Source organism: Rhizobium oryziradicis (assembly GCF_001939045.1).
Classification (GTDB): domain Bacteria; phylum Pseudomonadota; class Alphaproteobacteria; order Rhizobiales; family Rhizobiaceae; genus Allorhizobium; species Allorhizobium oryziradicis.
Map to the genome: position 1 here is coordinate 57,205 of NZ_MKIM01000028.1, position 114,708 is coordinate 171,912.

Below are 114,708 nucleotides of genomic sequence, written 5' to 3' on the forward strand. Positions count from 1 at the left end.
CGGTATCGTTATGGGCGTGAATGCCCAGCGATGTGCCGGGAACACCGGCTTCAATCAAGGCGGAAACAATGGCGCGAATTTCCGGCGGCTGAGTGCCGCCATTGGTGTCGCACAGCACCACCCAGCGGGCACCTGCCTCATAGGCGGTTTTGGCACAGGCCACGGCATAAGCGGCATTGGCCTTATAGCCATCGAAGAAATGCTCGCAATCCACCAGCGCTTCCTTGCCTGCCTCCACCACGGCTTTCACGCTGTCGTGGATGGCGTCGAGATTTTCCTCATTGGTGCAGCCGAGTGCGACTTTCACATGGTAATCCCAGCTTTTCGCCACCAGACAGATGGCATCGCTGGCCGATTGCAAAAGCTGGTTCAGGCCCGGATCATTGGAGGCGGAAACACCGGCGCGCTTGGTCATGCCAAAGGCGGTGAAACGGGCGCGATGGGTGCGCTTTTTGGCAAAAAAAGCCGTATCGGTCGGGTTGGCACCGGGATATCCCCCCTCAACATAATCCAGACCAAAATCATCCAGCATGGCGGCGATCGAGATTTTATCTTCTACCGAAAAATCAATGCCGGGGGTCTGCTGACCGTCGCGCAGCGTGGTGTCAAACAGAGTGATCTTTTCGCGTGTCATGGGTGCCTCCCAAAGGCATTGATTTCTGTGGTAACATCCGTAACGAATATTATTGGATTTTCCCGGCAAAGCGGTCGGTGGCGCGGATCAATTGGTCGAGAATGCCAGGCTCACTCATGGCGTGTCCAGCGGCCTCTACGATATGCAATTCGGCATCGGGCCAGGCCTTGGACAGCTGCCACGCATAGCGCAGCGGGCAGGGCATATCATAGCGGCCATGGGCGATCACGCCGGGAATGCCCTTGAGCTTATTGGCATCACGCAGCAATTGGCCATCCTCCAGCCAGCAGTGGTTGACAAAGAAGTGGTTTTCCAGCCGCGCAAAGGCGATGGCGTAATAGTCCTCGCCGAAATTCTCAATTTGCTGGAGATTGGGAATCAGCGAAATGGTGGCTCCCTCCCACTGGCTCCAGGCGCGGGCGCATTCCAGCTGCACAGCCTTGTCATCGCTCGTCAAACGGCGATGGTAGGCCGAAATCAAATCATCGCGCTCGTCTTCGGGGATGGGCGCAATGAATTTCTCCCAACGGTCGGGATACATCTCGGAAACACCGAATTGATAATACCAATCCAGCTCAGCCTTGGTGACGGTATAAATGCCGCGCAGCACCAGTTCGCTCACGCGCGACGGATGGGTCTCAGTATAGGCCAACGCCAGCGTGGATCCCCATGATCCACCCAGCACCAGCCATTTTTCAGCACCAATCATCTGACGCAGCCGCTCTATATCGGCCACCAGATGCCATGTGGTGTTGGCCTCCAGATGGGCATGGGGCGTGGATTTTCCGCAGCCGCGCTGATCAAACAGGATTACGTCATAAAGAGCCGGGTCAAACACGCGCCGCTGGGCAGGTGTGATGCCACCACCTGGGCCACCATGCAAAAACACCGCAGGCTTTGCCCCCTTGGTGCCAACCCGTTCCCAATAGATCACATGCCCATCGCCAACATCGAGAAAGCCTGTCTCGAAGGGTTCAATTTCAGGGTAGAAGCTGCGCAATTGAGTCATAAGGTCAGTCATTGGGCGATCCTATATGTGTCGGCCAATCGGTGGTGTCGTGGTCCGGATGTTGGTAGGTCGCTTGAGCAACCGTTGCAAGCCAATCAGCGGAAACCTCTTCTGCCTCAACCGGTAAACTGTCCAGCCTATGGCTAAAGGCGAGCTTTGATCCTGCGTTTGATTGCGCCACGGGCTCAACATCGCCGGGCTTATCCAGCGATCCGAGGGTGACATTGATATTGTCTCCCGATGGTGCATCGAAAAACAGCGGCGTGCCACATTGCCCGCAAAAGCCGCGACGCACGATCCTGGAAGATTGAAACCACTGCGGCCTGCCCCGCGTGATGGCAAAATCACGGCGGGCGGCACCGCCCAGCGGCAGAGCGTAATTGCCCGACGCCTTTTGACACATGCGGCAGTGGCACACATGTGGATAGCGGACCTCACCAGTGATGGTGTAGCGGACCGCGCCACATTGGCAACCACCGGAATGGACAAGCGCGCTCATTCGTCCTCCGCAGGCCAAACGGTGGTGTCAAAATCCGGGTGTTGCCAACTCTCAACCGCATCCCATTTGGCTTCCTGCTCCGGGCTGGTGAAGGCGGGCTTTTCAAACAGGGTGTCGATCCATGGCAAGCGCTTGTCATGCTTGACCTGAATGGCAGGCTCAAAGGCTGCGGGATTGTCAAAGGCCCCAATCGCAAGCTCAACCCCATCCGCATGCTGATAGGTCAGCGGTGTGCCGCATTTGTCGCAAAAGCCGCGCTTGACCTTGGCGGAAGAACGAAACAGCTTTGGCTGGCCGCGCGTCCACGTCAGATGGGCCTGATCAGCGGTGACAAGGGCTGAGAAGAAGCTGCCGAACTGCTTTTGGCACATGCGACAGTGGCAGATGGAGGGCCGCCCCAGCTTGGCTGCCTGGAACCGCACCGCGCCACATTGGCACCCGCCCGAAAAAATCTCGCTCATTGTTCTGCTCCATTGGGCTTTTCTCCGTTGGCTTTTGGCCAGTTTTCAGTGTCAAAGTCGGGGTGTTGGTAGGAGATGAGATCGTTGAGGAAGGGGGCATCATTCAGATCTTCCTCGGTTGGGTGGCCGGGCAATTCATGCAGATGATCGACGAAGCCGATTTTTCCTTCGGTGCCGAATTGCTCAATGGGCGGCAGGGCGGCAGGATCGTCAAAGGCACCGGCAGCAATGGACATGCCCGTCGGGTCCTCATAGGTCAAAGGGGTGCCGCAATCGCCACAGAAGCCCCGCGACACGACATTGCTGGAGCGAAAAATCTTCCGCTTGCCGCGCGTCCACTCAAAATCAACATCGCGCACCGACACCAGTGGCGCATAATAGCCGCCAAATGCTTTCTGACACATGCGGCAATGGCAAATTGAGCTGCTTTTCAACGCCCCTTTGGCTTGGAAGCGAATGGCTCCGCATTGGCAGCCGCCGGAAAAAATCTCGCTCATGGTTTTGCTCCGTGAGGTTGGGGCCACGTGTCCGTGTCATGGTCGGGGTGCTGGTAGGAGATGATGCGGTGAATATAATCGCCGTCTGTCTCGTCTTCTTCGGTGGTCATGCCCGGTAATGTGGAAAAATGATCGACGAGAGATAATTTGCCTTCCAGACCATGCTGAAAGGTGGGTGGCAAAAGCGATGGATCATCAAAGGCACCAGCCGCGATGGCCATAACATCCGGGGCTTCATAGGTCAGCGGCGTGCCGCAGGCGTCACAAAAACCACGCTTGACGAGGTTGGATGATTGGAAATGTTTGAGTGTGCCGCGTGTCCATGTCAGTTCCGCACCTTTGGTGGACACCAGCGGCGCGAAATAACCGCCAAATGCCTTCTGACACATGCGGCAATGGCAGATGGAGCTATCATTCAGCACACCTTTGATGCGAAACCGAATGGTGCCGCATTGGCAGCCGCCGGAATAGGTTGGCGTGGTCATGATTGGCCACCCGTCTCAGGCTTGTGGCAGACGGCTTCAATGTTGTTGCCATCCAGATCGAACACAAAGGCACCGTAATAGTTGGGGTGATAATGCGGGCGCAGGCCCGGCGCACCATTGTCTTTGCCACCGGCTGCGACGGCGGCTTTATAAAATGCATCCACCTCCGCACGGCTGTTGGCGGCAAAGGCAATGTGCTGGTGATAGTCAGCCGGTGGCGTGCCTTCGTAAAGCCAAAAGCATGGCTTCTCGCGCCCATACCCGGCCATTCGCACGCCGAAGGAGTTTTCCTCCGGCACCATATACAGCATCGATGCGCCAAGTGGCGCAAAAGCCGCATCATAGAAAGCCATTGCACGTTCAAAATCAGCAACTTTGATATTCATATGGTCAATCATGGATGTCGCTCCTGCGCCGTTGATGCCTCAGTTTACCGCTTGACCTCCCACGTGGTCACGCGCTCGCCCGTATCTTTATCCTTACCGTCCTTGAGTTGAATGCCTTTGGTCAACAAGTCGTTGCGGATTTTGTCGGCCTCGGCAAAATTTTTGGTCTTGAGCATTTCAAGCCGCATTTGCACAAGGGCGTCGATGGCGGCGGAAAGATCGTCGCTCACCTCGGCCTTTTGTGGCAAAAGCCCCATCAATGCAGCACTGGCTGCAAAAGACGGCAACAAAGATGCATCCGCATTGGCAGCACCGGCCAGTGCATGAAGCGCCTGTACTGCTGCAACCGTATTGAGGTCATCGGCCAATGCGTCCAGCACGCTTTGATCCGGTGTCGCATCACCGGCCTCCGCGCTTGGCCATTTGGCAAGCAGCCGCTCAGCCTCTTCCAACCGCTTGACGGAAAAATCAATCGGTTCACGATAATGGGTCATCAACATCGCAAGCCGCAGCACTTCGCCCGGCCATTTGCGAGTGCCAAACGTGTCTGTGTCCAGCAATTCGTTGATGGTGACGAAATTGCCGTCCGACTTGGACATCTTCTTGCCTTCCACCTGCACGAAGCCATTGTGCATCCACACATTGGCCATCACGTGGGTGTCATTGGCGCAGCACGATTGGGCAATTTCGTTTTCGTGGTGTGGGAAGATCAGGTCCAGCCCACCGCCGTGAATGTCGAACACCTCGCCGAGATAGCGCTTCGACATAGCCGAGCATTCGATATGCCAGCCGGGGCGGCCACGGCCCCAAGGGCTTTCCCAGCCGGGTTCGTGCTCGCTGGAGAGTTTCCACAAAACGAAATCGCCAGGGCTTTTCTTGTGGGCATCCACCGCGATGCGGATGCCAGCCTGCTGCTCATCCAGATTGCGCTTGGAAAGCTGACCGTAAGCCGCCATCGACTTGGTATCAAACAGCACTTCGCCTTCCGCCACATAGGCATGGCCCTTGGCGATCAGCACCTCGATGATGTCAATCATCTGCTGGATATTGTCGGTGGCGCGTGGCTCGACCGTGGGCTCAAGGCAGCCAAGCCGCGCCACATCGGCGTGATACTGGTCCGCGGTCTTTTGTGTCACCTTGGCAATGGCATCGTTGAGCGCAAGATCGGGAAAATCGCGCAATGCGCGCGCATTGATCTTGTCATCCACATCGGTGATGTTGCGGGCATAGGTCACATGCTTCTCGCCATAGACATGACGCAGCAACCGATAGAGCACATCAAACACAATGACGGGCCGGGCATTGCCGATATGGGCAAAATCATAAACGGTTGGGCCGCACACATACATGCGCACGTTTGAAGGGTCGATGGGGGTAAAATCAACCTTGTTGCGCGTCAATGTGTTGTAGAGCTTGAGGCCCTCAGTCATGTCAGTCTCCCAGACGTGTTTACACCCGGCTGGACCGAGCGTTTGTCATCTGGGACTTTTACAAGAGACGAAAACGGCCGGGCCAGCGCATGCGCTAGCGAATAATAATCCAGCAAATGGTGCAGGTGCTCGTTTTCATGCATGCTTTATGGCGCGGGTGGTGAATTTGGTCAAGAGGTCGTGACATGCTGATCTTGCCAAAAAAGTGAGAATATTTTTTCTTGTGACATCGCTATGCCAATATCAAATCCTTCATTCACCCAAACCCGCTCTGAGACCTCTCGCCTCATCATTGCTTTCAAGGAATATCTCATGCCGCGCACTCTCTCAGGTTCAAAGCGAAATGCCGCCCATCTGGTATCGGGTCTGGCTCTGACCCTGTCTGTGTTTTCGCCCGCTGCCAGTTGGGCCGCCGATCCACCAGTTTCCACCCAATGGGGTGTGGTGAGTGAGCCCGCAGCACCCGCCAATATCTGCGCCACACTCAGCGCCACGTTGCAATCCACCAATGGTTCACTGGATGCGGTTGACGCTGACGGCAAAGCGCCCCATCCGGATCAGGATCGTTTGCAGGCGGCGATCAATGCCTGCACCTCCGGTGCCGTGAAGCTGGTGGTGGGCGATGGTGCAAAAGATGCCTTCCTCAGCGGGCCGTTGACGCTGAAAAGCGATGTCACGCTCTGGATCGACAAGGGAGTGACGCTGTTTGCCTCGCGCGATCCCAAAGATTACGACACAGGAGAGGATGACTGCGGCACCGCCAATGACTCCAGCAAAAAGACCTGCAAACCGTTGATTGAGGCCAAGGATACCAAAAACGCTGGTATTGTTGGTGAGGGCCGGATTGATGGTCGCGGCGGATCGCTGCTGCTATCGGGCGATAATGCTGGCAAGCGCTCGTGGTGGGATGTGGCGTGGCAATCCAAGCAGGGGTTGAAGCAGCACGCATTCAGGCTTTTGCAAATCAATGGCGGGCAGGATTTTACCCTGCACGATATCACCTTGATGAACAGCCCGAATTTTCACGTCGCCAGTGATGGCTTGGATGGCCTGCTGGCCTGGGGCATCAAGATTCTCACCCCCAGTGCGGTCTATACCAAGCCCGGTTATGCGTGCCCGGAAGGCACAACGCCTGATAAGCTGACGCCTGCAACGTGCTTTACGCCCGACACTGTCAAAAACACCGATGGTTTTGATCCCGGGCAGTCGTCGCGGGTGCTGTTGGCCTACAGCTATATCAGCACCGGCGATGATCACGTTGCCATCAAGGCTGGCGGTAAAAAACCATCCACCCAGATGACCTTTGCGCATAATCACTTCTATTATGGGCACGGTCTCTCCATCGGCTCGGAAACCAATTCCGGCGTTGAGGACATCTCTGTCTATGATCTGGTGATGGATGGTTTTGACAGCCCCAATGGCAATGGCCTGCGCATCAAATCCGACCCATCGAGAGGGGGCAAAGTCACCAACGTTATTTATGGTGATGTATGTATGCGCAACACGCGCTATCCGATGGTCTTTGATACGCATTACTCAGATAAAGCGGGAAATCTCCTGCCGGATTTTTCTGGCATCACGGTGCGCAATTTCAAATATATGGGCAGCAAGGCCGATGGCGGCGGCTATCTTGTGTTTCGCGGTCTTCAACAGGATGGTCAATATCTGCCGCTGGGTCTAACGCTCGACACGGTTCAGTTTGAAGGCAAGCAACCCGCCATTCTCGGCTCGCCGCAGATTGCGGCCAATGAAAAGCCCAGCTATGCCCATATCACCCTTGGCCCTGGCCCGGTGAGCTTTGCCGATGCGCTGAAACCGGATGTTGCCGCGCGCTTTAAAGTCACGAACCTGATGGATGGCATGCCGGCAGATGAGATGGATTGTTCTGCCGCTTTCGTGCCGTTTTCGAGCGTGGTGGAGGGAGCGCCCATTTGACGAGGCCTTGAAGCGTCAAGCGTCATGGGTTGATTGACAAAGGCCGAGGCCGTTTTGCATCTTGTGTGTTTGCGGCTGTTGTGCTTGTTACGTTCAAAAGTGACAGTGCCGCCCAAAAATAGCAGTGCCGCCCAAAAAACACAGTGCCGAAGGAAGACCGATGCAATTTGAAACGACAAAAATTTCCGGCGTATTTCTGATCACGCCGAAGCGATTTGGTGATGCGCGTGGCTATTTTGTTGAGACATTTCGGGAAAACCTGTTTGAGCGCGAGGTGGGGGCATTCCACTTTGTTCAGGACAATCAATCCTTCTCGGCTGAAGTCGGCACTGTTCGGGGTCTGCATTTTCAGCTGAATCCGAAGGCGCAAGGTAAATTGGTCTCCTGTGCTGCCGGTGCCTTGCTGGATGTCGCGGTTGATATTCGCAAGGGCTCGCCAACCTACGGCCAGTTTGTCACGGCTGAGCTGTCGCAGGAAAATGGTTGCCAACTCTGGGTGCCGCCGGGTTTTGCCCACGGTTTTTGCACGTTGAAACCCAATACAGTGATCAGCTATAAGGTCACGGACTATTATAGCCCCGAGAATGATCGTGGGTTGCTGTGGAACGATCCTGCCATCGGCATTGATTGGCCAGTGGCAGATGGGCAGGCAATTTTGTCGGATAAAGACCAAAAACAGCCAAAACTCAGTGACCTTGACGCAAATTTTGTCTATCAGGCTTGAGGATCGTAAAAGCGCCGTGGATGTTTTGTAAGCCATGGCCTTGTCATACTTTGAATTTGCCGCTTCTACTTCCCATTGGTTCCGATGTCAGGAATTCTAGAGTAGAAGCCGAGCAACATGGTTTTAGAGGGTGAGTGAAAATGCGGGTTCTTGTTACCGGTGGCGCTGGATTTATTGGATCGGCCGTTGTGCGCCATCTGGTTGTCGATAAGAGTTACGATGTTCTCAATGTCGATAAGCTGACCTATGCCGGCACCCTGACCTCTGTGAACATGCTCGAAGGCAATCCGCTGTATCGGTTTTTGAAGGCCGATATTTGCGATGGTCAAGCGATTTCTGAAGCTTTTTCGAGCTTCAAGCCCGACCGGGTCATGCATCTGGCGGCAGAAAGCCATGTCGATCGCTCCATCACCGGTGCAAAGGATTTTGTGGAAACCAACGTGCTTGGCTCTTTCACCATGCTGGAATGTGCCCGTGCCTATTGGCAGGCGCTGGAAGGCGATGCCAAGGCGCGTTTTCGGTTTTTGCATGTGTCGACCGATGAAGTCTACGGATCGCTAGGCGATGACGGCTTGTTTACTGAGGCCACGCCTTATGATCCAAGCTCGCCCTATTCGGCCTCAAAAGCAGCGTCCGACCATTTGGCCAAGGCGTGGGAGCGCACCTATGGCATGCCGATTGTGGTCTCCAACTGCTCGAACAATTACGGCCCGTTCCATTTCCCTGAAAAGCTGATTCCATTGATGATTATCAATGCGTTGGAAGGCAAGCCTTTGCCGGTCTATGGCAATGGCGTCAATATTCGCGACTGGCTCTATGTGGAAGACCACGCCCGCGCGCTGGACATTATTGCCGAGCGTGGCCGGATTGGCGAAACCTATAATGTCGGCGGACGCAACGAGCGCCGCAACATTGATGTGGTCAAGCGCGTTTGCCAGTTGATGGATGAGTTGCACCCCGCTGGCCGTCCGCATGAAAATCTGATCCAATATGTGACCGACCGTCCCGGCCATGATGCGCGCTACGCCATTGATGCCACCAAGCTGGAAACGGAGCTGGGTTGGAAGGCGCTGGAAAACTTCGACACCGGCATTGAGAAAACCGTGAAATGGTATCTCGAAAACGAGTGGTGGTGGGCTCCCTTGCGTCAAGGTTATGATGGCACCCGGCTTGGCCTTTTGAAGGCAGGCGCAAGCAAATGAGTGACGTGAAACGCTACGTGGTCACCGGCGTTGCTGGGCAGGTTGTTCAGTCTCTTGTCGAGCAGGCAAAGGGCAACAGTGCTGTTGAGGTCATCCCGCTCGGTCGCCCCGCGCTGGATCTTGGCGAGCCTGAGACCATTGAGAGCGTTCTGCGGGCTGCAAAGCCAGACCTGATTGTCTCTGCCGCCGCTTATACGGCGGTGGATCAGGCCGAAACTGACGAAGCGGCGGCTTTTGCCGTCAACGCACAGGGACCAGCAGAACTGGCACGGGTTGCGAAGGCGCTCGGCGTGCCACTGGTGCATATCTCGACCGATTACGTGTTCGATGGCAGCAAAGCGGCCCCCTATAACGAGAGCGATCCGGTTGCGCCGCTTGGAGTCTATGGCCGCAGCAAGCTGGAAGGTGAGCAACAGGTTGCCGCAAACACCAGCGATTACGCCATTTTGCGCACCGCTTGGGTCTATAGCCCTTATGGCAAGAATTTTTTGCGCACCATGCTTCGTCTGGCCGAAACGCGCGATGAGCTGAATGTTGTCGACGATCAGATTGGCAATCCCACCTCAGCGCAGGATATTGCCGATGCGGTTCTCGCGGTTGGTCAAAACCTGCTGGCGTCTAACGATGCGACCTTGCGGGGTGTGTTTCACCTCAGCGGCACCGGCGAGGGGAGCTGGGCAGATTTTGCCACGGAGATTTTCCGCCTATCAAAATTGCAAGGTGGCGTTCATGCGGTTGTTGGCCGCATTCCCTCCAGCGCCTATCCCACGCCAGCGCGTCGCCCGGCCAATTCCAGATTGGACTGCACCAAATTGGCAGAGGTTCACGGCGTCACGCTTCCAGATTGGCGTTTGTCCACCGAGCGTGTTGTGAAGCAAGTTTTGGCCGAGGGCCAGTGATAAACAAAATGAGGAGTTTGTAAATGAAGGGCATTATTCTGGCAGGGGGCAGCGGCACGCGCTTGCACCCTATGACGCTGGTCACGTCCAAGCAGCTGATGCCAGTTTACGATAAGCCGATGATTTACTATCCGCTATCGACTCTGATGCTGGCCGGGATTCGGGATATTCTGATCATTTCAACGCCAACTGATCTGCCGAATTTCCAGAAACTCCTCGGAGATGGCTCGAACTGGGGCATTTCTTTGAGCTATGCCGAACAGCCATCACCGGATGGTTTGGCGCAGGCCTATATTATTGGCGCAGACTTCATTGGTTCCAGCCCGTCGTGTCTCATTCTCGGCGACAACATCTTCTATGGTCATGGCATCAATGACCTCTTCAAGGGCGCGATGGGCCGCCAAGAAGGGGCAACCGTGTTTGCCTACCACGTCAATGATCCGCAGCGTTACGGCGTGGTGGCTTTCGACGAGAACAGCAAAGCCACCTCGATTGAGGAAAAGCCGGAAAATCCAAAATCGAACTGGGCCGTGACCGGTTTGTATTTCTACGACAACCAGGTGGTTGATATTGCTGCCAACATGAAGCCATCGGCCCGTGGCGAGCTGGAAATCACCGATGTGAACAAGGCCTATCTTGAGCGCGGTCAGCTGCATGTCGAGAAAATGGGTCGCGGTTATGCCTGGCTTGATACCGGAACCCCCGATAGCCTTTTGGAAGCGGGCGAGTTTGTGGCAACCCTTGAGCGTCGTCAGGGCTTCAAGATTTCCTGCCCTGAGGAGGTCGCATTCCGGCTCGGCTTTATCGACGCCACGCAGCTGGAAGTTCTGGGCCGCCGCTATGGAAAAAGCGATTACGGCAAATATCTGCTGAGGCAATTGGCTGAGAGCGGTCAGTAAGCGTGAGAGTCTGGCCCGCCTTAAAGGCGGGCCATTTTGTATCAGTGCTGTTCACGGCCCAGAGAGACGTAATGCGTGAAGCCGCTGCGCTTGGCCTCATTGGCATTGAGCATGTTGCGCAAATCCACCAGAACGGGCGATGCCATGACGGATGCGATAGCCTTGAAATCATAGGCCTTGAAAATCATCCAGTCGGTCAAAATCACCAAAATATCAGCATCTTGCGCTGCATCTTTTGGCGATGTCACCATGGTTACGCCCGGCAGGAGCGTTGCGGCTTCATGGGGGTGAGACGGATCATAAGCGATAATCTGTGCACCCATGGCTTGAAGAGCGGGCAGCACAACAAGACTTGTGCCCTCGCGCATATCGTCGGTCTGGCCTTTGAAGGTGACGCCCAGAACCGCGATTTTCTTGCCTTTGACGTCACCGCCAGCCGCACCGACGATCTTGCTGACCATATCCATTTTGCGACTGTTGTTGGCTTCCACAGCGGACGACACGACCAGCGAGCGCACGCCCGCGTCTGAGGCGGTGGCAATCAGTGCGCGGGTGTCTTTTGGAAAGCACGATCCGCCCCAACCCGGACCGGTGTTGAGAAAGCCCTGGCCAATGCGCTTGTCAAAGCCGAGGCCGCGCGCAACATCATCAACATTGGCTCCCACGGCTTCACAAAGATTGGCAATCTCATCGATAAAGCTGATTTTGACCGCCAGAAAAGCGTTCGCCGCGTATTTGATCAGCTCTGCCGTTTGAATACCGGTTTTGAACAGCGGCACTTTTCCATGCATCAAAAGAGGGGCGTAGATTCGCTCCATCATCTCGGCGGCTTCTGCATCTTCCACGCCGACCACGACCCGGTCTGGCTCCAGAAAATCCTTGATGGCCGCACCTTCGCGCAAAAATTCCGGATTGGACGCAACCGCGATCCGCGCATCTGGAGACACGTTTTGCTGGGCGATGTCAAACACCCGGCTGTTGGTGCCAACCGGCACGGTTGATTTCGTGACGATCACCGTGAAGCCGGTGGTGGCCTGGGCAATTTCGGCCGCTGCCGCATAGACATATTTGAGATCTGCGCGGCCGGTGCCGTTTTCTGTCGGCGTTCCGACGGCGATGAAAATCGCGTCGCGGTCTTTGACACTTGCGGTCACATCGGTGCTGAATGAAATGCGTCCAGCCTGCACATTGCGCTGCACCAGCTCGTCAAGGCCGGGCTCATAGATCGGCATTTTGCCTTGGCGCAGCATGGCGATCTTGTTCTCGTCCTTGTCGACACAAATCACCTCATGACCCAATTCAGCAAAGCATGCACCGCTGACCAGGCCAACATAGCCGGTGCCCACCATTGTCACGCGAACTCTCATTGTTTACGCCGCTTTCTTAATTTCATGAGACGAAGGGCCTTTCAAACCAGATAAAGCGCTTCAACGCATCGAGTGATTGCCACCTAACGCCAGACACTCAACGCTAGACTGGCTTCAGATTTCTCTGCTCTTAACGCAGCGGCTATCCTAAGTCACCTATTGCAGCTCTTTTCAACGCTAAGATCACAGCGCCTGTAAAAATCTGGGGGAAATTCAAAAATCGAGGTTCCAGACCCGCGCCAGCCCTTTCCGCGCGCATAAGAATGCCTGTTGGGCCTTGCATCTGGTTGCTGTTTCTTCTAACTGAAAGATAAGTATTCACTTTTTGTTCCGTTTTGACGGTTCACGATTCTGGAGGAATGCAGCGCCCATGGCCAAGGCCAAAACCCAGTTTATCTGCCAGAATTGCGGCACGGTCCACACCCGGTGGGCTGGCAAATGCGATGGCTGTGGCGAATGGAACACCATTGTCGAAGAAGATCCTATGGGTGGCATAGGATCTGGCCCTGGAAAAGTGCCGAAAAAGGGCCGTCCTGTGACGCTCACATCGCTGTCTGGCGAAATCGAGGAGGCGCCGCGCATTCCAACCGGTCTGTCCGAGCTGGATCGCGCCACCGGTGGCGGCTTTGTGCGTGGCTCTGCGGTGCTGATTGGTGGTGATCCAGGCATTGGCAAATCGACATTGCTGATGCAGGCCGCCGCAGCCCTTGCCCGCAAGGGACATCGCGTTGTCTATGTGTCGGGTGAAGAAGCGGTGGCACAGGTGCGCCTTCGCGCCCAAAGGCTTGATGCGGCGGACACAGATGTGCTTTTGGCGGCAGAGACCAATGTTGAAGATATTCTGGCAACGATTTCTGAGGGCAAACGCCCCGATCTGGTGATCATTGATTCGATTCAGACCTTGTGGAGCGATACCGCTGATTCAGCTCCAGGCACGGTGACGCAGGTACGCACCGGCGTGCAGGCGATGATCCGCTTTGCCAAGCAGACGGGGGCCACCATGGTGCTGGTGGGTCACGTAACGAAGGAAGGGCAAATTGCCGGCCCGCGCGTGGTCGAGCATATGGTGGATGCGGTTCTCTATTTCGAAGGCGATCGCGGTCATCATTATCGCATCTTGCGTACGGTCAAAAACCGTTTTGGCCCGACCGATGAAATTGGCGTGTTCGAAATGTCGGATCGCGGTTTGCGCGAGGTTGCCAATCCCTCCGAGTTGTTTTTGGGTGAGCGCAATGAGAAAGCGCCGGGTGCTGCGGTGTTTGCCGGCATGGAGGGCACGCGCCCGGTGCTTGTCGAGGTGCAGGCGCTTGTGGCGGCCACGGCGCTTGGCACGCCGCGCCGCGCCGTGGTTGGTTGGGATTCCAGCCGCCTTGCCATGATATTGGCGGTGCTGGAGGCCCATTGCGGTGTGCGGCTTGGTCAGCATGATGTCTATCTCAATGTCGCCGGTGGCTATAAGATCAATGAACCTGCAGCCGATATGGCCATTGCGTCTGCGCTGGTATCGTCGCTTGCGGGCGTCGCGCTGCCCGCCGATTGTGTGTATTTCGGCGAGATCAGCCTGTCCGGTGCGGTGCGCCCGGTGTCACACACCGGCCAGCGCCTTAAAGAGGCCGAAAAGCTGGGCTTTTCTGCAGCCGTGCTGCCAGCCTCGTCGGTTGATTTGCCCAAAAAGGGCGGCCGATGGAGCGAAATTGAAAGCCTGACCGATCTGGTGGCCCGCATTGCGGGATCAAAGTTGAAGTCTCGTCAACAACAGGATGATGATTGATCCTTTCGCTTCGTGAAATCGTGGTGTAAGGAGAGGCCAAGTGAGAGAACAAGGCCAGAGATGGCGCAAAACTTGACTGGTGCCTGCAAGGCAAAGCCGCTTTGCAGGTTTAGGTTCTGGAGTTGAACTGAATGCCCATTACGATTTTCGACGGTATTGTCATCGGTGTTACGCTTTTTTCGGCGGTGCTTGCGATGATCCGCGGTTTCTCACGCGAAATTCTGTCGATTGCCAGCTGGGTGGGGGCGCTCACTGCCGCCTATTACCTCTATCCCTTCGTTCTTCCTTATGCGCAGAGCCACACCGGTGATCAGCGCATTGCCATTGCGGCCTCGGCCGGTGGCATCTTTCTCATCGCCTTGATTTTGATTTCGGTCATCACCTCGCGCATCGCGGATTTCATTATTGATAGCCGGGTTGGCGCTTTGGATCGCACACTTGGCTTTTTGTTTGGTGCGGCTAGAGGCATTCTTTTGCTCGTGGTTGCCGTTGCCTTCTGGAATTGGCTGTTTGATGCCAATCAGCGGCCAGAATGGGTCAATAACGCCAAATCCAAGCCGTTTCTGGATGCATTGGTGGTCAAGCTTGAAGCTGTTCTGCCAAAGGATATCGAGCCGCAATTGCGCGCACGCATTCTGGGCAAGGAGCAGCCAGCCCCTGCCGATGGTCAGGCTCCTGCCGAAGACGCGACGGGCAATTGATGGTCCCACGCTTTTGCGTGGCAATGGCTTGGGCTAGAAATAGTACCAAACACTCATAAAGACGATATGGAAGTTTATCGCAGGCCTTCTTATATGGGGCGAAGACTGTGATAATTCAGAATTTGTTCTTCCCCGCCCTGTATCGAGCAAAGGCTTGTTGCAATGACACAGACCAATTCCTCAACCTTCCTTGAAGATCTGGATGGCGACACGCTGCATGAAGAATGCGGTGTGTTTGGCATTTTGGGTCATCCCGATGCAGCAACGCTCACAGCTCTCGGGCTGCATGCGCTTCAGCATCGCGGTCAGGAGGCAGCAGGCATTGTCTCCTTCGACGGCAAACAGTTCCATACAGAAAAGCATATGGGTCTGGTGGGCGATCATTACACCAACCCGGTGACGCTGGCAAAATTGCCAGGCTCGGCCTCGATTGGCCATACCCGCTATTCGACCACCGGCGAAGTGGCGCTGCGCAATGTGCAGCCGCTGTTTGCGGAATTGGAAGAGGGTGGCATTGCCATTGCCCATAACGGCAATTTCACCAATGGCCTGACATTGCGCCGCCAGATCATTGCCACCGGCGCGATCTGTCAGTCCACCTCGGATACCGAAGTGGTGCTGCATCTGATTGCCCGCTCGCGCCACAGCTCGACGGCAGACCGCTTCATCGACGCTATCCGGCAGATGGAAGGCGGCTATTCCATGCTGGCCATGACCCGCACCAAGCTGATTGCGGCGCGCGACCCGATTGGTATTCGCCCGCTGGTGATGGGCGAGCTGGATGGCAAGCCGATTTTCTGCTCAGAAACCTGCGCGCTGGACATCATTGGCGCGAAATATATTCGCGACGTGGAAAATGGCGAAGTGATCATCTGCGAAATCCAGCCGGATGGCTCGATCACGGTGGATTCGCGCCGTCCGGCTCGTCCGCAGCCAGAGCGTCCCTGCCTGTTTGAATATGTCTATTTTGCCCGCCCGGATTCCGTGGTCAGTGGCCGCAATGTCTATCAGACCCGCAAGAATATGGGTGCGAATCTCGCGCTTGAAGCCCCTTGCGAGGGTGATGTTGTTGTGCCGGTGCCCGATGGTGGGACGCCTGCGGCTTTGGGTTATGCACAAGCCAGCGGCATTCCCTTTGAATATGGCATTATCCGCAACCATTATGTTGGCCGTACCTTCATTGAGCCAACCCAGCAGATCCGCGCTTTTGGTGTGAAGCTGAAACATTCCGCCAACCGCGCCATGATTGAGGGCAAGCGCGTTATTCTAGTGGATGATTCGATTGTGCGTGGCACAACATCGCTGAAAATCGTGCAGATGATCCGCGATGCCGGGGCCAAGGAAGTGCATATTCGCGTGGCCAGCCCGATGATTTATCATCCGGATTTCTACGGCATTGATACGCCCGATGCTGAAAAGCTGCTGGCCAATCAATATGCCGGTGCGGAAGCCATGGCGAAATACATTGGTGCCGACTCGCTTGCCTTCCTCTCCATCGATGGGCTGTATCGCGCTGTTGGTGGCGAGCCGCGCAATCCTGAAAATCCGCAATTTACCGACCATTACTTCACCGGCGATTATCCAACCCGGTTGCTTGATAAGGAAGGCGAAAAAGCCGGGCGGAAAATATCGGTCCTTGCCAGCCACGGCTGAATGAACTTTTGGGGGAGCAGGCATGACCGTTGATCTTAAAGGCCGTATCGCGCTGGTCACAGGTGCATCGCGCGGGATTGGCTATTTTACGGCTTTGGAACTCGCCAAGGCGGGAGCGCATGTCATTGCCTGCGCCCGCACGGTGGGCGGTCTTGAAGACCTTGATGATGCCATCAAATCGCTCGGTGGCAGCGCCACACTGGTGCCGTTTGATCTCGCGGACATGGCAGCCATTGATGCGCTAGGCGGCTCGATTTTTGAGCGCTGGGGCAAGCTGGATATTCTGGTGGCCAATGCTGGCGTGCTGGGCACCATCTCGCCTGTGGGCCATGTGGAAGCCAAAGTGTTTGACAAGGTCATGACCATCAACGTTACGGCAACGTGGCGTTTGATCCGCTCTATTGATCCGCTGATTAGCAAATCCGATCAGGGCAGGGCGCTGATCCTGTCATCGGGCGCTGCCCATAAGTGCAAACCTTTCTGGGGGCCTTATTCGGCCTCCAAGGCAGCGGTTGAGGCTTTGGCGCGCACATGGGCGGCAGAATCCGCTCGGCTGCCTCTGCGCATTCTCTCGGTTGATCCGGGGGCAACCCGCACGGCCATGCGCGCCCAAGCCATGCCGGGAGAAGATCCCGACACATTGCCGCATCCGTCCACGGTTGCCCAGGCGCTTATGCCCTTGCTTGGTCCCGATCAGACCGAGACCGGCAAGCTGTTTGTGGTGCGCGAAAACCGCATCAAAGATTATGTGAATCCGGCATAATAAGGGGAGAGATTTCTCCCCTTACTCTGCTTCCAGATAATGGCGCTCATAGCGCAGCCCCAGGTTCGTCAGCAGTTCATAGCCGATGGTGCCAGCGTTACGCGCAACATCGTCAATCGGCATGTTGGGGCCAAACAGCTCAATGTAATCGCCTGCTGTCACTGTTTTTTCCGGCACGTCTGTCACGTCAAAAATCGTCATATCCATGGTCACGCGGCCAACGACTGGCACTGTATGCCCGGCAATGACGCCGGATGCACCGGAAAGGCCGGTGTTGCGCAAGGCAACGCCATGGCCGGAGAGATTGCGCAAATAGCCATCGGCATAGCCGACGGAGGCAATGGCAAGGCGGCTGTCGCGATTGAGCGTGCATGCCGCACCGTAGCTCACGGTTTCGCCCGCTTTGGCGTTGCGGACCTGGATGATCCGTGCCTCTGCCTTGACCACCGGCGTCATCGGATTGGCAACACCATTCACAGCCTCTGCACCGTAGAGGCTGATGCCGGGACGGGTGAGATCAAAGTGGTAATCGGGACGGAGGAACGTGCCAGCCGATGCTGACAAGCTGGCCTCAATGCCGTCAAATGCGGCGCGAATGGTGCAAAATGCTTCCAGTTGCTTCTGGTTCATTGGCGATGCCGGATCATCGGCGCAAGCCAGATGGCTGAGAAGCAAAACAGGTGAAAAGCTGGCAGGGCGCGAGACGTCGGAGGCCAGATAAAGGGCATCTTCCATGGAAAGCCCCAGACGGTTAAAGCCGGTGTCGACATGGAGCGCACAAGGGTGATCGCCATGCTCTGCAACGGTGCGCATCCAGAAGGCCAATTGCTCTTCAGAGGCAATTACCGGAACCAGGTCATTATCAAAGAAAATGTCTTCCATGCCTTCCCAAAGGCCAGACAGCACAAAAATCCGCGCATCCGGCGCATAAATCCGCAGCGTTTCGCCCTCAGACGGCAGAGCCACGAAAAAGTCGCGCGCACCGGCATTGTAAAGTGTTTGGCCTGCATCTTCGATGCCAAGACCATAAGCATCGGCCTTGACGACAGCGCCTGCGCGCGCCTTGCCCGATTGGCGGCGCATGAAGCGCCAGTTATCAGCCAAGGCTTGAAGATCGATGGTTGCCCTGAGCGGCGCATTCAAAAAGGAATCAGAGGGTGGGATTTCAAAAGGAGATTGGGTCATGGAAACGCTTCATGGCTGGAAAACTTTGAGATCAGCCTAGCACTTTTCTTCAAGACTGGAACCGGTCGTGGCTGCTATTGTCTTTTCCATGCACACTGTTTGTCTGGATCGCGTCCACCCTTCCGCCGTTTTGCCTGCTCCACGAGAGGCAACAGCGTTTTGGCGTGATCCGCACTTTGGCGGCATGGAATGCATGAGCGCCACCTTTATCACCCATCGGTTTTCGCCCCATGCGCACGAGCATTTCGGCCTCGGAGCGATGGAAACGGGACTGAAACTCGCCACCATTCGCGGCTGCAAGCGGGTGTGTGGGCCGGGTGATCTTTATCTGATCAACCCGGAAGAGGTTCATGATGGCTCCCCGGTTGGTGGTATCTATCGCTATCGGATGATTTATCCGTCTGTTGCGATGGTGCGGGGTTTGCTGGAAGAGTTTTCAGATTGTACCAAGTCTGACATGCCATTTTTCCCGGAGCAGATTGTCTGTGACCCCGCCTTGGCCAATGCTTTCAATCATGCCCATCGCCTGATGCAAAACAGGGCGGGTGCCTTGGAGGAAGAGGAAGGAATGCTGGGCGTTCTCGTCGCCATCTTCGCACGCCACAGTCAGCTGCGGCCTGCGGTGACCAAAACGGATCAGGACGCAGCGGTTGCGCGGGCAAGGGACTATCTACACGCGCATTTTGCTGACGATGTCGGGCTTGCGCAGCTGGCCGCCATTGTCGGCACCAGCCGCGCCCATCTGATCCGAAGTTTTCGCGCAGCCTTCCATATTACGCCGCATGCCTATCTGACATCGTTGCGGATCAGAGCAGCTCAAAAGCAATTGAGCGAAGGGCATTCGCCCATTGAGGTTGCTTTTGCCTGTGGCTTTGCGGATCAGGCCCATTTTACCCGCAATTTCAAAGCCCGCACGGGCATGACGCCCGCACAGTTTCGACGCGGATAAACTAAAGCATGTCGCGTTTTATTGTCCTCAATAAAACGATAACGTACATGCGACAAAATAAGATCTAAAGCCTGTCGCAGTGAATCCTATTCGCCGCGACAGGCTTTAGTGACCAACCGGGGCCGCTGAAAATTTTCGCTCCAGATATTTGGAATAGCGTGACAGCGGAAAGCAGATGACAAAATAGATCAAGGCAACCAGACCATAGACCGTGAAGGGCTGGAAGGTGGCGTTGGTGACGATGCCGCCCGCCTTGGACAGTTCGACAAAGCCGATGATGGAGGTCAGCGCCGTGCCCTTGACCACCTGCACCGAAAAGCCTGCCGTGGGTGCTATGGCAATGCGCAAAGCCTGCGGCAGGATAATCAGCCGCATTTGCTGCATATAGCTGAGCGCCAGGCTTCTGCCCGCCTCCCATTGGCCTTTCGGCACGGCCTCAACACAGCCGCGCCAGATTTCGACGAGGAAAGCCGCAGTCCAGCAGGTGAGGGCAACGCCTGCCGCAAGCCACGCTGGCACATCAATGCCAAACAGACCAAGGCCAAAGAAGGCAATGAACAATTGCATCAGCAATGGCGTGCCTTGAAAGAACTCAATGAAGCCACGCGCGAAAATACGTGCGGTGCGAACCACTGAGATGCGAAGAAACAGCAGCAGCAAGCCCACCAGACCACCACCAATAAAGGAGACCACGGAGAGCATCAGGGTCCACCGGGTGGCGAGGAGCAGATTGCGCACAATATCCCAAAGGGTGAACTGGATCATCGTGTTGCCCCTTGTGGAAAGATGCGCCGACCAATCAGGGCCAGAATTTGCCGAAGCAGAATGGCGAGCAGAAGATAGACGGCGGTGGAGACCATATAGGCTTCAAAGGCGCGAAAAGTGCGCGATTGAATGAAATTGGCGGCAAAGGTCAAATCTTGAGCAGCAATTTGCGACACCACGGCCGAGCCAAGCATGACGATGACCACTTGCGATGACAGCGCTGGCCAGATGCGCTGCAAGGCGGGGATGAGAATGATCAGGCGAAAGGTTTGGAGGGGGCGAAGTGCCAGCGCCTTGCCCGCTTCAAACTGTCCCTTGGGGGTTGCCTCAATGCCAGCGCGGATGATTTCACAGGAATAAGCACCGAGATTGATGATCATGGCCAGATTGGCCGCTTCCATTTCCGTCAGCTTTACGCTGGTGGCGGGCAGGCCGAAAAAGATGAAGAACAACTGGATGATGAACGGCGTGTTGCGGATCAACTCCACATAGATCGCAACCGGCGGCTTGATCCACTTTGGCCCAAGCGCGCGCGCCCACGCACAGACGATGCCAAGCGCAATGCCGACAATGCCGCCAATCAACGTGAGTTCGATCGTGACGCCAATGCCTTTAAGAATGATGGGGTAATATTCAGTAATCCAGCTGAAGTTGAAAATGTAATGCATGACCTATCCTGCATCGGGCTGGGTTTTCACCCGGAAAAACGCTGCGATTTTGATGGGAAACCGGCAGCATAAAAACCCGGCAGGCACTCTTGGAGAGCGATGTCTGCCGGGAGAGGTGGTTGGCTCAGCAGCATCGCTGCCTGAACCCGTGTTTGTTTAAAGATCCGCAGGCACAGGCGCTCCCAGCCATTTCTCTGAAATCTTATCCAGCGAGCCATCTTTGCGGGCTTCTGCGATGATGGCGTTGACCTTTTCCAAAAGTGCGGGCTCATTCTTGTTGAGGCCAATGGAGCAAGGCGAGTTCTTGATCAGGAACTTTGGCTCAGGGCGCTTTGGCGGGTTCTTGGCAAGAATGGCGGCGGCCACAACATTGCCGGTTGCCACGGCCTCGACCTGGCCGGAAAGAAAGGCAGAAATCGTGCCGTTATTATCCTCATAGCGCTTGATGGTGGCGTCTGCGGGGGCAATTTTGGTCAATTCCAGGTCTTCAATGGCACCACGGGTAACGCCAACAGTTTTGCCAGCCAGATCGGCTGCGGTTTTGATCGCAACGTCAGCCGGGGCAAAAACGCCATTGTAGAAGGGCGCGTAAGGATTGGAGAAGTCGATGACTTTTTCGCGGTCCGGGTTTTTGCCAAGGCTGGAAATGACGAGATCGACCTTGTTGGTTTGCAGATATGGGATGCGATTGGCGCTGGCCACCGGAACCAGCTCTACTTTCACCTTCAGCTTATCGGCAATCAGCTTGGCGGTATCTATGTCATAGCCAAGCGGCTGCATATCAGTGCCAACGCTGCCAAAGGGCGGAAAATCCTGCGGCACAGCCACGCGCAGCGTGCCGCGTGCCGTGATGTCGCTCAAAGCATCAGCGTGAGCAGGAACAGATGCAGCAAGCAAGGCGACAGAAAGGCCAATAGTGGCCAGCAAGGTTCTACGGTGCATTTCAAACTCCAGTTAGATTTGCCCCATAAAATGCAATTGTCGTGCCAACGAAAAAAAGGCCGCAAACAATGCGGCCTTTTTCATCAAATGGACAATTGCCAATCAAATTGGCGCATTTTTATGCAGACGACTTTTACGTTTCCTCGTAAGGCGTGAAGCTTGGATCGGCCAGATCGGCAAAGCGGGTGAACTGGGCCTGGAAGGCCAGTTTGACTGTGCCGGTGGGTCCGTGACGCTGCTTGGCAATAATCACGTCTGCCGTGCCGCGCACTTTTTCCATCTGCGCTTCCCACTCGGGATACTTTGGATCGGCCTGATCGCGCGGCTCAAGATTTTGCACGTAATATTCCTCACGGAACACGAACATCACCACGTCGGCGTCCTGCTCGATCGAACCCGATTCACGAAGGTCAGACAGCTGCGGTCGCTTGTCATCGCGGCTTTCCACCTGACGCGACAGCTGTGACAGCGCGATGATTGGAACGTTCAACTCCTTGCCCAGCGCCTTGAGGCCCGTGGTGATCTGGGTGATTTCCTGCACGCGGTTTTCGCCCGATTTGCCAGAACCGGTCATCAGCTGAATATAGTCCACCACCAGACAATCAAGGCCGCGCTGGCGCTTCAGGCGGCGCGCACGGGCTGAAAGCTGGGCAATGGAAATACCACCCGTCTGGTCGATAAACAGCGGCACTTTTTGCATGGTTTGCGAAAAGCCCACCAGCTTTTCAAACTCATGCTCGGTAATATCACCACGACGAATTTTTGACGATGACACTTCGGTCTGCTCGGACATGATACGGGTGGCGAGCTGCTCGGACGACATTTCGAGTGAGTAGAAGCCGACAACGCCGCCATTCTTGGCCTTGAAAGAGCCATCGGGCATCACTTCCGGCTCGTAAGAGGCTGCAATATTCCAGGCGATATTGGTGGCAAGCGAGGTTTTACCCATGCCCGGACGTCCGGCCAGCACGATCAAGTCAGAGCGCTGCAAACCGCCCATCTTGCTATCGAGCGAGTGAATGCCTGTGGAAATACCAGAAAGATGGCCATCGCGCTCAAAGGCGGCTCCCGCCATATCCACAGCCAGCGCCACGGCATCGTTGAAGGATTGGAAGCCACCATCGTAGCGGCCGTTTTCGGCCAGATCAAACAGACGGCGCTCGGTGTCTTCAATCTGCGCCTGCGGCGGCATATCCAGCGGCGCGTCATAGGCAATATTGACCATATCTTCGCCGATCTGGATCAGGGCGCGACGAAGCGCCAGATCATAAATCGCCCGGCCATAGTCTTCCGCATTGATGATGGACACCGCTTCCGACGCCAAGCGCGCCAGATATTGGGCAACCGTCATCTCGCCCACTTTCTGGTCGGATGGCAGGAAGGTCTTAATGGTGACGGGATTGGCGGTCTTGCCCATGCGGATGATGTCGGCTGCGACATCATAAATCTTGCGATGCAGGGCTTCTTGAAAATGCGGCCCCTTCAGAAAGTCCGAGACGCGGTAATAGGCATCATTGTTGACCAGAATGGCACCCAACAACGCCTGTTCGGCCTCGATATTGCTCGGGGCTTCTCGGTACATGGCATCGCCTGTTGGCATACTGTTCAGCTTTCTTGAAGCATCGTTCATGGTGGACGACCGCTTTCTTCTCTGGAGTCTGTCTTTATCAAGGGTGGGGTTTGTCGCCTGCGGTTTGGATAGTCAACCGTCTTGCGCCCATCATAGCGCGCCAGACCCCTATGGAGGACTGGAATCATGCGTTCTCCCATTTATCCACAGTCGGCATATTTTGCTGGCAAATCTCGGTAATTTCCCTTGCAAAGCCAAAGGACTCAGCGACCCGGCATGGGCGCTGTGCGGCGTGTTCACAAAAATGTGCCCTTAAACATGATTGACGAAATCAACTTCATGAACGAGTACGCCTGCTGGATGATCGCAGCGCGCGAGTGCAACACTGGCCACTGCCGATGCATCAAAATTGCTTTGCTGAGAAGGACATTTTGACAATGAAAAATTTAAGTTTTTCCCGGCTGTTGTGCCTGGGTTTGGCCCTCATGTTGCCAGCGTCCATGGCCGGTGCCACAGATTATCCGCTGACCGTTACCGACCTTGCAGGCCGATCCGTCGAGATTGGCCATGAGCCGAAGCGCATTGTCTTGCAGGATGGCCGTGACTTGTTTTCGCTGGCCTTGCTTGATCGTGCGGATCCTTTCAAGCGCATTGTGGTGTGGAACAATTTGCTGGCGCGCTCCGACAAGCAGGCGTGGAGCGTATTCGAGAGCAAATGGCCGCAAAGCGCCAATCAAGCCGTGGACATGCGGTTTGGCGATGAGGGACAGGTGAACCTCGAGCAAATCGTTGCCGCCAAGCCTGATCTGGTCATTGTGCAGGCTCGCGTGAAGCCGGTGCTGGATGATGCGAATGTCACGGCACGGCTGAAAGAGCTGGGCATTCCTGTGGTGATGATTGATACGCAGGTGGATCCGGCGGTGGATGCGCCCAAAACGGTTACCCTGCTTGGCAAGGTGCTGAACCGGGAAAAGGAAGCGCAGGAATTTGCGGATTTCTATGAGAGCCATTTGAATGCCGTGGAAACGGCCATTGCCGGTGCGCCGAAGCCAAAAGTGTTTGTCGAAGCCAAAGCTGGTCAGAAGGGGCTGGACACCTGCTGCTTCACTCATGGGGATGTCTTTTTTGGCAAGCTGGCGCAGGCCGCAGGCGGCATCAACCTTGGCAGCAGCTTGCTGAAAACCCGCACCGGCGATGTGACGATGGAGAGTGTGATCTCGGCGGCACCAGATGTCTTCGTCATGAGTGGATCGCCGTTTACCAATGCAAATTCCGTGTCTCCGCCTTTGGGCTTCACCAATGACAAGGCCAAGATTGAGGCTGCCCTCGGCGCGTTGGAACACCGCCAAGGCTTTGATCACATCAAAGCGATCACGGATGGGCGTGTTATTGGTCTTTATCACCAGCTCTACGCCAGCCCATGGAATATTTTCGCAATTGAATATATGGCAAAGGCTTTCTACCCCGAGCGCTTGAAGGATCTTCATCCTGACGCCACGCTCCACACGCTTGTATCAAGCCTGACGGACCTGCCGAAAGACACACCGCTCACCTTCGGCGTTCAGGCACCGACAGTTCATTAATCAGCCCCATCACCGACATTTTGAAACACATTTCCCTCGGGCGATGTGTTTCATTGGTGTTTTTAAACAACCCGCGCGAGGGCACCATGAGCGCCTATTCTCCGTCTAATCTCCCTGTCACCGAGGCAGGGACCAGCCGCCACTATGACCGATCCGTGGTGCTAAGAATTGGCATCGTCGTCGCTCTTTTTATGATCGCCGCATTCATCTGCATCCTTGATATTGTCGTTGGCTCTGGCACGCTGACGTTGACACAAGTGCTGCATGCCCTGTTTGCGCCCAATACCGTTGATGCCAGCACCCCCTTTATCGTCTGGGATTTGCGTATGCCCATGACCATGATGGCGCTGATCACCGGTGTTAGCCTGTCGCTGTCCGGTTTGTTGATGCAGACCATTCTGGACAATCCTCTGGCCGAACCCTTCACACTTGGCGTTTCGTCTGCGGCAGGCTTTGGTGCCGCTTTGGCACTGGGGTTCAGCGTGTCGCTGACCTCCATTATGCCGTTTATCCCGCTGGAACTGGTCACGGCGGTCAACGCCTTTCTCTTTGCCTTGCTGGCCGCAGGGCTGGTGTTGCTGTTGTCGAAGGGCGGCAAGAGTGTTCAATCCATTACCCTGTTGGGCATTGCGCTGCATTTTGTGTTCAGTTCGCTGCTGTCGTTGATTCAATATATGGCAAGCGTCGATCAGCTGCAGAGCATTGTGTTTTGGCTGATGGGATCGCTGCTGCGTGCAACATGGCTCAAGGTCGCCATTGCCGGATGCTTGAGCCTTGCGATGATTCCCATTGTGCTGTTCCACGCGTGGTCGCTGACCGCTCTGCGCAGCTTTGGCGAGCAGGCCGTGGTGTTTGGTGTGCCGGTGCGGCGTCTGCGCATTGTCATGCTGGTGATTTCGGCATTGCTGGCTGGATCGGTCACAGCTGTTGTCGGCATTGTTGGTTTCATCGGCCTTGTCGGCCCGCATGTTGCGCGCATGCTGACGGGCGAGGACCACCGCTTTACCATTGCGGCCACCATTGCCGTTGGAGCCGTTTTCGCGACCGTGGCATCCTTGGCCACCAAGGTGATTATTCCCGGAGCCGTCCTGCCCTTTGGCATGGTAACAGCCCTCGCTGGCCTGCCGTTCTTTATCGTTTTGGTGATGAGACACACCAAGGGAGACGTGATGTGAGCCTCAATTTGCAGAATTATCAGGTGGTAATTGGTGGGCGGCAGATTGTCCAGCCCATGGCGTTGACGGTGCTTGCCGGTGAAGTCTTGGCGGTTTTAGGTCCCAATGGCGCAGGCAAATCGACATTCATGAAAGGTCTGTGTGGTTTGCGCCCAGCGCAAGGGCAGGCGATGATTGAGGATGTCGATTTGCTGCATGCCTCGCCCTTTGTGCGCTCGCAATTGGTTGGCTATGTCGCCCAGGATCTCGCGCACTTGAGCGTGCAGATGAGCGTATTTGAATTGATGTTGCTGGCTCAAAGCGGTGGACGTCATGCCTGGAGAGTGCTGAAAGACAATTTCGCCAAGGCGGCGGAAACGCTTGAGATTTTGGGCCTGACCCGGTTTGCAAATCTGAAACCGTCAACCCTGTCTGGCGGTGAGCGCCAAATGATTGCCCTGGCATTGGCGCTGGTGCGTCGCCCCAAGCTGCTTTTGCTGGATGAGCCCACATCGGCGCTGGATCTGGCCAATCAGTTGCATATGCTGGACGTGGTTCAAGCCTATACCCGCCAGTATAACATTATCACGCTGGTGATCTTGCATGATATGAATTTGGCCACCCGCTATGCCAGCAAGGCGCTGGTGCTGGACCGGGGCAGGGCGCTGCCGGTTGGCCCCTGTCGCGAAGTGTTGACGCCGGATATGATTGCCGAGATTTATGGCGTTCATTGTCAGGTGGTCGATGTGGATGGTGGGCGCTTTTCCGCCATCTATCCGCTGGAGCGCCGCGTGTCACCTTCGGCGTAAAAGGATCATATTTTCGGTGCCCGGAACGCAAAACGCCCGGATCTTGCGATCCGGGCGTTGATCTATCCGAAAACGGATAGGCTTATTCGTCGTCGCCGTCGCGGTCAGCGTCTGGATCGAAGAAGTCTTCTGGACGCAGAGCATCTTCGTCAACGCCGTAGATGGCGTCAGCAGATGTGAGGCTTTCGCCCTTGGACTGGCGCTCAGCTTCTTCAGCTGAACGAGCAACGTTGATTTCAACCGCAATTTCAACTTCAGCATGCAGATGCATGGTAACGCTGTGCAGACCAATGGTCTTGATTGGGTTGTTCAGTTCGATCTGGTTGCGGCCAACGTTGAAGCCTTCTGCAGCCAAAACGTCCACGATGTCACGTGCAGCAACAGAACCGTACAGCTGGCCGGTTTCGCCTGCGGAGCGAACAACAACGAAGGACTTGCCGTTGAGAACGTCTGCAACAGCCTGAGCTTCGCCCTTGCGCTCAAGGTTACGGGCTTCGAGCGTTGCACGCTCAGCTTCAAAACGTGCCTTGTTGGCAGCGTTGGCGCGCAGAGCCTTGCCGGTTGGCAGCAGGTAGTTACGGGCAAAGCCGTCACGAACCTTAACAGTTTCGCCCATCTGGCCAAGCTTGGCGATGCGCTCAAGAAGAATCACTTGCATGATATTATCCTTTCAGTTCAAGTGTTTGGTGTGTTGCCATCATTGGAATTGCCGCCCGTCCTCGGTGGCGTGAGGGCAACCGTGCGCCGTGTATCGATGAGGCCGAGAATGATGATGAAGATTGCTGGAAACACCATAAGTGTTGCCATGTAAGACAGAATAAGGGCAGGTAGGCGCCATTCCTTGCCACGGGTGCGCAGGTGGATGGAGCCAAAGCCGCCAAGCAGAAAGCCCGCGCCAAAGGCACCGCACACCGTTGCACCAACCAATGCCGGAACGCCGCCAATGAAACAGGCAACAATGCCCGCCAAAAAGATAAACGGCGCGTTGCGGTTCATCCGAAGCGCAGAGGGAATATCCTCGCGCGGGCGGGTGGACGCCCCTGAGGCGGCAACAATGCGACTGGCAACATAATATGCGGTGAACAACATGATGACCCACATGCCCGCTTGTACGATGGGCAAGGTCATCAGCATTGTTGATTTGATGCTCGACGTGTTGGTGATGTTTGCAACAACGGATGGATCACGCTCAGCCAATGCCTGCATCAAGGCATCAATCATATTGCCAACGAAATCGGCATCATAGCCAATCAATACGCCAAGAAAGATCACGCCAAAGCAGACCAGTGCGCACAGGTGCATGACAATGTCAGACAGCGGAAACCACGCCATAAGGTGATCTGGACCACCAATTTCCGATGCCGGGCGCGCCAGATTGGCAAGATGGCTGATCCATCCTGCGGGCAGCAGGGTGAAGACTGCCATGGCAGCCGCAAAAAGAGGGGAGACCGCCAAGGCACCAGCAATGGCCGCCGTGATAATCGCCACAATCGCTGCAGCATTGCCCCAGCGCATGCCAACAATCATCACAGGAAGTGCGGAGGCTGCATAAAAGACGGATGAAAAAGACGGTTGCGCATTGGCCGCCAAAACCAAAAATATGGCGGTCACACCGGCAAGAAAGCCAGTCAGCAGCAATTTTCCATCAAGTTTTTTCAAGGTCGCTGTCCTGCGCATCGTGCAGTTAGAGGTTTGCGCCATTCAGCGCCAATACCTCAACATGGGTTTTTAGGGTTCCGATCTACGCCCATCGCAGAAAGGAGACGGCCCCCGAAAAAACGGGAGCCGAAACATCAGATTGCAAAATTATGCGACAACGTATGGCAGCAGGCCGAGGAAACGAGCGCGCTTGATGGCACGAGCCAATTCGCGCTGCTTCTTCTGCGAAACAGCAGTGATACGCGAAGGAACGATCTTGCCGCGCTCAGAAATGTAGCGCTGCAGAAGACGTACGTCCTTGTAGTCAATCTTCGGAGCGTTTGCGCCGGAGAAGGGGCACGTCTTGCGACGGCGATGGAAAGGACGGCGAACCTGTGAAGAGGAAGATGTATCAGCCATTGTTCAAATCTCCTTACGCACGGTCTTCGCGCGGACGGCGCGGACGGTCACCAAAGCTTTCGCGAGGTGCGCGATCACCGCGGTCGCCACGATCAGGACGGTCGCCATCACGACGTGGACGGTCGTCACGGTCGCGCTTCTGCATCATAGCAGATGGGCCTTCTTCGTGGGCTTCAACAGACACGGTCATGTAACGAAGAACGTCTTCGTTGATGCGCATCTGGCGTTCCATTTCATGGATCGCAGCACCAGGTGCTTCGATGTCCATAAGGGCATAGTGAGCCTTACGGTTCTTGTTGATGCGGTATGTCAGGGACTTGAGGCCCCAGTTTTCTATACGCCCGACTTTGCCGCCATTTGCTTCGATAACACCCTTGTACTGTTCTACGAGGGCGTCAACCTGCTGTGCGGACATATCCTGCCGGGCAAGGAATACATGTTCGTAAAGAGCCATGATAGCTTTGCCTTTCTTGCGGTTGTCATCACCCGGTACGGCGCTAAGCCCCAACGACTGCTCCTGTGTGGAAAACCACGGCAAGAAAAGCGTTTGTACGAGACGGTCGAGAGCGGAGACACGGGAGGCCGAAACGCTTTTCGTTTCAGACGGCAAAACAAGTCTGCCGGCCCTCCGTTCAGCCACCAGCCGAAAGACCGGGTGTTGTGAACAGCGCGCTTATACGCAGATCTGAACGAAAAGCAAGTGTGCAACGCCAGATAATCGACCCTGAGGCTGAACCAATCGCCTCAGAAAATCTTCAGCACTGTTTGCCCCTTGTCGGAGACAAATTGATACGTCGCGTCGGACTTGTTCGCATCACTCACGTTCACCGTGATCTTGTCCTCAGAGCCCTTCATGGTGATGACGAGATTGTTTTTGTCGCGGGTGACGGTGAGATCGCTGGCATTATAGCCACTGAAACGAAGCGACAGCGGGCCGTCTGTTGTAATCGTGTCCTGTCCATCGCCAGCAGCAAAGGCATATTCGGCAATGCCGTTTTCCTTGTCTGTTTGATGAATGGTCACAGTGTCATTGCCTTTGCCACCAGAGGCGAAAATGCGCGCACCTTCAAGATACATGGTGTCATTGCCCGCACCGCCATCAATGCCGATGAGTGCTTTGCCAGACGCTTTGATGGTGTCATCGCCATCGCCGCCACTGACATTCATGATCAATGATGCCGTGAGCTGAATATCATCATTGCCATCGCCGCCATCGACATCGGCAATCAAACCGCCGCTGGCCTTCAGGCTGTCCTTGCCATCACCCAACGAGACATTGCCGATGAGGGCGCTTTTGGCAATCACATTGTCATCACCCTTTCCGGTGTCGACATTATAGACGCCGCGACCGGTAAATGTCTGGATATCATCCCCATCGGTTCCATTGACGCCGGTGATATAGCCGATGCTTTCGCTGACACTGGCCTGATCTTTGGTGGCGCTGTCGCCGAGAGTGAGAATTTCGATGATTCGCGCCAGTGCCCGTTGCCCCGACGACAGGCTCATGCCGTCATCCGAGGTCTTTGGTTTTTGAAATGTTGGAGTGTCCTGAGGTGCCTGCGCTTTGACTTTTGAAAACAGCTGGGTCGCGTTTGCGACGGCATTCGGGTCGCGGTAAAAACTGTTAATTGATGTCATCGCATCCTCACATCACAATCGGGCTGACTGACGCCGCAGTGTGAAGAGTAATGCCATGATACTCTATAAGGAGCTCTTAAAATTCATTCTGGCATGAAAACACGGTCATCACTTTATAAACGCGATGCGTAAGTCTGTTTCAAACTCGTATCGGTGAGGCATTGAAATCGCCTCACCGATAGCGCCTTGTGTTAAATCGCCATTGGATATTGGCGGTGAATGGCGGCAATGCCGGCCATGACCTCATCCGAAAGGGTGACATCGGCAGCACCGATGTCAATTTTCAGCTGATCCATCGATGTGGCACCAATGATCACGGATGCCATGAAGGGACGTGTGCGGCAAAAGGCCAGCGCCAGCTGCGAGGGGTCCATTCCATGCTGCTTGGCAAGTTCAACATAGGCTTTGGTGGCGGGCTCCTGATGAGGTGTCAGGCGGCCGCCGATATTGCCGTTGATGGAGGCACGCGAACCTTCCGGCTTCACACCGCCGAGATATTTGCCGCTCAGCAAGCCGCCAGCCAATGGCGAATAGGCCAAAAGGCCAACCTGCTCGTGGTGCGACAGTTCGGCCATATCAAGATCATGACTGCGATACAGAAGATTGTATTCGTTTTGCACGGTTGCCACGCGTGGCAAATTCTTCTGTTCTGCAATGGTCAGATATTTCTGGATGCCCCATGTGGTTTCGTTCGAGAGGCCAATGGCGCGGATTTTGCCAGCCGCTACGCAATCCTGAAGCGCTTCCAGCTTTTCGGTGATTTCAGCAACGACCAGGGCGCGATCTTGGTTGGATGGATCATAGGTCCACGCACCGCGAAAGTGATAATGGCCGCGATTTGGCCAATGAATCTGGTAGAGATCAATATAATCGGTTTTTAATCTTTGCAGGCTTGCATCCACCGCCGCACGAATGGTGTCGGCATTGATGGGCGCACCACCGCGGATATATGGTCGGCCAGCGCCTGCGACCTTGGTGGCCAGCACAACATCCTTGCGCTTGCCGGATTTTGCAAACCAGTTGCCAATCATTTTCTCGGTGTCGGTATAGGTCTCGGCCGACAGCGGCGTGGTGGGATAAAGCTCGGCTGTGTCGAAAAAATTCACACCGTTTTCAAGGGCATAGTCCATTTGTTCAAAGGCTTCTGCTTCGGTGTTCTGGCTGCCCCATGTCATGGTGCCAAGGCATATGTCGGAAACGGAAATATCCGTGCGGCCTAGTGTATTGTATTTCATGTGTGGAGGTCTCAAGTGTTGTGTGTGCTCAAGTGAGAGCGTGGGGAGGATGGACAGGAATGTAGCCCGAATTTGACCATGGGCAAGAGCTATCGGGTGATATTTACGCCTGTCTCTGCCCCCTTTAGCAACAGGCGATGTGCCGCCCAAGACTTGACTCTCAAGGCGAGTTTGTGAATTGGAGAAGAAAAAATTGAACGGAGTACCCCATGGGTGTTGCATTTACCTTTCCCGGCCAGGGCAGTCAGACCATTGGAATGGGCAAGGATCTCGCGGATGCCTTTCCGGAAGCGCGCGCTGTTTTCGAGGAAGTTGATGAAGCGCTTGATCAGAAACTCTCCACCATTATGTGGGACGGGTCTGTCGAGGAACTGACGCTGACCGCAAACGCGCAGCCGGCCTTGATGGCGGTGTCGATGGCGGTGCTACGGGTTATGGAGCAGCGTGGCTTTGTATTGACCAACAAGGTCTCCTATGTTGCAGGCCATTCGTTGGGTGAATATTCGGCACTCTGTGCTGCCGGCACCTTTTCGCTGGCTGATACCGCAAAGCTTTTGCGTATTCGTGGCAATGCCATGCAGGCGGCTGTTCCGGTTGGTTTGGGTGCCATGGCGGCCATTATCGGCCTGGAGCATGGTGCCGTGGAAGCCATCTGCCAGACGGCGTCGGCAGAAGGCCCGGTGCAGATTGCCAATGACAATGGCGGCGGCCAGCTGGTAATTTCCGGCGCAAAGGCCCCTGTTGAAAAGGCGGCAGCACTGGCGACAGAAAAAGGCGCAAAACGCGCGATCCTTCTGCCTGTGTCCGCCCCGTTCCACTCCACATTGATGGCACCTGCGGCCGAAGAAATGCGCAATGCGCTGGCATCGGTTGCGATGAAAAACCCGATTGTGCCATTGATTGCCAATGTGCGTGCAGCGCCCATGACAAATGCGGACGAGATTCGCAGCCTTCTGGTCGAGCAGGTCACCGGTCAGGTTCGTTGGCGCGAGACTGTGGAATGGTTTGGCGCAAATGCTGTTTCCGTGCTTTATGAGATCGGCGCAGGCAAGGTTTTGACCGGTCTGGTGCGGCGGATTGACAAGAATATCACGGGTACAGCGGTGAATTCTCCCGCTGATATCGAGGCAGCTCTGACGGCGCTTTTGGCCTGATTGGCACTTTGCACAAGGATTAAAACGATGTTTGATTTGACCGGCCGCAAGGCATTGGTAACGGGTGCCACCGGCGGGATCGGCGAAGAAATTGCGCGCCTTCTTCACGCGCAGGGCGCAATCGTTGGTCTGCATGGTACCCGCGTTGAAAAGCTGGAAGCACTGGCGGCCGATCTTGGCGAGCGGGTGAAGATCTTCCCGGCAAACCTGTCGGACCGTGAAGCTGTCAAGGCTTTGGGTGCGAAAGCCGAAGCCGAGCTTGAAGGCGTGGATATTCTGGTCAATAATGCCGGAATCACCAAAGACGGCCTGTTTGTTCGCATGTCGGATGCCGATTGGGATAGCGTTCTGGAGGTCAATCTGACCGCCGTTTTCGCTTTGACCAAGGAACTGACCCATCCCATGATGCGCCGTCGCTATGGCCGCATCATCAACATTACCTCGGTTGTCGGTGTCACCGGCAATGCCGGTCAGGTGAATTATTGCGCATCCAAGGCCGGTATGATCGGCTTTACCAAGGCATTGGCGCAGGAAATTGCGCCGCGCAACGTAACAGTGAACTGTGTTGCACCGGGCTTTATTGAAAGTGCAATGACGGGTAAGCTGAACGACAAGCAAAAAGAAGGCATCATGGGCGCAATTCCCATGAAGCGGATGGGAACAGGGGCTGAAATTGCCTCATCTGTGCTCTATCTGGCATCTTCGGAAAGCTCTTACGTCACGGGCCAGACGCTGCATGTCAATGGCGGCATGGCAATGATCTGAGGAATGGTCTTGCCCGCGCAATTGCCCGTGCAATTGATTGAGGAACAAAAGGAAGTCTTGAATTTTCAGGCTTTCCGGCGGCTTTAAACCGTGTTAATCGGGCGGGGACTGTGAGCAGTTAGATAGGCAACGGATGGCACACGCCAGGCTGTTGATATGGGCAGAACTTGCGCAAAGCAGGTTCCACGGAATTGCCAGCGAGTTTGGTGCTCACTGGTATAACACAGGGTAGGAAAGTCACACTGGCTTTCTTGTTATGATAGAGGTCGAGGAAACCGACATGAGCGATATCGCAGAACGCGTAAAGAAAATTGTTATTGATCATCTGGGCGTTGAAGCCGAAAAGGTTGTTGAAGGCGCAAGCTTTATCGATGATCTGGGCGCAGATTCGCTCGACACCGTCGAACTCGTCATGGCATTTGAAGAAGAATTCGGCGTCGAAATTCCTGACGACGCTGCTGACTCCATCCTCACCGTTGGTGATGCTGTGAAGTTTATCGAAAAGGCTCAGGCCTGATCTTTTGATCGGCCGGTCTGGAGCGGGTTTAATCCCGCTCCAGACGCTTTCTCTTTTTTTGTTTGCAGTACGCGGTCTTCAAGGCTGCGGTGTCGATGTCGTAGAATTTTAATCTGCTGCATGGCTCCCGACTTTGTTGTCGCAGGGCTTTTTGTTGTGCAGCCGCATCTGACTTTATGAGTGGGGTGAACGTGCAAATAAGACGTGTCGTTATCACCGGTGCCGGCATGGTATCTCCTCTTGGCTGCGGTACCGAAGTGACGTGGTCGCGGCTTTTGGCGGGAGAAAATGCTGCCAAGCGCGTAACTGAATTTGACGTTGAAGATCTTCCGGCAAAGATTGCATGCAGAATTCCGTTCGGCGATGGCGCCAATGGTACGTTCAATGCGGACGATTGGGTGGAGCCGAAAGAACAGCGTAAAGTTGATCCATTCATTGTGTATGCGATTGCGGCCGCAGATATGGCCATGGCTGATTCGGGCTGGAAGCCGGAAACCAAAGAAGATCAAGTCGCAACGGGTGTGCTGATCGGCTCCGGCATTGGCGGCATTGAAGGCATTGTCGAAGCGGGCTACACGCTGCGCGACAAGGGTCCACGTCGCATTTCGCCCTTTTTTATTCCCGGACGTTTGATCAATCTGGCTTCGGGCCATGTGTCTATTCGCCATAAATTGCGCGGCCCCAACCATTCGGTGGTCACGGCCTGCTCAACCGGCGCGCATGCGATTGGCGATGCTGCCCGCATGATTGCCCTTGGCGATGCCGACGTTATGGTGGCCGGTGGGGCGGAATCGCCCATTAGCCGAATTTCTCTGGCCGGTTTTGCCGCCTGCAAGGCTTTGTCCACAGATCACAACGACGACCCGCAAAAGGCATCACGTCCTTATGACCGCGACCGTGATGGTTTCGTGATGGGCGAGGGTGCCGGAATTGTGGTGTTGGAAGAGCTGGACCATGCGCTGGCGCGTGGAGCGAAGATTTATGCCGAAGTGGTTGGCTACGGCATGTCGGGCGATGCATTCCACATCACCGCCCCTGCTGAGGATGGCGATGGTGCCTACCGCTGCATGTCGATGGCCTTGAAGCGTGCGGGGCTTACCGCCTCTGATATTGATTATATCAACTCTCATGGCACTTCGACCATGGCGGATACGATTGAGCTTGGTGCCGTTGAGCGTTTGTTGGGCGATCATGCTCCCAATGTATCGATGTCGTCCACCAAGTCGGCCATTGGCCATTTGCTGGGGGCCGCAGGTGCCGTGGAAGCGATTTTCTCGGCTCTTGCCATTCGTGATGGCATTGTGCCGCCAACGCTCAACCTTGATAATCCTGACGTGGAAACCGCAATTGATCTTGTGCCGTATAAGGCCCGCAAGCGCGATGTTCGTGTTGCCCTGTCCAATTCCTTTGGTTTTGGCGGCACCAATGCGTCGCTGGTTCTGCGGCGCTTTGAAGGATAAAAGGAGAGAAGGGCGCAGCTGATCTGTTCTGTTGGGCCTTTCATCCTGTAGAATGCCCCGCCACACTCACAGGGGACCCGTTTTTTGCCGCAATGTTTGCCCACAAGCGGCGGAACTGAATCGAAGAGGAGTGACGGTGAGCGAGCGCGTCGACGAAGAAACCACCGGCAACAGCGGTGAAGAGCCATCCCGAACGGTGACACAGGTTGCGAGAACACCCTCGGAGCCGCCCAGACCAGAGCGTGTGCCGCAACTGCCCAAGCGTTCCCGTCGTGCTCGTAGCCAGTTTGTGATTTTTCTCAATTTTTTGATGAGCTTGGCCGTTTTCGCCTGCGTTCTCGCGATCGCCGGATTTTACTATGCTTTCTCCGTGTTCCACGAACCTGGCCCTTCGACGACCAACGCTAATTTCATGGTGCGCAATGGTGCTGGCCCTTCTGAAATCGCCAGCAATCTCGAGCGCAACGGATTGATTTCCGACGCGCGCATTTTCCGTCTGATGAGCAAAACCTATCTGAACGACGGCGATACGCTGAAGACCGGTGAATATGAAATCAAGGCTGGAGCCTCGATGAGCGATATTCTCGAGCTATTGCGTTCGGGGAAATCCATTCTCTATTCGGTCACCATGCCGGAAGGCCTGACTGTCAAACAAATGTTTGAACGGCTTGCCGCTGATCCGGTGCTGGAAGGTGATTTGCCCAAGACGTTGCCCACTGAAGGAAGCTTGCGCCCCGACACTTACAAATTTTCACGCGGCACCAAGCGGCAGGAAATTGTGGATCAGATGCTGGAGGCGCAGCAAAAACTGGTGGACCAGATTTGGGAAAAGCGCTCACCCGATCTGTTTATCAAGACCAAAGAGCAGTTCGTAACCCTTGCCTCCATTGTCGAGAAGGAAACCGGCAAGGATGACGAGCGTGCGCATGTCGCCTCGGTCTTTCTGAACCGCCTGCAAAAAGGCATGCGGCTGCAATCGGATCCGACCATTGTGTATGGCCTGTTTGGCGGCGATGGCAAGCCTTCGGATCGGCCGATCTATCAATCGGACCTCAAAAAAGAGACGCCGTATAACACCTATATCATCAAGGGTCTGCCGCAAGGCCCGATTGCCAATCCTGGCCGGGCGGCGCTGGAGGCTGTTGCCAATCCCTGGCGCACCAAGGATCTCTACTTTGTTGCCGACGGCACAGGCGGGCATGCTTTTGCTGCGACGCTGGAGGAGCACAATGCCAATGTGAAAAATTGGCGCAAGCTTGAGGCCGAGCGTGGCGCTGATCCGGCAGAAAGTGTGGATGGGCAACCGGAGGTCGATCCAACAACAGTTCCCAAGCCGGTGAAAAAGAAGTAATTTCGCGGCTTGCGAAGATGGAAGGTATCTTATGACGTTGCAATCGATGACGGGTTTTGCTCGTAACGAAGGCTCCTGTGGCCGTTATCGTTGGGCGTGGGAAATACGCTCCGTCAATGGCAAGGGCCTTGATATACGCCTGCGGCTGCCACAAGGGTTGGAGGCTCTGGAAAGCGACATCAAAGTGGTGATCGGGCGTCACCTCTCCCGTGGCAATCTTCAAGTCGCATTGTCTTTGTCCACCGGCGACAATCGCATGGAGGCCGTGGTCAATGAAGATGCACTGAATGCGGTGCTTGCGCTTCGTGCGCGCTTGGGCACCGATGTGGTTGATAACAGCCCCTTGTCTCTGGATGGATTGCTTTCCATCCGTGGTCTGGTTGATTTTCGTGAAGTTGAGGATGATGCAGACGCGATCAAAGCGCGCGAGCATGCCCTTATGGCCGGCCTGGAAGAAACGGTTGTCCAGCTGACTGAGATGCGCCAGCGCGAAGGAGACGCGCTGAAGGCCGTGCTTCTCGATCAGGTGAACAAAATTGAACAGCTGACGCTCTCGGTCGAGCAAGATCCATCACGCGGCACCGACGAGATCCTCAAGAAGCTCTCAAGCCAGGTTGCCGCCTTGATGGCATCTGCGCCGAGCCTCGACAAAGATCGTCTTTATGCTGAGGCAGCACTGCTGGCCACCAAGGCAGACTTGCGCGAAGAAATTGACCGTTTGAAAGCCCATGTCAGTGCCGCACGCCAGCTTTTGGCTGGAAGCCTTCCGGTTGGACGCAAGCTCGATTTTCTGGCGCAGGAATTTAATCGCGAATCGAATACAATTTGTTCTAAGTCCAATGCGGCGGCGGTCACATCTGCCGGCATCGAGTTGAAAGTGGTCATTGATCAGTTTCGTGAGCAAGTCCAGAATTTGGAGTAGGGCCATGTCCACCATAACGTCTCAGCGTGTTTCGATTGCAAGGCGTGGCCTTATGCTGGTGATTTCCTCGCCCTCGGGTGCGGGTAAGTCCACCATTGCGCGCACGCTGATGGATATTGATAAGCAAATCGGCATGTCGGTCAGCGTGACCACGCGTGCGCGCCGCCCCAGCGAAATTGAGGGCGTGCATTATCACTTCATTTCGCAGCGCGAATTTGAGCGGCTTCGAGCCTCGGATGCGCTGCTGGAATGGGCCGAAGTACATGGCAATTTCTATGGCACCCCACGTGAGCCGGTTGAAGTGGCGATGTCCGAAGGCCGCGATATGCTGTTTGATATCGATTGGCAGGGCGCACAGCAGCTTCAGGAAAAAATGGCGGCCGATGTTGTCTCGATCTTCATTTTGCCGCCGACCATGACCGAGCTGCAATCGCGCTTGCATCGCCGGGCAGAAGATTCGGAAGAGGTTATCCAGACCCGCCTGCACAATTCCCGCGCGGAAATTGAGCATTGGCGCGAATATGACTATGTGATTGTCAACGACGACCTGAACGCCGCCTTCGATGCCGTTCAATCCATCGTCAAGGCAGAACGTCTTCGCCGCGATCGCCGCCACGGCATGTTTGATTTTGTGCAGGAACTGGTCACAGAGGTTCCAAGCCTGTAAGATCCAAAAGGTCAACACCGCCACGCGCTTTATAGAGCATGCGGCGGTGTTAAACTGTGCGTACTGATCAGATCAGATTGGCAATTTTGCAAAATTCCTCGACAGAAAGCGTCTCTGCCCGGCGCGAGGGATCAATGTCAGCGCGGTTGAGAAGTGCTTCGCCACCAATCGGCTTCAAGCTGGCACGCAGCATCTTGCGGCGTTGGCCAAAGGCGGTCTGCGTCACTTTTTCAAGCTTGGCAAGATCGCAGGGCAGGGGCTCCGGCCGCGGGGTGAGATGCACCACCGTTGAGGTCACCTTAGGCGGCGGTGTGAAGGCCTGCGGTGATAAATCAAAGGCCATATGCGCCTGCGTCAGCCAGCCACAGAGCACACCCAGACGGCCATAGTGATCGTCATCCGCTTGCGCAACAATACGCTCACCGACTTCTTTTTGAAACATCAACGTCATGGACTGCCAAAAGGGCGGCCACTGCCGGGGTGTCAGCCAATTGACCAGCAATTGCGTGCCAACATTATAGGGCAGGTTCGCAACGATCTTGATCGGGCCTTCGGGGGCGATGGCTTCGAAATCCACCTTGAGGGCGTCCCCCTCAATCACCTCCAACCGGTCGGGATAGTGATCGGCGATCTCGGCCAGCGCTGGCAAGCACCGGCTGTCACGCTCAACGGCAATCACCTTTTTTGCGCCAAGCGCCAAAAGTGCACGGGTCAAGCCACCGGGACCGGGGCCAACCTCAAACACGGTGGCCTCGGTGAGGTCGCCTGCGGTGCGCGCTACTTTCTGGGTGATGTTGAGATCGAGCAGAAAATTCTGCCCCAATGCCTTTTTCGCATCCAGCCCATGGCGCTGAATGACATCCCTCAGCGGCGGGAGACCGTCCAATGCAGCCATCAGGAGGCAACCTGCAAACGCGCGAGGCTAATCTTATCGGCGAGCTTCAGGGCGGCCACCAGGCTGTTTTCTCTGGCAATGCCCTGACCCGCAATGCCAAACGCCGTTCCGTGATCGGGAGAGGTGCGAATAAAGGGCAGGCCAAGTGTGACATTGACGGATTCGTCAAAATCCAGTGCCTTGAGCGGAATTAATGCCTGATCATGATACATGCAGATCGCCACATCATAACGGCGGCGTGCTTCGTCATGGAACATTGTGTCGGCGGACAGCGGACCAAATGCGTCAATGCCCTCGGCCCGTAGCTTTGAGATAGCCGGTGCGATGACGGCGTCGTCTTCAACGCCTAGCGCGCCATTTTCGCCAGCATGGGGATTAAGCCCGGCAATCGCCAGCCGTGGTGCTTCAAGCCCGAATTTATCGCGCATATCGGCATGAACAATACGGCATGTCTTGAGGATCAGGTCTTGCGTCAATGCATCCGCGACCGTGCGAAGGGGGATGTGAATGGTCACCGGCACAGCCCGCAGCTTTGGACCCGCCAGCATCATCACAGGCATTGAAGCTTGCCCTGTTGCCTTCTCAGACAAGGCGGCCAGAAACTCTGTATGGCCCGGAAAGCCAAAACCTGCTTCGTAAAGCACAGATTTGGCGATGGGGTTGGTGACAAGCGCACGGACTTTGCCCTCAAAGCAGAGAGACACGGCCATCTCAATCGCGCTGATGGTGCCGCGTGCCGTTGCCATATGTGGCTGACCCGCCACAACGTCTATTCCCGCAGGGATTGGGAGAACGGGAAACGCATCCGAAAACACCTCTGCCGCCTGCTCGGGCGTGCATTCCTTGAAAGGAATATCCAGCCCAAGGCTTCGTGCGCGTGAGCGCAACACGGCGGGATCACCGAGAAACAGAAAGGCGGGAATGCCCATCTCTTTACGCTTTACCCATGCTACCAGGCTGATGTCTGGACCGATGCCAGCCGGGTCGCCCTGGGTGAGTGCAAGGGGTGTGTTCTCGGAAAGAGCGGACATGTTTCTTGCACTCACGGGTAAACGATCTGGGCCTTGGAACGGAGATCCGCAAGATATTTCGCGGAGTTCGGATCTTCCTTGCTCTTGTCCTGCTTGCCAAGATCTTCGGCGCGGAACACGGCTTGCGCGGCCAGATCGTCTGATACCTCTTTGCGGCTGCAAATGGCGATATATTCGACGCCACGCTCTGTGACCAGCGTGCCGGTGGTATTGCCCTTGGCACCTTCAATCAAAGGCTTCCATTCGGTTGGCAGTTCTGGCTGCAACACCCGGCCAAGATCGCGAATCGACACATCAAGATAGTTGCGGGCAAATTCCATTGCCTGATCGCAGCCAGGGAATTTGCCGCGTGAGGCTTCCGCTTCGGCTTTTCGCTTGGCCAGAACTGCATTTCGTTTGTTCGCGGGAACAACGAAGATCACTTGCTTCAACGCGTATTCAGTCGTCTGTGGTTTTTGCTTGTTCTCCAACAGGCGCGTGACCATTTCCTGATTGGTCAGCTTGTCTCTGGAGGAGTAGCGGGCATTGACCAGACGTGGCCAGCTCATTTGAACGGCGATGTAGGATTTAAAATGCTCTGCGCCGACGCCTGCCTTGTCGAGAATCTGGGTCATTTGGGCTGGTGTCAGCTTGTTGGACGCCGAGAAACGGGCAAAAGCGGCATCGACTTCGGCGACGCTCACCGACATGCCAACCCGCGCCACTTCCTGGCGCTTGAGCTGCTCGTCGATCATCTCTTCTTTTGCCATCTTGTTCAGGTCGCCTTTTTCATGGCGAAGCTTCAAGAAAGCAGCACGGCGCGCAATATCTGTGTTGGTAATCGCGACCTTGTTCACCACAATGGCCACACCGGTTGCGGCGTGAGCGACGCTTACAAACATAGTCGGCGTGAGGCTTGCCACACTCACCAGGGCGACTGTGCTCACCAGAGCTACTCGCAAAATCTTGCTGCCGAAGGTCATTAACATGTCCCTTTCCCGCACCACATCAATCCTGTGGTGCCGTCCTATACCTGCACTTAAGCAGGATCGTTTGCACAAACGGTGCGGCAAAACAATGGCTACTGCATAATTCCTGAAATCGAAATCGATTTAAGGAATGATAAAACATCGCCGCGCTCTCAAGACCACTGAAACGCAGTCTTCTATGAAAATGAACCACCCCAGATTGGCTCAGGGTGGTTATTGATCATCGCGCATCCATCAGTCGGTGCTGGTCGGGTTGAGATTGCCCACGCCGATATCGCCGAGCGTGCGGAATGTCAGACGCGCGCCGATCGACCAGTCATTGGCAGCGGTTGATGTGTCGGTGCTTTTGCGCTTGTAAACGATAGAGAAGACGGTGCATTCGTCCGTGTAGGAGAAGCCAACGCCGTAGCGATCAAGCCGATCCTTCTTCAAATCCCAATAGCTTGCGCCAAAAACCGACCAGTAATCGTCAACCTTGATCTGCGTCGTATTCTGGATCTCTTGCCGCTCGTAGTTATAGCCATAGTTTGGCTGAGCCGCGATCTGGCTATAGACGAAGTTGGTTTGCAATCTGTCGTTTTGATAGCCGACAGACGTATCCGTTCTCTTCAGCTCAAGTGAGCTGCGGTCGATCCGGGCGTTGATGGCGGTTGACAGGCCAAATGGCGTATCAACACCGACCATACCAACATAGTCAGACACAGTGTTTTCGAGGCCCGACTCATTGCCAGCATAGACCAGATCGCTTGAAGCAAACGAGTTTTGACCAGCAAGCTGATAGGACTGACCAAAAATGCTGCGAAGCGTGTAGCCGCTGTCGAGTGAGCCTGTGTAGCGCAAGCCAATGTTGGCGCGTGTGCCACCTTCAACCCGGTCAAAACCGGAGAATTTGTCACGCGAGAACAGGTTTGTGGCATTGAACACAAAGCTTTGCGCATCTTCATTTGGCAATCTGCCAGCGTCCTGCTCGTCAGGACGCACAAAAATTTGTGCAATTGGCTCAAGTACGCTGTTGCTGTTGGGCGTTGTCAGCAACCAGGGATAACGCACTTCCAGCCCTGCGGTGACCATGGAGCGGGCAATGCCTGCGGTATCGTCGTAATTGCCTGTATAGCCAACAGGGTTATTCATATTGTTGCCAAACACGTCGCCACGAGCGGCGAGGATTGGCGTGAGCAACAAGCCCTCCGAGGTGTCAAACGTCCGCTTCCACTCAACTTCCGCGGTCAAGCGGCTCATATTGCCCTTGAGGCCCTGATACTTGATAGGGGAGGTGGATGTGACGTTGAAGAAGTCGTTGTTGTAGCGTGTCAATGCCGTGAAATTGACGACAGCCGAGAGTTCGCCGCCCATGAAAGGTTCTGGCGCATAATAGCTGTAGTCAATTGTTGGCGTGACAACAGGCTGCTTGCGCTCTGCCACATTGTTGTTGTCAGCATCCTGAACATCAAAATAGTAGGCGCGCATGTCGAAGGAATTACGATTGCCACGACCACTCAGATAGACCTGATTGGTATGGGTGCTCTCGTTGAATCCCTGCAGATTGTAGGTACGCGAGAAATTATTGTCGCTTTGCGCCATGACATTCCAGCCGAATGTCCAGCGAGGATTGATCGTGAACGCGCCGGTTGACCCGACCATGCCGCGAAAGTCTTTCTTCGAGTCGGACGTACCCGCGTTGAAAGCCTGCTTGTTCATCTGATCGATGGTGGCAAAGCGCAGAGTGGCAAGCCCGTCTTCGAACTGATGACGCACTTCGGTGTCCAGCAGCACGCCCTGGTTGGAATAGCCACCCAGCCTGATCGTCGCATCGGTTTGTGGAGAAATTGCCCAATAATAGGGAGCAATAACCCCAACTCCGAGGTTTTGCGTTGTGCTAAACTGTGGGAACAGGAAGCCTGACTTCCGCTTCACCGTATTGTCTGGCACGGTCATCGCCGGAATCGTCGCGATGGAATGGCCAAAAAGCTGGAAACGGGCCTTTTCCAGACGGATTGTATGGGTCTTGCCGTTCTGGATAACGCGTTCTGCCTTGATCTGCCAAATCGGCGCACGGCCTTTTTCAGCACAGGGCAGACAGGCGGTGTAGATGCCCTTGTTCAGGATCATCTCATCGCCGTTCACACGCTGGCCGGATACTGCCGCCATACGGGTATTATCCGGTGTTTCAATGCGAAGACTATCGACAAAACCGCTGCCGAAATCATCGGTCACATCCAGTTTGTCGGCATAGATCCGATTTCCGCCCGGTTCGATCAATTCAATGTTGTCGTAGGCCATCAGGCGGCCAGACTTTTGATCATACTCGATGCGGCGGGCTACCATTTGGTAACCAGCATAGTTTATCTGAACGCCGCCAACGGCGGTGACCTTTTGGGCGTCCTTGTTGTACACGAGTTCGTTCGCTGCGAGCATCAGCTTCGCATCGTCGGGAACCTTCGGCGTCAAAGCACCCCGGCTGGTCTTCTCCTGCGCGTATACATCTCCAACAGGAGCTACGTATGCACTCAGAGCGACGCCTGCCAAAAGGGCTGCTAAAAGCCTACTCACGCTTCCGCGGTCACTTGCCGCCACTAACCATCCTCCTGATGAAGCAGAATTGTCGCACCCAATGCCATTGCCACAATCACTGGAGACCAGGTTGCGACGAATGGCGGAACCACACCACTGCTTCCGAACGCCTTTACAAGCACTGTTGTCACATAAAGCACGAAGCCTGAAATGATTCCACCCAGAATCACGGTTCGTGACTGGTTGAAACGACTGAATTTGAGAGAAACAGTTGCAGCAATCAATGTCATTGCAACGAGAAGGAACGGCATGGAAATCAGTGAATGAAACTGGGTTTCCAACCTTTTCGTCGATATGCCAAAGGAATGCGCGACTGCTATTTTGTTAGAAAGATCATAAAAAGCAACAGTATCAGGCTGTGCGAGACGCTCTTGTAAAAACTCCTGCTTCAAATTGGTACGAACTTTCACCGATGCGAGATCCAGAGGCTTTTGACCCGGGCGAGTCTCAATAACATCATTAAGCACCCAGTAACCATCTTGCAACTTCGCTGTGGAAGCATCCTGTCGATAGGCGATCCGACCGTCGCTGTCAAAGTGGATAAATACCGGCTGGGTCAGCAAGGTGCCATTTTCCAGCACTGATGATGCACCGATGATGGTGTCGTCCTTGCCAGTGATCTGACGAATCCACGGAACGTCATTGTTGCTCACGCTGCCCGAATCGCCCCACTTCGCTTCCTGAGACAGGGCAAATTGCTGTCCAATGGCCGCAAGCGGGTTGAGAATCACGGAACTGCCGACACCGAGCAGGAAGGCACCGAGCAAGAACGGGAACATGAACTGCCAGACGGAAATGCCCGCCGCGCGCGCAATCACCAGCTCGGAGCGACGATTGAGCGCAATCAGCGCCGTCATGCCCGCAAACAGCGCAATAAACGGAACTGTCTGCTGCAAGATCAGAGGCAAGCGCATCAAGGTGAGCAGCATCACGCCGATCAGGGATGAGCCTTTGGCATCGGAATAGCGGCCACTGACCTCACTAAAGTCGATCAGAAATATGATGGCGGCCACACCGATCAGAAACCAGAAGACGGTGATGGCGTAGCGCTTGAGAAAATAACGGCTGAGTGTACCGATGATCATACGCCGCCCCCATTTCCGGAGTTTTTGCCGCGCAAGCCCGAAAGGCGCGCCTGAGCCGATGCAATGAAGGTGTCAATCGCGTGCTGCAATTTGGAACGCCTCCGCGCTTGCTTTTGGCGATACAGCATTGCTGCGGCAATGGCCCCACTGAGTAACGGCGTGGCGTACATCAGATAGACATACGCGCTGTTGTTTTCGACCTTGTTGGCGGCATAGAAGGCAAGCCATCTCAACAGAAGGGCAATCACCAGCGCCGAGACCATCGGATGCAGCCGCGCCTCGCGGTGCGATTTCGCGTCGCCTGCAATGACCAGAGAAATCAGCGCAAAGGCAAACGGCAAAAGCCACTCGGTCATGCGCTTATGCAATTCCGCCGTATAGGCACCGGGGCGCGCTTGATAATCGGGATCATTCTTATCGGGATTGAGCAGAAAGCCCAGGCTTCGATCGCTTGGGCGCATTGATGCCTTGCCGCGCTGTTCTGTCAGATCAGAGAGGTCAAAGGCGTAAGAATCGAAGTGAACAATAGAGACGTTTTCGCCCGGCGCTTTGCGCTGCACTTCGCCATCATGCATGATCAGCGCTGTGCCAGTTTTATCCACGGCACCTTCGCGGGCGTAGTAAATCAGCGTGTAGTTCGGGTCACGATAATCAGCAACGAACAGGCCCTTGAGAACGCGTCCGGCCAGCCGCTGCGAGATCTGGACATAGAGCCCTTCCTCAACTTTGCGGAAGTTTTTCTCTTCAATCACCGTGGAGAGAAGGTCGGCATAGGCGTTGGCGATCATATCTCTTGCGGCAGCTTTGACCTTGGGCTGCACATCATTGGTGATGAACAGCGTGAGCAGGCTTATCGCCAGTGCAAACAACAGGATCGGCCGCAGGATGATGGAGCGCGAAGCGCCTGCCGCATCAATGACCGGCAGTTCCGAATCATTGTTCATCGCAGTGAGGCTTTGTGTGATGCCGATCACCAGCGCAAAGGGCATCACAACGGGAATGATTGTCGGCAAAATAAGCGTTGCCAGCTGGGCAAATGCACCGATGGATTGGCCGGTGTCGGTCACTAGATTGATGCGTGCCAGAACCTGCGTCGTCCAGATAATCGCAAGCACCGGCAGCAATGCCGTCAGGAACATTTGCGCGACACGCCGCAATATATATTTTTCGAGAAGCTTCATGCCTGACCCTGCTTGTGGCCTCTATTTGCCCTTGGTTCTGGTAAAAGACAAGGGCTTGTTCTGCAATCACCTGTGCAGGATTGACGATGGCTTGGAATTTGAGCGCTTTTGCGGCCTGTCAAACACGTGGTACACGGCAAAGACCCAGGCAAAAATGACCGGCGACGACAGCCAGCCCAGAACCGCATCCGAGAGATAATGACCTCCAAATGCCACCCTCAGCAGGGCCGTGGCGATGGAGGCGATGACCAAAGGCGGGCCGAGGCGAGATCGCCAGCTCGAGGGAATAAAGGGCACAATACAGATAATAATGCCGGCACCTGCGGCCTCGCCCGAGATGAAAGAGCAATTGCCATCGCAGGCACCGGCAAAACTACCGGCCGGCATGAAATGCAGGGTGCCACCAAAAACATCGGTTTCAATGGGGCGAGGTCTTCCCGACCACTCTTTCAGAATGACATTGACGACAAGAAACGGGCCTATCAAGGCTGCCAGCAGCGACAAGGCGAGTTTTGCGATCCAGTCGTGGTTTTGCTGTTTCAAAATCGGAAATTCGCTGATGCGTTTGTCCTTTGCTTCGACCAACGCAATGATCAGCGCCACCAGAACACAGACGCCAGTGATATGCGGCACGTAGAACAGGATTTTGCGAATCACCTGAACCACACCATTGTGACTGACGGGAAAGCCACCGCAGACAAGGCGGCTCACGCCAGCACCGCATTCTGAGGCGCGAAAGAAAAAGCCGGCGACTGCCAAATCGATCTCGGGCAGGGCGTAAAACGCAAGCAGCAAAGCAAACCACAGGGCAGACAGCGCGGTTGCGGTGCCTATGGATGCTTTTGACAGGTCCGGCACGCGGGCCAGTCCTTCCCAGAGTGTTTTGATCGTGTGCACAGAGGTGCGCGCAATGGGGCTCATGGTTCACTCTTGGTCTGTCGGCTTGATGGGTCTGTCCGCTTGATGAGTCTGCTCTGGCAGGCAGTTGCGCTGGCTTATTACCCTGTGACGGGGAAAAGAGCCAGATGCCTCACCTTTGCTTTATCGTCCGCTGCCTTTTGCACATCAAATTTCGGCTTTGTCGGTCTATCTGTTGCAATCGGGTTCAAAACCGACATGATCGGCCAACCTTCAAAATGAAATGCCGGAGTTGACCATGGCTGCCAAGCTAGAAATATCCTTTGCGACATCTGCCACGCTGCAAGGCGGACTTGCGCTGACGCTGAAAGAGGCAGAAAGCGCGCTGCCCGCAGCAGCCGCCGAGCTTGATCCTGCTGGCACGTTTGCAAGAGCCGCCGCAACAGCGCAGTTCAAGGCCAAGGCAATGACGGTGCTGGATTTGCTGGCACCTGCGGGATCAAACTTGGATCGTTTGATCGTGGTTGGCGCAGGCAAGGCGGCTGATCTGAGCGCTCATGACTGGTTGCGGCTTGGCGGAACCGTGGCCGCCAACCTCAAGAAAGCCGAGGCTGCCACCGTGTTTGTCGATGCCGAAGGCCTTGATGTGACACCAAAGGCTGTCTGCGATTTTGCCGCAGGCATGATGCTGCGCAATTACACCTTTGATGATTACAAGACCAAGAAAAAGGATGATGATGAGGGTGCCGCCGTCATCAAGGTGACCATTGTCACCGCCCATGCGGATGCGGCCAAGGCCTTGTTTGAAAAGGACGGCAAAGCCGTGACCGATGGCGTGTTGCTGGCTCGCACCATGGTCAACCTGCCGCCCAACGTGCTTGGCCCGGTGGAGTTTGCCGATCATGCCAAGGCGCTTGAAAAGCTGGGCGTTGAGGTTGAGATTCTCACGGAAGTGGAGATGAAGGCGCTGGGCATGGGCGCGCTTTTGGGTGTTGCCCAAGGATCCGTGCGGCCACCGCGTTTGGCGGTGATGCAGTGGAAGGGTGACAAAACAGATGCTCAGCCGATTGCCTTCATTGGCAAGGGCGTGGTGTTTGACACCGGCGGTATTTCCATCAAGCCAGCAGCAGGCATGGAAGATATGAAGGGCGATATGGGCGGTGCGGCCGCCGTGATTGGCCTGATGCATACGCTGGCGGCGCGCAAAGCCAAGGTGAATGTTGTTGGCATTCTCGGCCTTGTGGAAAACATGCCGGATGGCAATGCCCAGCGTCCGGGCGATATTGTCACCTCGATGTCCGGCCAGACCATTGAGATTATCAATACCGATGCCGAAGGCCGTTTGGTGCTGTGTGATGCGCTCTGGTATTGCAACGACCGTTTCAAGCCTGCCTTCATGATCAATCTGGCAACATTGACGGGTGCCATTCTGGTGGCGCTGGCCAATCTGCATGCTGGCCTGTTTTCCAACGATGATGAACTGGCAGAGCAATTGCTGAAAGCGGGCCTGAGCACCAATGAGCGCCTGTGGCGGATGCCGCTTGGCAAGGATTACGACAAGATGATCGATAGCCGCTTTGCCGATATGAAAAACTCCGGCGGACGGCTGGGAGGCTCGATTACGGCGGCGCAATTCTTGCAACGCTTTGTCGGCGACACCCCTTGGGCGCATCTTGATGTTGCCGGAACCGCGATGGATTCGCCAAAGGATGAAATCAGCCAGTCCTGGGCTTCTGGCTTTGGTGTGCGGCTCCTGGATCAACTGGTGCGTGATGCTTATGAAGCGTAAGCGGGACACCAAAGCGTGACCGACGTTCTCTTCTACCATCTCACAGAAACGAAGCTTGAGGATGCTTTACCGGCCCTGCTGGAAAAGTGCCTCGAGCGTGGCTGGACCGTGGGCGTTGAAATGCGGGATGCTGATCGGCGTGAAAAGCTCGATCAGCATTTATGGACCTATCGGGACGATAGTTTTTTGCCCCATGGCACGGACGATGCGGAGATGGCCGAGAGCCAGCCGGTGTTGCTCAGTCTATCGTCAGGCAATGGCAATCAGGCAACGGTGCGATTCTATATTGACGGTGCCGTGCCGGAGCTTCCCTTGCTCTATGAGCGGGTGGTGTTTGTGTTTGATGGCCATGACCAAAGCGAGCTGGAAACCGCGCGTGGCGAGTGGAAGCGGCTGAAAGGTGAGGGCCATGCTCTGACCTATTGGCAGCAAAACAATCAGGGCCGCTGGGAGAAGAAGGCGTAAGCGTTTGTAATGTGCGGGGACAAAAAAGGCCTATCCTCTGTTGTGGAGGATAGGCCTTTTGCTTACAGGCGCGATGCAACCATCTGATTGGATGCCTTGCCATAGCGCAGGGTCACCACTTTATAGCCCTCAGTGTTCAGACGCTTCAACAGCATGGGCAACATGGCAACTGTTCTGGTGTGGATGTCATGCATCAAAATGATGCCGCCATGGCGCTTGGCAAGCTCTGCCATGGTGCGGTCCAGCACCTGGGCGGCGCTGGCCTTGTAATAATCCTTGGTATCAACATCGACATCCATCACCACCGTGCCGCGGTCAGCCAGAGCCTGGCGCAATCTTGATGTATCGGCAAGATAGGGGAAGCGGAAGAAGCCAACCGTTTTGATGCCCGCTGCATCGCGCACAGCATTTTCGCCGCGCATGATTTCATTCATCGCCTGATCGAAGGCCATGGCTTTCAAATTGGGGTGACGATAGGTGTGGCTGCCAATGGAATGACCACGACGCAAGGTGTCCTGCACGATTTCAGGATGGCTCTTGGCCATTTCACCAACCAGCATGAACGTGGCTTTGACGTTATATTGGTCGAGATCGGCCAGAACGGTTTCGGTCTTTTTCACCGACGGCCCGTCGTCAAATGTCAAGATGACTTCTTTTGGCCCCAGCTTGATGTCGTGAATGCTCGACACTGTCAGCGTGCGCCCGGCCAATTGGGTGCTTCTGCTGCGCCCCATCCAGTTCTGTGGCTCCATCGGCACAGGGTCGCTGGCCAAAAGCGGCTTGGGACGCTCTGTCACCGGCGCAAATGCGCTGCGCATGGTCATATTGGATGGGCTTTGGCTGGCGCAACCAGCAAGGCATAAAGCAAGGGTGGCGCTGGCGAACAGGCGAGACATCATGATGTGATTCTTCGTGAAAGACGATAGAATCAGATAATCGAATTATGGTTAATGAGTTATTGACGAGAACCCGCTTTCGCCCAATATCTGACACAATTGAAAATGCGACAGCACTGTGCGTTTGATAAAACGCACAGTGCTGTACAAGTGTGTTTAGGCTGCTTTCCAGTGTCCGGTTCTGTTGGATGCTTGCTCCAGCTTGAAATGACCGATCAGCCGCGCGAGGTTGGCAGCGTCATCGGCCAGCCGATTTGTGCTGGCTGTGGTTTCTTCCACCATGGCAGCATTGCGTTGTGTGACCTGATCCATCTGCCCAACAGCGGAATTTACCTCCTGGAGCTTGTAGGCCTGTTCTTTCGCGGCATTGGCAATCTCATGCACTTGGGCATTGATATCGACAACGTGATCGCGAATCCGGTTGAGCGCATCCCCTGTTGCTGTCACCAGGCGCACGCCTGCGGCCACTTCATCGCCCGATTTGGTGATGAGGCTCTTGATGTCCTTGGCGGCACCGGCAGAGCGCTGGGCCAGTTCACGAACCTCTTGGGCGACAACGGCAAAGCCCTTGCCAGCCTCTCCGGCGCGGGCGGCTTCCACGCCAGCATTGAGCGCCAGAAGATTGGTCTGAAAGGCAATCTCATCAATCACATTCAGAATCTGACCTATCTCGCCCGATGCCTGCTCAATGCGTCCCATTGCCGAAACCGCATCATGGACCACGGAGGCAGAATCCTCGGTGCTTTGTCTGGCAATGTCCACCATTTTGCTGGTTTCCAAGGCGCGGCGGGTTGATGTGTTGACGGTGTTGGTGATTTCTTCCAACGCCGATGACGTTTCTTCCAGGGCTGCGGCTTGCTGCTCCGTGCGTTTGGCCAGATCATCGGAGGCAAAGCGAAGCTCGCCGGAGCCTGAGTTGATCATGTCGATTGAGGCGCGGACCTCACCCACAATTGCGCGCAGGACACCCATGGTATTGTTGACGTTTTGCTGCAGTTCACCAAATGCGCCCTGAAACTGCCCACGCATGGCATCGGTCAGATCGCCCTGGTTCAGGGCAGAGACAATGCGTCGTGTCTCGCTCAAACCACTGTCGATGGATTGCACCAGTTCATTCATGGACGCTGCAAACGCATTCAGGTCGGGAAAGTCGAAGTCGCGGGTGATGCGCTGGCTGAAATCGCCGGTCACCGCTGCAGCAACCACTTCGCCAATGCTGTCGCGCAATTCATCGCATTTCTGGCGCATGTGCAACTCTTGCGCGTTCATGCTCAAGACGTTCAGTCCGTTTTGCTTGAACACTTCCAGGGCGCGGGCCATGGAGCCAATTTCGTTTTGCCGCTCAAGGTAGGGAATGTGGTGGTTGAAATCGCCTGATGCGAGCGTGCTCATATTGGCCGTCAGTCGCTGGATGGGGCTTGAAACGCCCTTTGACACGAAGATCATGGCACCCACGCCTGCGATGGTTCCCAACGCAAGCACAAGCGCATTGAGAAGGACCGAAACGTTAAAGGCGTTGGAAGCGCTTTGATACATCTCCTTCGCGGCATCCACATTGGCGTCGCGGAAAATGTCAGCCTGATCGTCCATGGCGGCATAGACTTTGACCATGTCACCCACCAGAAGAGCGGAAGCCTTGTCTTTCTCACCGCTTTTGGAAAGTGCCACCATTTTGGCATCCAGCTCAAGATAGGTGGCAAGTTCACGCTTGAACACCTCATACGCCTGCCGCTCAGCAGGCAGTGAAATCAGCTTTTCGTACATGGCCATGCGGCTGCGCAGTTTTGTGCGCTCGTTTTCCAATGCGGCATCCGTTTGCGCCATCGCCTCAGCTGTGGTGCTTAGAATGTGGCGCGTTTCCAGGCCGCGCAGATTGGCCAACGAAATGTTCAGTCGATTGGTAATATCGACACGCGGAACGGCGCGTTCGGCCAATTCCTGAACATGTTTGAAAATACCCGACATGGAATAGAGGCCAAACCCGCCCTGGATGAGAAGAAGCAACATCAAGCCGGATAAAGCCCCTGCGAGTGACGTTTTCAAAGAAAAATGTGGGAGCATTCCATTGTTTCCAATCACGCTGGACGAGATGCCGTCATGGCAGGCCCATCAGATATGCTGAACCAGCGGCGCAATTCATTGCGCAGCGATTGACATGTGTTTTGGCTTCGGAGGACCCAAAAGACCTCAGGATAAAGAGATGCGAAAGCGCCGTGCCGAATACTCGGCTACGCAAGGATGCTCTGTGGTTTGTTTTCGCACCGGATTGACCCGAAGGCTGCTTGCCAGCTTTTGGCTGACGGCACCGAGCGCCGATCTCTGCCCCGTATGGCTTTCTCAATTAAAACCGTGCGCCCGGTTCGGATCAGAAAGTCAAAAGAGACACTCAGTATATTGTTGCATTGCAAACGGATGATGTTTGGGATTAATTAAAATATCTCTAATGTAAAATTAACCGTTAAAATTAATGGGATTTATTATTTTATGATTTATAATCAATTGGTTATAGTCCAGTGAAAGACATCTATGTAGCGTAAACCAAAAGCAGCACATTTATTTTTTTGCTATTATTTTCAAATAAACTTGAAACAAGATCACCGAAATTGTTCTCTCGAGATGATTATATCCTGTCTGTCTGATCCACATGTTATAAAAGCAGACACATGTTGGTGATTGATAGTCTCGAAAATCGTAACGTGTCGAGATTTTTTCTGGCGAGCCAAGTATATTCAGCCCGCCATCGCCTCTTCATATTCTGTCGAAAGCTCAAGCCATTGTTCTTCGGCCGCATTCAATTTGGCGGCAGCTTCACCGCGCTGTTTGACCTTTTCAGCGGCCTTGGCCGGATGTTTTTCATATAAAACCGGATCTGCAAGGTCTGCATCAAGGCTTTGAATCAAACTCTCGAGTTTCTTGGTCAAAGATTCGATTTCATTGATTTTTTTCTTCAAAGGAGCCAGCGCTGCCCGCTTTTCGGCATTGGCCTTGCGCTGGTCTGCTTTGTTGCCTGCATCAACGGTTACTTCAACTTTTTCTTCTTTTTTTTTACCGGATGACACGATCAGGTCCCGGTATTCTTCCATGTCACCTTCAAACGTGGTGACGGTGCCGTTGTTGACCAACCAGAGTCGGTCCACGGTCGCCTCGATCAAATGCCGATCGTGGGAGATCAGAATAACCGCACCTTCGTAATCGTTCAGCGCTTCGATCAGCGCGCGGCGGCTGTCGATGTCCAGATGGTTGGTTGGCTCGTCGAGAATCAACAGGTTCGGGGCATGAAACGCGGCCAAGCCCATCAGCAGCCGTGCCTTTTCACCTCCGGACAGGTCCTTGGCGGCGGTGTTCATCTTTTCCGTGGTCAGGCCCATTTGCGCCACGCGGGCGCGCACCTTGGCTTCGGGTGCCGCAGGCATCAACCGGCGCACATGCTCCACCGGGGTGTCGGCAGGCACCAGATCGTCCAGCTGATGTTGGGCGAAGAAGCCGATTTTCAGGCTCGGTGCCAGACGCAGATCGCCGCTTTCTGGCGGCAGGCGACCGGAAATGAACTTGGCAAAGGTGGATTTACCATTGCCGTTGGACCCCAGCAGCGCAATGCGGTCATCGGCATCGATGCGAAGGTTGAGGTTTTTCAAAATCGGCTTGCCCGGCTCATAGCCAACAGCGCCGCCATTGATGGCGATGATCGGCGAGGCAGGCTGTTTTTCCGGCTCCGGGAAGGTGATGGGCTGGACGTGATCTTCAATCACGGCGGCAACGGTGCCCATCCGTTCCAGCGCTTTCACGCGGCTCTGGGCCTGTTTGGCCTTGGTGGCCTTGGCCTTGAAACGGTCAATGAAGCTTTGCAAATGCTTTCTGGCCGCATCATTCTTGGCCTTGGACTTCATCTGCAATTCGTCGTTCTCGGCCTTCTGGCGCTCGAACTGGTCATAACCACCGCGATAGAAGGTCAGCTTTTTCTGATCAAGATGGACAATGGCATTGACGGCATTGTTCAAAAGATCACGGTCATGGCTGATGATAATGACGGTGTGCGGATAGCGGCGGATATAATCTTCCAGCCACAACGTGCCTTCAAGGTCGAGATAGTTGGTTGGCTCGTCCAGCAGCAGCAGGTCAGGCTCGGCAAACAGCACAGCGGCCAAGGCCACGCGCATACGCCAGCCGCCAGAAAAAGCCGACGCCGGACGAAGCTGCGCTGCCTGATCAAAACCAAGACCGGCGAGAATGCTGGAAGCACGCGCCTCTGCCGAATGGGCATCAATATCCACCAGCCGCATCTGGATTTCGGCAATGCGGTTTGGGTCGGTGGCTGTTTCTGATTCTTCCAAAAGCGCGGTGCGCTCCTTATCGGCAGCCAGCACGATGGAAATCAGGCTGTCTTCGGTGCCGGGCGCTTCCTGCGCCACCTGACCGATTTTGGCGGCCTTCGGAATCGAGACCGAGCCGGACTCTGAGGCGAGATCGCCAGTGATCACCCGAAACAGGGTGGATTTTCCCGCACCATTGCGGCCCACAAGGCCCGCTTTCACGCCCGTGGGCAGCGAAATCGTGGCGTGGTCGATGAGAAGGCGGCCAGCAATGCGGGCGGAGACGTCGTTAATTGAGATCATGCCCGGCGTTTTGGCCGATGTAGAGAGCAAACGCAATATGCAGATGCGCCACACTGATGAGGAACATGTGGTCATTCATGTGTTTGATGCGTTGTGTCAGTAGTTTTGATTGGAACGACGGGCTTGATTGCTATCAAGTGACAACAGTTTATTGCCGGAGAACGATTCCATGAGCAGAATTTTATATTCCCTGAGCGGCACAGATATCAGCCGTCCCTTTTCACCCCATTGCTGGAAAGCCGCGATGGCACTCCACCACAAAGGGCTGGAATTTGATGAAAAGCTGCTGTCTTTTACCGAGATTCCAACGGTTGAAGGTGGGGTCACCAAGCTTGTGCCGCTGCTTCGGGATGAGGACACGCTGGTCTCTGACAGTTTTCAAATCGCCCTTTATCTGGAAGAGACTTATCCCTTCGCGCCCAGCCTGTTTGGTGGCGAGGGCGGCAAGGCCATGGCGCGTTTTGTGGAAGGTTATTCGCAAAGCACAATCCATCCGGCCATAAGTGCTATCGCCCTGATGGATATTTATAATATGGTGGCTCCAGCCGATCAGGCACATTTTCGCAAAACCCGCGAAGCGATGTTTGGCAAGCCATTGGAAGAGATTTTCCCGGACCGGGAAGGTGCGATTGCAGCCTTTCCAGCAAAACTCCAGCCTCTGCGCCATATGCTGCGCTCTCAGCCGTTTATCGGTGGCGCTTCGCCGCTGTTTGGCGATTACATCGTGTTTGGCGCGCTGCAATGGCTGAAAATCACCACCGGTTCTGTGCATTTACCAGCCGATGATCCGGCGCTGGATTGGTTTGAGCGCTGCCTTGATCTTTATAACGGTTTGGGCCGGACAGTAGCTTAAGCGCCTTTGAATATGACGGTTGAGTGAAATTCGCGCACCCCTCTTGTCTTCACGAATCGGGACAGGTAGAAACCGCCCACTTCCCACATTAAGATGGGCCCATTCAATAAAGGACAAGACCATGGCGATTGAACGCACATTTTCGATGATCAAGCCAGATGCCACCAAGCGTAACCTGACGGGCGCAATCACCAAGGTTTTTGAAGACAACGGCCTGCGCGTTGTTGCTTCCAAGCGCGTTTGGATGAGCACACGTGAAGCTGAAGGCTTCTACGCTGTTCACAAAGAGCGTCCTTTCTTCGGCGAACTGGTTGAAGGCATGACATCTGGCCCAACCGTTGTTCAGGTTCTGGAAGGCGAAGGCGCTATCCTCAAGAACCGCGAAATCATGGGTGCAACCAACCCAGCCCAGGCTGCTGAAGGCACAATCCGCAAGCAGTTCGCTCTCTCCATCGGTGAGAATTCCGTTCACGGCTCTGACGCCCCGGAAACGGCTGCTGAAGAAATCGCTTACTGGTTCGCAGCCACTGAAATCGTTGGCTGAATCAGATTTTAAGGTTTCGGCCTTAAAGGATTCATATTGATCAAGAAAACCGGGGCTGAAAGGCACCGGTTTTTGTTTATGCAATACATGAACTCAGGTTTTGCTAACGGGGGCCGGGCAATCGCTCTCTGGCGAAAAATCTCTTGTGCCGTCGGCTTTGAACACCTCTGGATTGGGTGTGTAAATCGGCCCAACCACCAATCCCTTTGCGGGCAGGATGGTTTGATCAAGGCTGGATGTCAGCGTGGTGTCGATGGTCTGGATCAGCTTATCCTTGCCATCGACAATGCGGATGGAAATTGCATAAGGCTTATCTTTGACAATGCAATGCACGGGAGGGCTTTCCAGCGCGATCTTATCCCAGAAGGGAAAGATTTTGGTGCGGGTCTCAATGGGGGCACCACCCCTGGGGTTTTCGTAGCGCACCTCGGCATAGCTCTCATCCGGCAGGGGTGCGTTTCGCGCCAGGCTCAGCACATAGGTGGCGCTGGCAATGCGATAGTTAAAGATAAACACCTTGCCTTGCACTTTCAGTGGCTCATCTTTTTCACTGCGCTCGCAGGCTGAAATGGCTGCCAGCAGGGCGAGAAGGCCGATATAAAAGCCCGATCTCTTCATGGATCATTCCCCTCTTTTTTATGATGATAATGGCGGCTGGCTTTAACCCGATTGCCGCACACCGCCATGTCGCACCAGACCCGGCTGCGGTTCTTGCTTTTGTCCAAAAACAACCAGCCGCAATTGCCGCAGATTTTCAGGCGCTCGCTGCCGGACGCCAGCAATCGTAAGGCTGAATTGGCTGTGGCTGCTTCCGTGGCCTGATCTGAGGGCGCGGCCCGAAGCATTGCCGCTGCCGCCTCCAACAACTCTGCAAGACTGAGGCGATGCTCTACCCCACCGACAAGGGCGCGAAAATGCCGATCAATGGCTTCGCGCAAGCGAATAAAGCCGCCGACATTTTCGGGCTTGACTGGCTCAAGCGGGCCAAACAGGTCGCGCTCCGCCGAAAATGCCATGGCAGCGTGGGGAAAGGCAGCCAGATTGTCGGGCTCGGAAAACCGATCAAGGCTGCGGGTTGGGTCAAAGCGCAAAATGACGCTGTTGGCAACATCCAGCGCCAGCGCGCCACCGGCAAAGCGATGTGGGGTCCATGTGAAGCTCATGGCAGAATTATAACTGGTAAAACTCATTTTACCAGTTATAATTTTTAAAGGAGATAACCATGGCCTATCTGTTGCAGCAGGTGTTGAATGCGGTGCCTCTGGCAGCCCTTTATGCGGCGCTGGCCTTTGGTTATGCGCTGGTGTTTGGCATGACGCGGCGGGTGGATATCACCTATGGGGCGCTGTTTGCTTTTGCCGGGCAGATGTTTGTGCTGTTCGCAGATCGAGGCTGGAGCCATTATTATCTGGTACTGCCCGCCGCCTTGGGCATGGGGGCGGTTGCTGCCCTGACCTATACGCTGGGCAGCAGTTGGCTGATTGGCCGCCATATCTTGCGCCCACTCTCTCACAGCGCGCCCAATGCCGTGCTTGTTGCCTCCCTTGCCGTGCTCATTCTATTGTCTGAGACAGCCCGGCTGGCGTCTGGCGCACGGGAGATCTGGCTGTCGCCCTTTCTCAATCAGCGCCTTGTGGTGATGACAGCTGCGGATGGCTTTACTGTCAGCCTCACTGCCATTCAGCTGATCAATAGCGCGGTGATGGCCTGCCTTGTTGGGGCAGGGGCCTTTATCATGCATGCTTCAAAAGTCGGGCGCATCTGGCGTGCTGTGGCGGAAGATGATCAAGCCGCCCGCTTTTGCGGTATCGATGCTGATCTGGTGTTTCTCTGCGCTTGCTTGGTCGCAGCTGTGGTGGCCGCCATCTGCGGCATTCTGGCCAGCTCTTACTATGGTACGATGGATTTTGGCGCAGGCCTGGTGTTTGGCGTCAAGGTGGCGCTGATTGCCTCTGTCGGCGGGCAATCCAACCCGCTACGCTCTGCCCTTGGGGCGGCGGGCGTGGCATTGGTTGAAACGCTGTGGAGCGGCTATGGCCCGGTGCTGTGGAAGGATTTTGCCATCACCGGCGGTCTTGTGCTGCTGCTGGTGTTCAGCCGCAAGGAGAGCCTTATTCCTTGATCCAGCGGGTGCGCGCCGCATCATCGGCATCGCGTGCAGCAACCCATTGGCCTTTGGTGCCATCCAGCCCGTGTTCCTTCTTCCAGAAGGGGGCTGCGGTTTTGAGAAAATCCATCACGAAATTCGCGCCATCAAAAGCCGCTTGCCGATGGCTTGACGCGGCAATCACCAGCACGATCTGCTCGCCAGCGGCAATCTTGCCAAACCGATGAATGACGGTGAGGGCCAGCAGATTGAAGCGTTCGATGGCCATGGTGCCAATGCGCATCAGTTCAGTCTCGGCCATGCCAGGGTAATGTTCCAGCTCCAGCGCATCGAGCCTGCCTTGTTCATCGCGGCAAAGGCCAATGAAAGAGGTCAGCGCACCAATATCCTTGCGGCCAGAGGTGATCAAAGCACTCTCGGCCGCGCCATCAAAATCCTCGCGCTGAACCCGGATTGTCGGCGCAACCATGCTTAGCCGCCTGTCATGGGGGGGAACAGGCCAATTTCGCGGGCACCCGCAATCAGCTCATCATGCTCGGCATGTTCCATATTGATGGCGATGCGGATGGCATTGGGAAATTCCAGGGCCGCGGCATAGTCCTCGCCGAGGGTGGTGAGGTGGGCAATCAGGTCTGCTCCGGTTTTGACCGTGGCAGGCAAATCCAGCTCTTCCTCATCCTTGCCGATTTTTTCACGCACCCAGGCAAAATAAATCAGTTTCACCATGCTCAATCATCCGAAATGTGCTTGAGGCCAGCGCGGAAATAATCATAGCCGGTATACATGGTCAAAATAGCGGCAATCCACAGCAGGGCGATGCCGATCTGGGTGGTGTGCGGCAGGATTTTGTCGCCGGCAGAGCCCGCCAGCAAAAAGCCAAGTGCCAGCATCTGCACGGTGGTTTTCCATTTGGCAATGCGGGTCACAGGCACGCTGACTTTCAGCGCGGCCAGATATTCGCGCAGGCCCGACACCAGAATTTCACGGCAGAGGATAATGATCGCCGCCCAGAGTGACCAGCCTGCAATGGTTTTTTCGGTATCTGCGGCCATCAGCAACAGGCAGGTCGCCACCAGCAGCTTATCGGCAATCGGGTCCAGCATGCGCCCAATGTTGGAGGTCTGATTCCAGATGCGCGCCAGATAACCATCGAGAAAATCGGTAATGGAGGCGAGGGTGAAAATCGCAAGCGCGGTCCAGCGAGCAAAGTCGGTGCTCTGCAATGTGCCTTCCAGAAAGAAGCAAAACACAATCAGCGGAATGGCCAGAATGCGGCCATAGGTCAACAGGTTGGGTATGCTGTAAGTACGCGAAGCCATGATGCCCTGTCTTTATGTCGGTGCCTGATATTGGCAGCAGATAAGATCATTTGTCACATTGTTTAGCATGTCATTGTCACAAACGTGTGCGACCACTTTGCGATCAAAACATGCCTTAAGCGGATAGGCTACAATCTCGTCGCGGAAAAGGCCATTTGTGGAGAGAAAAACAATATCGGCCATTATTCCGCTCCGCTCTCGTTAAAATGATTGTAGATCAGCTTGGCGGTTGCCTCTGAAATGCCCTCAACGGTCATCAATTCGCTCATGGCCGCCTTGGAAACCGCCTTGGCCGTGCCGAAATGCTGCAACAGCGCCCGCTTGCGGGTTGGGCCAATGCCGCTGATTTCGTCGAGCGGGTTTTTCAAAAACGATTTGCTGCGTTTGGCCCGATGCGTTCCAATGGCAAAACGGTGGGCTTCATCGCGAAGACGCTGGACAAAATAGAGCACCGGATCACGCGGGGGCAGGGCAAAATCGGCCTTGCCTTGCACAAAGAAGCGCTCGCGGCCCGCGTCGCGGTCGACGCCCTTGGCCACGCCAATGGCAATGACGCTATCGGCAATATCCAGCTCATCAAGAATGGCGCGCACCGCCGTCATCTGGCCCTGTCCACCGTCGATGAGCAAAACATCGGGCCAGGCTGGAAAATTGGCCTCCTCCAGATCATCGGGCGGCACGCTTCGGTCGGGCTTGCCCTCTTCTTTCAGCAGCTTGGTAAAGCGCCGGGTCATCACCTCGCGCATCATGCCAAAGTCATCACCGGGGGTAATGTCCGGTGATTTGATGTTGAACTTGCGATATTGCCCTTTGATAAAGCCATCCGCACCCGCCACCACCATGCAACCGACCGCATTGGTGCCCATGATGTGGGAGTTGTCGTAAATCTCGATGCGACGCGGCACATAGGGCAGGGAGAAGGTCTCGGCCATGCCCTTCAGCAATTTCATCTGCGATGAGGTTTCTGCCAGTTTGCGGCCATGGGCTTCGCGGGCATTGTCATGCACGTGATTGACCAGATCCTTCTTGTCGCCACGCTGCGGCACAAGAATGGAGACCTTATATCCGGCCTTTTCAGACAGGGCCTGCGCCAACAAATCCATCTCGTCAATGCTCTCCGAGAGCAGGATTTGCCGAGGGCTTGGTTTGTTATCGTAAAACTGTGCCAGAAAGGCCGTGAACACTTCCGCTTCGCTCATTTGCGGATCGGCCTTGGGGAAATAGGCGCGGTTGCCCCAGTTTTGACCTGTGCGGAAAAAGAACACCTGAATGCAGGTCAGCCCGCCCTCGTGGTGGATGGCGAAAATATCGGCTTCTTCCACGCCTGCCGTGTTCAGCCCTTGATGGCTTTGCACATAGGAAAGGCCCGTGAGGCGATCCCGCAGCACGGCGGCGCGCTCAAAATCCAGCTCTTCAGCGGCTTCGTTCATGGCGCGCGCCATGGATTCTTTCACGTTCTGGCTCTTGCCGGAGAGAAAATCCTTGGCCTCTTTCACCAGCCCGGCATAGCCTTGCTCACTGATTTCATGGGTGCAAGGCCCCGAACAGCGCTTGATTTGATAGAGAAGACAAGGCCGGGTGCGGCTTTCAAACACGCTATCGGTGCAGGTGCGCAGCAAAAAGGCGCGTTGCAGCGAATTGATGGTGCGGTTGACGGCCGTGCCTGAGGCAAACGGGCCGAAATAATCGCCCTTGCCCACCCGCGCACCGCGATGCTTGTAAAGGGCGGGTGCCAGGCCATCATTGGTAATCAGGATATAGGGAAAGCTCTTGTCGTCGCGCAGCAGCACATTGTAGCGCGGGCGCATGCGCTTGATCAGGTTGGCTTCCAGCAGCAGGGCTTCCACCTCGGTGCGGGTGTTGACAAACTCCATATGGGCGGTCTCGCGGACCATGCGAAACAGCCGGTTGGAATGCAGCCGCCCTTGCGCATAGGCGCTCACGCGCTTTTTCAGGCTTCTCGCCTTGCCCACGTAAAGCACATCGCCATCCGCATTCATCATGCGGTAAACGCCGGGGGTGTTGGGCAGTTTTTTGACAAATTCGCCAATCAACTCCGCACCGGTCAGCCCGCTGCCATGCAGCTCGGTTTCGTTCCACTCGATCAAAGGTGCAGACGCGGTGGCATCGCTTTCCAAAGCGCTGTCATCGTCATCCATATCCGGTCCGTCATAGAGAACGCCGCCTTCCGGCTGCTTTCCTCCGCTCATTCCGCAATCTCCGTGCCATCGGCTCCAGGCCAAATCAGGTGCTGGCCGCCATCAAGCGCAAACATTTGGCCGGTGATGGACGGGGTGTCAAAAAGAAAGCGAATTGTTTGGCCGAATTCTGTGATCTGCGGTCCGCGTTTCAGGGGCAGGGAGGCAATTTGCGCCTGAAAATCACGTATATCCTGCCGCTCGCTCTTCAGGGTCGGTCCGGGGCCAATGGCATTGACCCTGATTCGCGGCGCGAATGCTTGCGCCATGGTTTGCGTGGCGGTCCACAGGGTGGATTTGGACAGCGTGTAGGAAAAGAAGGTTGGTTTGAGGGCGAGAACCCTCTGGTCGATGATGTTGACGATCAGGCCTGTCTCTGGCGCTTGATGGTAAAAGGCAGCACTTAAAATGGCCGGGGCACGCACATGAATGTCAAAATGCGCAGCAAAGCGCTCTTCGTCAAAGCTTGTTGCTTCGTCATCGAGAAAGATCGATGCATTGTTGACCAGAAGGTCAAGCGGGCCGAGTTCGTTTGCGGCGCGCGCCACCAGTTCTTTCGTCTCATCGCTGTTGCGCAGGTCCGCTTGCAGGGCAACAGCCTTGCCGCCCGCGGCCCGAATTGTAGCGGCCAGCGCTTCTGCCTCGCTCAAAGATGAATTGGCATGAATGGCAACGGCAAAACCATGAGCGGCCAGATCCTCGGCTATTGCACGGCCCAGGCGTTTGGCCGATCCGGTAATCAGGGCTGCTTTTGCATGGTAGGCGGGCATGTATTGCTCCAATTGTTGTTCGTCTTGCTTCATATATGGCAAGAGTGCCGCTATAAAAGGCCGCGACACTTTAAATTTCCACTGGATCAACATTGTATGACTTGAGTGGATTTTAAGTAATATTCAAATATAAATCGGCGCTTCGGTATTTACCATTTAGTAAGGTTAATGAATTACCTATTGTAATTTGGCAACATCTAAAATTTGCCTCGTATTTGCCTCAAATATTTCACAATTCGGCTCTTCCATTTCCGCAATTGAGAGGCAATTTAAGCTTCGAGACGGGCAGGGACATCCGTGCAAGTTATTTGAACTGTCTGAGACGACGTGTTCGCCAACGGTTCAATATCAATAGGAGAATTTTTATGCGTAACCTCACTATGATTTTGCTGGCTTCTGCTGCAGGCTTTTCAATGATTTCCGCAGCGCAGGCCGCAGATGCCGTCATGCAAATTCCAGAAGCGCCAGCCGCCATGGATCCTGTGACACCTGTGAGCAACTGGTCGGGTGCCTATGTCGGCGGTACCGGCGATTACAACATGGGCCGTTTCCAAGGCAACAACTTCAACGCCCGTGCATTTGGTGGCGGTCTTTATGGCGGCTACAACATGCAGAACGACAAGATCGTTTATGGTCCGGAAGCCGACATCAACTACAGCGGTTATGACGGCAATGCCGGTAATAACCTGAAGGGCCGCCAGGGCATCAATGGATCGATTCGCGGCCGCGTTGGCTATGACCTGAACCCTGTTATGGTCTACGGCACAGCCGGTGTTGCTGCTGCAAATACCAAGATGTCTGGCGCAAACGGATCTGACAGCAAGGCTGCCTACGGCTTGACAGTCGGTGCTGGCGTTGAAGCCATGGTGACCAACAACATCACCACCCGTATTGAATATCGCTACACCGATTATCAGAACAAGAACTACAACGTCGGCAACACCACTGTTCGCCGCGGCTTTGACGACCAGAGCGTCAAGGTGGGTCTGGGTATGAAGTTCTAATCTTACAGTCCATCCCAGAATCGCCGTTGGTCGGCTGCAAATGGCAATTTCTGCGCTTCCGGTGCTCACGTACGTTAAGTACGCTCCGGTTCTCAAAATCACCATTTTCGCCAAACCAACGGCAATTCTTGAACGAACTGTAGCGTCAATGAAAAAAGCCCGGTTTTGCCGGGCTTTTTTTATGGTCAGGATTATGCTTGTGGCCGCAACACGCCATAGTGTTTGAATTTCTCTGAAAACACGGCAGGCCATGCCGCAAGCTGCACATTGCCGTTTTCCCATTCGCCAGGAAAGCGCAACATCAGATAGCCCAGCAATCCTGCCAGCGCAAAATGGGCACCATTCAGCTTCTTGCCGGTTTTGGGCATATTGGCCTCCAGATGGGCCAAACCGCGCGTCACCTTTTCCCACTGGCGATCAATGATCGGCTGGTGCACTTTTTCCGGCGGATGATTGCGTTTTTCATAGACAATGGTCAGCAGGCAATCGGTAATGCCATCGCACAGAGCTTCCAGCACCTCCACCTCGGTGCGCTTCTCATCCTTGTTTGGATAGAGACCGCCGTCTGAGATGCGGTTGAGATATTGCATGATGGCTCGGCTGTCATAAATCGCCTGGCCCTCATCGGTGATCAATGTCGGGATTTTGCCCAGCGGATTGTTGTCCACCAGCTCTTTCGGGTTGGCGCTGGTATCCACCTTGATTTCCTCAAGCTTGATACCGAGATGGTTGGCCGCCATGCGAACCTTGGCGGAATAGGGGGAGGCGGGAGCGTAAAGCAGTTTCATGGGCAATGTCCTGACGGGTGATGAAAGGTTCAATCTTCGCCGCGCAGCCAAAAGCAGCGTTGCGAGGCGTAACGGTCTTCTGCCAATATCCGCTTTAGCTCTGGCAGCAGCGCATGCAACTCATCTTTCAGTGTAAAGGGTGGATTGACGATGATCAGCCCGGTGCCGGATAGGCCCGTTGTGTCGCGATCACTTTTCACATGCAGCTCGGCGCAGAGTATTTTCGGGATGCCGGTTTCCTTCAACGCCTCATGAAAAGCGGCAATTGGCGCACCCTTTTTGATCGGATACCACAGACAATAGACGCCGGTGGAAAAACGGCGATAGGCGCGGCTCAGGCCATCCACCAGCCGCTCATATTCCCCCTCCAGCTCAAACGGCGGGTCCACCAGCACAATGCCACGCTTTTCCTTGGGCGGCATGTGGGCACCTAAAGAAAGCCAGCCGTCCAGTTCGGTGATGCGCGCCTGATAATCGCCCTCAAACAGCCGTGCCAACGTGTGGTAATCATCCGGGTGCAGTTCCATGGCCGAAAGCCGGTCTTGCGGGCGAAACAGGTCGCGAGCAAGCTTGGGCGAGCCGGGATAGCGGGTGATCGGTCCATCCGGGTTGAGGGCGCGGACCACATCAAGATAGGGTTTGAGAATTTCCACCACTTTGGCCGGCAGGTCCGCATCCAGCAGCTTGCCAATGCCATTCAGCCATTCGCCGGTTTTTTGCGCCTCAGTCGAGGAAAGATCATAAAGGCCAATGCCCGCGTGGGTATCGAGCACGCGAAAGGCTTTGTCTTTTTGTTGCAGATAGACAATCAGCCGCGCCAGAGCTGCGTGCTTCAACACGTCCGCGAAATTGCCTGCGTGATAGATGTGGCGGTAATTCATTGATGATTCCGATGATTTCTTTTGATGGGCCTTTTGGAGGTTTCATCCTTGGCCTATAACAGCAGCATGAACATAGCGAGCCCCATCCAAAAACGTAGTCTTGGTCATACGGCCTGTCCGCATGACTGTCCATCCACATGCGCCCTTGAGGTTGATTTGACCGAAGATGGTCGGATTGGTCGCGTGCGCGGCGCAAAAGACAATAGCTATACGGCTGGCGTTATCTGCGCCAAGGTTGCCCGCTATAGCGAGCGGCTTTACCACCCGGATCGCCTGTTGACGCCCAAGCGGCGTGCAGGCGCAAAAGGGGCTGGGCAGTGGCAGGAGATTGCTTGGGACGATGCTCTGGATGAGATCGCCAACGCTTTCATCAAGGCCGAGCAGGTCTATGGTAGCGAGGCTGTCTGGCCCTATTTTTATGCGGGCACCATGGGGCAGGTGCAGCGCGATTCGATTGAGCGTCTGCGCCACGCCAAGAAATATTCCGGCTTCTTTGGCTCCATCTGCACCAATCTGGCCTGGACCGGCTATGTCCTGGGCACCGGCACCTTGCGCGGCCCGGACCCGCGCGAAATGGCGCTGTCGGATTGCGTTGTGATCTGGGGCACCAATGCGGTGGCAACGCAGGTCAATGTGATGACTCATGCGGTGGCGGCCAAAAAGAATCGCGGCGCAAAAATCGTGGTCATTGACATCTACGATAACCCGACAATGAAGCAGGCCGATATGGCGCTGATTTTGCGCCCCGGCACCGATGCCGCCTTGGCCTGCGCCACCATGCATATTGCCTTCCGCGATGGCACAGCTGATCGCGCCTATATGGCAAAATTTGCCGATGATCCGGCAGGGCTGGAAGCGCATCTGAAGGACAAGACGCCGGAATGGGCGGCCAAGATCACTGGCCTGTCGGTGGACGAGATCGAGGCCTTTGCCAAGCTGGTGGGCGAGACCAAGAAGAGCTATTTCCGTCTCGGCTATGGCTTTACCCGCAGCCGCAATGGGGCGGTCTCCATGCATGCGGCTCTGTCACTGGCAACCGTGCTGGGGTCCTGGCAATATGAGGGCGGCGGCGCTTTTCACTCCAACAGCGATATTTTCAAGTTCAACAAAAGCGAATTGATGGGCACGGCCTATGTTGATTCCGATATTCGCATGCTGGATCAATCGCAAATCGGCCGGGTGTTGACGGGCGATGCGGAAGCACTGCGCCATGGTGGCCCCGTGATGGCCATGCTCATTCAAAACACCAACCCTGTGAATGTGGCCCCTGAGCAGCGGCTGGTGAAGCAGGGCTTTTTGCGTGATGATTTGTTTGTGGCGGTGCATGAGCATTTCATGACGGAAACGGCGGAGCTTGCAGATATTGTGCTGCCCGCCACCATGTTCGTCGAGCATGATGATATTTATCGTGGTGGTGGCCAGAGCCATATTTTGCTGGGGCCAAAGCTGGTGGAGCCGCCGTCAACCGTACGCACCAACCTGTTTGTTATTGAGGAACTGGCCAAGCGCCTTGGCGTTGCCGATCATGCAGGCTTTGGCCTGAGCGAGCGCGAGCATATTGATCGGATGATGGCCGCCAGCGGCAAACCGGATTTTGCTTTTTTTGAAACGGAAAAATGGCTGGATTGCCAGCCGCCCTTTGAAGAAGCTCATTATCTCAACGGCTTTGCCCATCCCGATGGCAAATTCCGTTTCAAGCCCGATTGGGAGGGCACACCTGCGCCGAACAAGCCACCGGCAGTGCTTGGCTCTTTTGGTCCGGTGGCGCAATTGCCGGTGTTTCCAGATCAGGTCGATCTGATTGAAGTGGCTGACGCGGAGCATCCCTTCCGGCTGGCAACATCACCAGCGCGCAACTTTCTCAATTCCACTTTTGCCGAAACCAAGACCTCGCGCGACAAGGAAGGTCGTCCTGAGGTGATGATCAATCCGGCGGATGCAGAGCGCCTGATGATTGCCCAGGGCGATGTGGTGCAGATCGGCAATGGGCGTGGGGCTTTGCGCATTCATGCGCGGGTGACCGATGCGGTCAAGCCGGGCGTGCTGGTGGCAGAAGGGTTGTGGCCCAACAAGGCCCATCTCGATGGGGAGGGCATTAACGTGCTGACCGGTGCCGATGCGCCAGCCCCCCATGGCGGTGCCGCCTTCCATGATAACAAGGTTTGGCTAAGGGTTGCGACGGCATGAGCAAGTTTGACAAAACGATTGTAAAGCTGATCGCGGATGAGCCGCTGTGGAAAGGCTGGAGCCATCTGCACGGGCTGGAATATGATTATACCGATAGCAGCGGCAAGCGGTCCACATTCAAACGCGAGGTGCTGGAGCGTAAGCCTGCGGTTGCCGTGTTGCTGGTAGACCGGCAAAAGAAAACCACAGTGCTGGTGCGCCAGTTCCGTGCACCGGCCCATCTCATGGGGGATGCGCCGTTTTTGCTCGAAGCGCCTGCGGGCCTGATTGACAGCGGCGAGGCAGAAGACACAGCCTGCCGCGAAGTGCTGGAAGAAACCGGCTACACCATCACAGCGCCACGCTTTTTGTTTGCCGCCTATATGTCGCCAGGCGCTGTGAGCGAAAAAATCCACTTCTTCTATGCCGAAATCAGCGATGCGCAAAAGCTGGCTGATGGTGGCGGGTTGGAAGATGAGCACGAAGATCTGGAAGTGCTGGAACTGCCGCTTGCTGATGCCCTGGCAATGATTGAAACCGGCGAAATCATCGATGCCAAGACCATCATGCTGCTGCAATGGGCTGCGCTGAACGGCATGGCTGACTGATTTCTCACGCCGGGTGAGTCAAAACCTCTGAATTTGCTTTGTGTTGCGACATTGCGCCGCAGGTGATGTGCATGGTTGAAAACATAAACAATATACGATATATAAAAATGTATATTGTTTACGAGGAATGCGATCATGTCCAACGGCATCACCGAAAGTTTGACGATCTCCAGTCAGCCAAGTGTGGATGAAATTTCAAAGCTGCTATCATTGGGCTTCAAGGCGTTGATCAACCTGCGGCCGGACTTTGAAGAGGGGGCACCCGGCAATCATGCTGAGCGCGATGCGGCAACCGCTGCCGGGTTGGCCTACCATTTCATTCCTGTGACCATGAGCAGCATCACCGAGGCCGATGTGGAGGCGTTTCGGGCTGCCACGTCCGGTCCTGAGCCTGTCTTTGCCCATTGCCGCTCCGGCACGCGTGCCTTGATCTTGCATGTTCTGGCTCAGGTGCTTGATGGCAACATGCGGGCTGATGAGGTTTTGGCGTTTGGCGAGCAGCATGGTGCCGATCTGTCTGCCGCTGTTGCTTGGTTGCAAAAGCGCGCCGCCCAAAGACCGCAGGTGAAGGGCTTTTTCGATTCTCGCACATGGAGCGTGCAATATGTCGTGTCTGATCCCGACACCGGCAAATGCGCGATTATCGATGCGGTGCTGGATTATGATGAAAAATCCGGCCAAACCTCAACCGAAAATGCGGATCGTATCCTCGCCTATGTCGCAGAAAAGGGCCTGACGGTTGAGTGGATTCTCGACACCCATCCCCATGCCGATCATTTCTCCGCCGCTCATTATCTGCACGGCAAAACCGGCGCGCCAACCGCCATTGGTGATCATGTGGTGGATGTGCAGACCCTTTGGAAAGGGTTGTACAATTGGCCTGAGCTTCAAGCTGACGGTTCGCAATGGAACCGCCTGTTCAAACAGGGTGATACCTTCAAGCTGGGTTCTATTGATGCCAAGGTGATGTTCTCGCCCGGCCACACGTTGGCATCCATCACTTACGTGATTGGTGATGCCGCCTTTGTGCATGACACAATCTTCATGCCCGACAGCGGTTCGGCCAGAGCGGATTTTCCCGGCGGCAGCGCTCGTGTTTTGTGGCATTCGATAGAAGCATTGATGGCCTTGCCCGATGACACCCGCATTTTCACCGGCCATGATTATCAGCCCGGTGGCCGCGCCCCGCGCTGGGAAAGCACGGTTGCTGAACAAAAATCGACCAATGCCCATATTGCTGGCATGACAGAACATAGCTTTGTTTCGTTACGTGAAGCGCGCGATCGCACGTTGCCAATGCCAAAGCTCATTCTTCATGCGCTTCAGGTCAATATTCGGGGAGGGCGCTTGCCGGAGCCGGAAGATAATGGTCGCCGCTATCTCAAAATTCCGTTGAATGCACTGGAGGGGGCGGCATGGTAGAGGCCTTTGAACAGATGAAATCCAGCATGACGCCCAAGGCCATGGAGGCTCGCGCTATCGAGGTGGCCGGTCACCTCAAGGTCTTGGCCCATCCCATGCGGCTTATGCTGGTGTGTACGTTGGTGGAGCGGGAATATTCGGTCGGAGAGCTGGAAGAGAAGCTGGATATTCATCAGCCCAATCTATCACAGCAGCTCACCGTGCTGCGGGACGCTGGCATTGTGCAAACCCGGCGCGAGGGCAAGCAGATTTTCTACGCCCTGACCGAGGCCAAAACCCAACAGTTGATCGCCGCCCTTTTCACCATCTTTTGTGCGCAGGATATGCCATCATGATGCACTATCTTCCATCACTCGTCGGCGGCATGCTGATCGGCTTGTCCTGCATCCTGTTTTTAATACTCACGGGTCGCATCGCCGGTATCAGCGGCATTGTCGGCCAGTTGGCGGCGGGGCGCAGCCCCCGGATCAACGCTGCCTTTGCCCTTGGCTTGATGCTGGGAACACTGTTGTTTCTGGGTGTCTTCGGCCATTGGCCGGTTGTTACCATCACCGCCACATGGCCCGTCGCAGTTCTTGCCGGGCTTCTGGTGGGATTTGGTTCCCGCATGGGGTCGGGCTGCACCAGTGGTCACGGCGTCATGGGTCTTGCGCGGCTGTCGCCCCGCTCATGTGTCGCGGTTATCACCTTTCTCACCACCGGCGTCATTACCGTGACCGTGTTAAGAGGCAGCCTATGAAAACGATGATGTCACAGATCTTATCTGCGCTTGGCTGTGGGGCAATCTTCGGCTTTGGCCTGTCACTGTCAGGCATGCTGGACCCCGCCCGTGTGCAGGGCTTTCTGGATGTGTTTGGCGCTTGGGATCCGAGCTTGATGTTCGTGCTTGGCGGCGCTGTCGTGGTTGCCTTTGCCGGTATGGTTTGGGTGCGGAAAATGACAAAGCCGGTTCTGGCGGATACGTTCAATATGCCCACCAAAACCCGGATTGATATGCCTTTGGTGCTTGGCTCTGCCATTTTCGGCATCGGCTGGGGGCTTGGTGGCTTTTGTCCCGGCCCAGCCATTGCCGCAATGCCCATGGGCTATGGCGTGGTGGCGGTTTTCATTGTGGCGATGGTGGTTGGCATGCTGGCGCATGACCGGCTTAAAGCGGGAAAAGTCTGATGAGCACGCTGATCTCGGCCATCGGCTCTGGCAGTCTGGTGGGCTTTACGCTGGGCTTGCTTGGCGGCGGCGGCTCTATTTTGGCCACGCCCCTGCTGCTCTACGTGGTTGGCGTGGCACAGCCGCATATTGCCATTGGCACCGGCGCATTGGCGGTGTCAGTCAACGCTATCATCAACTTTGTCAATCACGCCTATAAGGGCAATGTGCGCTGGCGCTGCGGAATTGTGTTCGCAAGCCTTGGCGTTTTGGGCGCGTTGGCGGGGTCATCACTGGGCAAAGCCATGGATGGTTCCAAGCTGATCCTGCTGTTTGGCTTGCTGATGGTGGTTGTTGGAATTTTGATGCTGCGGCCGCGAAAAATTGCGGCCAGCGGCCCAAAGCCGGTCGATCTCGAAATGTGCATTAAAACCGCGGCGGTCGCCCTTATGGCCGGTGCCGCATCGGGCTTTTTCGGCATCGGTGGCGGTTTTTTGATTGTGCCGGGGCTGATTTTGGCAACCGGCATGCCGATGATCAATGCGGTTGGCACCTCACTTTTGGCGGTGGCGGCCTTTGGCGTAGCAACGGCCGTCAATTACGCGCTGTCCGGTCTGGTGGATTGGACTTTGGCCGGAGAGTTTATTGCCGGTGGCGTGCTGGGCGGCATTGTCGGCACATTAGCCTCAACCCGCTTGGCGGCACACAAAAATACGCTGAACCGCATTTTCGCGGTCATGATTTTCGTGGTTGCCGCCTACGTGATCTATCGCAGTTTCGGCACGATTGTTACGCGCTGATCAATGTGTCATGGGCATTGGTGGCAGAGCCGGTTTGCACAATGCGGCCGTCAGACCCCATGGCCACCTGTCCTTCTGCCACCAGCTTGAGTGTCAGCGGATAGGTACGGTGCTCGACTGTGAGCGTGCGGGCTGCAAGATCCTCGGCGGTATCATTGGGCAAAATCGGCACCACGGCCTGCGCAATCACCGGACCTTCATCCATACCTTCTGTGACAAAATGCACCGTGCATCCGGCAATCTTCATGCCCGCATCCAGCGCGCGCTGGTGGGTGTGAAGACCGGGAAACAGCGGCAAAAGAGATGGATGGATATTGAGAATACGGCCCTGATAGGGGCGAATGAAATCGCCGGACAGCAACCGCATATAGCCTGCAAGACAGACCAGATCAGGCTTCACGGCATCAAGTGCTGCCAATATGGCGGCCTCATGCTCGGCCTTGCTGCTATAATCCTTGCGGGCAAAGGCAGCCGTTGCAATCCCTAAGGCTTTTGCCTTTTCCAAACCAACCGCATCGGGCTTATCAGAAAACACCGCCACGATCTCGGCTGGAAAATCTGCCGCTTCACAGGCTTTGGCAAGGGCCACCATGTTGGAGCCAGTGCCTGAGATCAGAACGGCAATGCGTTTGCGATGCTGGCTCATAGACCAAGCGTTCCCTTGTAAACTGTGCCGGGGGCACCTTCGCTGCAGGAAATCATGCGGCCAAGACGGGCAACTTTTTCGCCTTCAGCTTCCAGAACGGTTGTGACCTTGTCGGCGTCTTCGGCGGAGACCACCACAATCATACCAACGCCGCAGTTAAACGTGCGCAGCATTTCGTTCTGGGCAACGCCGCCGGTCTTGGCCAGCCAGGAGAACACGGCAGGCACCGAGATGGAGGCGAGATCAATTTCAGCCGCCAAATGCTTGGGCAGCACGCGCGGAATATTTTCCGGAAAACCACCGCCGGTGATATGGGCCAGCGCCTTCAAGGCCTTGGTTTCGCGGATCGCCTTCAACAGCGGCTTCACATAAATGCGGGTCGGGGTCAAAAGGGCCGCACCCAGTGTCTTGCCATCTGCAAACGGTGCTGGTGCATCCCAGCCAAGGCCGGAAAGCTCAACAATCTTGCGCACCAGCGAAAAGCCGTTGGAGTGAACGCCAGACGAGGCAAGACCCAAAATCACATCACCCTCGGCAATATCGCCAGCGGGCAGCAATTGGCCGCGCTCTGCAGCCCCCACGGCAAAACCGGCCAGATCATAATCACCACCGGAATACATGCCGGGCATTTCAGCGGTTTCGCCGCCAATCAGCGCGCAGCCAGCCTCAAGGCAGCCAGCGGCAATGCCGCCGACAATGGCAGCGCCCTGATTGGGGTCCAGCTTGCCGGTGGCATAATAATCGAGAAACAGCAGCGGCTCTGCGCCCTGAACCACCAAATCGTTGACGCACATGGCCACAAGGTCAATGCCCACGGTGTCATGCAGGCCCGCATCAATAGCGATTTTCAGCTTGGTGCCAACACCATCATTGGCGGCCACCAGAATAGGATCGTTAAAGCCGGCGGCCTTCAAATCGAACAAGCCGCCAAAGCCGCCAATTTCGCCATCGGCACCGGGGCGGCGCGTAGAGCGAACGGCGGGCTTGATCTTTTCGACCAGCAGATTGCCAGCGTCAATATCAACACCTGCATCGCTATAGGTCAGACCATTTTTCCCAGACTGGCTCATCCGTCATTCTCCGCTGAACTGGGGCCTACGCAATTGGGGCCGTTGATTTAGGGCTTTTGGGGTTCATTTTGCCCGCCATGGCATGAGCGCGGTCGCGATGCAAGCGTTAGCGCAGGAAACCCCCGCTTTTTCGTCGTATTCCCGCGATAAATTGATTTGGCTGACATTTGCGAGGCCTTGCATCTTGACCCCTGGCAGATGTCCACCCTATCTCATTTTCATAATCAATCATTTGAAGTCAGCCTCAGAAGCAGGGATGAAGGATAACACGATGAATACACGTGTCAGTGGCTCTGTTTTGTGGCGTCAGGTGCTTTTTGGTCTGGGAACGCTGGCCGTTGTTGTCATTTTTCTGCTGACCTTCAGCTCCATCCTGCTTCCCTTTGTGGCGGGCATGGCGCTGGCCTATTTTCTCGATCCGGTGGCGGATCGGTTGGAGCGCCTGGGCCTGTCACGGTTGATGGCGACAAGCCTGATCCTGATTTCTTTTGTGGTGATTTTCGCAGTCGCTCTGGTGATCTTCATTCCCATCCTGGTCAATCAGCTCAATGATTTCATCAACAAGCTGCCCGATTATGTTACGCAGTTGCAGCAGGCCATTGCCAGATCCAACGCATCATGGATTCCCAATTGGCTGGAAAGTCAGATCAGCAGCCAGATGGCGACGATCAAGGATAATTTCTCCAAATATCTGGCTGAGGGAGCGGGCTTTATCGGCACGCTGTTGTCGCAGCTGTGGAATTCCGGCAAGGCGCTGTTGGACATTATCTCGCTGTTGGTGGTGACGCCGGTTGTTGCTTTTTATCTGTTGCTCGATTGGGACCGGATGATGGCGCGGCTGGATAGCCTTGTGCCGCGCAATCAGGTGGGGGCCGTGCGCGAAATTGCCAATGAAATGAACCGCACCATTGCAGGCTTTGTGCGAGGACAAGGCTCGCTTTGCCTGATCCTCGGAATTTATTACGCCGTTGGCCTCTCGCTGATCGGGCTTAATTTCGGCCTGCTGATCGGCTTTTTCACCGGTATGATCAGCTTTATCCCCTATGTTGGCTCAACAGTTGGGTTGATCCTGGCCATCGGAATGGCAATGGTGCAATTTTGGCCGGATTACATCTGGGTCATTATCACCGCAGTTATTTTCTTCACCGGGCAGTTCCTTGAAGGCAATGTGCTTCAGCCGAAACTGGTGGGGCAAAGTGTTGGCCTGCATCCGGTGTGGCTGATGTTTGCACTGTTTGCTTTTGGTGTGCTTTTTGGTTTTCTGGGGGTTCTTGTTGCAGTTCCCTGTGCAGCAGCGGTGGGCGTGCTTGTTCGTTTTGCTGTCCGGCGGTATCTTAACAGCGACCTGTACTACGGAGAACCGGCAAGCGTGATAGACGATCAAAGCCCACCGTCTATTCCAGAGGCTTCCGCTCCTGCAATTTCAGAGATGTAAATGACGGATAGTATCAAGGTGGCAGGGCGTCGCAAATCCGGCGAGCAGCTGCCACTCGTCTTCAACCATCATTCGGCCTCCAGCCGGGATGATCTTCTGGTGTCCGACCGTTTGGCGGCGGCGGTGGCCATTGTCGATGCATGGCCCCATTGGCCAGCCCCTGTGGTGATTTTAACCGGGCCACAAGGCTCTGGAAAATCGCATCTTGCCGAAATCTGGCGTCAGCAAAGTGGAGCAAAGGATATTGTGCCCACGCCGGGCAGCGATGCATCCATCGTGGCAGGTCTTGGCCCGGTGTTGTTTGAAGATGCCGACCGGGTGGGCTTTGATGAAGTGGAATTGTTTCACGTTATCAACAGCGTCAAACAAAATGGCCAAAGCCTGCTGATGACCTCGCGCACATGGCCGCTGTCTTGGAATGTGCAGCTGCCAGACCTACGCTCGCGCCTCAAGGCCGCAACCCTTGTGGAAATTGGCGAGCCGGATGAGATATTGCTGTCACAGGTTATCGTCAAACTGTTTGCAGATCGGCAATTAGCCATTGATGAGCGGATTGTGGATTATATTGTGCAGCGGATGGAGCGCTCATTGGCAACCGCGCAAGAGGTGGTGGAACAGCTGGACCAGCTGGCCCTTGCGCGTCGCGCCAGGATTTCGAAGGTGCTGGCGTCAGAAGTGCTGGATGCTCTGGCGAACGCGAGGGGATAGCGCTTTTTGCAAGACAGTGACGGCGATGGTGGGTCATGGGAGCAAAACCATTTTTCGTCGCTGTCATAGTCGCGTCGTCATATTGTTATAAATCGCCGGAAGGCGTTGAAAATAAAGGCGGGAAACGATGGAATCGGTGGTATTGGACGAGAATGTAACCTTGGCCGGGGAGGAAGTGGCCCGGGAAGATCTGATGGATAGTCCGCACCGTTTCATCAATCGCGAATTTTCGTGGCTGCAATTCAATCGCCGTGTTCTGGAAGAAACCCTCAATACGGCCCATCCACTGCTGGAGCGCGTTCGTTTTCTGTCGATTTCGGCGGCCAATCTGGATGAGTTTTTCATGGTGCGTGTGGCTGGCCTCGAAGGTCAGGTGCGCCAGGGCATCATGATCAAAAGCCCCGATGGCCGCACGCCTGCCGAGCAATTGGAAGATATTCTCAAAGAGATCGACAATTTACAGATGGAGCAGCAGGCATCCTTGGCCGTGTTGCAACAATATCTGGCCAAGGAAGACATTCTGATTGTGCGGGCTGCCGCTCTCTCGGATGAAGATCGCAAATGGCTTGAGAGCGAATTTGAACAGGCGATTTTCCCGGTTCTGACGCCGCTCTCCATCGATCCGGCTCACCCGTTCCCCTTCATTCCCAATCTCGGCTTTTCCATGGGGCTGCAATTGCAGAGCCTGCGTGGCAAGGAGCCGATGACAGCGCTTTTGCGTCTGCCGCCAGCGCTCGATCGCTTTGTGCGCTTGCCCGATGATAACACCACCATTCGCTATATTACCCTTGAGGATGTGGTGGGCATGTTCATCCACCGGCTCTATCCCGGCTATGATGTGAAAGGCTACGGCACCTTCCGCATTATTCGCGATAGCGATCTGGAAGTGGAAGAAGAGGCCGAAGATCTGGTGCGTTTCTTTGAAACAGCCTTGAAACGCCGCCGTCGTGGCTCGGTGATCCGTATCGAAACCGATTCCGAAATGCCGATTGCGCTCCGCCAGTTTGTGGTGGAACAGCTGGGCGTGCCGGATAACCGTGTTGCGGTTTTGCCGGGTCTTTTGGCGCTCAACACCATGTCGGAAATCACCAAGGCCCCGCGGGATGATCTGCGGTTTGATCCCTATAATGCGCGATTTCCCGAGCGCGTCCGCGACCACGCAGGCGATTGCCTCGCCGCCATCCGCGAAAAGGACATGGTGGTTCACCATCCCTATGAGAGCTTCGACGTGGTGGTGCAGTTTCTTATTCAGGCGGCCCGCGACCCGGACGTTCTGGCCATTAAACAAACGCTCTATCGTACGTCGAACAATAGCCCGATTGTTCGGGCGCTGATTGATGCGGCTGATGCCGGTAAATCGGTAACGGCGCTGGTGGAGTTGAAGGCACGCTTTGATGAAGAGGCCAACATTCGTTGGGCACGCGATCTCGAACGCGCTGGCGTACAGGTGGTGTTTGGCTTTATCGAGCTGAAGACCCATGCGAAAATGTCGATGGTGGTGCGCCGGGAAGATGGCAAATTGCGCACCTATTGCCACCTCGGCACAGGCAATTATCACCCGATCACCGCCAAGATTTACACTGACCTGTCGTTCTTTACCTGCAATCCGAAAATTGCCCATGACATGGCCAATGTGTTCAACTTCATCACCGGCTATGGTGAGCCGGAAGAAAACATGAAGCTGGCAGTATCGCCCTACACCATGCGGTCTCGCATTCTCAAGCACATCGAGGAAGAAACCGCCAATGCCAAGGCGGGCAAGCCAGCGGGCATCTGGATGAAGATGAATTCGCTGGTGGACCCCGAAATCATTGATGCGCTGTATCGCGCCAGCGCTGCTGGCGTGGAGGTGGATCTGGTTATTCGCGGTATTTGCTGCCTGCGTCCGCAGGTGCCGGGCCTTTCCGACAATATCCGGGTGAAGTCCATCATTGGCCGCTTCTTGGAACACAGCCGCATTTTCTGCTTTGGCCATGGTCATCGTCTGCCATCAGAACATGCGCTGGTCTATATTGGTTCTGCCGATATGATGCCGCGCAATCTGGACCGTCGCGTTGAAACGCTGGTGCCTTTGGTTAACCCCACTGTGCACGAGCAGGTTCTATCCCAGATTATGCTGGGCAATCTGATTGACAACCAGCAGAGCTACGAGATATTGCCCGATGGAACGTCACGGCGTATTGATGTGCGCGAAGGGGAAGAGCCCTTCAACGCACAGCACTATTTCATGACCAATCCAAGCCTGTCCGGGCGTGGTGAGTCGTTGAAATCAAGTGCGCCAAAATTGATTGCTGGGGTTGTTTCCGGCCGCAAAAGCTAAACTGGATCTGCATGACTCAATCAGAAGCGCAGGGGCGGCTGCCCGGCATAGCCCCTGTTTCCGTCGTTGATATCGGTTCAAATTCAATCCGCCTGGTGATCTACGAAGGTCTTTCGCGCGCGCCTGCCATTCTCTTTAACGAGAAGGTCTTGTGCGGGCTTGGCAAAGGCCTGGCCATGAGCGGTCGCATGGACAATGATGGCGTGGAGCGTGCGCTTGCCGCTCTTCGGCGCTTTCATGCGCTGTCAATTCAGGCACGCGCGGTGTCCATGCATGTGCTGGCAACCGCTGCCGCCCGTGAGGCGGTTAATGGTCCGGCCTTCATTGCTGAGGCCGAGCGCATTCTCGATCACAAGATCGAGGTGTTGTCGGGCGAGCAAGAGGCGCTCTATTCGGCGCTTGGCATTGTCAGCGGCTTTCATGATCCCGATGGCATCGCGGGCGACCTTGGCGGTGGCTCGCTGGAGCTTGTGGATATCAAGGGCAAAGAAATCGGTCGCGGCATGACATTGCCGCTGGGCGGATTGCGCCTTTCTGAACTTTCCGAAGGGTCTTTGGAAAAGGCCCGCATCTTTACCCGCAAGCAGATTAAATCAGCAGCACTTTTGAAAAAAGGGCAGGGACGCATTTTTTATGCCGTTGGCGGTACGTGGCGCAACATTGCCAAACTGCACATGGAAATCCGTGATTATCCCTTGCATATGATGCAGGGCTATGAGGTGGATACCATGGAGATGATGCAGTTTCTGGACGACATCATCTCCGGCAATTGTGCGAAATTGCCAGCCTGGCAGCGCGTATCCAAAAACCGCCGCGCTCTCATTCCGTTTGGCGCGGTGGCGCTGCGTGAAGTGCTGGAGGTCATGCGTCCCAGCCGTGTTTGCTTCTCTGCACAAGGCGTGCGTGAAGGCTATCTCTATTCCATGCTGTCCGAGGACGATCAAAAGCTTGATCCGTTGGTGGAAGCGGCTGATGAGCTTGCCATTTTGCGTGCACGCTCTCCCGAACATGCCCGCGAGCTTGCCCGCTGGACCGGCAGGATGATGCCGTTTTTTGATGTGGTCGAGACAGGAGAAGAAGCGCGCTACCGTCAGGCAGCCTGTTTGCTGGCAGACATCAGCTGGCGTGCCCATCCCGATTATCGTGGTCCGCAGGCGCTGAACCTGATTGCTCATTCGTCTTTTGTCGGCATTACCCATCCGGGTCGCGCCTTCATTGCGCTCAGCAATTATTATCGCTTTGAAGGCCTGCATGACGATGGTCAAACCGGCCCCTTGGTGGCCATTGCCACCCAGCGGCTGTTGGACAGGGCAAAACTGCTGGGCGGTTTGCTCCGCGTCGTCTATCTGTTTTCGGCATCCATGCCGGGGGTTGTCGACGCTCTCGGCTTTGAGCGCTCAAGCCGCACCGATCTTGATCTGGAATTTGTGGTGCCAAAGCAGTTTCACGATTTTATCGGCGAGCGGCTGGATGGCCGTTTGCAGCAATTGGCAAAACTGACCGGCAAGCGACTGGCCTTCCGGTTCGAAGAATAGTTACTTTTTTTGCGGATTAAGCTTTCCGGCGGCAAGAGCACGCCGGAAAGCGTCGAGCGTTTCCACGCTAACGTAATGCTCAATGCCTTCAGCATCAATGCGGGCCGTTTTTTCGCACACACCCAGCATTTTTAAAAAATCCTCAACGGTCTCATGGCGCTCGCGGCTCTCCGCGGCAAGCTTGTGGCCTGCTTCGGTGAGAAAAACGCCGCGATAAGGTTTGCGCGAGATCAGGCCGCTTTCTGTGAGCCGCGCCAGCATTTTGGCAACAGTGGGTTGGGCCACACCGAGTCGCTGGGCAATATCCACCTGTCGTGCCTCTTGCCCCTCGGCAATCAGGTCGGAAATCAGCTCCACATAGTCTTCCACCAGCGCCGTTCTGCGCGCTTCACGCACTTGTTTAAACCCCTCGGAATGGTCATCGGCATCGGGCAGGGGGGCTGTGCGGCGCTGGTGCTGTGGTGTGCGAGTCAAACGGCTTTTTCCTTGTTTTTTCGCAGTTTACCAAGCCTTGCCAGCGATGAACAGACACATAACACGCTATCCAAGACCCCATATTGGCGCGCAGTTGCGATATCGCACTGCCATATAAAGCCGAGGCAATAGAATATAGCCTATTGCATATTGTGAAAAACCGGAGCAGATTGTTGCGAATTAATCGCAATAAAAAATCTGAGCGTGGGTAGAATGTCAAAGATTGAGCCGAAGCTTGTCCCCGCCGCGGGGCAAAATGTCGATTGGAAATTTTCAAAAGGCGAGGCGGATATCCCCAGCCTCTCAGAAGTGCATGCCTCTGTTTTTGTGCCCAAAGCAGGCTCATGGTTTCGCAAGTTGATGGCCTTTGCAGGCCCCGGGTATATGATTTCCGTGGGCTATATGGACCCCGGCAATTGGGCAACGGATATCGCAGGCGGCTCGCAATTTGGCTATACGCTGCTTTCCGTCATCATGATTTCCAATTTGATGGCCATTCTGTTGCAAGCGCTATCAGCTCGGCTCGGCATTGCCACCGGACGGGATCTGGCGCAAGCCTGCCGCGATCATTATTCGCCACCTGTGCGCATTGCTCTCTGGCTGGCCTGCGAATTGGCCATTATTGCCTGTGATCTCGCCGAGGTGATCGGCACCGCCATTGCGCTTCAGCTGTTGTTCGGCATCCCTTTGATTGGTGGCGCGCTGATTACCGTGCTGGATACCGTGCTTTTGCTTTTGTTGATGAACAAGGGTTTCCGGTTTCTCGAAGCCTTCGTCATCTCCATGCTCTCGATTATTTCGCTCTGCTTTCTGGCCGAGATTGCCGTGGCTCAGCCGCCCATTGCTGCCGTGCTGGGTGGGTTTATCCCCACAACCGAGGTGGTGACCAACCCTGCCATGCTTTATGTCGCCATTGGCATTATCGGGGCGACGGTCATGCCACATAATCTTTATCTGCACTCGTCCATCGTGCAGACCCGCGCCTATGAGCGCAATGAAACTGGCAAGCGTGATGCCATCAAATGGGCAACGGTCGATAGCACGATTGCGCTGATGCTGGCATTGTTCGTCAATGCGGCCATTCTCGTTCTGGCAGCCTCGGTGTTTCACGCCTCAGGCCGCACCGATGTGGCCGAGATTGAGCAGGCCCATGAATTGCTGACCCCGCTTTTGGGCTTTGGCCTTGCCTCCACCCTGTTTGCGGTGGCGCTGCTGGCGTCGGGCATCAATTCAACAGTCACCGCCACATTGGCAGGCCAGATCGTGATGGAAGGCTTTTTGCGTCTTCGGATTCCCAATTGGGCGCGGCGACTGATCACCCGCTGCATCGCCATTGTGCCGGTCGTTGTTGTGACGTGGATTTACGGCAACAAGGGCACGGCAGAACTTCTGGTGCTCAGCCAGGTGGTGCTCTCCATGCAGCTGCCTTTTGCGGTGATCCCTTTGGTACAATTCGTCAGCGACAAACGCAAAATGGGCACCTTTGTGATTGCGCCCTGGGTCAAGATTCTGGCCTGGCTGGTGGCCGCAATTATTCTGGTGCTGAACTTCAAGCTGCTCTGGGATACTTTCCAAGGCATTGGCTGAGAGGGAAAGCGTGACGATCCCGACGCTGCCCAGACGCCGCCATTCTTGTCGGTAGCGCTTTTCGCACCGACAAGAAAATTGCAGGCGAGATCACCTAGGGTGCCAAAATGCATTCGTGATGGATCAAGCCGACAGCGCCAACACCGCAAAGCTTGCCAGCCAATGCTCGCCCATATAATCGCCCGCCACATGGGCGAGGCCCGCTTGCAAATGGGTGTTGGCCGCTTGCTGCATGATGGTGCGGCGCGGATCGCCCTCTGGCAAGGCCGCAGCCAAGGCAAAGAAGCACCAGGCGCGGCTGAGGTTCAAACCGTCAAGATGGGCAATCTTGCCATCACTGCGGTCTGAAACGGTGGCAGGCTTCATCACATGCGCGGGCTGGCCCTTGCTTAAATCAGGCATGAAGCCTGAAAACCACGGCTCAAATGCATCAGGTGGCAAAAGCCTGCGCATGCATTCTGCTTCTATCAAGCTGGAGGATAGAAATTCATCGCCAGACGGCTCTCCCCAGGCCGTGCAATCGCGGTCTGCGCCATACCAGCGCTTGGCGGTTGTTTGTAAAAGCGAAAAGAACCCGGTGTTTTTGCTCACTTTCGCATAATCGCTCGCCAGCCGAAGGGCAAAGGCGGTGTTATAATGGGTGCCAACCCGCACCGGATAGGTGGCAAGCGGCAAGAAGGCTTCAAAGCGTGCGACGATGCGCTCTGTCAGCGGGGTAAGTGCTTGGCTCCATGTCGAGGTCTCATGATCGGTCAGTTCCGCGGCAAGCTTGAGCAGCCAGCCCCAACCATAGGGGCGCTCATAACCGCGTGCGGTGGGGCGGTCAAAATAGGCGCATTCGCCAGCGATTTTATCTGCCACCAGCATCTCGTCAAACAGGCGGCGAATGGCAGGAGCTGCGGGCATATCAGGATAGAGCCGCAGCAGATGCGCCAACATCCAATAGCCGTGCACACAGGAATGCCAATCAAAACTGCCGTAAAACACCGGATGCAGCGAGGCGGGGCGCACGCCATCTTCCACACCTTCAAACACATGCATGATGTGGTTGGGAAACTCTTGTCTCACATGACCAAGGGCAATTTCGGCAAAGCGCTGGGCGGTGTTCTGGTCAAGCGTCTGCATTCTTCGCTCCTGTTTCCCAAGCGATATGATCGCCCCAATCGGCGCGGCGGGCCGCCTTGAAGATCTCGCCATCGCGGCGGCTGATGGTGGTTTCCTCCGCAATGCCATCGGTGCGACAGAGCTTTATCCGCGCCATGCCGCTGGCAAGCCGCGGCGGCGAAAGAACCCGCGCACCCGACAGTGCAACCTTTTGGCGGCTGGCAGCAATGAAGATATATTTTTCATCTTCCCACGGCACATCGCCATTCTTGACCTGACGATGCACCCTTGAGCGGGCAACGCGACGGGAAAAATGGCACCAATCCGGGCTCACGATGGGACAGTCCATCTGGTGGGTGCAGGGCGCAATCAGATGCGCCCCCTCCGCAATCAGGGTCTGCCGTGCCGTGACAATCCTCTGCCAGCCAGCGGGTGTGCCCGGTTCAACAATGAGAATGGTATCTGCGGTCATGGCCCAGAGTTTTTGTATGATGCTGGCCACAGCATCCATGGGCAATTCATCCAGCACATAGGCGAGCGTGACCAGATCCGCCGGAGCAAGACTTGGCAGCTGTTTGACAATGTCGCCTGCCTGCCAATGACTGTCGATTGACAGCGCTTTGGCAAGGCTTTGGCCTACGTTGCGAATAGCAGGGCTTGCCTCCACCAAGGTGGCTTTCTGCAAGTCCGGCCAGCAATCACCTGCCGCCCAAAGCGCGGTGCCGGGGCCGGAGCCAAGATCAATCAGGCTTTGCGGTTTGAAATCACTATGGATCTCGGCAACGCTTTCCATGGCAGAACGCACGGCGGCAAAGGTGGCGGGCAGGCGGGCGGCCAGATAGGCTTTGGCCGCCAGATCATCACTCAAATGCAAGGTGCCGTCGCGCACTTCGCCCCGATAGCGTTTCGACAAGCGTTCCTGCGCTTTCATCAAGGGAGCAAGCGGCTGGTTTTCCAGCAGGCGATCCACGGCAGTTCTCAGAAGGGCAGGCAATTCCACGGGCGAAGATCCGGTTGGGACAAGAAAGCGGCAGCGTTACAGACTATTATCGGCTTTGACGAGCGCTTCACAGGCTCATTTTAATCTAACCCAATCTGAATTTCGCGCACTCGGATTTCAGCCCACTCTGACTTCAGCAATGACATTTGCATCAGATCGCCGCGCGTGCCGTCAGTCTTCCCGTAGGCGTGGCGCAAAACGCCTTCCTGTTGAAAACCAAGCTTGGTGTAAAGCGCGCGCGCCCGCAGGTTTTCCGGCAGATGCGTGAGCCAGATACGCTGGGCTCCGGCCTCTGAAAATGCCCAGTCCAGCGCAAGCCGCATCATCGCAGTTCCGACACCCTGATCAGGTGCGGCGACAATAACCCGTTTGATATAGAGGTTGTTGTGCGCATCATCGAGGTCGCGAAAAAACACAAAGCCCAGCCCATGGCCGTCATCGCCCAATGCGATCTGATAGGCGGCTGTCGCATCCGCCAGATTGGCAATATGTTCTTGCTCGGTAAAGCGGCCCACCAGCCGATCATAGCCCGGCTGGCGCTCCGTTGACATCAGAAACGGGATGTCAGCAATGCTGGCTCGTCGAAGCCGCATCGCGCTTACTCGGCAGCAAAATCAAAGGCTTCGATTTTTTTGCCAACAAAGCGCAGCGCCATACCACCATTGATCAGCTTGAGCGCTGCATCGCCAAACAATTCGCGTCGCCAGCCATGCAGGGCCTGAACATCGGCATTTTCACCGTCGACCGCGATTTTTTCCAAATCATCGGTATTGGCAATCATTTTGGCGGCAACGCCGTTCTTTTCGCAAGTCAGGCGCAGCAGAACCTTGAGAAGCTCGACGGCAGAGGCCGAGCCTTCCGGCATGTGATTTTGGCGTTGCAGCTGCGGCCAATCGGCTTTGGGAATAGCCAGCGCTGCGTTGACGGCATCGGTGATGGCGCTGCCTGCGCTGGAACGCTCCCAACCCTTGGGGATGGTGCGCAAGCGGCCAAGGGCCTCGCTGTCCTTGGGTTGTTGCTGGGCAATTTCAAAAATCGCATCGTCTTTCAGCACCCGAGAGCGCGGCACATTGCGAGAACGGGCTTCACGCTCGCGCCATGCGGCCACATTCTTCATCACCATCAGTTCCTGCGGCTTTTTCAGGCGCATTTTCAGGCGCTGCCAGGCATCATCCGGGTGGAGATCATAGGTGCTGCGGGATTCCAGCACGGCCATTTCTTCCGCAAGCCATGTGGCGCGGCCTTCGCGCTCCAGCTCGGACTTCAGCTTCAGATAGACATCGCGCAGGTGGGTCACATCGGCCAAGGCGTAATCAAGTTGCTTTTCGGTGAGCGGGCGGCGGCTCCAATCGGTAAAGCGCGAGCTTTTGTCGATGTGGATATTTTTGATCTTCTGCACCAATTGGTCATAGGACACGCTATCGCCAAAGCCACAAACCATGGCCGCCACTTGCGTATCAAAAATCGGTTGCGGAATAAGATTGCCGAGGTGGAAGATGATTTCAATATCCTGGCGCGCAGCATGGAATACTTTGGTGACAGCGGTGTTGGCCATCAGCTCAAACAGCGGGGCAAGATCGATGCCCTCGGCCAGCGGGTCTACAATCACCTCAAGGTCAGGGCTTGCCATCTGCACAAGGCACAGTTCTGGCCAAAATGTCGTTTCACGCAGAAACTCAGTGTCTATGGTAATAAATTCAGATTTCGCCAGTGTCTTGCAGGCAGCTTCCAAATCTTGCGTTGTAACAATCATTTCGCACCGGAATTTTTCGTCATAATTCTACCTTTCCTCCCCGCTTGCGCCGTGCTTGTCAAGTTGATGACGGCATTTGAAACGCCTGTGAGCAAAAACTCCCCCGAAAATACGTGATTGTGGCATTTTCGCCAAAAGAAAAGCACGCTTCATCTGCATCGTTGCAGATGCATTCAAAGCTATCCAATGCTCGACGTTTGAAGATGCGCGTATCAGGTGACGCGGAAATAGGCGGTCATGCCGGTTTTCTGGTGCTCGATAATGTGGCAGTGGATCAGCCAGTCGCCGGGGTTGTCGGCCACCAGAGCGAGCTGCACTTTCTCATCGGGCAGCACCAGATAGGTGTCGGAGATCAATGGGTCGACAGTGCGGCTGGACGAGGCGATGGCTTTGAAATTCATGCCATGCAGGTGAATGGGGTGCGCCTGTGGCGTGCTGTTTTCCAGCTCGATGATATAGCTCTTACCCAGCTTCATCTCCGCCAGCGGGGCGGTGGGGTCCGGGTCGTCGCCGGTCCACGGTTTTTTATTGATGGCCCAGAACGAATAGCCAAGCGAGCCACAAATGGAGGGACGGGCGGCATCCTCTGCCGTGGCGCTCAATACCAGCGGAATCCGCTCGGCATTTTTCAAATCCGGCATCTGGAAAGGGTTGGGCGAAAGCGGTGCAACATCGTTCAGACTGCGCTTGAGGGATGGACCAATGGCACGAAAACTGGCAATCACTTTCGGCGTGCTGGGCCGCACATCGATCAGCCGGGCCTCCTGGCCTTCGCCTTCCGGCATTTTCAAGATCAGATCAATACGCTGGCCGGGGGCAACAACGGCCATATCAAGCTTGCGAATATCGGGCAGGGGCTGGCCATCGAGTGCAACAATAGCCGCTTCTGCCCCCTCCAGCCGCATATTGTAGATGCGTGTGACATCGGTGTCGGCCATGCGAATGCGCACCAGCCCGCCGCTTGGCGCATCATAGCGTGGCTCCACCTGCCAGTTGGCGGTGCGCACAGTGCCATAGGTGCCAGCGCGGGCCGCATCACGCGGCTTGAACAGGGCAATGAACTGGCCATCGGCTCCGAGCCGAAAATCGCGCAGGTTCAGGTCAATCTCGGCATCAAACACCGGATCATTGGGGTCTTCGACAATCAACATCCCGGTCATGCCGGTGGAAATCTGATCCATGGTGTTGCAATGGGGATGATACCAATATGTGCCCGCATCGGGCGGCGTAAACGCATAATCAAAACTGTCGCCTTGATAGACATAGGGCTGGGTGAGAAACGGTACTCCATCCATTTTGTTGGGAATGCGCAACCCGTGCCAGTGAATGGTGGTGGCGTCGTCCAGATGATTGATCAGTTTGGCGGCAAAAGGTTTGTCGCGCGTCATGCGAATGGCGGGTGGCATGGAATCTTTAAAACCGGCAACAGCGTAGGTTGCCATTTTTCTGGTTTCATGGGCACCATCAATCACGGCAGAGGTAAACTTGGCCTCAATAGAAATCGGCTCTGGCTGGGCTGCGTGGAGCAATCTTGATGCGCCGAAGCCAATCCCGTAGATCCCTGCAACAGCAGAGGTTTTCAGCAATGTGCGGCGGGAAAGGGCGACCATGGCATGCTCCGGTATCGGAAGAAAGACAGGTCGCTTTTAAAGTTGATTTCTTTCGTCAGCAATAGCGTTCTGGCGTGACAGGGTCGCAGCACCGATCACTTTTTATCCTTTGGCTTTTCCGGTGTCGGCGGTGCCGCAAGCTTGGTAAAGTAAGTGGATGTGCGCAGCAGCGAACGAAACCGATAGCGTCTCTCTTCGGCTGGCACCGCGTTGCGAACCCGCATGCGCAATGTGGTGTAGATGATGAACAGGCACAGCACCACAACCGTATAGGTAAACAGTGCGCGAGGGCCAAAGTGGTCCAGAAGGACCGAGGCAAACATGGGTCCGACCACAGCACCGCAAGACCAGAAAAACAGCGTTCCGGCTGACACCAGCGCGTGCTGGCCCGGTGCCGCGTGGTCATTGGCATGGGCGGAGCATAGCGAATAGAGCGGCATGGCAAAGGCTCCGAAGAAGAAAATGCCAATGAAATTGAGCAACTCGCTGGAGCCTGCCACAAAAGACAAAAACAAGCCGCTGATGGCCGCACCAATGGCGGCCAGCAGAATGATGGTGCGCCGATCCAGCTTGTCGGAATAATGACCCAACGGATATTGCAAGACGACGCCCGCAAAAATGCCAATGCTCATAAAGGTGGCAATGGCCGTGACCGACATGCCAATGCCTTCCGCATAAATCGGCCCCAGTGAGCGAAAGGTGGAATTGGTCAGCCCCACCACAATGCAGCCAATGGTAGCCAGCGGCGAGATATGCCACAGCGCTTTCACATTGAACTGCACATGCTTTGGCGGCTCCGGGCTGGTGCGATCGGCAAAGGAGATCGGCACAAGCGAGAGTGAGAGCGCCATGGCAATGATGGCGAAGAGATCAAAGCCACCCAGACCCACTAGCGGAATGGTATATTGCGCGATGGTGCCGGCGCTCAGATCGACAAAGCGATAAATGGAAAGGGTGCGTGCGCGGTTTTCATTGGTCACGCGGGCATTCAGCCAGCTTTCGACGGTGGCGAACAGGCCTGCAAAACAAAGGCCTTGCGCCAGCCGCAGACAAAACCACGCAGCCGGATGAATAACCAGCAACATGGCAAGAGACGCCACCGATGCAATGGCGGCAAGGCCCGCAAAGGCGCGGATATGGCCCACCTGGCGGATCAGGCGCGTCACATAAATACAGCCAATGGCAAAGCCGATATTATAACCCGCTCCCACCACACCGATCATGGTGGTGGAAAAGCCCTCCTGCAATGCGCGCAGCGAAATGAACGTGCCTTGCAAGCCATTACCACCAATCAGGATTCCGGCGGTCACAAGCAAGGGGATGAGGGGGCGGATATCTTTCATGGCGGCAGGATCTCAAAAGGCGCGTTGTTGGAATTTGAGTCGCGCAAGTGCAGGATAAGTCTTGTAGACCGGCATGGGCTGCTGATATAGCGGGAATATTGCCGGAAGATGCGTTCAGCCTTGACAAATCAGGCAGGCCATGCGCTTTTCCGCCCGATTTTCCTCCGCCAGCATGTTGCACGTTTCGCGTGTTTGCTTGGCGATAGATACGTCCAGGATACATTAAAATGCATCGTTACCGCAGCCACACCTGTGCCGCTCTTCGCAAGTCCGATGTTGGTGCCACCGTGCGCCTTTCCGGCTGGGTTCACCGCGTCCGCGACCATGGCGGCGTTCTCTTCATCGACCTTCGCGACCATTACGGCATCACGCAGGTGGTGGCCGATCCCGATAGCCCGGCCTTCAAGCTGGCCGAGACCGTGCGCGGCGAATGGGTGATCCGCATCGACGGCGTGGTCAAGGCCCGTGCTGACGAGACGGTCAACAAGGCCATGCAGACCGGCGAAATCGAGCTGTACGCGCAAGAAATCGAAGTGCTGGCCGTGGCCAAGGAATTGCCGCTGCCGGTGTTTGGCGAGCCTGAATATCCGGAAGACGTGCGCCTGAAGTATCGCTTCATCGATCTGCGCCGCGAAACCCTGCACAAGAACATCGTCAAGCGCACCCAGATCATTTCCTCCATGCGCAATGGCATGGCAGAGCTTGGCTTTGCCGAATATACCACGCCAATCCTGACGGCCTCTTCGCCAGAAGGTGCGCGTGACTTTCTGGTGCCAAGCCGCATCCACGAAGGCCAGTTCTTTGCGCTGCCACAGGCTCCGCAGCAGTATAAGCAGCTGTTGATGGTGGCCGGTTTCGACCGCTATTTCCAGATTGCCCCATGCTTTCGCGATGAAGACCCACGCGCCGACCGTCTGCCCGGCGAGTTCTACCAGCTCGACGTGGAAATGAGCTTTGTGACCCAGGAAGATGTCTGGACCACGATGGAACCAATGATGACCAAGGTGTTCGAACAGTTTGCCGAAGGCAAGCCTGTGACGAAGCAATGGCCACGCATTCCTTACGATGAAGCCATCCGCAAATACGGCTCCGACAAGCCAGACCTGCGCAACCCGATTGTAATGCAGGCTGTGACCGAACATTTCCGCGGCTCCGGCTTCAAGATTTTCGCCAGCATGATCGAATCCAACCCCAAGGTTGAGGTTTGGGCCATTCCGGTCAAGCATACAGAAGCCACTGGCCCGATTGGCCGCGCCGTGTGCGACCGTATGAATGCCTGGGCACAGTCCACCGGCCAGCCGGGCCTTGGCTATATCTTCTGGAAGGAAGAAGACGGCAAGGTTGGCGGCTCCGGCCCTCTGGCCAAGAACATTGGCGAAGAGCGCACCGCTGCCGTTGCCGCTCAGCTCGGCCTTGAAGCCGGTGACGCCTGCTTCTTCGTGGCGGGTGATCCGGCCAAGTTCTACAAGTTCGCTGGCGAAGCTCGCACCCGTGCAGGCGAAGAGCTGAACCTGATCGACCGCGACCGGTTTGAAATGTGCTGGATTGTCGACTTCCCGTTCTACGAATGGAGCGAAGAAGAAAAGAAGATCGACTTTGCCCACAACCCGTTCTCCATGCCGCAGGGCGGAGAGGCAGCCTTCGACACCCAAGACCCGCTGACGCTCAAAGCTTACCAGTATGACGCTGTGTGCAACGGTTTTGAAATCGCTTCTGGCTCGATCCGTAACCAGTCGCCAGAACTGATGGTCAAGGCGTTTGAAAAGGTTGGCCTCAGCCAGTCTGACGTGGAAGAGCGCTTCGGCGGCCTCTACCGCGCTTTCCAGTACGGTGCACCTCCGCACGGCGGCTGCGCATTCGGTATCGACCGCGTGGTCATGCTGCTGGTGGGTGCCAAGAACCTGCGTGAAATCTCGCTGTTCCCGATGAACCAGCAGGCGCAGGATCTGTTGATGAATGCGCCAGCTCCGGCAACACCAACACAATTGCGCGAACTGGCGCTGCGCGTGGTGCCAACGCCGAAGAAAGATTGATGCTGAAATACGCATCGCTGTGAATAAAATGCCGTGGTTCGCCACGGCATTTTTTTGTCTGCAGATAAAACAAAACACAACATACAAAAAAGCCGCCTGAAGGCGGCTTGATCGATTTCAAATGATAGACAGTTCGTCTCAATCGTTGGAGGTGACGCTCACGCCCAGCACCTTCGGCAGGGTTTCCGGCGCACCCATTGCCGCACCGATAATCATAGGGAAGGGGACCGGGTTTTCCGGCTCTGCCGTGACGGTGAAGCTCTTCGGATTGTCGATATAGGCATTGACCGCCGCCGAGACACTGTTTTGCAGGGCACCCAACTTAGCTTGCGCCAGAAGAAGTGGTGTCATGGCCTTGATCATCTGGCCCATGTCCTTGGCTGAAACGCCCTGCTTTTTTCCGCTATACTCGAGAGCACGGGCGGTGAGGCCTGCGTCCTCAAAGCGGATGTCAGCGCCGAGGAAGGACATTTGCTGCAAAAGGCCAAGAGTGGCAATGCCGGCGGCCTGCTGTGCCTGCGGGTCTGCCGAATTGGCTTTGGATGCGGCGGCGGCTTCCTGAATTTGCTTCATCAGGTCCATCGTGTAGCCAGACAGGCTGAACGAGATGTTGAGCTTGCCGATATTCTTGAAGTCCAGCGCATATTCTTCAACATCAACCGTGCCGGAGTGCAGCTCCCAACTGCCCTTCATGGTCATTTTGCCATCAAGGTTTGACAGGCCAAGCGCGTCAATTGTCTCTTTGCTGTTGGGGTCTTCTACCGACGAGAGGTCAAGCTTGACGCCATTGACGGCGGCATCAAAGGACAGGCTGGCGCCATCATCCTCAATCGCAGATGTGGCCTCGATTTCGCTGATCGATACCACGTCCTTGCCGTCTGCCTTGATGGCGATTGGGCCGCTATGGGCCTTTTCGTAAAACAGCATGGAGGAAAGGTCGTTGGTGCCGGTTTTTCCAGGCACAGTCACGCCGGAAAGATAAAGGTCAGACGCGGTGATGGTGGATTTTTCGGAGGTCACGTTGATCGGCTGAAAATCAACCCGATCAATCTCGTAGGAGCCATCATCCATGGCGGCAACGCCGGTCATGGTCACGTTGCCAACCGGCACAGGGGTTTTATCCTTGCTGTCTTCGGGCGTGAAATTTGCGTCTTTCAACACGACGGTGTCGCCGTTAACATCCACGCCACTGGCATTGATGACCACACCGCTTGAAGCATAGGCAGCGTTGATTTTTTTGAGAAGATCCTGGCCGTCCAGCGCGAAGGCCGAATGGGGCAGGATGGCGATGGCCGCGCTGGCGAAGAGAAGGCTACTCATGAGGCGTTGGGCGGATTTATGCATCGTCATAATAGTTTCCCTTGAAAACAAACCGGTAAGCGCATCGCATATGTCGATATTTCTTTATAATGTGAGGCGCTAAACCACAAACGCCTTTTATCGGGACTTATGTATTATTCTGGTTTCTTCTTGCAGGATTGCCTCGGTAATCCACAGCTGCATCCCCCGGAATCCTTGCTGTCCAAGGCTTTCTCCGCTAGGCAAGGGCTATGGGAAAAAGTCTTACACCGCCGGGCGATGGTGGCGATCACATCACGCCGATTGATTTGAAACACGCGCTTGAAGAGCGCTACCTTGCCTATGCGCTGTCCACAATCATGCATCGGGCCTTGCCAGACGTGCGCGATGGGCTCAAACCAGTGCATCGCCGCATCATTCATGCCATGAGCGAAATGGGCATTCGTCCCAATTCAGCCTTCAAGAAATGCGCCCGTATCGTTGGTGACGTCATCGGTAAATTTCACCCGCATGGCGACCAATCGGTCTATGATGCACTGGTGCGTTTGGCGCAGGATTTCTCCCAGCGTTATCCGATTGTTGATGGTCAGGGCAATTTCGGCAATATCGATGGCGACTCAGCCGCTGCCTATCGTTACACCGAAGCGCGAATGACCGAGGTTGCTGCTCTGCTGTTGGAAGGCATTGAGCAGGACGCGGTGGATTATCGCCCGACCTATAACGAAGAAGATGATGAGCCGGTGGTGCTGCCGGGCGCATTTCCCAATCTGCTCGCCAATGGCTCGTCTGGCATTGCGGTTGGCATGGCAACCTCCATTCCGCCCCACAATGCCCATGAGCTTTGCGATGCGGCCCTGCTTCTGATCAAGAATCCTGCGGCCACGGTGGAAGATCTGTTTGCCGATCCCGCCAATCCGCAGCGCGGTGGCATTGAAGGGCCGGATTTGCCCACCGGCGGCATTATTGTCGAAAGCCGCGAAAGCATGATTGAAACCTACCGCACAGGTCGCGGTGGCTTTCGCGTGCGAGCAAAATGGGAAACGGAAGATCTCGGCCGTGGTGGCTATCAGATTATCGTCACCGAAATTCCGTTTCAGGTGCAAAAATCCCGATTGATCGAAAAAATCGCTGAATTACTCATCGCCAAGCGCCTGCCGCTGCTGGAAGATGTTCGCGATGAGTCAGCGGAAGATGTGCGCCTGGTGCTGGTGCCCAAGAGCCGCACGGTTGACCCGACCATTTTGATGGAATCGCTGTTCAAGCTCACCGAGCTTGAAAACCGCATCCCCATGAACATGAACGTCCTTTCCCAAGGCAAGGTGCCACGGGTGATGGCGCTCAATGAAGTTTTGAGCGAATGGCTGGCGCACCGCAAGGATGTGTTGGTCCGTCGCTCCAGCTTCCGGCTGGCAGCCATCGAGCGACGGTTGGAAATTCTTGGCGGCCTGCTGATTGCCTACCTCAATCTGGATGAAGTCATTCGCATTATCCGTGAGGAAGATGAGGCCAAAGACGCGCTGATTGCGCGTTTTGAGCTGACCGATACGCAGGCCGAAGCCATCCTCAACATGCGCCTTCGCAATTTGCGCAAACTCGAAGAGTTTGAAATCCGCAAAGAGCATGATGCGCTCTCGGCCGAAAAAGCCGAGCTGGAAAAGCTTCTGGGATCGGATGATCTGCAATGGAAAACCATTGCTGGCGAGATCACAGACGTCAAAAAGAAATATGCCAAGGTTACCGAGCTTGGCCGCAGGCGCACGCTGTTTGCCAGCGCGCCGACGGCAGATGTGGAAGCCATCCAGCAAGCGATGATCGAGAAAGAGCCGATCACCGTGGTGATCTCGGAAAAAGGCTGGATCAGGGCTCTCAAGGGCCATAGCTCAGACACGTCCACCTTGACCTTCAAGGAAGGGGATGCCTTGCGCGTGGCATTCCCGGCGCAAACCACCGATAAGATCGTGCTGGTGACAACAGGCGGCAAGGTTTACACGCTGGGCGGTGACAAGCTGCCGGGTGGCCGTGGCCATGGCGAGCCTTTGCGTATCATCATTGATATGGAAAATGATCAGGATGTGCTGACCGCTTTTGTGCACGACGCATCGCGCAAGCTGATGTTTGTCTCCACCTCTGGCAATGGCTTCATCGTCACTGAGAGCGATATCGTCGCCAATACCCGCAAGGGCAAGCAGGTGATGAATGTGGTGATGCCGGAAGAAGCCAAGCTGGTGGTGCCGGTGTCCGGCGATCACGTCGCGGTGGTGGGTGAGAACCGTAAGCTGGTTGTGTTCCCGCTTTCGCAGATTCCTGAAATGAGCCGCGGCAAGGGCGTTCGTCTGCAACGCTATAAGGATGGCGGCATATCGGACATCAAGTTCTTTGCGCTCAGCGCTGGCTTGACCTGGGAAGACAGTGCAGGGCGGGTCTTTAGCAAAAATAAAGACGAATTGCTCGAATGGCTGGGCGACCGTGCAGCGGCTGGCCGACCTGTGCCAAAGGGCTTTCCGCGCAGCGGCAAGTTTAGTGGTTGAGCCAAGGAGCGAAGTCTGGAAAGCCCTGACTGTAGAGATTTTACATGCAAAAAGGGGCGCACCATTGGCTGGTGCGCCCCTTTTTGTATGGTTGAAAAACGCTTTGAATACGAAGCGTCATTTTCTCGGCGTTGCGGCCCTACGGGTTGATCTGGTTGAAGTACCTGTCTTCCGAGTCGGGGCCGCCCATGGCCATGTTCAGGGCGAAGCCTTTAGCACGTGCCTGTTGCACGGGGACTGTTTGTTCGGGGGCTAGCTTTCGCGTTGACTTGGCAGGTGCAGCTTTGCGCAGTTGGGCGGCACCGGGTTGCGACAGGTTCGCTCGTCCGTGATTGGCGTTTGCCGTTTGGAAAAAGGCAAGCGACGTTTGCAGTTCCTCGGCTTGCGCCGTCAGCTCTTCTGAGGTTGCCGACATTTGTTCAGAGGCGCTGGCGGTTTGCTGCGTCACCTTGTCCAGTTGCTGGATCGCTTCGTTGATTTGCGAGGCACCCAGATCTTGCTCCCGGCAAGCTGCCGAAATTTCGGAGACGAGTTCTGCTGTTTTGCGGATATCGGGCACCAGGCGGTGCAGCATCTCTCCAGCCGACGTTGCTGCCTTGACGGTATCGGCAGAAAGGCCACTGATTTCGCCGGCTGCTGCCTGAGAGCGCTCGGCAAGCTTGCGCACTTCTGAGGCAACAACGGCAAAGCCCTTGCCATGCTCACCAGCGCGGGCCGCTTCCACGGCGGCATTGAGTGCCAAAAGGTCGGTCTGTCGCGCAATTTCCTGCACAATAGAGATCTTTTCAGCAATCGTGCGCATGGCCGTAACAGCCTTTTCCACGGCCTCGCCTGAAACTTCTGCGTCTTTCGCAGACTGGCGCGCAATTTTTTCCGTCTGAGAGGCGTTGTCGGCGTTCTGTTTGATATTACCTGCCATTTGCTCCATGGAGGCAGAGGCCTCTTCCGTGGCAGAGGCTTGCTCTGTCGCGCCCTGCGAGAGTTGTTCCGATGAGGCGGAAAGCTCCTGGCTGCCGTTGGTGACTTGATCTGCTGCGTTGGACACGCTGACTGCGAAAGTCGTCAAATTATCAACCAGAGAATTGATCGCATCTTTCATCTTCTGATGGTCACCTTCGCAAGCGATGGTGACGTGCTCGGTCAAATTACCTTCTGCCACAAGATTAAGAACGCGATTGCCCTCGCCAATGGGCAGTAAAATAGCATCCAGCATCCCGTTGATACCCAAAACCATTTTGCCAAAGTCGCCCACAAAGCGTTCCGCATCACCTCTTTCGCTCAAACGCCCAGCCGTGGACGCAACGATCAGGCGATGAATTTCGGTGACAATGTCTTTGAGATTGCGTCTCAGTGTTTCGATGGTGTCATTGATAAAAGCTTTTTTGCCGGGGAATTGTTCAAGCGTTGCCTCGAAGTTGCCTTCACCAAATTGCTTGATGCAGGCCATCGCTTGCTTTTTGACCGCTATGTGGCCACCGACCATCGTGTTCACGCCCTTGGCCATCACGGCAAAGTCGCCTTTAAAGCGTTCAACCGGGACGAAGACGTCGATATCACCCTTGTCATGTTCGGCAGACATATGGTTCATCTCGGCAATGAAGCCCTTGAGATTATCACGCAGTGCCTCGACTGTTTCGTTGATAAAGGCCTTTTTTCCAGGAAATCGTTCCAGTTCAGCCTCAAAATTACCTTCTCCAAACGCCTTGATGCAAGCCATTGCTTTCTTTTTGACCGCGATATGGCTGTCCACCAGTTCGTTGATATTGTGCGCCATGTCAGCAATTTCACCCTTGAATGCTGCAACAGGGATCACCGCATCGATATCGCCCTTACCGTGCTCGGTCGCCATGCGGTTTACGGCATCGCTGAGCGCATGGGTTGGTGCGGTCGCCTGGTCGAGCAGCGCGTTGACAGCGTCCAGCAACTCTTTTGCATCGCCCGACGCCAAGTCCGTCTTAAGACGAGACGAGATGTCACCATTGGCCATCGTGCGGGCAAGGTTGTGGATCTCTGTGATCGCAAATCGAGCTTTAGAGGAGGCCTTGAAGTTGGTATAAAGAGACATGATGCGTTCCTCTGAAGTGTCGAAAGGGTTTGCTCTGATCGATTGGAGCAGACACAGCTTCTATGAACGAACGTGCTCTCATCAATCGCGTTTCAGTGACCCACTTATTGGGAACAAAATTAAAGAAAAAATGAATATTAGAAAATATGTAGATTTGTTGTTTATGTGACGCTAAATGTTACGGTTAACAACATCTATACAGCGCCTTACGGCTTATGTGGCGCACGGCGCTGGAGCACTTTGGTCCGAAAAGTGGAGCCCACTTTTCGGCACGATGCTCTCGGTTTTTGTTTACGCATCGGATTTATCCGAAAACCGATTCTCACTTTTCGGCCGATGCTCTAGGCTGCCAATCGCGACCTGAAGGCTGCCAAGGGGGTGGGGCGACCAAGATGGTAGCCCTGCACATAATCGATTTTGAGCTGCTGCATCAGCTTCAGCTGTTCTTCTGTCTCGATGCCTTCCATCAGAATTTTATGACCCCGGTGGCGAAGCAGGCTGATGATGTCGCGCAGCAATGAGCGGCCCCGGTCTGTCTCGCAGTCTTGCAGGAAGGAGCGGTCAATCTTGACGGTGTCGAAATTGAAGAGCCGCAGCCAAGACAAGCCGGCAAAGCCGGTGCCGAAATCATCAAGCCATATTTTAATGCCCTGCGCTTCGAGATCCTTGATACAGCGCAAAATCACAGACTGATGATCCATGTTGATGCCTTCGGTGATCTCAAAGGCAAGGCGGTGGCCATCGACCCCTGTCTCAGCCAGAATCGCACTTACTTTTGCGGCGAAACCTTTGGACTTGAGCTGGATGGGAGAGACATTGACGCTCACCATAGGGGCTGCGAAAGGAACAAGAATGTCTGTGCAGGCCTGCCTTATGCTCCATAGACCGAGATCAAGGATAGAGCCTGTGCGTTCTGCGATGGGGATGAAAGCGACAGGTGATACCGGCGTTCCGTCCAGCAATTTCAACCGCATCAATGCCTCGGCGGCTTCAAGCTGGCCGGTCTTGACGTTCAGGATGGGCTGATACACCAGAGACACCAGATTATTGGTGATGGCGACGCGCAAGAGAGCGGCTATATGTTCGTTGTCGTCGCCGGTCAGAGGATCGGTCGGATCAAACAGACGCACACAGTTACGGCCATTGGCTTTGGCGGAGTAGAGTGCCCTGTCCGCTTCGGTGATGATTTTCTCAAGCCTTGAATCGCGTTGTTCGCGTGTAAATGCGGCTCCGACGCTGACAGTGACAATCGAAAGCCCGTCTTTGCGCTGGTCGTGGGACAGCGCCATATTTTCCACCGTCTGACGGATCATTTCTGCCAATTGCATCACGTCTTCACGGTTGGCGGATGGCGCAATCACAATAAATTCCTCGCCACCATAACGGCCCAGAGAGGCGTTGAATGGCAGAAGGGCATTTTTCAATGTGGTGGCGATCAGCACAAGGCAATGGTCCCCGGCCTGATGGCCGTAGAAATCGTTATATTTCTTGAAGAAATCCACATCGACCAGAATGGCTCCGAAACCAATCGCGTCGTTTTGCCACTCGTTCCAGCTGTCGCGCAGGCGCTGATCAATCGCGCGGCGGTTATCCACGCCGGTCAGATAATCGGTGTTGGAAAGGCGTAGCAGCGCCTTGCCGCGCTCTGTTGCCTCGCGGTTTTGCTTTTTCGCTTCCAACGCGTTCAGATAGACATGAAAGCGCTCTCTGTTAAGCCGCAGGTTGACGTAGCTGGTGAATGCAAAACAGGCGACATAGAATGTGCCAAACGCCAGCACATATCCGCTATCAACAGGTGCTAGATAAAAGAGCGCCAGGAAAAACAAGCCAAGCACGCATGTCGATGTGATGATCGACAAGATAATGTCAAATCCGAAAAACAGGTTGGCGCTCATCATGAACAGGCTGCCAAACACCATGTAATAGCGGAAATGATCGGCTTGCTGGGTCATTGCGGCGGGGCAAAGCCACGCCACATAGCTGATCACCAGTGCCATGGCGCAGGTGATATCCATTGTGTTTGATTTGACCTTGATGAAGAACAGCAGTTCCAGAATCAAAAGGCCAATGACGCAAATCATGATGCGGCTGATGATCACCGTTTTGGCAACGTCAGGAATCAGTAAAATGTCTGTGATCGAAAAGGCCAGATAGATAAACGCAGCAGCCCACAGGCCTTGGCGGGCTGAACCGACGCGTTCGGACTGTGTCTGGTCTTTGTAAAGCTTCACGATTTCGGCATTCCGCTCTTTGTCTAGAATTTCACGCCGATCCGCCATGCCTGGGTCGCGTCGCCTATCAATCATGCTGGTGTCCATCGATTCTCGCTGATTGAATAGAAGTAATAAAGCTTATTCTCTCAAACGTGTCACTCGAATACTCAGCACATCAAAGGTTTTTTATTTCAAAATCTAGAGGCTTTAATATTCATTGTTAATAAAAAAGCGTAGAACAAATCTATGTACCTTGGGTGGAAAACATAGTGGTGTACATGCTGTTATCTAGGCTGTTTCTTCAATAATCCTATTGTTACGCATCACATGGTGCTAGACGTGTCACCGCGAATCGGCTTTTATGGTTAACAAATAATTAATAATTTTATAGCAGTATTATTAACATCTGATCATCTATATTAAAGGTGTGTTAAATATGAAGTCTGTTGACGTGTTATTGGATGGGCAAAGTCTTGTCACGCCACGCTCGATTGCTGCAGAAATTTTGTCCATCAAAGATAATTCAGTGAATGAGCATGATAAGCTAACGGCTGAATCGGAGCTTGCGATTATCCTCAATTTAGCAGGTCAGCAAATTGAAAAAAAGATGGAGCCTGATCAAATCCATGGCATGCTTGGAGCCAACCTCCATGCCCTGCGCGCAAAGTCCGCTCCCGCCATTTGGCAGCATCTGATAGGGCTTGCGCAAAACCATTCCATTGCCAATTATTTTCTACAAGACCCCTTCACCCGCTGGTCCTTTGTGAAGCCACGAGGCTATTCTGGCGATGCGCAGCTGATTGACTTCATTTATGGTCATCCCAGCCTCAATGATGAAATTGCCAAATCAACCCCCACCGGGCTTGCACTCTATGAGGTCAACCGGAATTCGTCAGCATCCATCGCTGTGCGTGAACGCCGTGATCTCTTGACGAAGCATGTCGATGAAATCGCCGGTTCGCGTGGCCGGGACACTGAAATTCTGACAATTGCTGCAGGTCACTTGCGCGAAGCAAACCGTTCTGTTGCCCTGCAACAACAAGGGATCAAACGATGGGTGGCTTTGGATCAAGATCCGATGAGCATTGGTTCTATCCGTCGTGATTTCGCCAACACCTGTATTGAGGCCGTCGACGGATCTGTGCGCAGCCTGCTCACCAATGCACATGATCTGGGCACCTTCGATTTTGTGTATGCCGCTGGCCTGTATGATTATTTGAACGACAAGGTCTCCATCAAGCTGACCCGCAAATGCCTGCAAATGCTCAAGCCCAATGGCGTGTTCATGTTTGCGAATTTTTCTGAAGACATTATCGCCGATGGCTATATGGAAACATTCATGAATTGGGCGCTGTTGCTGCGCACAGAGGAAGACATGTGGCGCATCATGCGCAGCAGCACGGTTGATGGCGAGTTTGATTGCTTTGTGCGCTTTGGCGAAAACCGCAATATTGTTTATGGTTTTATGCGCAAGGTTGCCTGACATCTGCCGCAGACGCGACGAGGGTGCGTGCACTGCTTGCGCCTTTTGCGGATCAATTGCTCTGCAAATTTTTGAATTGTTGCGACATTGAAGCGCCGCCGGTTTGATAAAACCGACGGCGCTTCAGCTGTTTTATCGATTTCTAACAGTGAAATTATATAGTCATTCACCAATATGTAATTCATGTTGGAAAAGAACCGATTCCACACTGGGTTACCCCTTTTATTTAAGGGGTCTTGCGCCATATCGATCAAAGAGTTTTCACGGACCAGCGGATTGCTGGCCGTATGGTGCCATGGCGATCAATTGACGCTCTTGGATTTTGAGTGTTGGAGAGATTATGAGCATCGCTGAAGCGAGAGAGATTTCAAGACTGGCAAGTCTGCGCAATCTAAAAATATTGGATACACTGCCCAGCGAGTCTTTTGATCGTGTCACCCGCATTGTGGCACAGTATTTCGGTTTGCCGATTGCTGCGGTTTCGCTCACCGATGTTGACCGGCAATGGTTCAAATCCCACGTTGGCGTGGATCATACGCAAATCCCGCGCTTTAAAGCGCCGTGCTCTGAGGTTGCCGAAACCTGCAAGCCGCTTGTTGTGGGTGATTTTGAGCTGGACCCTTACTATGTGGACAGTCCTTTGGGGCAGGCGGGTGTTCGCTTTTACGCAGGCGTGCCGCTGATTACGCCGGATGGTTATGGTCTTGGCGCGCTTTGTGTGCTGGATACGCAGCCGCATGCGGTTGATGCGCAGCAAATGGCTGTGCTGACTGATCTCGCGGCGATGGTCATGGACCAGATCGAGATGCAGCATGCTGTTGGACGCATCGAAGCCGTGAGCGGGCTGCCAAACCGTTACCAGCTTTTCAGCGATCTTCGGGATCTGCAAATCCATGCGGCGGGAAAGCCGCGCTTGCTCAGCTGTCTTGATCTGGCGCAGACAATGCAATTTGATCGATTGTCGCGGGTGATGGGGCCAAGCCATTTCGATGGCATTGTTGCCTCGGTGGCGGCATTCCTGCGCAGCCATGTTGGAGACGAGCGCACGGCTTATCAAATTGGTCCGACGCAGTTTGCAATTTTTGCGCCCGAAAATGCAACGCCCGCAAGCTGTGTGCCGGTTCTTGAACAGCTGTTACGCGATGTGGGAGAGGTTTCCGACCTGCGCATGACGATGACACCATCCATTGGCGTCATCTCCTTTGATCCTGGCGATATGTCGCCGGAAGATGCATTGCGCGCCTTGCACGGTGCGGTGCAGGATGCTCGCAACAGCGAAACCGGCATTGCGTTCTATTCTGCGACCCGCGACCTATGGCACCAACGGAATTTCCGTCTTCTGCATGATTTTCCAAAAGCGCTGGCGGAAGGCAATCAATTGCACCTGGCCTTTCAGCCAAGGTTATCGTTCATCACGGGGCGCATTGAAAGTGCCGAAGCGCTGTTGCGCTGGAATCATCCTGAGCTGGGCAACATCTCTCCGTCTGAATTCGTGCCGGTGATTGAGGCGTCGGGCCAAATCAGGCAGTTGAGTGCCTGGGTTATTGATCAATCTCTGCTGCACCTTGCTAGATGGCAGAAAAATGGCTTCGATTTGCGCCTCTCGATCAACATCTCCGCCCTTAATCTCAATGAGCCCGATTTCTTTGACTTGCTGATTGCAAAGCTGGCGCACCATGGGGTTTCGGCAAGCCAGATTGAATTTGAACTGACAGAAACTGCCGTGATGGCAGAAAAAGAGACGTCGTGTGATCTGATGCAGCGGATTTCGGATCTGGGCGTGCGTATTGCCATTGATGATTTTGGCACCGGCTATAGCAATCTTTCCTATATGCAAAAATTGCCCGCCGATGTGGTGAAAATCGATCGCTGTTTTGTGGCCGACATGCTGCTTGGTAATCGCGAGCGCGTGCTGGTCGACTCGATGATCAAGCTTTCCCATAGTCTGGGCTATGACGTGGTGGCGGAAGGCGTTGAAACGCGGGAAGCCGCTGATCTTTTGCAGGCTATGGGCTGTAACGAGCTTCAAGGTTTCTGGTTGTCACGTCCAATGCCTGAGGAGGCGCTGTGTGCGTGGGTGCTTGAAAAGCGCGCCGCAGACCTAGTTCACGCAGCCGTCGCTTAACGTATTTCCGTCATGGCCAATTGAGGATCATGACGGAGATGCTGCTGCCTTGCCGATCAAGACGGATCGGCATCGGGCTGATAGCGCGTCCAGCCTTGGCTCATAAGGTGTTCCTGCGGCAGAAAACGGATTTTATAGCCCATTTTTTGTGAGCCATTGACCCAATAGCCGAGGTAAACATGGGGCAGGCCCATCTCATTGGCGCGACGAATATGATCCAGCACCATGAAGGTACCCAGCGAACGCTTGTGAAGGTCTGTGTTGAAAAATGAATAGACCATTGAGAGGCCGTCACTGAGAATGTCTGTGAGAGCCACAGCCACCAGTTCGCCCGGGCGCTCTGAACCCTCTTCGGGCGGCAGGCGATATTCAATAACGCGGGTTTTTACGTGGCTGTCTTCCACCATAATGGCAAAATCCAGCGCCGACATGTCTGACATGCCACCCGCTTGATGGCGATCATCCAGATAGCGCCGAAACAGCGAAAATTGCTCGGTGGAGGGCTGGGCCGGAAAAACCGTGCTGGTCAGGTCGGCGTTCGCAGCAAGCACTTTGCGCATTGTGCGGTTGGGTCGAAATTCCTTGGCAATGATCCGAACAGACAGACAGGCGCGGCAATTTTCACAGGCGGGTCGATAGGCAATGTTTTGTGAGCGACGAAATCCGCCTTGCGTCAGCAGATCATTCATGTCCGTTGCCCGCGCACCCACCAGATGGGTGAAGACTTTTCGTTCCATTTCGCCGGGCAGGTAAGGGCAGGGTGCCGGCGCTGTCAGGTAAAACTGTGGAGAGCTTGTTGCCTGTGTGTTCATCGGTTTTCCAAAAGCCCTCGTTGAGCAATTCAACATAGGATAGTTTCGAAGACGGTATTATGCACGAATATCTGAAAGTTTACAGCACCCCGCAGCTGTGCCGATTGCTTTGGTGGCGAAACCGATTCTTCTTCCCATGAGAATGAAGGATGATTGTGGAACGTCAAGAGTGCAGTTTGGCGTTGAGCGCCAGTCGGCAGCAATGCAGCTTATATTTTGCAAAAGATATAAAATACGACAGCGCCGGGGCCAGCAAGGGCGCACGGCGCTGTCATGAAAAGATTCTGGTTGAGAAGAGTCTGCCGCTCAACTGGTGCGCTGATCAACTGGTGCGTATGGTGGCTGTGCCCAGCAACAGATCATGCACCAGCCTTGAGCGCTCGATGAAAAGACCGGCCAGCAAGATCAGTGGTGTCAGGACCGAGTTGAGAATCCAGAACAGCGCCAGATGGGCAATGGCGGTGACAAAGTCGATTTTGCCGCCATCCAGGCGGATCATGGCAATGCCCATGGCCCGCATGCCGGGGGTGGCCTGCGCGCGTCCGGCCAGAGAGAGGCCGAAATAGAGGCCAGCCACCACAAAAAACAGGATGGGATATAGCAGCCAGCCAAGGCCAAGCGTGACGATGCCAATGAAAAACACCGCGATCGCCGCTGGAAGGCACAGCACCGCCACCAGCACATAATCAATGGCAAAGGCGAAAATCCGACGCGACAGAACGCCACTGTAGGCGCGCCAGTCCGTCGGCACTGTATTGGCGGTCATGTTCGGGTCGAAGCTCATCATCATCTCCTTGGTGATTGACCATGATATGGGATGTTTCGACCCGAGATTCAATTTCGCCCTTGAAAAATCACCCCAAAATCAGCCTTTGGCCAGCTTTTTGGCGACCTCAATCGCGAAATAGGTCAAAATGCCATCACAACCCGCCCGCTTAAAGCACAGCAGGGTTTCCATCATCACCCGTTCTTCGTCAATCCAGCCATTCATGCCGGCAGCTTTGATCTGCGAATACTCGCCCGATACCTGATAGGCGAAAACCGGAAGGCCAAAAGCCTCCTTCATGCGCCAGCAAATATCGATATAGGGCAGGCCGGGTTTGACCATCAGCATGTCTGCACCCTCTTCAACATCAAGGGCGGCGTCACGCAGAGCCTCGGTGCCATTGGCAGGGCTGATGTAATAGCTGTTCTTGTCGCCCTTCAAAAGGCCGGAGGTGGAAATTGCTTCCCGGTAGGGGCCATAATAGCCCGACGAAAATTTGGTGGCATAGGACATGATGCCAACATCCTGATGGCCTGCCGCATCCAACCCGCGACGTATGGCACCAATGCGGCCATCCATCATTTCGGATGGGGCGATAATATCGGACCCGGCATCGGCCTGCATGACGGCGGCGCGAACCACTTGATCAACCGTTTCGTCATTGACAATGATATCGCCGCGCAAAATGCCGTCATGACCATGGCTGGTAAAGGGATCAAGCGCCACATCGGTGATCACGCCGATATTGGGGACATGTTTCTTGAAGGCAGCCGTTGCTTCATTGAGAAGATTGTTGGCATCCAGAATGGCAGAGCCGGTCTGGTCGCGCTTTTCCATTTCAATATTGGGGAAAGTGGCAATGGCCGGAATGCCCAGATCGGCGGCCTGCTTGACCGCCTCCACCGCTTTGTCAACGCTCATGCGGTTGACGCCCGGCATGGCGGGAATGGGATCGACAATATTGGTGCCGGGTACCAGAAAAATCGGCCAGATCAGATCGTTCACCGTGAGGTGGTTTTCCTGCACCAGTCGGCGGGTCCAATCGGCCTTGCGATTGCGGCGCATGCGTCTGTGGCCGGTGATCTCGTCTACCAGATGGGTTTTGTCGTGCATGGCTGGCCTCCAGTCTGTTGTCCGATGCGATCCGAGCAAGGCGCATGAGGTTGGTTCTGCTCAAGATCGATTTTGCGGCACTGCCTAGCACGGAATGGCCGTTTTGCCCATCGCGATACCGGCCCTGCGACAAACCGACTTTCGCCGTCTCTTATAGGCAAATGTGGGGAGGCGGATTTTGCCTGTTTCAATTCCGTGCATGTCAGCGCCAAGGCTCTGGCGGCGGCGGATCATTGCGGTTATCTTAGGCCTATGATTGATGATAGCGTTCATACTCCGAAGTTCAGCGTCACGGATGTCCTGTTTGTGGTCTTCCTCCGTATCGTTGCGTGTATTGCTCTTTGGTTTGGCCTTGAGTTCTGGGCCATGCTGGTTGGCTATTCCCACAATGGTCTTGCGCGTTTCGATCTTTTGACCGTGCCATGGCGCATCACCACCTGTTCGCTGGCGGTTATTTTTCCTGTGTCCAGCCTGGGTCTGTGGATGACAGTGTCCTGGGGGCCGGTGATATGGGCGATCGGCGCGCTGGCGCAAATCTTAATGTATGGTTTCTGGCCAAAGATTTTTGGGGAAAATCCATTGCTGATCACCTTTCACATCATTGTGGCGGTCGTCTATCTGGCGTTTCGTGTGGCGATCATGCTGGAAAAGCGGGCTTCTCGCTCCCAATAAGATTTGGTTTACCCTGATACAAAGCCTGTGAATGGTAAGTCTCTGTTAAGCTTGCGTTTTAAATAGAATTTTATGGGTATTCGATATTGTCTGTCTCAAGGCGGGAGAAAACAAACATAACCGCCACCCAAAACAGTGAGGCAGATCAAAATGACCAACACCAATATCAAACAGCAGGTTTCCGCCGTTGATCAGGAAGAGCAGGCTATCCGTTCTCTCTATCTCGACTCGTTGCATTTGGTAGAGCGCCTGCACCGTCGCCTGCTTGATGTTATCAAGGACGAGTTCGACCGCCAGGGTCGCAATGACGTCAATGCTGTGCAGGCTTTGTTGCTTTTCAACATCGGTAACTCAGAATTGACAGCAGGTGAACTGCGCTCGCGCGGTTACTACCTCGGCTCCAACGTGTCCTATAACGTCAAGAAGCTGGTGGACCTTGGCTTCATCAATCATTCCCGTTCGCGGGTTGACCGTCGCTCGGTTCGGATCTCTCTGACGGAAGAAGGTCAGGACATCGCAGAAACCGTTGCAAAGCTTTATGAGCGTCACGTCGGTTCGATCCAGAAGGTTGGCGGCATTGGCACCAATGAATTCAACCAGATGAACACGCTGCTGCAGCGTCTTGATCGCTTCTGGAATGATACGATCGCCTATCGCATGTAAAATAAGGTGTCTGCTCTTTTGAAACAGGCACTCCTGTCCTGTCGATGCGCGGCTTGCACCATGAGGCTGACGGGCGCATGATTTTTGCCCGACGGCCATGATGAGGGCGCGTTCGCTGCGACAATAAAAGCACACTCTAATGGTGAATGGCTGGATCAGCGCTTTTTGATCTGACAAGCTTTAGCCATATTGATATGTCAGCCAGAAAGGCTAAGAAGCAGATGGAACAAAGGGGTTCCTTGCGCATTTCTCGGGTTGAGAAATTCGTTCTGCTTATGCTGCCAATATTTCGTTGGTGCAGGCTGGGTGTGTTATGATCGGCGGATCGTTAGGGAAATTGTGAATATGGCAGACAAGACAAATGTGGTTGCGGTCTCGCGTCGTGGACTCCTTATGGGCGCAGCGCTCGTTGGGGCATCGGCAATCGCCGGTCAAGCTATGGCTCAGTCTGCCGTTGACGAAGTGATCAATGCGCGCAGCCGTGGCAATTGGGATGATCAGTTTGACGCCCAGACCTCGCGCGCAACGGCGATGGTGACCTCCAATACGCCTTTGCTCAGTGCAAGCAATCTGCCAATTTTGCAAAATGTTATTGCGCAGTATCAGCAAATCGTCGCGCAAGGCGGCTGGCCTCAGGTCAATCCAACGGTCAAGCTGAAGCTGGGCGTTATCGATCCGAGCGTGCAGGTGTTGCGCCAGCGCTTGATGATCTCCGGTGACCTTGCCCGTGAAGCGGGCATGTCGGATTCCTTCGATACCTATGTGGACGGTGCCGTAAAGCGGTTTCAGGCCCGTCATGGTTTGCCAACAGATGGTGCGCTGGGCGAATACACATTGAAGGCCATGAACATTTCTGCGGATGTTCGCCTCAACCAGTTGAACACCAATCTTGTGCGCTTGCAGTCAATGTCTGGTGATCTTGGTCAGCGTTATGTGATGGTCAACATTCCCGCCATGAATATCGAGGCGGTTGAGGGTGACCGCGTGGCGCTGCACACCAATGCCATCGTTGGCCGTATCTCGCGCCCGACACATCCGATTAATTCCAAGATCTACGAAGTCATTCTCAATCCTTACTGGACCGCGCCGCGTTCGATTGTCGAAAAGGACATCGTGCCGCTGATGCGCAAGGATCCGACCTATCTGGCCCGTAACAATATCCGCCTGTTCGACAACAAGGGACAGGAAGTTGCACCGGAAACCGTGGATTGGAACGCGCCCAAGGCACCGAACCTGATGTTCCGTCAGGACCCCGGCAAGATCAACGCCATGGCCTCGACCAAGATCAACTTCCACAATCCAAACAACGAATATCTGCATGATACGCCGCAGCAAGGCTTGTTTAACAAGCTGATGCGCTTTGAATCGTCCGGTTGCATGCGCGTTCAGAACGTTCGCGATCTGACCAGCTGGTTGCTGAAAGACACACCCGGCTGGCCGCGCCAGCAGATCGAGCGGGTGATTTCCACCCGTCAGAACACGGTGATCAAGCTGGCGCAGGAAGTTCCAGTCTACATCGTCTATATTACCGCATGGTCTGCCAAGGACAATGTTGTGCAGTTCCGCGACGACATCTACCAGCGCGATGGTGATGCGCAGCTGGCGCTGCAAACCAACATTGGCGTGGAGCAAAATCCCGGCAATATCGAAGACGACAATTTGCCACGGCAATAAGTCCTTAGCTTGTCAGATTTTCCAAAAAGGGCCGCGTAACTTTTGCGCGGTCCTTTTTTTGTTTTGTGCGGGCGGCGACGTTGCAATTCAGGATCAAGCGCGATCTCTCGCTCTTTGGCCTGCAAATGTCGTTCTGTTGTCTTGCTCTTAGGCCCCGAGGGCGTTAATACGCCGGGGCATCCACGCTTTCAGGAGACTGCGATCATGACAAATACCGATGCTTTCTTTTCCCGCTCACTTGCCGACTCTGATCCGGAAATCTTTGGCGCGATTGAGAAGGAGCTCGGTCGCCAACGTCATGAGATTGAATTGATCGCTTCGGAAAACATCGTCTCGCGCGCTGTGCTGGAAGCGCAAGGCTCGATCATGACCAACAAATATGCCGAAGGCTATCCGGGCAAGCGCTACTATGGCGGCTGCCAGTTTGTTGATATTGCCGAGGAACTGGCGATTGAACGCGCCAAGAAGCTGTTTGGCGTTAATTTTGCCAACGTGCAGCCCAATTCCGGCTCGCAGATGAATCAGGCCGTGTTTCTGGCGCTGTTGCAGCCCGGCGATACTTTTATGGGGCTCGACCTCAACTCCGGGGGCCATTTGACCCACGGTTCGCCAGTCAACATGTCCGGCAAGTGGTTTAACGTTGTGTCTTATGGTGTGCGCGAAGGCGATAACCTGCTGGATATGGACGCGGTTGCCGAATCGGCCCGCAAGCACAAGCCAAAGCTGATCATTGCTGGCGGCACCGCCTATTCCCGCACATGGGACTGGAAGCGTTTCCGCGAAATCGCCGATGAAGTTGGCGCATATCTGATGGTCGATATGGCGCATATCGCTGGTCTGGTGGCTGGCAATCAGCACCCATCGCCATTCCCCCATTGCCATGTTGCCACCACCACGACCCACAAGTCTCTGCGTGGCCCACGCGGTGGTATGATCCTCACCAATGATGAGGATCTGGCCAAGAAGTTTAATTCGGCAGTATTCCCCGGCCTTCAGGGCGGCCCGCTGATGCATGTGATTGCCGCCAAGGCCGTTGCCTTCGGTGAAGCCCTGCAGCCAGAGTTTCAGGATTATGCGGCCCAAGTGGTCAAGAACGCCAAGGCTTTGTCCGAAACTCTCGTGAAGGGCGGTCTGGATATCGTCTCCGGCGGCACCGACAACCACCTGATGCTGGTGGACCTGCGCAAGAAGAACGCCACCGGCAAGCGTGCAGAAGCCGCCCTTGGCCGCGCATACGTCACCTGCAACAAGAACGGCATTCCGTTTGACCCTGAAAAGCCATTTGTCACCTCCGGTATCCGCCTCGGCACACCGGCTGGTACAACACGCGGCTTCAAGGAAGCCGAATTCATTGAAATCGGTAACCTGATTGTCGAGGTTCTCGATGGTCTCAAGGCTGCCAATTCTGATGAAGGCAATGCGGCTGTTGAAGCGGCTGTGCGTGAAAAGGTCGTGGCGCTGACAGGCCGCTTCCCCATGTACCCTTATCTGTAAGGGAAAAGCCCGATGCGGTGCCCGTTTTGCGGATCAGATGACACCCAGGTGAAGGATTCCCGTCCGGCGGAGGACAATACTGCCATCCGTCGGCGGCGTATCTGCCCGGATTGCGGTGGCCGCTTCACCACCTTTGAGCGCGTACAATTGCGCGAGCTGACCGTGTTGAAAAAAACGGGCCGCAAGGCTCCCTTCGATCGTGAAAAGCTGGTGCGGTCTTTCGAGATCGCACTGCGCAAACGCCCGGTTGAGCGGGATCGCATCGAGCGCGCCGTGTCTGGCATCGTGCGACGGCTGGAAAGTTCGGGCGAGGTTGAAATCTCGTCGGAACGCATTGGTTTGCAGGTGCTTGAGGCGCTGAAAAGCCTCGATGATGTTGCTTTTGTGCGCTATGCCTCGGTCTATCGCGATTTCTCTCACGCCGAGGATTTTGAGCAGGTGATCTCGGAGATTACGGCGAAAATTTCCCGGGATAGCGAGCCGGAATAACACGATGAGCGTTGAGGCTGATGATCGCCGGTTTATGGCTGCGGCCATTCGGTTGGGTCGTTCTCATCTTGGTCAAACCGCGACAAACCCTTCCGTTGGCTGTGTCGTTGTCAAAGACGGCAAAATTATTGGTGAGGGCGTTACCGCTGTTGGTGGCCGGCCCCATGCCGAACCCCAGGCGCTGGCCATGGCCGGTGAGCGGGCCAAAGGTGCCACTGTTTACGTCACACTGGAGCCATGCTCGCATTATGGCAAAACGCCGCCCTGCGCCAATGCACTGGTGGCGGCGGGCGTCGCGCGCGTTGTTGTGGCGGTGACAGACCCCGACCCACGCGTTTCCGGTCGCGGTCTGGCCATTTTGGCAGACGCTGGCATCGAGGTGGTGACGGGCGTTTTGCACACCGATGCAGCGAGGGGCCTTTCAGCCTATCTCACCCGGCACATCTGCAAACGCGCGCAAGTGATTCTGAAACTTGCGATTTCTGCGGATAACATGATTGGCAAAAAAGGCGAGGGGCAGGTCTCCATCACCGGACCAATCGCACGCGCACAGGTGCAGTTGCTGCGTGCTGAAACTGATGCCATTTTGGTGGGCATTGGCACGGCTAAGGCGGATAATCCCCAATTGACCGTGCGGCTGAAAGGCATGGAGCACCGCTCTCCCTTGCGCATTGTGCTGGATAGACGCTTGGAATTGCCGCTCTCAACCACGCTTGCTTCTACTGCGCGCCAAGTGCAAACCGCATGCGCCTGTTGCAATCCATCCGATTTTCGCTGTGATGAGGCATTTTCTGCGCGGGAAACCGAGTTGAAGGAGCAAGGTGTTGAGGTGATGAAGGTTGCTGATCTCGGCGATCTTCTGAGCCATCTTGCAACACTTGGGGTATCGTCCGTGCTGGTTGAAGGCGGCGCATCTGTTGCCAAGGCATTTCTGGATGCGGATCTGGTGGATCGGATCCATCTCTATCAAGGTGCCGTTGAAATTGGCAGCAATGGTCTTGCATCACCGCTTGGTCGCGCCAATATACCGTCCACATTCCGGCATGTGCGCCACGCGCGGTTCGGGTTTGACCAGTTTGATGAATTTGAGAGAGATCGTTGATGTTTACAGGCATTGTGACAGACGTTGGCACGGTTGAAGATATCACACCTCTGAAGGAAGGCATCAGGCTGCGCATTGCCACCAGCTATGATCCGGCCACCATTGATATGGGGGCATCGATTGCCCATTCCGGCACCTGCCTCACGGTCACGGGCCTGCCCCGTGAGGGCAGCAATGGACGCTGGTTTGAAGTGGAAGCCTGGGAAGAAGCGCTGCGGTTGACCACCATTGGCGCGTGGCAAAAAGGCACGCGCATTAATCTGGAGCGCTCGCTCAAAATCGGTGACGAACTGGGTGGCCATATTGTGTCTGGCCATGTGGATGGCAAGGCCGAAATTATCGCAGTGAAAAGCGAAGGTGATGCCACACGCTACACTCTGCGGGTGCCGGAACATCTGGCGCGCTTTGTCGCCCCCAAGGGCTCGGTTGCGCTGGATGGCACATCCCTCACGGTCAATGCCGTCAATTACTGCGATTTCGATATTTTGCTGATCCGCCACACGCTGGATGTCACCACATGGGGCGAGCGTCAGGTGGGCGATTTTGTGAATTTCGAGGTCGATACCATGGCTCGTTATGCGGCGCGATTGGCTGAGTTTCCTGCCCCCAAAGGCGAGTAATATAAGCGACGCTTGCGTCACGCATTGACGCAAGCTCACCTTTGCGAGTTCTCTTAATCAGCAACATAGAGCGTCGTTGTGCCATCCGTTGTTTGCATCAGGCCAACAACGGATGTGACCTCCACGTGCCGGGCAATGAGCTGTTTCATGGCTCTGGGGGTTGCGAAAATGGCCGCTTGCAGCTTTCTGGCCTGCAAAGCGTGCGGGCTTTGTGTGGCAAAGGCAAGATAGGCCGGATCGCCTGGGTTCAGCGCGCTGATGGCAACAATGTTGAACTGGCTATTGATGAAAGGTTGTACGCTGTCTTCCGGGCTGTTTGCGAATTCCGCGCCCTGCGCGCCGCCAAACACAACAGCGCCAATGGTGGATGCACTAAATACATGTCCGATATTGCTCATCGGTCGTCTCCTGCTTCACAACAACGATCAAGCCCGCTCACGGGCCGATATTGATAGATGTGCGCTTACCCTTTGACATTTTCCAGCCCTCAAGTGCTTGAAAGCAATTACAAATATTTCATCTCGCCGTTCATCAAAAAGCCCATTTTGGGGTGACAACGCAATGCTCTTGCATCCAGCCTTGAAGCGCTTGCAAAATTGATGATTGCTAACAATGAATTAGGTGCTGAAATGACGATGTCGTTTTGCTAAAGCTTGTGTGGTTGTTTTCGCGTCGCACCACTGCGTGACGCCTGATCATCCCGGAAATGACGATCATAACGCACCATCACAAAAATGTGCGGATCGGCTTGCTGCCCAGGCAATATGACGCATTTATGCCGAATGGCGCGAAAAACACTTGCCATTGCGGTTCGAGCGTGGTTTGACCGCGCATCCAATCATTGACATTTAATCCGCCCGTTCCCGGAGTGACCGCTCATGTCTGATCTTTCTTCTGCTCCGCACCTGCTTATTGTAGAGGCGCGTTTTTACGACGACATGGCCGATGCGCTGCTGGATGGTGCGAAGACTGCGCTGGATGAAGCCTGTGCAAGCTATGACATCGTCACCGTCATGGGTGCGCTGGAAATCCCAGCGGCCATCTCCATGGCGCTGGATGGTGCCGATAATGGCGGCGTGTTCTATGATGGGTATGTGGCGCTCGGCATGGTTATTCGGGGTGAGACCTATCATTTTGATATTGTCGCCAATGAATCCTCGCGCGCATTGATGGATTTGTCCGTGTCAGAATCGCTTGCCATTGGCAATGGCATTCTGACCGTTGAAAATGATGAACAGGCTTGGGCACGGGTGAAGCGGTCTGATAAAGACAAGGGCGGCTTCGCTGCCCGCGCCGCTTTGACGATGATTGCCTTGAAGCAGAGATTTGGTGGCTGAAAGCATGACGAGTGAACACACAACACCGCCGGTAAAAACCGCCAACCAGCGTGGGGCAGCTCGCCTTGCGGCTGTTCAGGCGCTTTATCAGATGGATATGGCCGGAAGCGGCGTTCTGGAAGTGGTTGCTGAATATGAGACCCATCGTCTCGGCCAGGAACTGGATGGCGATACCTATCTCAAGGCCGATGCATCGTGGTTTCGCTCGCTGGTCGCAGGCGTTGTGCGCGATCAGACCAAGATCGATCCGTTGATCCGCCAGGCCTTGCAGGATGATTGGTCGCTGTCGCGGGTTGATAGCACCGTGCGGGCCATTTTGCGCGCCGGCGCATTTGAGTTGCTGGAGCGCAAGGATGTGCCCGTTGCTGTGATTGTGACGGAATATGTCGAGATTGCGCACGCATTCTTTCAGGATGACGAGCCAAAGCTGGTCAATGCCGTGCTGGATCGCATTGCCAAGCAAGTGCGCACAACGGTTGCAAAGTGAGGCTCGGCTGCTAATCATGCCCTGCCAATAGAAGAGGGTGGGGCATGACATGGTTGCTGGCGTAAATATGGAAAGCCAATTGCGCGCGGCCAAGCGCAATGTTGGTATTTTGACCGCTGCGCAGGCCGTTCTTGGCGCGGCAGCCTCTCTGTCCATTTCTCTCGGCGGCTTGGCTGGCTATCAGCTTTTGGGCGCGGATAAATCCATAGCAACCTTGCCGGTTACCGGCTTTAATCTGGGCGTGGCCGCAGGTGCTGTGATCGTGGCTATGGTTGCGCGGTTTCTGGGTAAAAAACACAGTTTCATGGTTGGCGCAGGTTTTGCGCTGGCGGGTGGCCTGGTGGCAACTCTTGCACTGTTCAAGATGAATTTCTGGCTCTTTGCCTTTGGCATGGTGCTGATTGGCCTATCCGGCGGCTTTACCCAGAAAATCCGCTTTGCCGCGGCCGATGTTTCGCCCAGTTTTTTCAAGGCAGAAGCCATTTCGTGGATTTTGGCAGGCGGCATTGTCTCGGCCATCATTGGCCCGCAAGTTGCCATCTGGATGAAAGACCTGCTTGAGCCTGTGCCCTTTGCCGGGGCATTTGTGATGCTGGTGCCATTGATGCTGCTGGCAATGGTTATCCTGTCTTTCGTGCATATTCCAAAAGGAACAGGCAGCGCCGCCATAGATGGCGTTGAGGCGCGCCCGCTTCGTGAGATCATCACCACCTCACGCTTTGCCACGGGCATGTTCTGCGGTATTTGCACCTATGCGTTGATGACATTCGTGATGACAGGCGCGCCGCTGGCCATGGTGATTGGCTGTGGCTTTACCACGGGTCAGGCAACGCTTGGCATCCAATGGCATGTGATTGCCATGTTCGGCCCCAGCTTCTTAACCGGCAAGCTTATTCGTCGCTTTGGTGCCGAGCGGGTTGTGGGGGCAGGGCTGTTGGTGCTGATGGCCTGCTCGCTGGTGGCCCATGCCGGTCTTGAGCTTTGGAATTTTTGGGCAGCCCTCGTGCTGTTGGGCATTGGCTGGAATTTCGGCTTTATCGGCGCAACCGCCATTGTCGCTTCCAGCTATCGTCCGCAAGAGGCTGATAAGGTGCAGGGATTTCACGATATCGTCCTGTTCAGCACCGTTGCTCTTTCATCCTTTTCCTCCGGCAAGGTTTTCACGGCCTATGGCTGGTCGGTGATGAATCTGGTGATCTGGCCGGTAACCCTCCTTTGTCTTGCGCTGATTGTGCTGGAAATCATCCGGGCTAAGGCCACTCTCTCCGCCAATTGATATCTGCCATCTCATTGCAATTGCCACTCTTGACGGCTGCCGTTTGGAAAGCGCACTCTCCTTATCTGGAACCCGAGCGTTGTTTCTAAGAATGGCGCTCCAAAGAGGGAGGCTTTGGAATGGCAGTTCTACTGGGCGTAATTCTATGTGGTTTGGTGTCTGTGGCCTATGCGGTCTGGGCAACGCAGTCTGTGTTGGCCGCTGATC

General features: G+C 55.1%; 109 protein-coding genes (2 of these 109 cut by a window edge). 53 read left to right on the forward strand and 56 right to left on the reverse strand.

The genetic code is table 11. The features are described 5' to 3' along the window. The 8 genes in view from cimA to cysS are tightly spaced (at most 49 nt apart) and all read right to left on the reverse strand, a layout consistent with a single transcriptional unit that may run on beyond the window. On the reverse strand, positions 1–634 hold the 5' end (the start) of the coding sequence (gene cimA, locus BJF95_RS15715) for a citramalate synthase (RefSeq protein WP_075640430.1). 983 nt of this gene lie to the left of the window's left edge; the window shows 634 of its 1,617 coding nt (coding positions 1–634); its start codon is at positions 632–634; its stop codon lies off the left edge, out of view. 49 nt (positions 635–683) lie between these two features. Then, on the reverse strand, positions 684–1,643 hold the full coding sequence (gene pip / locus BJF95_RS15720; protein ID WP_075641069.1) for a prolyl aminopeptidase: 960 nt from the start codon (positions 1,641–1,643) through the stop codon (positions 684–686). A gap of 4 nt (positions 1,644–1,647) precedes the next feature. Then, the gene (locus BJF95_RS15725) at positions 1,648–2,142 is read right to left on the reverse strand and encodes a GFA family protein (RefSeq protein ID WP_075640431.1); all 495 of its coding nucleotides are present in this window, start codon (positions 2,140–2,142) and stop codon (positions 1,648–1,650) included. Further along, positions 2,139–2,603, reverse strand: coding sequence for a GFA family protein (locus BJF95_RS15730; RefSeq protein ID WP_075640432.1), 465 nt, complete (start codon positions 2,601–2,603; stop codon positions 2,139–2,141). The genes BJF95_RS15725 and BJF95_RS15730 overlap by 4 nt, the downstream gene beginning before the upstream one ends. Further along, entirely contained in the window at positions 2,600–3,100 is a 501-nt protein-coding gene (locus BJF95_RS15735) for a GFA family protein (protein ID WP_075640433.1), read from the reverse strand. Before BJF95_RS15735 ends, BJF95_RS15730 begins: the two co-directional genes overlap by 4 nt. Continuing rightward, positions 3,097–3,585 carry a GFA family protein gene (locus tag BJF95_RS15740; RefSeq protein WP_075640434.1) on the reverse strand — a complete coding sequence of 163 codons (489 nt, stop codon included), beginning with the start codon at positions 3,583–3,585 and terminating at the stop codon, positions 3,097–3,099. The genes BJF95_RS15735 and BJF95_RS15740 overlap by 4 nt, the downstream gene beginning before the upstream one ends. Beyond that, positions 3,582–3,983: a VOC family protein gene (locus tag BJF95_RS15745; protein WP_075640435.1), complete on the reverse strand. Its 402-nt coding sequence runs from the start codon at positions 3,981–3,983 to the stop codon at positions 3,582–3,584. Before BJF95_RS15745 ends, BJF95_RS15740 begins: the two co-directional genes overlap by 4 nt. Before the next feature lie 32 nt (positions 3,984–4,015). Beyond that, positions 4,016–5,401, reverse strand: coding sequence for a cysteine--tRNA ligase (gene cysS / locus BJF95_RS15750; RefSeq protein ID WP_075640436.1), 1,386 nt, complete (start codon positions 5,399–5,401; stop codon positions 4,016–4,018). Positions 5,402–5,713: 312 nt separating this feature from the next. On the opposite strand from cysS, the gene BJF95_RS15755 reads away from it, so the two are divergent. The 5 genes from BJF95_RS15755 (at position 5,714) to rfbA (ending at position 11,060) form a co-directional block, all read left to right on the forward strand. Continuing rightward, positions 5,714–7,336, forward strand: coding sequence for a glycoside hydrolase family 28 protein (locus BJF95_RS15755; RefSeq protein ID WP_075641070.1), 1,623 nt, complete (start codon positions 5,714–5,716; stop codon positions 7,334–7,336). Positions 7,337–7,496: 160 nt separating this feature from the next. Then, entirely contained in the window at positions 7,497–8,060 is a 564-nt protein-coding gene (rfbC, locus tag BJF95_RS15760) for a dTDP-4-dehydrorhamnose 3,5-epimerase (RefSeq protein ID WP_075640437.1), read from the forward strand. A 140-nt stretch (positions 8,061–8,200) separates the two neighbouring features. Next, positions 8,201–9,262, forward strand: coding sequence for a dTDP-glucose 4,6-dehydratase (rfbB, locus tag BJF95_RS15765; RefSeq protein WP_075640438.1), 1,062 nt, complete (start codon positions 8,201–8,203; stop codon positions 9,260–9,262). Beyond that, the gene (rfbD, locus tag BJF95_RS15770; protein WP_075640439.1) at positions 9,259–10,161 is read left to right on the forward strand and encodes a dTDP-4-dehydrorhamnose reductase; all 903 of its coding nucleotides are present in this window, start codon (positions 9,259–9,261) and stop codon (positions 10,159–10,161) included. The genes rfbB and rfbD overlap by 4 nt, the downstream gene beginning before the upstream one ends. A 23-nt stretch (positions 10,162–10,184) precedes the next feature. After that, positions 10,185–11,060, forward strand: a complete 876-nt coding sequence (rfbA, locus tag BJF95_RS15775) for a glucose-1-phosphate thymidylyltransferase RfbA (protein ID WP_075640440.1) — start codon at positions 10,185–10,187, stop codon at positions 11,058–11,060. A gap of 41 nt (positions 11,061–11,101) precedes the next feature. On the opposite strand, the gene BJF95_RS15780 is transcribed toward rfbA, so the two are convergent. After that, positions 11,102–12,427, reverse strand: a complete 1,326-nt coding sequence (locus BJF95_RS15780; protein ID WP_075640441.1) for a UDP-glucose dehydrogenase family protein — start codon at positions 12,425–12,427, stop codon at positions 11,102–11,104. Between the two features lie 370 nt (positions 12,428–12,797). Here BJF95_RS15780 and radA point away from each other — a divergent pair, with 370 nt between their 5' ends. The 4 genes from radA (at position 12,798) to BJF95_RS15800 (ending at position 17,315) form a co-directional block, all read left to right on the forward strand. Next, positions 12,798–14,198 carry a DNA repair protein RadA gene (gene radA, locus BJF95_RS15785; RefSeq protein ID WP_075640442.1) on the forward strand — a complete coding sequence of 467 codons (1,401 nt, stop codon included), beginning with the start codon at positions 12,798–12,800 and terminating at the stop codon, positions 14,196–14,198. A 131-nt stretch (positions 14,199–14,329) separates the two neighbouring features. After that, the gene (locus tag BJF95_RS15790) at positions 14,330–14,899 is read left to right on the forward strand and encodes a CvpA family protein (RefSeq protein ID WP_075640443.1); all 570 of its coding nucleotides are present in this window, start codon (positions 14,330–14,332) and stop codon (positions 14,897–14,899) included. Positions 14,900–15,061: 162 nt separating this feature from the next. Further along, positions 15,062–16,552, forward strand: coding sequence for an amidophosphoribosyltransferase (purF, locus tag BJF95_RS15795; protein WP_075640444.1), 1,491 nt, complete (start codon positions 15,062–15,064; stop codon positions 16,550–16,552). A 22-nt stretch (positions 16,553–16,574) separates the two neighbouring features. Beyond that, complete coding sequence (locus BJF95_RS15800) at positions 16,575–17,315, forward strand: SDR family NAD(P)-dependent oxidoreductase (RefSeq protein ID WP_075640445.1); 741 nt, start codon at positions 16,575–16,577, stop codon at positions 17,313–17,315. Between the two features lie 21 nt (positions 17,316–17,336). Here the strand turns inward: BJF95_RS15800 and alr are convergent, their stop codons facing one another. Next, positions 17,337–18,500 carry an alanine racemase gene (gene alr / locus BJF95_RS15805; RefSeq protein WP_075640446.1) on the reverse strand — a complete coding sequence of 388 codons (1,164 nt, stop codon included), beginning with the start codon at positions 18,498–18,500 and terminating at the stop codon, positions 17,337–17,339. An 88-nt stretch (positions 18,501–18,588) separates the two neighbouring features. On the opposite strand from alr, the gene BJF95_RS15810 reads away from it, so the two are divergent. After that, a complete protein-coding gene (locus BJF95_RS15810; RefSeq protein WP_075640447.1) occupies positions 18,589–19,449 on the forward strand; it encodes an AraC family transcriptional regulator in 861 nt (286 codons plus the stop codon). Between the two features lie 105 nt (positions 19,450–19,554). Here the strand turns inward: BJF95_RS15810 and BJF95_RS15815 are convergent, their stop codons facing one another. The 4 genes from BJF95_RS15815 to BJF95_RS15830 form a co-directional block, all read right to left on the reverse strand. After that, positions 19,555–20,214, reverse strand: coding sequence for an amino acid ABC transporter permease (locus tag BJF95_RS15815; protein ID WP_075640448.1), 660 nt, complete (start codon positions 20,212–20,214; stop codon positions 19,555–19,557). After that, a complete protein-coding gene (locus BJF95_RS15820) occupies positions 20,211–20,882 on the reverse strand; it encodes an amino acid ABC transporter permease (RefSeq protein ID WP_075640449.1) in 672 nt (223 codons plus the stop codon). Before BJF95_RS15820 ends, BJF95_RS15815 begins: the two co-directional genes overlap by 4 nt. A 156-nt stretch (positions 20,883–21,038) precedes the next feature. Then, complete coding sequence (locus BJF95_RS15825) at positions 21,039–21,824, reverse strand: transporter substrate-binding domain-containing protein (RefSeq protein ID WP_075640450.1); 786 nt, start codon at positions 21,822–21,824, stop codon at positions 21,039–21,041. A 133-nt stretch (positions 21,825–21,957) separates the two neighbouring features. Continuing rightward, positions 21,958–23,454 carry a replicative DNA helicase gene (locus tag BJF95_RS15830; protein ID WP_075640451.1) on the reverse strand — a complete coding sequence of 499 codons (1,497 nt, stop codon included), beginning with the start codon at positions 23,452–23,454 and terminating at the stop codon, positions 21,958–21,960. A 377-nt stretch (positions 23,455–23,831) separates the two neighbouring features. Between BJF95_RS15830 and BJF95_RS15835 the strand changes: the two genes are divergently transcribed. The 3 genes from BJF95_RS15835 to BJF95_RS15845 all read left to right on the forward strand — a co-directional run bounded on the left by BJF95_RS15835 (position 23,832) and on the right by BJF95_RS15845 (position 26,940). Next, positions 23,832–24,977, forward strand: coding sequence for an ABC transporter substrate-binding protein (locus BJF95_RS15835; RefSeq protein WP_075641071.1), 1,146 nt, complete (start codon positions 23,832–23,834; stop codon positions 24,975–24,977). An 86-nt stretch (positions 24,978–25,063) separates the two neighbouring features. Beyond that, complete coding sequence (locus tag BJF95_RS15840) at positions 25,064–26,152, forward strand: FecCD family ABC transporter permease (RefSeq protein WP_075641072.1); 1,089 nt, start codon at positions 25,064–25,066, stop codon at positions 26,150–26,152. Then, positions 26,149–26,940: an ABC transporter ATP-binding protein gene (locus BJF95_RS15845; RefSeq protein WP_075640452.1), complete on the forward strand. Its 792-nt coding sequence runs from the start codon at positions 26,149–26,151 to the stop codon at positions 26,938–26,940. The genes BJF95_RS15840 and BJF95_RS15845 overlap by 4 nt, the downstream gene beginning before the upstream one ends. An 82-nt stretch (positions 26,941–27,022) precedes the next feature. Here the strand turns inward: BJF95_RS15845 and rplI are convergent, their stop codons facing one another. The 6 genes from rplI to BJF95_RS15875 form a co-directional block, all read right to left on the reverse strand. Then, entirely contained in the window at positions 27,023–27,598 is a 576-nt protein-coding gene (gene rplI, locus BJF95_RS15850; RefSeq protein WP_075640453.1) for a 50S ribosomal protein L9, read from the reverse strand. 17 nt (positions 27,599–27,615) lie between these two features. Next, positions 27,616–28,599 carry a DUF2232 domain-containing protein gene (locus BJF95_RS15855; RefSeq protein ID WP_075641073.1) on the reverse strand — a complete coding sequence of 328 codons (984 nt, stop codon included), beginning with the start codon at positions 28,597–28,599 and terminating at the stop codon, positions 27,616–27,618. A gap of 147 nt (positions 28,600–28,746) precedes the next feature. After that, positions 28,747–28,998 (reverse strand): 30S ribosomal protein S18, encoded by a 252-nt coding sequence (gene rpsR / locus BJF95_RS15860; protein WP_075640454.1) that lies wholly within the window; start codon positions 28,996–28,998, stop codon positions 28,747–28,749. Positions 28,999–29,011: 13 nt separating this feature from the next. Beyond that, the gene (gene rpsF / locus BJF95_RS15865) at positions 29,012–29,452 is read right to left on the reverse strand and encodes a 30S ribosomal protein S6 (RefSeq protein ID WP_075641074.1); all 441 of its coding nucleotides are present in this window, start codon (positions 29,450–29,452) and stop codon (positions 29,012–29,014) included. Between the two features lie 290 nt (positions 29,453–29,742). Continuing rightward, positions 29,743–30,636 (reverse strand): RTX toxin, encoded by an 894-nt coding sequence (locus BJF95_RS15870; RefSeq protein ID WP_075640455.1) that lies wholly within the window; start codon positions 30,634–30,636, stop codon positions 29,743–29,745. Between the two features lie 191 nt (positions 30,637–30,827). After that, positions 30,828–31,871 carry an aldo/keto reductase gene (locus tag BJF95_RS15875; RefSeq protein WP_075640456.1) on the reverse strand — a complete coding sequence of 348 codons (1,044 nt, stop codon included), beginning with the start codon at positions 31,869–31,871 and terminating at the stop codon, positions 30,828–30,830. A 209-nt stretch (positions 31,872–32,080) separates the two neighbouring features. Between BJF95_RS15875 and fabD the strand changes: the two genes are divergently transcribed. The 7 genes from fabD (at position 32,081) to gmk (ending at position 38,707) form a co-directional block, all read left to right on the forward strand. Further along, positions 32,081–33,025 carry an ACP S-malonyltransferase gene (fabD, locus tag BJF95_RS15880; protein WP_075640457.1) on the forward strand — a complete coding sequence of 315 codons (945 nt, stop codon included), beginning with the start codon at positions 32,081–32,083 and terminating at the stop codon, positions 33,023–33,025. A 27-nt stretch (positions 33,026–33,052) separates the two neighbouring features. Beyond that, entirely contained in the window at positions 33,053–33,790 is a 738-nt protein-coding gene (gene fabG / locus BJF95_RS15885; RefSeq protein ID WP_075640458.1) for a 3-oxoacyl-[acyl-carrier-protein] reductase, read from the forward strand. A gap of 280 nt (positions 33,791–34,070) precedes the next feature. Next, positions 34,071–34,307 carry an acyl carrier protein gene (locus tag BJF95_RS15890; protein ID WP_075641075.1) on the forward strand — a complete coding sequence of 79 codons (237 nt, stop codon included), beginning with the start codon at positions 34,071–34,073 and terminating at the stop codon, positions 34,305–34,307. 197 nt (positions 34,308–34,504) lie between these two features. Continuing rightward, positions 34,505–35,767, forward strand: a complete 1,263-nt coding sequence (fabF, locus tag BJF95_RS15895) for a beta-ketoacyl-ACP synthase II (protein ID WP_075641076.1) — start codon at positions 34,505–34,507, stop codon at positions 35,765–35,767. Between the two features lie 196 nt (positions 35,768–35,963). After that, entirely contained in the window at positions 35,964–37,118 is a 1,155-nt protein-coding gene (gene mltG, locus BJF95_RS15900; RefSeq protein WP_245297375.1) for an endolytic transglycosylase MltG, read from the forward strand. A 31-nt stretch (positions 37,119–37,149) separates the two neighbouring features. Next, positions 37,150–38,040 carry a YicC/YloC family endoribonuclease gene (locus BJF95_RS15905; protein WP_075640459.1) on the forward strand — a complete coding sequence of 297 codons (891 nt, stop codon included), beginning with the start codon at positions 37,150–37,152 and terminating at the stop codon, positions 38,038–38,040. Positions 38,041–38,044: 4 nt separating this feature from the next. Continuing rightward, a complete protein-coding gene (gene gmk, locus BJF95_RS15910) occupies positions 38,045–38,707 on the forward strand; it encodes a guanylate kinase (protein ID WP_075640460.1) in 663 nt (220 codons plus the stop codon). 67 nt (positions 38,708–38,774) lie between these two features. Here gmk and rsmA read toward each other — a convergent pair whose 3' ends face one another. From rsmA to BJF95_RS15945, 7 genes are all read right to left on the reverse strand, one after another. Continuing rightward, a complete protein-coding gene (rsmA, locus tag BJF95_RS15915; RefSeq protein ID WP_075640461.1) occupies positions 38,775–39,602 on the reverse strand; it encodes a 16S rRNA (adenine(1518)-N(6)/adenine(1519)-N(6))-dimethyltransferase RsmA in 828 nt (275 codons plus the stop codon). Continuing rightward, positions 39,602–40,633, reverse strand: coding sequence for a 4-hydroxythreonine-4-phosphate dehydrogenase PdxA (pdxA, locus tag BJF95_RS15920; RefSeq protein ID WP_075640462.1), 1,032 nt, complete (start codon positions 40,631–40,633; stop codon positions 39,602–39,604). Before pdxA ends, rsmA begins: the two co-directional genes overlap by 1 nt. 11 nt (positions 40,634–40,644) lie before the next feature. After that, complete coding sequence (locus BJF95_RS15925) at positions 40,645–41,595, reverse strand: SurA N-terminal domain-containing protein (RefSeq protein ID WP_075640463.1); 951 nt, start codon at positions 41,593–41,595, stop codon at positions 40,645–40,647. Between the two features lie 240 nt (positions 41,596–41,835). Next, positions 41,836–44,175, reverse strand: a complete 2,340-nt coding sequence (locus BJF95_RS15930; protein WP_075640464.1) for an LPS-assembly protein LptD — start codon at positions 44,173–44,175, stop codon at positions 41,836–41,838. After that, positions 44,175–45,257, reverse strand: coding sequence for an LPS export ABC transporter permease LptG (gene lptG, locus BJF95_RS15935; RefSeq protein ID WP_075640465.1), 1,083 nt, complete (start codon positions 45,255–45,257; stop codon positions 44,175–44,177). Before lptG ends, BJF95_RS15930 begins: the two co-directional genes overlap by 1 nt. Continuing rightward, entirely contained in the window at positions 45,254–46,438 is a 1,185-nt protein-coding gene (gene lptF, locus BJF95_RS15940) for an LPS export ABC transporter permease LptF (RefSeq protein WP_075640466.1), read from the reverse strand. The genes lptG and lptF overlap by 4 nt, the downstream gene beginning before the upstream one ends. Before the next feature lie 66 nt (positions 46,439–46,504). Then, a complete protein-coding gene (locus BJF95_RS15945) occupies positions 46,505–47,359 on the reverse strand; it encodes a phosphatase PAP2 family protein (RefSeq protein WP_075640467.1) in 855 nt (284 codons plus the stop codon). A 235-nt stretch (positions 47,360–47,594) separates the two neighbouring features. Here BJF95_RS15945 and BJF95_RS15950 point away from each other — a divergent pair, with 235 nt between their 5' ends. Beyond that, positions 47,595–49,085 (forward strand): leucyl aminopeptidase, encoded by a 1,491-nt coding sequence (locus BJF95_RS15950; protein ID WP_075641078.1) that lies wholly within the window; start codon positions 47,595–47,597, stop codon positions 49,083–49,085. 15 nt (positions 49,086–49,100) lie between these two features. Next, the gene (locus BJF95_RS15955) at positions 49,101–49,550 is read left to right on the forward strand and encodes a DNA polymerase III subunit chi (protein ID WP_075640468.1); all 450 of its coding nucleotides are present in this window, start codon (positions 49,101–49,103) and stop codon (positions 49,548–49,550) included. Between the two features lie 62 nt (positions 49,551–49,612). Here BJF95_RS15955 and BJF95_RS15960 read toward each other — a convergent pair whose 3' ends face one another. The 3 genes from BJF95_RS15960 to BJF95_RS15970 form a co-directional block, all read right to left on the reverse strand. Beyond that, positions 49,613–50,449, reverse strand: a complete 837-nt coding sequence (locus tag BJF95_RS15960; protein ID WP_342587950.1) for a polysaccharide deacetylase family protein — start codon at positions 50,447–50,449, stop codon at positions 49,613–49,615. Positions 50,450–50,602: 153 nt separating this feature from the next. Further along, positions 50,603–52,507, reverse strand: coding sequence for a HAMP domain-containing methyl-accepting chemotaxis protein (locus BJF95_RS15965; RefSeq protein ID WP_075640469.1), 1,905 nt, complete (start codon positions 52,505–52,507; stop codon positions 50,603–50,605). Between the two features lie 668 nt (positions 52,508–53,175). Then, a complete protein-coding gene (locus BJF95_RS15970) occupies positions 53,176–55,059 on the reverse strand; it encodes an ABC-F family ATP-binding cassette domain-containing protein (RefSeq protein ID WP_075640470.1) in 1,884 nt (627 codons plus the stop codon). Between the two features lie 169 nt (positions 55,060–55,228). Between BJF95_RS15970 and BJF95_RS15975 the strand changes: the two genes are divergently transcribed. Both BJF95_RS15975 and ndk read left to right on the forward strand, forming a co-directional pair. Then, on the forward strand, positions 55,229–55,912 hold the full coding sequence (locus BJF95_RS15975; RefSeq protein ID WP_075640471.1) for a glutathione S-transferase family protein: 684 nt from the start codon (positions 55,229–55,231) through the stop codon (positions 55,910–55,912). A 121-nt stretch (positions 55,913–56,033) separates the two neighbouring features. Then, the gene (gene ndk / locus BJF95_RS15980; RefSeq protein WP_041696404.1) at positions 56,034–56,456 is read left to right on the forward strand and encodes a nucleoside-diphosphate kinase; all 423 of its coding nucleotides are present in this window, start codon (positions 56,034–56,036) and stop codon (positions 56,454–56,456) included. Positions 56,457–56,549: 93 nt separating this feature from the next. On the opposite strand, the gene BJF95_RS15985 is transcribed toward ndk, so the two are convergent. After that, positions 56,550–57,074 (reverse strand): hypothetical protein, encoded by a 525-nt coding sequence (locus tag BJF95_RS15985; RefSeq protein WP_075640472.1) that lies wholly within the window; start codon positions 57,072–57,074, stop codon positions 56,550–56,552. Continuing rightward, positions 57,071–57,619 carry a CGNR zinc finger domain-containing protein gene (locus tag BJF95_RS15990; protein ID WP_075641080.1) on the reverse strand — a complete coding sequence of 183 codons (549 nt, stop codon included), beginning with the start codon at positions 57,617–57,619 and terminating at the stop codon, positions 57,071–57,073. Before BJF95_RS15990 ends, BJF95_RS15985 begins: the two co-directional genes overlap by 4 nt. Positions 57,620–57,678: 59 nt before the next feature. Between BJF95_RS15990 and BJF95_RS15995 the strand changes: the two genes are divergently transcribed. Further along, a complete protein-coding gene (locus tag BJF95_RS15995; RefSeq protein ID WP_075640473.1) occupies positions 57,679–58,578 on the forward strand; it encodes a branched-chain amino acid ABC transporter permease in 900 nt (299 codons plus the stop codon). On the opposite strand, the gene BJF95_RS16000 is transcribed toward BJF95_RS15995, so the two are convergent. From BJF95_RS16000 to BJF95_RS16020, 6 genes are read right to left on the reverse strand one after another with little or no spacing between them, the layout of a single operon-like run. Further along, complete coding sequence (locus BJF95_RS16000; RefSeq protein ID WP_075640474.1) at positions 58,568–59,032, reverse strand: molybdenum cofactor biosynthesis protein MoaE; 465 nt, start codon at positions 59,030–59,032, stop codon at positions 58,568–58,570. The genes BJF95_RS15995 and BJF95_RS16000 overlap by 11 nt on opposite strands. A gap of 2 nt (positions 59,033–59,034) precedes the next feature. Next, the gene (gene moaD / locus BJF95_RS16005; protein ID WP_075640475.1) at positions 59,035–59,289 is read right to left on the reverse strand and encodes a molybdopterin converting factor subunit 1; all 255 of its coding nucleotides are present in this window, start codon (positions 59,287–59,289) and stop codon (positions 59,035–59,037) included. Positions 59,290–59,291: 2 nt separating this feature from the next. Then, entirely contained in the window at positions 59,292–59,882 is a 591-nt protein-coding gene (gene pgsA / locus BJF95_RS16010) for a CDP-diacylglycerol--glycerol-3-phosphate 3-phosphatidyltransferase (protein ID WP_075640476.1), read from the reverse strand. Positions 59,883–59,894: 12 nt separating this feature from the next. Beyond that, the gene (locus BJF95_RS24120; RefSeq protein WP_175577274.1) at positions 59,895–60,065 is read right to left on the reverse strand and encodes a hypothetical protein; all 171 of its coding nucleotides are present in this window, start codon (positions 60,063–60,065) and stop codon (positions 59,895–59,897) included. Then, positions 60,065–62,092 (reverse strand): excinuclease ABC subunit UvrC, encoded by a 2,028-nt coding sequence (uvrC, locus tag BJF95_RS16015; protein WP_075640477.1) that lies wholly within the window; start codon positions 62,090–62,092, stop codon positions 60,065–60,067. The genes BJF95_RS24120 and uvrC overlap by 1 nt, the downstream gene beginning before the upstream one ends. Further along, positions 62,089–62,850 (reverse strand): SDR family oxidoreductase, encoded by a 762-nt coding sequence (locus BJF95_RS16020; protein WP_075640478.1) that lies wholly within the window; start codon positions 62,848–62,850, stop codon positions 62,089–62,091. The genes uvrC and BJF95_RS16020 overlap by 4 nt, the downstream gene beginning before the upstream one ends. A 365-nt stretch (positions 62,851–63,215) precedes the next feature. Here BJF95_RS16020 and BJF95_RS16025 point away from each other — a divergent pair, with 365 nt between their 5' ends. Beyond that, positions 63,216–63,854 (forward strand): outer membrane protein, encoded by a 639-nt coding sequence (locus tag BJF95_RS16025; protein WP_075640479.1) that lies wholly within the window; start codon positions 63,216–63,218, stop codon positions 63,852–63,854. Between the two features lie 191 nt (positions 63,855–64,045). Here the strand turns inward: BJF95_RS16025 and BJF95_RS16030 are convergent, their stop codons facing one another. After that, positions 64,046–64,642, reverse strand: coding sequence for a glutathione S-transferase (locus BJF95_RS16030; RefSeq protein ID WP_075640480.1), 597 nt, complete (start codon positions 64,640–64,642; stop codon positions 64,046–64,048). A 29-nt stretch (positions 64,643–64,671) separates the two neighbouring features. After that, on the reverse strand, positions 64,672–65,523 hold the full coding sequence (locus BJF95_RS16035) for a 23S rRNA (adenine(2030)-N(6))-methyltransferase RlmJ (protein WP_075640481.1): 852 nt from the start codon (positions 65,521–65,523) through the stop codon (positions 64,672–64,674). Between the two features lie 24 nt (positions 65,524–65,547). Between BJF95_RS16035 and BJF95_RS16040 the strand changes: the two genes are divergently transcribed. The 7 genes from BJF95_RS16040 (at position 65,548) to BJF95_RS16070 (ending at position 71,665) form a co-directional block, all read left to right on the forward strand. Next, positions 65,548–67,710: a molybdopterin-containing oxidoreductase family protein gene (locus BJF95_RS16040; protein WP_075640482.1), complete on the forward strand. Its 2,163-nt coding sequence runs from the start codon at positions 65,548–65,550 to the stop codon at positions 67,708–67,710. After that, positions 67,707–68,297 carry an NUDIX domain-containing protein gene (locus BJF95_RS16045; protein ID WP_075640483.1) on the forward strand — a complete coding sequence of 197 codons (591 nt, stop codon included), beginning with the start codon at positions 67,707–67,709 and terminating at the stop codon, positions 68,295–68,297. The genes BJF95_RS16040 and BJF95_RS16045 overlap by 4 nt, the downstream gene beginning before the upstream one ends. A gap of 135 nt (positions 68,298–68,432) precedes the next feature. Continuing rightward, positions 68,433–69,719 carry a bifunctional sulfur transferase/dioxygenase Blh gene (gene blh / locus BJF95_RS16050; protein ID WP_075640484.1) on the forward strand — a complete coding sequence of 429 codons (1,287 nt, stop codon included), beginning with the start codon at positions 68,433–68,435 and terminating at the stop codon, positions 69,717–69,719. Beyond that, the gene (bigR, locus tag BJF95_RS16055) at positions 69,713–70,054 is read left to right on the forward strand and encodes a sulfite-sensing transcriptional repressor BigR (protein ID WP_075640485.1); all 342 of its coding nucleotides are present in this window, start codon (positions 69,713–69,715) and stop codon (positions 70,052–70,054) included. Before blh ends, bigR begins: the two co-directional genes overlap by 7 nt. Beyond that, on the forward strand, positions 70,051–70,458 hold the full coding sequence (locus BJF95_RS16060) for a YeeE/YedE family protein (protein WP_075640486.1): 408 nt from the start codon (positions 70,051–70,053) through the stop codon (positions 70,456–70,458). Before bigR ends, BJF95_RS16060 begins: the two co-directional genes overlap by 4 nt. Further along, positions 70,455–70,886: a YeeE/YedE family protein gene (locus BJF95_RS16065; protein ID WP_075640487.1), complete on the forward strand. Its 432-nt coding sequence runs from the start codon at positions 70,455–70,457 to the stop codon at positions 70,884–70,886. Before BJF95_RS16060 ends, BJF95_RS16065 begins: the two co-directional genes overlap by 4 nt. Beyond that, the gene (locus BJF95_RS16070; protein WP_075640488.1) at positions 70,886–71,665 is read left to right on the forward strand and encodes a sulfite exporter TauE/SafE family protein; all 780 of its coding nucleotides are present in this window, start codon (positions 70,886–70,888) and stop codon (positions 71,663–71,665) included. Before BJF95_RS16065 ends, BJF95_RS16070 begins: the two co-directional genes overlap by 1 nt. Here BJF95_RS16070 and purN read toward each other — a convergent pair. Continuing rightward, positions 71,655–72,311, reverse strand: a complete 657-nt coding sequence (purN, locus tag BJF95_RS16075) for a phosphoribosylglycinamide formyltransferase (protein ID WP_075640489.1) — start codon at positions 72,309–72,311, stop codon at positions 71,655–71,657. The two genes, BJF95_RS16070 and purN, sit on opposite strands and share 11 nt — an antisense overlap. Then, a complete protein-coding gene (purM, locus tag BJF95_RS16080; protein ID WP_075640490.1) occupies positions 72,308–73,381 on the reverse strand; it encodes a phosphoribosylformylglycinamidine cyclo-ligase in 1,074 nt (357 codons plus the stop codon). Before purM ends, purN begins: the two co-directional genes overlap by 4 nt. Before the next feature lie 271 nt (positions 73,382–73,652). Here purM and BJF95_RS16085 point away from each other — a divergent pair, with 271 nt between their 5' ends. From BJF95_RS16085 to ppx, 4 genes are all read left to right on the forward strand, one after another. Then, positions 73,653–74,816 (forward strand): AI-2E family transporter, encoded by a 1,164-nt coding sequence (locus BJF95_RS16085; RefSeq protein WP_075641081.1) that lies wholly within the window; start codon positions 73,653–73,655, stop codon positions 74,814–74,816. Beyond that, entirely contained in the window at positions 74,817–75,524 is a 708-nt protein-coding gene (gene hdaA / locus BJF95_RS16090) for a DnaA regulatory inactivator HdaA (RefSeq protein WP_075640491.1), read from the forward strand. Between the two features lie 127 nt (positions 75,525–75,651). Continuing rightward, positions 75,652–77,844: an RNA degradosome polyphosphate kinase gene (locus BJF95_RS16095; protein ID WP_075640492.1), complete on the forward strand. Its 2,193-nt coding sequence runs from the start codon at positions 75,652–75,654 to the stop codon at positions 77,842–77,844. A gap of 11 nt (positions 77,845–77,855) precedes the next feature. Beyond that, on the forward strand, positions 77,856–79,379 hold the full coding sequence (gene ppx, locus BJF95_RS16100) for an exopolyphosphatase (protein WP_075640493.1): 1,524 nt from the start codon (positions 77,856–77,858) through the stop codon (positions 79,377–79,379). Here the strand turns inward: ppx and mntR are convergent, their stop codons facing one another. Then, a complete protein-coding gene (gene mntR, locus BJF95_RS16105; RefSeq protein WP_075640494.1) occupies positions 79,380–79,853 on the reverse strand; it encodes a manganese-binding transcriptional regulator MntR in 474 nt (157 codons plus the stop codon). A gap of 213 nt (positions 79,854–80,066) precedes the next feature. On the opposite strand from mntR, the gene BJF95_RS16110 reads away from it, so the two are divergent. After that, positions 80,067–81,440 (forward strand): Nramp family divalent metal transporter, encoded by a 1,374-nt coding sequence (locus BJF95_RS16110; protein WP_075640495.1) that lies wholly within the window; start codon positions 80,067–80,069, stop codon positions 81,438–81,440. A 123-nt stretch (positions 81,441–81,563) separates the two neighbouring features. On the opposite strand, the gene BJF95_RS16115 is transcribed toward BJF95_RS16110, so the two are convergent. The 6 genes from BJF95_RS16115 to BJF95_RS16140 form a co-directional block, all read right to left on the reverse strand. Then, a complete protein-coding gene (locus BJF95_RS16115) occupies positions 81,564–82,565 on the reverse strand; it encodes a DUF2891 domain-containing protein (RefSeq protein ID WP_075640496.1) in 1,002 nt (333 codons plus the stop codon). Continuing rightward, on the reverse strand, positions 82,552–83,544 hold the full coding sequence (locus tag BJF95_RS16120; protein ID WP_075640497.1) for a small ribosomal subunit Rsm22 family protein: 993 nt from the start codon (positions 83,542–83,544) through the stop codon (positions 82,552–82,554). The genes BJF95_RS16115 and BJF95_RS16120 overlap by 14 nt, the downstream gene beginning before the upstream one ends. A gap of 80 nt (positions 83,545–83,624) precedes the next feature. Then, complete coding sequence (locus tag BJF95_RS16125) at positions 83,625–84,137, reverse strand: GNAT family N-acetyltransferase (protein WP_075640498.1); 513 nt, start codon at positions 84,135–84,137, stop codon at positions 83,625–83,627. Positions 84,138–84,142: 5 nt separating this feature from the next. Next, positions 84,143–85,297, reverse strand: a complete 1,155-nt coding sequence (gene rnd / locus BJF95_RS16130; RefSeq protein ID WP_075640499.1) for a ribonuclease D — start codon at positions 85,295–85,297, stop codon at positions 84,143–84,145. A 212-nt stretch (positions 85,298–85,509) separates the two neighbouring features. Next, the gene (locus BJF95_RS16135; RefSeq protein WP_075640500.1) at positions 85,510–86,907 is read right to left on the reverse strand and encodes a multicopper oxidase family protein; all 1,398 of its coding nucleotides are present in this window, start codon (positions 86,905–86,907) and stop codon (positions 85,510–85,512) included. Between the two features lie 95 nt (positions 86,908–87,002). Then, positions 87,003–88,250, reverse strand: a complete 1,248-nt coding sequence (locus BJF95_RS16140; RefSeq protein ID WP_075640501.1) for an MFS transporter — start codon at positions 88,248–88,250, stop codon at positions 87,003–87,005. Between the two features lie 227 nt (positions 88,251–88,477). Between BJF95_RS16140 and aspS the strand changes: the two genes are divergently transcribed. Next, entirely contained in the window at positions 88,478–90,283 is a 1,806-nt protein-coding gene (gene aspS / locus BJF95_RS16145; RefSeq protein WP_075640502.1) for an aspartate--tRNA ligase, read from the forward strand. 138 nt (positions 90,284–90,421) lie between these two features. Here aspS and BJF95_RS16150 read toward each other — a convergent pair whose 3' ends face one another. Further along, positions 90,422–91,633 carry a hypothetical protein gene (locus BJF95_RS16150; RefSeq protein ID WP_075640503.1) on the reverse strand — a complete coding sequence of 404 codons (1,212 nt, stop codon included), beginning with the start codon at positions 91,631–91,633 and terminating at the stop codon, positions 90,422–90,424. 200 nt (positions 91,634–91,833) lie between these two features. Between BJF95_RS16150 and parC the strand changes: the two genes are divergently transcribed. Next, positions 91,834–94,110 carry a DNA topoisomerase IV subunit A gene (gene parC, locus BJF95_RS16155; protein WP_075640504.1) on the forward strand — a complete coding sequence of 759 codons (2,277 nt, stop codon included), beginning with the start codon at positions 91,834–91,836 and terminating at the stop codon, positions 94,108–94,110. A gap of 139 nt (positions 94,111–94,249) precedes the next feature. Here the strand turns inward: parC and BJF95_RS16160 are convergent, their stop codons facing one another. Both BJF95_RS16160 and BJF95_RS16165 read right to left on the reverse strand, forming a co-directional pair. After that, positions 94,250–96,175, reverse strand: coding sequence for a methyl-accepting chemotaxis protein (locus BJF95_RS16160; RefSeq protein ID WP_139317541.1), 1,926 nt, complete (start codon positions 96,173–96,175; stop codon positions 94,250–94,252). A gap of 341 nt (positions 96,176–96,516) precedes the next feature. Continuing rightward, entirely contained in the window at positions 96,517–98,481 is a 1,965-nt protein-coding gene (locus tag BJF95_RS16165) for a putative bifunctional diguanylate cyclase/phosphodiesterase (protein ID WP_175577275.1), read from the reverse strand. 343 nt (positions 98,482–98,824) lie between these two features. Between BJF95_RS16165 and BJF95_RS16170 the strand changes: the two genes are divergently transcribed. After that, positions 98,825–99,871: a class I SAM-dependent methyltransferase gene (locus BJF95_RS16170; protein ID WP_075640505.1), complete on the forward strand. Its 1,047-nt coding sequence runs from the start codon at positions 98,825–98,827 to the stop codon at positions 99,869–99,871. A 340-nt stretch (positions 99,872–100,211) separates the two neighbouring features. Then, positions 100,212–101,996, forward strand: coding sequence for a sensor domain-containing phosphodiesterase (locus BJF95_RS16175; protein WP_075640506.1), 1,785 nt, complete (start codon positions 100,212–100,214; stop codon positions 101,994–101,996). Between the two features lie 56 nt (positions 101,997–102,052). Here the strand turns inward: BJF95_RS16175 and BJF95_RS16180 are convergent, their stop codons facing one another. The 3 genes from BJF95_RS16180 to hemB form a co-directional block, all read right to left on the reverse strand. Further along, positions 102,053–102,808 carry an arginyltransferase gene (locus tag BJF95_RS16180; RefSeq protein ID WP_075640507.1) on the reverse strand — a complete coding sequence of 252 codons (756 nt, stop codon included), beginning with the start codon at positions 102,806–102,808 and terminating at the stop codon, positions 102,053–102,055. Positions 102,809–103,130: 322 nt separating this feature from the next. Continuing rightward, positions 103,131–103,592, reverse strand: coding sequence for an RDD family protein (locus BJF95_RS16185; RefSeq protein ID WP_075640508.1), 462 nt, complete (start codon positions 103,590–103,592; stop codon positions 103,131–103,133). Between the two features lie 81 nt (positions 103,593–103,673). Further along, on the reverse strand, positions 103,674–104,687 hold the full coding sequence (gene hemB, locus BJF95_RS16190; protein WP_075640509.1) for a porphobilinogen synthase: 1,014 nt from the start codon (positions 104,685–104,687) through the stop codon (positions 103,674–103,676). A gap of 252 nt (positions 104,688–104,939) precedes the next feature. On the opposite strand from hemB, the gene BJF95_RS16195 reads away from it, so the two are divergent. The 7 genes from BJF95_RS16195 (at position 104,940) to BJF95_RS16225 (ending at position 111,401) form a co-directional block, all read left to right on the forward strand. After that, a complete protein-coding gene (locus BJF95_RS16195; RefSeq protein ID WP_075640510.1) occupies positions 104,940–105,359 on the forward strand; it encodes a DUF6163 family protein in 420 nt (139 codons plus the stop codon). Positions 105,360–105,509: 150 nt separating this feature from the next. Continuing rightward, the gene (gene ldtR / locus BJF95_RS16200; RefSeq protein ID WP_075640511.1) at positions 105,510–106,022 is read left to right on the forward strand and encodes a transcriptional regulator LdtR; all 513 of its coding nucleotides are present in this window, start codon (positions 105,510–105,512) and stop codon (positions 106,020–106,022) included. A 345-nt stretch (positions 106,023–106,367) separates the two neighbouring features. After that, positions 106,368–107,696 carry a L,D-transpeptidase family protein gene (locus tag BJF95_RS16205; protein ID WP_075640512.1) on the forward strand — a complete coding sequence of 443 codons (1,329 nt, stop codon included), beginning with the start codon at positions 106,368–106,370 and terminating at the stop codon, positions 107,694–107,696. A gap of 204 nt (positions 107,697–107,900) precedes the next feature. Beyond that, positions 107,901–109,190: a serine hydroxymethyltransferase gene (gene glyA, locus BJF95_RS16210; protein ID WP_075640513.1), complete on the forward strand. Its 1,290-nt coding sequence runs from the start codon at positions 107,901–107,903 to the stop codon at positions 109,188–109,190. A gap of 12 nt (positions 109,191–109,202) precedes the next feature. Beyond that, on the forward strand, positions 109,203–109,679 hold the full coding sequence (gene nrdR / locus BJF95_RS16215; protein ID WP_075640514.1) for a transcriptional regulator NrdR: 477 nt from the start codon (positions 109,203–109,205) through the stop codon (positions 109,677–109,679). Between the two features lie 4 nt (positions 109,680–109,683). Continuing rightward, on the forward strand, positions 109,684–110,781 hold the full coding sequence (gene ribD, locus BJF95_RS16220; RefSeq protein ID WP_075640515.1) for a bifunctional diaminohydroxyphosphoribosylaminopyrimidine deaminase/5-amino-6-(5-phosphoribosylamino)uracil reductase RibD: 1,098 nt from the start codon (positions 109,684–109,686) through the stop codon (positions 110,779–110,781). Then, a complete protein-coding gene (locus BJF95_RS16225) occupies positions 110,781–111,401 on the forward strand; it encodes a riboflavin synthase (protein WP_075640516.1) in 621 nt (206 codons plus the stop codon). The genes ribD and BJF95_RS16225 overlap by 1 nt, the downstream gene beginning before the upstream one ends. 53 nt (positions 111,402–111,454) lie before the next feature. On the opposite strand, the gene BJF95_RS16230 is transcribed toward BJF95_RS16225, so the two are convergent. Continuing rightward, the gene (locus tag BJF95_RS16230; protein WP_075640517.1) at positions 111,455–111,799 is read right to left on the reverse strand and encodes a hypothetical protein; all 345 of its coding nucleotides are present in this window, start codon (positions 111,797–111,799) and stop codon (positions 111,455–111,457) included. Positions 111,800–112,279: 480 nt separating this feature from the next. On the opposite strand from BJF95_RS16230, the gene ribH reads away from it, so the two are divergent. From ribH to BJF95_RS16250, 4 genes are all read left to right on the forward strand, one after another. Continuing rightward, positions 112,280–112,738, forward strand: coding sequence for a 6,7-dimethyl-8-ribityllumazine synthase (gene ribH / locus BJF95_RS16235; RefSeq protein WP_075640518.1), 459 nt, complete (start codon positions 112,280–112,282; stop codon positions 112,736–112,738). A gap of 4 nt (positions 112,739–112,742) precedes the next feature. Further along, positions 112,743–113,225 (forward strand): transcription antitermination factor NusB, encoded by a 483-nt coding sequence (gene nusB / locus BJF95_RS16240; RefSeq protein ID WP_075641084.1) that lies wholly within the window; start codon positions 112,743–112,745, stop codon positions 113,223–113,225. Between the two features lie 49 nt (positions 113,226–113,274). After that, entirely contained in the window at positions 113,275–114,501 is a 1,227-nt protein-coding gene (locus BJF95_RS16245; protein WP_075640519.1) for an MFS transporter, read from the forward strand. Between the two features lie 119 nt (positions 114,502–114,620). Next, positions 114,621–114,708 carry the beginning of a sodium-translocating pyrophosphatase gene (locus tag BJF95_RS16250; RefSeq protein WP_075640520.1) on the forward strand. 2,051 nt of this gene lie beyond the right edge of the window, so only the first 88 of its 2,139 coding nucleotides appear in the window; it begins with the start codon at positions 114,621–114,623; its stop codon lies off the right edge, out of view.

Bases quoted from the DNA above. Each gene is read 5' to 3' on its own strand.
- uvrC (WP_075640477.1), bottom strand. From the start codon at position 62,092: ATGAGCGGAGGAAAGCAGCCGGAAGGCGGCGTTCTCTATGACGGACCG.
- BJF95_RS16025 (WP_075640479.1), top strand. From the start codon at position 63,216: ATGCGTAACCTCACTATGATTTTGCTGGCTTCTGCTGCAGGCTTTTCA.
- BJF95_RS24120 (WP_175577274.1), bottom strand. From the start codon at position 60,065: ATGGCCGATATTGTTTTTCTCTCCACAAATGGCCTTTTCCGCGACGAG.
- BJF95_RS15810 (WP_075640447.1), top strand. From the start codon at position 18,589: ATGCACACTGTTTGTCTGGATCGCGTCCACCCTTCCGCCGTTTTGCCT.
- BJF95_RS15825 (WP_075640450.1), bottom strand. From the start codon at position 21,824: ATGCACCGTAGAACCTTGCTGGCCACTATTGGCCTTTCTGTCGCCTTG.
- glyA (WP_075640513.1), top strand. From the start codon at position 107,901: ATGACAAATACCGATGCTTTCTTTTCCCGCTCACTTGCCGACTCTGAT.
- ldtR (WP_075640511.1), top strand. From the start codon at position 105,510: ATGACCAACACCAATATCAAACAGCAGGTTTCCGCCGTTGATCAGGAA.
- BJF95_RS16165 (WP_175577275.1), bottom strand. From the start codon at position 98,481: ATGATTGATAGGCGACGCGACCCAGGCATGGCGGATCGGCGTGAAATT.
- ppx (WP_075640493.1), top strand. From the start codon at position 77,856: ATGACTCAATCAGAAGCGCAGGGGCGGCTGCCCGGCATAGCCCCTGTT.
- radA (WP_075640442.1), top strand. From the start codon at position 12,798: ATGGCCAAGGCCAAAACCCAGTTTATCTGCCAGAATTGCGGCACGGTC.
- rpsR (WP_075640454.1), bottom strand. From the start codon at position 28,998: ATGGCTGATACATCTTCCTCTTCACAGGTTCGCCGTCCTTTCCATCGC.
- nusB (WP_075641084.1), top strand. From the start codon at position 112,743: ATGACGAGTGAACACACAACACCGCCGGTAAAAACCGCCAACCAGCGT.
- lptF (WP_075640466.1), bottom strand. From the start codon at position 46,438: ATGAAGCTTCTCGAAAAATATATATTGCGGCGTGTCGCGCAAATGTTC.
- BJF95_RS15830 (WP_075640451.1), bottom strand. From the start codon at position 23,454: ATGAACGATGCTTCAAGAAAGCTGAACAGTATGCCAACAGGCGATGCC.
- cysS (WP_075640436.1), bottom strand. From the start codon at position 5,401: ATGACTGAGGGCCTCAAGCTCTACAACACATTGACGCGCAACAAGGTT.
- rsmA (WP_075640461.1), bottom strand. From the start codon at position 39,602: ATGGCTGCATTGGACGGTCTCCCGCCGCTGAGGGATGTCATTCAGCGC.
- BJF95_RS16115 (WP_075640496.1), bottom strand. From the start codon at position 82,565: ATGCAGACGCTTGACCAGAACACCGCCCAGCGCTTTGCCGAAATTGCC.
- ndk (WP_041696404.1), top strand. From the start codon at position 56,034: ATGGCGATTGAACGCACATTTTCGATGATCAAGCCAGATGCCACCAAG.
- BJF95_RS16135 (WP_075640500.1), bottom strand. From the start codon at position 86,907: ATGGTCGCCCTTTCCCGCCGCACATTGCTGAAAACCTCTGCTGTTGCA.
- BJF95_RS15725 (WP_075640431.1), bottom strand. From the start codon at position 2,142: ATGAGCGCGCTTGTCCATTCCGGTGGTTGCCAATGTGGCGCGGTCCGC.
- rplI (WP_075640453.1), bottom strand. From the start codon at position 27,598: ATGCAAGTGATTCTTCTTGAGCGCATCGCCAAGCTTGGCCAGATGGGC.
- BJF95_RS16150 (WP_075640503.1), bottom strand. From the start codon at position 91,633: ATGACGATGCATAAATCCGCCCAACGCCTCATGAGTAGCCTTCTCTTC.
- BJF95_RS16110 (WP_075640495.1), top strand. From the start codon at position 80,067: ATGTCAAAGATTGAGCCGAAGCTTGTCCCCGCCGCGGGGCAAAATGTC.
- BJF95_RS15730 (WP_075640432.1), bottom strand. From the start codon at position 2,603: ATGAGCGAGATTTTTTCGGGCGGGTGCCAATGTGGCGCGGTGCGGTTC.
- BJF95_RS15905 (WP_075640459.1), top strand. From the start codon at position 37,150: ATGACGTTGCAATCGATGACGGGTTTTGCTCGTAACGAAGGCTCCTGT.
- nrdR (WP_075640514.1), top strand. From the start codon at position 109,203: ATGCGGTGCCCGTTTTGCGGATCAGATGACACCCAGGTGAAGGATTCC.
- BJF95_RS15950 (WP_075641078.1), top strand. From the start codon at position 47,595: ATGGCTGCCAAGCTAGAAATATCCTTTGCGACATCTGCCACGCTGCAA.
- BJF95_RS16175 (WP_075640506.1), top strand. From the start codon at position 100,212: ATGAGCATCGCTGAAGCGAGAGAGATTTCAAGACTGGCAAGTCTGCGC.
- BJF95_RS16140 (WP_075640501.1), bottom strand. From the start codon at position 88,250: ATGAAAGATATCCGCCCCCTCATCCCCTTGCTTGTGACCGCCGGAATC.
- hemB (WP_075640509.1), bottom strand. From the start codon at position 104,687: ATGCACGACAAAACCCATCTGGTAGACGAGATCACCGGCCACAGACGC.
- BJF95_RS16035 (WP_075640481.1), bottom strand. From the start codon at position 65,523: ATGAATTACCGCCACATCTATCACGCAGGCAATTTCGCGGACGTGTTG.
- BJF95_RS15745 (WP_075640435.1), bottom strand. From the start codon at position 3,983: ATGATTGACCATATGAATATCAAAGTTGCTGATTTTGAACGTGCAATG.
- pgsA (WP_075640476.1), bottom strand. From the start codon at position 59,882: ATGGCTTCGCGTACTTACAGCATACCCAACCTGTTGACCTATGGCCGC.
- rfbD (WP_075640439.1), top strand. From the start codon at position 9,259: ATGAGTGACGTGAAACGCTACGTGGTCACCGGCGTTGCTGGGCAGGTT.
- BJF95_RS15925 (WP_075640463.1), bottom strand. From the start codon at position 41,595: ATGACCTTCGGCAGCAAGATTTTGCGAGTAGCTCTGGTGAGCACAGTC.
- BJF95_RS16085 (WP_075641081.1), top strand. From the start codon at position 73,653: ATGAATACACGTGTCAGTGGCTCTGTTTTGTGGCGTCAGGTGCTTTTT.
- BJF95_RS16160 (WP_139317541.1), bottom strand. From the start codon at position 96,175: ATGTCTCTTTATACCAACTTCAAGGCCTCCTCTAAAGCTCGATTTGCG.
- BJF95_RS15890 (WP_075641075.1), top strand. From the start codon at position 34,071: ATGAGCGATATCGCAGAACGCGTAAAGAAAATTGTTATTGATCATCTG.
- aspS (WP_075640502.1), top strand. From the start codon at position 88,478: ATGCATCGTTACCGCAGCCACACCTGTGCCGCTCTTCGCAAGTCCGAT.
- BJF95_RS15780 (WP_075640441.1), bottom strand. From the start codon at position 12,427: ATGAGAGTTCGCGTGACAATGGTGGGCACCGGCTATGTTGGCCTGGTC.
- BJF95_RS15970 (WP_075640470.1), bottom strand. From the start codon at position 55,059: ATGATCTCAATTAACGACGTCTCCGCCCGCATTGCTGGCCGCCTTCTC.
- alr (WP_075640446.1), bottom strand. From the start codon at position 18,500: ATGACCCAATCTCCTTTTGAAATCCCACCCTCTGATTCCTTTTTGAAT.
- pdxA (WP_075640462.1), bottom strand. From the start codon at position 40,633: ATGTCCGCTCTTTCCGAGAACACACCCCTTGCACTCACCCAGGGCGAC.
- BJF95_RS15870 (WP_075640455.1), bottom strand. From the start codon at position 30,636: ATGACATCAATTAACAGTTTTTACCGCGACCCGAATGCCGTCGCAAAC.
- BJF95_RS15965 (WP_075640469.1), bottom strand. From the start codon at position 52,507: ATGCTCCCACATTTTTCTTTGAAAACGTCACTCGCAGGGGCTTTATCC.
- BJF95_RS15990 (WP_075641080.1), bottom strand. From the start codon at position 57,619: ATGAGCTTCACATGGACCCCACATCGCTTTGCCGGTGGCGCGCTGGCG.
- BJF95_RS16095 (WP_075640492.1), top strand. From the start codon at position 75,652: ATGGAATCGGTGGTATTGGACGAGAATGTAACCTTGGCCGGGGAGGAA.
- fabG (WP_075640458.1), top strand. From the start codon at position 33,053: ATGTTTGATTTGACCGGCCGCAAGGCATTGGTAACGGGTGCCACCGGC.
- BJF95_RS15875 (WP_075640456.1), bottom strand. From the start codon at position 31,871: ATGAAATACAATACACTAGGCCGCACGGATATTTCCGTTTCCGACATA.
- ribH (WP_075640518.1), top strand. From the start codon at position 112,280: ATGTCTGATCTTTCTTCTGCTCCGCACCTGCTTATTGTAGAGGCGCGT.
- BJF95_RS15790 (WP_075640443.1), top strand. From the start codon at position 14,330: ATGCCCATTACGATTTTCGACGGTATTGTCATCGGTGTTACGCTTTTT.
- BJF95_RS16185 (WP_075640508.1), bottom strand. From the start codon at position 103,592: ATGAGCTTCGACCCGAACATGACCGCCAATACAGTGCCGACGGACTGG.
- BJF95_RS16170 (WP_075640505.1), top strand. From the start codon at position 98,825: ATGAAGTCTGTTGACGTGTTATTGGATGGGCAAAGTCTTGTCACGCCA.
- BJF95_RS16230 (WP_075640517.1), bottom strand. From the start codon at position 111,799: ATGAGCAATATCGGACATGTATTTAGTGCATCCACCATTGGCGCTGTT.
- BJF95_RS16195 (WP_075640510.1), top strand. From the start codon at position 104,940: ATGATTGATGATAGCGTTCATACTCCGAAGTTCAGCGTCACGGATGTC.
- bigR (WP_075640485.1), top strand. From the start codon at position 69,713: ATGGTAGAGGCCTTTGAACAGATGAAATCCAGCATGACGCCCAAGGCC.
- BJF95_RS15740 (WP_075640434.1), bottom strand. From the start codon at position 3,585: ATGACCACGCCAACCTATTCCGGCGGCTGCCAATGCGGCACCATTCGG.
- blh (WP_075640484.1), top strand. From the start codon at position 68,433: ATGTCCAACGGCATCACCGAAAGTTTGACGATCTCCAGTCAGCCAAGT.
- BJF95_RS16125 (WP_075640498.1), bottom strand. From the start codon at position 84,137: ATGCGGCTTCGACGAGCCAGCATTGCTGACATCCCGTTTCTGATGTCA.
- hdaA (WP_075640491.1), top strand. From the start codon at position 74,817: ATGACGGATAGTATCAAGGTGGCAGGGCGTCGCAAATCCGGCGAGCAG.
- BJF95_RS15835 (WP_075641071.1), top strand. From the start codon at position 23,832: ATGAAAAATTTAAGTTTTTCCCGGCTGTTGTGCCTGGGTTTGGCCCTC.
- parC (WP_075640504.1), top strand. From the start codon at position 91,834: ATGGGAAAAAGTCTTACACCGCCGGGCGATGGTGGCGATCACATCACG.
- BJF95_RS15985 (WP_075640472.1), bottom strand. From the start codon at position 57,074: ATGAAGAGATCGGGCTTTTATATCGGCCTTCTCGCCCTGCTGGCAGCC.
- BJF95_RS16070 (WP_075640488.1), top strand. From the start codon at position 70,886: ATGAGCACGCTGATCTCGGCCATCGGCTCTGGCAGTCTGGTGGGCTTT.
- rfbA (WP_075640440.1), top strand. From the start codon at position 10,185: ATGAAGGGCATTATTCTGGCAGGGGGCAGCGGCACGCGCTTGCACCCT.
- BJF95_RS15800 (WP_075640445.1), top strand. From the start codon at position 16,575: ATGACCGTTGATCTTAAAGGCCGTATCGCGCTGGTCACAGGTGCATCG.
- BJF95_RS16205 (WP_075640512.1), top strand. From the start codon at position 106,368: ATGGCAGACAAGACAAATGTGGTTGCGGTCTCGCGTCGTGGACTCCTT.
- lptG (WP_075640465.1), bottom strand. From the start codon at position 45,257: ATGATCATCGGTACACTCAGCCGTTATTTTCTCAAGCGCTACGCCATC.
- purM (WP_075640490.1), bottom strand. From the start codon at position 73,381: ATGAGCCAGTCTGGGAAAAATGGTCTGACCTATAGCGATGCAGGTGTT.
- fabD (WP_075640457.1), top strand. From the start codon at position 32,081: ATGGGTGTTGCATTTACCTTTCCCGGCCAGGGCAGTCAGACCATTGGA.
- BJF95_RS16245 (WP_075640519.1), top strand. From the start codon at position 113,275: ATGGTTGCTGGCGTAAATATGGAAAGCCAATTGCGCGCGGCCAAGCGC.
- BJF95_RS16065 (WP_075640487.1), top strand. From the start codon at position 70,455: ATGAAAACGATGATGTCACAGATCTTATCTGCGCTTGGCTGTGGGGCA.
- rnd (WP_075640499.1), bottom strand. From the start codon at position 85,297: ATGATTGTTACAACGCAAGATTTGGAAGCTGCCTGCAAGACACTGGCG.
- pip (WP_075641069.1), bottom strand. From the start codon at position 1,643: ATGACTCAATTGCGCAGCTTCTACCCTGAAATTGAACCCTTCGAGACA.
- rfbC (WP_075640437.1), top strand. From the start codon at position 7,497: ATGCAATTTGAAACGACAAAAATTTCCGGCGTATTTCTGATCACGCCG.
- BJF95_RS16180 (WP_075640507.1), bottom strand. From the start codon at position 102,808: ATGAACACACAGGCAACAAGCTCTCCACAGTTTTACCTGACAGCGCCG.
- rfbB (WP_075640438.1), top strand. From the start codon at position 8,201: ATGCGGGTTCTTGTTACCGGTGGCGCTGGATTTATTGGATCGGCCGTT.
- purN (WP_075640489.1), bottom strand. From the start codon at position 72,311: ATGAGCCAGCATCGCAAACGCATTGCCGTTCTGATCTCAGGCACTGGC.
- BJF95_RS15755 (WP_075641070.1), top strand. From the start codon at position 5,714: ATGCCGCGCACTCTCTCAGGTTCAAAGCGAAATGCCGCCCATCTGGTA.
- rpsF (WP_075641074.1), bottom strand. From the start codon at position 29,452: ATGGCTCTTTACGAACATGTATTCCTTGCCCGGCAGGATATGTCCGCA.
- BJF95_RS15840 (WP_075641072.1), top strand. From the start codon at position 25,064: ATGAGCGCCTATTCTCCGTCTAATCTCCCTGTCACCGAGGCAGGGACC.
- BJF95_RS15960 (WP_342587950.1), bottom strand. From the start codon at position 50,449: ATGATGTCTCGCCTGTTCGCCAGCGCCACCCTTGCTTTATGCCTTGCT.
- gmk (WP_075640460.1), top strand. From the start codon at position 38,045: ATGTCCACCATAACGTCTCAGCGTGTTTCGATTGCAAGGCGTGGCCTT.
- ribD (WP_075640515.1), top strand. From the start codon at position 109,684: ATGAGCGTTGAGGCTGATGATCGCCGGTTTATGGCTGCGGCCATTCGG.
- BJF95_RS16225 (WP_075640516.1), top strand. From the start codon at position 110,781: ATGTTTACAGGCATTGTGACAGACGTTGGCACGGTTGAAGATATCACA.
- BJF95_RS15995 (WP_075640473.1), top strand. From the start codon at position 57,679: ATGGCCTATCTGTTGCAGCAGGTGTTGAATGCGGTGCCTCTGGCAGCC.
- BJF95_RS16040 (WP_075640482.1), top strand. From the start codon at position 65,548: ATGGGCCTTTTGGAGGTTTCATCCTTGGCCTATAACAGCAGCATGAAC.
- BJF95_RS16045 (WP_075640483.1), top strand. From the start codon at position 67,707: ATGAGCAAGTTTGACAAAACGATTGTAAAGCTGATCGCGGATGAGCCG.
- BJF95_RS16020 (WP_075640478.1), bottom strand. From the start codon at position 62,850: ATGCCCGCCTACCATGCAAAAGCAGCCCTGATTACCGGATCGGCCAAA.
- BJF95_RS15945 (WP_075640467.1), bottom strand. From the start codon at position 47,359: ATGAGCCCCATTGCGCGCACCTCTGTGCACACGATCAAAACACTCTGG.
- BJF95_RS16060 (WP_075640486.1), top strand. From the start codon at position 70,051: ATGATGCACTATCTTCCATCACTCGTCGGCGGCATGCTGATCGGCTTG.
- purF (WP_075640444.1), top strand. From the start codon at position 15,062: ATGACACAGACCAATTCCTCAACCTTCCTTGAAGATCTGGATGGCGAC.
- moaD (WP_075640475.1), bottom strand. From the start codon at position 59,289: ATGGTGAAACTGATTTATTTTGCCTGGGTGCGTGAAAAAATCGGCAAG.
- BJF95_RS15975 (WP_075640471.1), top strand. From the start codon at position 55,229: ATGAGCAGAATTTTATATTCCCTGAGCGGCACAGATATCAGCCGTCCC.
- BJF95_RS15820 (WP_075640449.1), bottom strand. From the start codon at position 20,882: ATGCATTACATTTTCAACTTCAGCTGGATTACTGAATATTACCCCATC.
- BJF95_RS16000 (WP_075640474.1), bottom strand. From the start codon at position 59,032: ATGGTTGCGCCGACAATCCGGGTTCAGCGCGAGGATTTTGATGGCGCG.
- BJF95_RS16030 (WP_075640480.1), bottom strand. From the start codon at position 64,642: ATGAAACTGCTTTACGCTCCCGCCTCCCCCTATTCCGCCAAGGTTCGC.
- BJF95_RS15815 (WP_075640448.1), bottom strand. From the start codon at position 20,214: ATGATCCAGTTCACCCTTTGGGATATTGTGCGCAATCTGCTCCTCGCC.
- BJF95_RS15735 (WP_075640433.1), bottom strand. From the start codon at position 3,100: ATGAGCGAGATTTTTTCCGGCGGCTGCCAATGCGGAGCCATTCGCTTC.